The organism is Sporobacter termitidis DSM 10068 (assembly GCF_900130065.1).
Lineage (GTDB): Bacteria > Bacillota > Clostridia > Oscillospirales > Oscillospiraceae > Sporobacter > Sporobacter termitidis.
Map to the genome: position 1 here is coordinate 229,130 of NZ_FQXV01000003.1, position 109,257 is coordinate 338,386.

General features: G+C 55.0%; 91 protein-coding genes, 1 tRNA gene and 5 riboswitches (1 of these 97 running past the window's edge). Of the genes, 62 read left to right on the forward strand and 30 right to left on the reverse strand.

Annotated features, from left to right (window positions below; genetic code table 11):
- The 3 genes in view from BUB60_RS06360 to BUB60_RS06370 are tightly spaced (at most 13 nt apart) and all read left to right on the forward strand, a layout consistent with a single transcriptional unit that may run on beyond the window.
- Positions 1-85 carry the 3' end of an Lrp/AsnC family transcriptional regulator gene (locus tag BUB60_RS06360; RefSeq protein WP_073076822.1) on the forward strand. 386 nt of this gene lie to the left of the window's left edge, so the window shows 85 of its 471 coding nt (coding positions 387-471); its start codon lies beyond the left edge, outside the window; its stop codon occupies positions 83-85.
- 13 nt (positions 86-98) lie between these two features.
- A complete protein-coding gene (locus BUB60_RS06365; RefSeq protein WP_073076823.1) occupies positions 99-803 on the forward strand; it encodes an AzlC family ABC transporter permease in 705 nt (234 codons plus the stop codon).
- The gene (locus BUB60_RS06370; RefSeq protein WP_073076824.1) at positions 794-1,129 is read left to right on the forward strand and encodes a branched-chain amino acid transporter permease; all 336 of its coding nucleotides are present in this window, start codon (positions 794-796) and stop codon (positions 1,127-1,129) included. Before BUB60_RS06365 ends, BUB60_RS06370 begins: the two co-directional genes overlap by 10 nt.
- A 39-nt stretch (positions 1,130-1,168) precedes the next feature.
- On the opposite strand, the gene BUB60_RS06375 is transcribed toward BUB60_RS06370, so the two are convergent.
- The 3 genes from BUB60_RS06375 to BUB60_RS06385 form a co-directional block, all read right to left on the reverse strand.
- Positions 1,169-2,602 (reverse strand): nicotinate phosphoribosyltransferase, encoded by a 1,434-nt coding sequence (locus BUB60_RS06375; protein ID WP_073076825.1) that lies wholly within the window; start codon positions 2,600-2,602, stop codon positions 1,169-1,171.
- A gap of 71 nt (positions 2,603-2,673) precedes the next feature.
- Positions 2,674-3,276: an FMN-dependent NADH-azoreductase gene (locus BUB60_RS06380; protein ID WP_073076827.1), complete on the reverse strand. Its 603-nt coding sequence runs from the start codon at positions 3,274-3,276 to the stop codon at positions 2,674-2,676.
- Between the two features lie 173 nt (positions 3,277-3,449).
- Complete coding sequence (locus tag BUB60_RS06385; RefSeq protein WP_073076829.1) at positions 3,450-4,679, reverse strand: class I SAM-dependent rRNA methyltransferase; 1,230 nt, start codon at positions 4,677-4,679, stop codon at positions 3,450-3,452.
- A 157-nt stretch (positions 4,680-4,836) separates the two neighbouring features.
- Between BUB60_RS06385 and BUB60_RS06390 the strand changes: the two genes are divergently transcribed.
- From BUB60_RS06390 to BUB60_RS06410, 5 genes are all read left to right on the forward strand, one after another.
- Entirely contained in the window at positions 4,837-5,418 is a 582-nt protein-coding gene (locus tag BUB60_RS06390) for a C40 family peptidase (protein ID WP_073076833.1), read from the forward strand.
- A gap of 84 nt (positions 5,419-5,502) precedes the next feature.
- Positions 5,503-6,558 (forward strand): zinc-dependent alcohol dehydrogenase, encoded by a 1,056-nt coding sequence (locus tag BUB60_RS06395; protein WP_073076835.1) that lies wholly within the window; start codon positions 5,503-5,505, stop codon positions 6,556-6,558.
- Positions 6,559-6,737: 179 nt separating this feature from the next.
- On the forward strand, positions 6,738-7,298 hold the full coding sequence (locus BUB60_RS06400) for a helix-turn-helix domain-containing protein (protein WP_073076838.1): 561 nt from the start codon (positions 6,738-6,740) through the stop codon (positions 7,296-7,298).
- Positions 7,268-7,927 (forward strand): CDP-alcohol phosphatidyltransferase family protein, encoded by a 660-nt coding sequence (locus BUB60_RS06405; protein WP_159435358.1) that lies wholly within the window; start codon positions 7,268-7,270, stop codon positions 7,925-7,927. Before BUB60_RS06400 ends, BUB60_RS06405 begins: the two co-directional genes overlap by 31 nt.
- A gap of 218 nt (positions 7,928-8,145) precedes the next feature.
- Positions 8,146-8,700, forward strand: coding sequence for a rubrerythrin family protein (locus BUB60_RS06410; protein ID WP_073076842.1), 555 nt, complete (start codon positions 8,146-8,148; stop codon positions 8,698-8,700).
- A 54-nt stretch (positions 8,701-8,754) separates the two neighbouring features.
- Here the strand turns inward: BUB60_RS06410 and BUB60_RS06415 are convergent, their stop codons facing one another.
- The 6 genes from BUB60_RS06415 to BUB60_RS19725 form a co-directional block, all read right to left on the reverse strand.
- Positions 8,755-10,347 (reverse strand): acyl CoA:acetate/3-ketoacid CoA transferase, encoded by a 1,593-nt coding sequence (locus tag BUB60_RS06415; protein ID WP_073076844.1) that lies wholly within the window; start codon positions 10,345-10,347, stop codon positions 8,755-8,757.
- Between the two features lie 226 nt (positions 10,348-10,573).
- Positions 10,574-12,166 carry an FAD-dependent oxidoreductase gene (locus BUB60_RS06420; protein ID WP_073076846.1) on the reverse strand — a complete coding sequence of 531 codons (1,593 nt, stop codon included), beginning with the start codon at positions 12,164-12,166 and terminating at the stop codon, positions 10,574-10,576.
- A gap of 66 nt (positions 12,167-12,232) precedes the next feature.
- Entirely contained in the window at positions 12,233-14,227 is a 1,995-nt protein-coding gene (locus BUB60_RS06425; protein ID WP_073076849.1) for an oxidoreductase, read from the reverse strand.
- Positions 14,228-14,359: 132 nt separating this feature from the next.
- A complete protein-coding gene (locus tag BUB60_RS06430) occupies positions 14,360-15,361 on the reverse strand; it encodes a radical SAM protein (protein WP_073076854.1) in 1,002 nt (333 codons plus the stop codon).
- Positions 15,362-15,561: 200 nt separating this feature from the next.
- A riboswitch (molybdenum cofactor riboswitch) is annotated at positions 15,562-15,709 on the reverse strand.
- 48 nt (positions 15,710-15,757) lie between these two features.
- The gene (locus BUB60_RS06435) at positions 15,758-16,591 is read right to left on the reverse strand and encodes a nitroreductase family protein (RefSeq protein ID WP_073076855.1); all 834 of its coding nucleotides are present in this window, start codon (positions 16,589-16,591) and stop codon (positions 15,758-15,760) included.
- 3 nt (positions 16,592-16,594) lie between these two features.
- A complete protein-coding gene (locus BUB60_RS19725) occupies positions 16,595-17,290 on the reverse strand; it encodes a nuclear transport factor 2 family protein (protein ID WP_159435359.1) in 696 nt (231 codons plus the stop codon).
- A 262-nt stretch (positions 17,291-17,552) separates the two neighbouring features.
- Here BUB60_RS19725 and BUB60_RS06450 point away from each other — a divergent pair, with 262 nt between their 5' ends.
- Positions 17,553-19,574, forward strand: a complete 2,022-nt coding sequence (locus tag BUB60_RS06450) for a hydantoinase/oxoprolinase family protein (RefSeq protein WP_073076857.1) — start codon at positions 17,553-17,555, stop codon at positions 19,572-19,574.
- A 142-nt stretch (positions 19,575-19,716) separates the two neighbouring features.
- Here BUB60_RS06450 and BUB60_RS06455 read toward each other — a convergent pair whose 3' ends face one another.
- Positions 19,717-20,481, reverse strand: a complete 765-nt coding sequence (locus tag BUB60_RS06455; RefSeq protein ID WP_073076860.1) for a glucose 1-dehydrogenase — start codon at positions 20,479-20,481, stop codon at positions 19,717-19,719.
- A gap of 228 nt (positions 20,482-20,709) precedes the next feature.
- Here BUB60_RS06455 and BUB60_RS06460 point away from each other — a divergent pair, with 228 nt between their 5' ends.
- From BUB60_RS06460 to BUB60_RS06470, 3 genes are all read left to right on the forward strand, one after another.
- Positions 20,710-21,300: a TetR/AcrR family transcriptional regulator gene (locus tag BUB60_RS06460; protein ID WP_073076862.1), complete on the forward strand. Its 591-nt coding sequence runs from the start codon at positions 20,710-20,712 to the stop codon at positions 21,298-21,300.
- A gap of 75 nt (positions 21,301-21,375) precedes the next feature.
- The gene (locus tag BUB60_RS06465; protein WP_073076865.1) at positions 21,376-23,187 is read left to right on the forward strand and encodes an ABC transporter ATP-binding protein; all 1,812 of its coding nucleotides are present in this window, start codon (positions 21,376-21,378) and stop codon (positions 23,185-23,187) included.
- Complete coding sequence (locus BUB60_RS06470; protein ID WP_200796606.1) at positions 23,184-24,935, forward strand: ABC transporter ATP-binding protein; 1,752 nt, start codon at positions 23,184-23,186, stop codon at positions 24,933-24,935. Before BUB60_RS06465 ends, BUB60_RS06470 begins: the two co-directional genes overlap by 4 nt.
- Positions 24,936-25,107: 172 nt before the next feature.
- Here BUB60_RS06470 and BUB60_RS06475 read toward each other — a convergent pair whose 3' ends face one another.
- Positions 25,108-26,022 (reverse strand): alpha/beta hydrolase, encoded by a 915-nt coding sequence (locus tag BUB60_RS06475; RefSeq protein WP_073076866.1) that lies wholly within the window; start codon positions 26,020-26,022, stop codon positions 25,108-25,110.
- 193 nt (positions 26,023-26,215) lie between these two features.
- Between BUB60_RS06475 and BUB60_RS06480 the strand changes: the two genes are divergently transcribed.
- The 12 genes from BUB60_RS06480 (at position 26,216) to BUB60_RS06540 (ending at position 38,130) form a co-directional block, all read left to right on the forward strand.
- Complete coding sequence (locus BUB60_RS06480) at positions 26,216-26,749, forward strand: MarR family winged helix-turn-helix transcriptional regulator (RefSeq protein WP_073076868.1); 534 nt, start codon at positions 26,216-26,218, stop codon at positions 26,747-26,749.
- The gene (gene sufC / locus BUB60_RS06485; protein ID WP_073076871.1) at positions 26,731-27,471 is read left to right on the forward strand and encodes a Fe-S cluster assembly ATPase SufC; all 741 of its coding nucleotides are present in this window, start codon (positions 26,731-26,733) and stop codon (positions 27,469-27,471) included. The genes BUB60_RS06480 and sufC overlap by 19 nt, the downstream gene beginning before the upstream one ends.
- Before the next feature lie 18 nt (positions 27,472-27,489).
- Positions 27,490-28,896: a Fe-S cluster assembly protein SufB gene (sufB, locus tag BUB60_RS06490; protein ID WP_073076874.1), complete on the forward strand. Its 1,407-nt coding sequence runs from the start codon at positions 27,490-27,492 to the stop codon at positions 28,894-28,896.
- A 10-nt stretch (positions 28,897-28,906) separates the two neighbouring features.
- Entirely contained in the window at positions 28,907-30,010 is a 1,104-nt protein-coding gene (locus BUB60_RS06495; RefSeq protein WP_073076876.1) for a SufD family Fe-S cluster assembly protein, read from the forward strand.
- Positions 30,007-31,236: a cysteine desulfurase gene (locus BUB60_RS06500; protein WP_073076879.1), complete on the forward strand. Its 1,230-nt coding sequence runs from the start codon at positions 30,007-30,009 to the stop codon at positions 31,234-31,236. The genes BUB60_RS06495 and BUB60_RS06500 overlap by 4 nt, the downstream gene beginning before the upstream one ends.
- Positions 31,223-31,651 (forward strand): Fe-S cluster assembly sulfur transfer protein SufU, encoded by a 429-nt coding sequence (gene sufU / locus BUB60_RS06505; protein ID WP_073077054.1) that lies wholly within the window; start codon positions 31,223-31,225, stop codon positions 31,649-31,651. Before BUB60_RS06500 ends, sufU begins: the two co-directional genes overlap by 14 nt.
- A 526-nt stretch (positions 31,652-32,177) precedes the next feature.
- The gene (nikB, locus tag BUB60_RS06515) at positions 32,178-33,113 is read left to right on the forward strand and encodes a nickel ABC transporter permease (protein ID WP_073076885.1); all 936 of its coding nucleotides are present in this window, start codon (positions 32,178-32,180) and stop codon (positions 33,111-33,113) included.
- Between the two features lie 17 nt (positions 33,114-33,130).
- Positions 33,131-34,000, forward strand: a complete 870-nt coding sequence (locus BUB60_RS06520) for an ABC transporter permease (protein WP_073076888.1) — start codon at positions 33,131-33,133, stop codon at positions 33,998-34,000.
- Positions 33,993-34,787, forward strand: a complete 795-nt coding sequence (locus BUB60_RS06525; RefSeq protein ID WP_073076890.1) for an ABC transporter ATP-binding protein — start codon at positions 33,993-33,995, stop codon at positions 34,785-34,787. The genes BUB60_RS06520 and BUB60_RS06525 overlap by 8 nt, the downstream gene beginning before the upstream one ends.
- Positions 34,788-34,800: 13 nt before the next feature.
- Entirely contained in the window at positions 34,801-35,745 is a 945-nt protein-coding gene (locus tag BUB60_RS06530; protein ID WP_084726311.1) for an oligopeptide/dipeptide ABC transporter ATP-binding protein, read from the forward strand.
- 21 nt (positions 35,746-35,766) lie between these two features.
- Complete coding sequence (locus BUB60_RS06535) at positions 35,767-37,365, forward strand: ABC transporter substrate-binding protein (protein ID WP_073076895.1); 1,599 nt, start codon at positions 35,767-35,769, stop codon at positions 37,363-37,365.
- An 18-nt stretch (positions 37,366-37,383) separates the two neighbouring features.
- On the forward strand, positions 37,384-38,130 hold the full coding sequence (locus tag BUB60_RS06540) for a class I SAM-dependent methyltransferase (RefSeq protein WP_073076898.1): 747 nt from the start codon (positions 37,384-37,386) through the stop codon (positions 38,128-38,130).
- Positions 38,131-38,279: 149 nt separating this feature from the next.
- Here BUB60_RS06540 and BUB60_RS06545 read toward each other — a convergent pair whose 3' ends face one another.
- The 4 genes from BUB60_RS06545 to BUB60_RS06560 form a co-directional block, all read right to left on the reverse strand.
- Entirely contained in the window at positions 38,280-39,623 is a 1,344-nt protein-coding gene (locus tag BUB60_RS06545) for an acetyl-CoA carboxylase biotin carboxylase subunit (RefSeq protein ID WP_073076901.1), read from the reverse strand.
- 27 nt (positions 39,624-39,650) lie between these two features.
- Positions 39,651-40,235, reverse strand: coding sequence for an acetyl-CoA carboxylase biotin carboxyl carrier protein (locus BUB60_RS06550; protein WP_073076905.1), 585 nt, complete (start codon positions 40,233-40,235; stop codon positions 39,651-39,653).
- A 19-nt stretch (positions 40,236-40,254) separates the two neighbouring features.
- The gene (locus BUB60_RS06555) at positions 40,255-41,760 is read right to left on the reverse strand and encodes a hypothetical protein (RefSeq protein WP_073076907.1); all 1,506 of its coding nucleotides are present in this window, start codon (positions 41,758-41,760) and stop codon (positions 40,255-40,257) included.
- A 72-nt stretch (positions 41,761-41,832) separates the two neighbouring features.
- On the reverse strand, positions 41,833-42,492 hold the full coding sequence (locus BUB60_RS06560; protein ID WP_073076910.1) for an isochorismatase family protein: 660 nt from the start codon (positions 42,490-42,492) through the stop codon (positions 41,833-41,835).
- Between the two features lie 247 nt (positions 42,493-42,739).
- On the opposite strand from BUB60_RS06560, the gene BUB60_RS06565 reads away from it, so the two are divergent.
- From BUB60_RS06565 to BUB60_RS06575, 3 genes are all read left to right on the forward strand, one after another.
- Positions 42,740-43,408 (forward strand): GntR family transcriptional regulator, encoded by a 669-nt coding sequence (locus BUB60_RS06565; protein ID WP_073076913.1) that lies wholly within the window; start codon positions 42,740-42,742, stop codon positions 43,406-43,408.
- 264 nt (positions 43,409-43,672) lie between these two features.
- Positions 43,673-44,353, forward strand: coding sequence for a phosphatase PAP2 family protein (locus tag BUB60_RS06570; protein WP_073076915.1), 681 nt, complete (start codon positions 43,673-43,675; stop codon positions 44,351-44,353).
- 6 nt (positions 44,354-44,359) lie between these two features.
- Positions 44,360-46,063 carry a glycosyl-4,4'-diaponeurosporenoate acyltransferase CrtO family protein gene (locus BUB60_RS06575; protein ID WP_073076918.1) on the forward strand — a complete coding sequence of 568 codons (1,704 nt, stop codon included), beginning with the start codon at positions 44,360-44,362 and terminating at the stop codon, positions 46,061-46,063.
- 71 nt (positions 46,064-46,134) lie between these two features.
- Here BUB60_RS06575 and dhaS read toward each other — a convergent pair whose 3' ends face one another.
- Complete coding sequence (gene dhaS, locus BUB60_RS06580) at positions 46,135-46,713, reverse strand: dihydroxyacetone kinase transcriptional activator DhaS (RefSeq protein WP_073076920.1); 579 nt, start codon at positions 46,711-46,713, stop codon at positions 46,135-46,137.
- A gap of 412 nt (positions 46,714-47,125) precedes the next feature.
- Between dhaS and dctP the strand changes: the two genes are divergently transcribed.
- The gene (gene dctP / locus BUB60_RS06585; protein ID WP_084726303.1) at positions 47,126-48,289 is read left to right on the forward strand and encodes a TRAP transporter substrate-binding protein DctP; all 1,164 of its coding nucleotides are present in this window, start codon (positions 47,126-47,128) and stop codon (positions 48,287-48,289) included.
- Positions 48,290-48,419: 130 nt separating this feature from the next.
- Here the strand turns inward: dctP and BUB60_RS06590 are convergent, their stop codons facing one another.
- Positions 48,420-49,079: a response regulator gene (locus BUB60_RS06590; RefSeq protein ID WP_242941163.1), complete on the reverse strand. Its 660-nt coding sequence runs from the start codon at positions 49,077-49,079 to the stop codon at positions 48,420-48,422.
- 1 nt (position 49,080) lies between these two features.
- Positions 49,081-50,343 carry a sensor histidine kinase gene (locus BUB60_RS06595; RefSeq protein WP_073076924.1) on the reverse strand — a complete coding sequence of 421 codons (1,263 nt, stop codon included), beginning with the start codon at positions 50,341-50,343 and terminating at the stop codon, positions 49,081-49,083.
- Between the two features lie 1,043 nt (positions 50,344-51,386).
- On the opposite strand from BUB60_RS06595, the gene BUB60_RS06605 reads away from it, so the two are divergent.
- The 4 genes from BUB60_RS06605 (at position 51,387) to BUB60_RS06620 (ending at position 56,158) form a co-directional block, all read left to right on the forward strand.
- Positions 51,387-52,526, forward strand: coding sequence for a sugar ABC transporter substrate-binding protein (locus BUB60_RS06605; RefSeq protein ID WP_278277481.1), 1,140 nt, complete (start codon positions 51,387-51,389; stop codon positions 52,524-52,526).
- Between the two features lie 148 nt (positions 52,527-52,674).
- Entirely contained in the window at positions 52,675-53,670 is a 996-nt protein-coding gene (locus BUB60_RS06610; protein ID WP_073076930.1) for an ABC transporter permease, read from the forward strand.
- A complete protein-coding gene (locus BUB60_RS06615; RefSeq protein WP_073076932.1) occupies positions 53,667-55,169 on the forward strand; it encodes a sugar ABC transporter ATP-binding protein in 1,503 nt (500 codons plus the stop codon). Before BUB60_RS06610 ends, BUB60_RS06615 begins: the two co-directional genes overlap by 4 nt.
- Complete coding sequence (locus BUB60_RS06620) at positions 55,166-56,158, forward strand: ABC transporter permease (protein WP_073076934.1); 993 nt, start codon at positions 55,166-55,168, stop codon at positions 56,156-56,158. The genes BUB60_RS06615 and BUB60_RS06620 overlap by 4 nt, the downstream gene beginning before the upstream one ends.
- Positions 56,159-56,339: 181 nt before the next feature.
- On the opposite strand, the gene BUB60_RS06625 is transcribed toward BUB60_RS06620, so the two are convergent.
- Complete coding sequence (locus BUB60_RS06625) at positions 56,340-57,428, reverse strand: GTP-binding protein (RefSeq protein WP_073076936.1); 1,089 nt, start codon at positions 57,426-57,428, stop codon at positions 56,340-56,342.
- Between the two features lie 379 nt (positions 57,429-57,807).
- Between BUB60_RS06625 and BUB60_RS06630 the strand changes: the two genes are divergently transcribed.
- From BUB60_RS06630 to BUB60_RS06655, 6 genes are all read left to right on the forward strand, one after another.
- Positions 57,808-58,422: a TetR/AcrR family transcriptional regulator gene (locus tag BUB60_RS06630; RefSeq protein ID WP_084726304.1), complete on the forward strand. Its 615-nt coding sequence runs from the start codon at positions 57,808-57,810 to the stop codon at positions 58,420-58,422.
- Between the two features lie 90 nt (positions 58,423-58,512).
- Positions 58,513-59,115: an MptD family putative ECF transporter S component gene (locus BUB60_RS06635; RefSeq protein WP_073076941.1), complete on the forward strand. Its 603-nt coding sequence runs from the start codon at positions 58,513-58,515 to the stop codon at positions 59,113-59,115.
- Positions 59,115-59,852, forward strand: coding sequence for an energy-coupling factor transporter transmembrane component T (locus BUB60_RS06640; protein WP_073076944.1), 738 nt, complete (start codon positions 59,115-59,117; stop codon positions 59,850-59,852). Before BUB60_RS06635 ends, BUB60_RS06640 begins: the two co-directional genes overlap by 1 nt.
- A gap of 10 nt (positions 59,853-59,862) precedes the next feature.
- The gene (locus BUB60_RS06645) at positions 59,863-61,335 is read left to right on the forward strand and encodes an ABC transporter ATP-binding protein (protein ID WP_073076946.1); all 1,473 of its coding nucleotides are present in this window, start codon (positions 59,863-59,865) and stop codon (positions 61,333-61,335) included.
- Positions 61,336-63,093, forward strand: a complete 1,758-nt coding sequence (locus tag BUB60_RS06650) for an ABC transporter ATP-binding protein (protein WP_073076948.1) — start codon at positions 61,336-61,338, stop codon at positions 63,091-63,093.
- Positions 63,090-64,838, forward strand: a complete 1,749-nt coding sequence (locus BUB60_RS06655; protein WP_341444155.1) for an ABC transporter ATP-binding protein — start codon at positions 63,090-63,092, stop codon at positions 64,836-64,838. Before BUB60_RS06650 ends, BUB60_RS06655 begins: the two co-directional genes overlap by 4 nt.
- Positions 64,839-64,955: 117 nt before the next feature.
- Here the strand turns inward: BUB60_RS06655 and BUB60_RS06660 are convergent, their stop codons facing one another.
- A complete protein-coding gene (locus BUB60_RS06660; RefSeq protein WP_073076953.1) occupies positions 64,956-66,374 on the reverse strand; it encodes an MDR family MFS transporter in 1,419 nt (472 codons plus the stop codon).
- 46 nt (positions 66,375-66,420) lie between these two features.
- The gene (locus BUB60_RS06665; protein WP_073076956.1) at positions 66,421-66,999 is read right to left on the reverse strand and encodes a TetR/AcrR family transcriptional regulator; all 579 of its coding nucleotides are present in this window, start codon (positions 66,997-66,999) and stop codon (positions 66,421-66,423) included.
- A 372-nt stretch (positions 67,000-67,371) separates the two neighbouring features.
- On the opposite strand from BUB60_RS06665, the gene BUB60_RS19730 reads away from it, so the two are divergent.
- Genes BUB60_RS19730 through BUB60_RS06675 form a run of 3 tightly spaced genes read left to right on the forward strand, consistent with a single transcriptional unit; the run spans position 67,372 to position 68,979 of the window.
- Positions 67,372-67,695, forward strand: coding sequence for a hypothetical protein (locus tag BUB60_RS19730; RefSeq protein WP_143162286.1), 324 nt, complete (start codon positions 67,372-67,374; stop codon positions 67,693-67,695).
- Positions 67,696-67,748: 53 nt separating this feature from the next.
- A complete protein-coding gene (locus tag BUB60_RS06670; protein WP_073076958.1) occupies positions 67,749-68,294 on the forward strand; it encodes a BglII/BstYI family type II restriction endonuclease in 546 nt (181 codons plus the stop codon).
- 46 nt (positions 68,295-68,340) lie between these two features.
- Positions 68,341-68,979 (forward strand): adenylate kinase, encoded by a 639-nt coding sequence (locus tag BUB60_RS06675; protein ID WP_073076961.1) that lies wholly within the window; start codon positions 68,341-68,343, stop codon positions 68,977-68,979.
- Between the two features lie 122 nt (positions 68,980-69,101).
- Here BUB60_RS06675 and BUB60_RS06680 read toward each other — a convergent pair.
- The 3 genes from BUB60_RS06680 to BUB60_RS06690 all read right to left on the reverse strand — a co-directional run bounded on the left by BUB60_RS06680 (position 69,102) and on the right by BUB60_RS06690 (position 71,587).
- Positions 69,102-69,174, reverse strand: a tRNA-Val gene (locus tag BUB60_RS06680).
- 100 nt (positions 69,175-69,274) lie between these two features.
- Positions 69,275-70,879, reverse strand: a complete 1,605-nt coding sequence (locus tag BUB60_RS06685; protein WP_073076963.1) for an ABC-F family ATP-binding cassette domain-containing protein — start codon at positions 70,877-70,879, stop codon at positions 69,275-69,277.
- Positions 70,880-70,939: 60 nt separating this feature from the next.
- Complete coding sequence (locus tag BUB60_RS06690) at positions 70,940-71,587, reverse strand: flavodoxin family protein (protein WP_073076966.1); 648 nt, start codon at positions 71,585-71,587, stop codon at positions 70,940-70,942.
- Positions 71,588-71,736: 149 nt separating this feature from the next.
- Between BUB60_RS06690 and BUB60_RS06695 the strand changes: the two genes are divergently transcribed.
- Entirely contained in the window at positions 71,737-73,005 is a 1,269-nt protein-coding gene (locus tag BUB60_RS06695; RefSeq protein WP_073076968.1) for a M15 family metallopeptidase, read from the forward strand.
- A gap of 122 nt (positions 73,006-73,127) precedes the next feature.
- Here BUB60_RS06695 and BUB60_RS06700 read toward each other — a convergent pair whose 3' ends face one another.
- Positions 73,128-73,517 carry a hypothetical protein gene (locus BUB60_RS06700; protein WP_073076971.1) on the reverse strand — a complete coding sequence of 130 codons (390 nt, stop codon included), beginning with the start codon at positions 73,515-73,517 and terminating at the stop codon, positions 73,128-73,130.
- Between the two features lie 101 nt (positions 73,518-73,618).
- Positions 73,619-74,461, reverse strand: coding sequence for a 4Fe-4S binding protein (locus BUB60_RS06705; RefSeq protein ID WP_073076973.1), 843 nt, complete (start codon positions 74,459-74,461; stop codon positions 73,619-73,621).
- Between the two features lie 319 nt (positions 74,462-74,780).
- Here BUB60_RS06705 and BUB60_RS06710 point away from each other — a divergent pair, with 319 nt between their 5' ends.
- The 10 genes from BUB60_RS06710 to BUB60_RS06755 all read left to right on the forward strand — a co-directional run bounded on the left by BUB60_RS06710 (position 74,781) and on the right by BUB60_RS06755 (position 91,489).
- Positions 74,781-75,590: a MarR family transcriptional regulator gene (locus BUB60_RS06710; RefSeq protein WP_073076975.1), complete on the forward strand. Its 810-nt coding sequence runs from the start codon at positions 74,781-74,783 to the stop codon at positions 75,588-75,590.
- A gap of 304 nt (positions 75,591-75,894) precedes the next feature.
- Entirely contained in the window at positions 75,895-78,012 is a 2,118-nt protein-coding gene (locus BUB60_RS06715; protein ID WP_073076977.1) for a DUF454 family protein, read from the forward strand.
- Positions 78,006-79,661, forward strand: a complete 1,656-nt coding sequence (locus tag BUB60_RS06720; RefSeq protein WP_073076979.1) for an amino acid ABC transporter ATP-binding/permease protein — start codon at positions 78,006-78,008, stop codon at positions 79,659-79,661. Before BUB60_RS06715 ends, BUB60_RS06720 begins: the two co-directional genes overlap by 7 nt.
- 37 nt (positions 79,662-79,698) lie before the next feature.
- Positions 79,699-80,514, forward strand: coding sequence for a MarR family transcriptional regulator (locus tag BUB60_RS06725; RefSeq protein ID WP_073076982.1), 816 nt, complete (start codon positions 79,699-79,701; stop codon positions 80,512-80,514).
- Between the two features lie 443 nt (positions 80,515-80,957).
- Complete coding sequence (locus tag BUB60_RS06730; protein ID WP_073076985.1) at positions 80,958-81,380, forward strand: hypothetical protein; 423 nt, start codon at positions 80,958-80,960, stop codon at positions 81,378-81,380.
- A gap of 111 nt (positions 81,381-81,491) precedes the next feature.
- Positions 81,492-87,707, forward strand: coding sequence for an S-layer homology domain-containing protein (locus BUB60_RS06735; protein WP_073076987.1), 6,216 nt, complete (start codon positions 81,492-81,494; stop codon positions 87,705-87,707).
- Positions 87,708-87,835: 128 nt separating this feature from the next.
- Complete coding sequence (locus BUB60_RS06740; protein WP_073076989.1) at positions 87,836-88,816, forward strand: heme-binding Shp domain-containing protein; 981 nt, start codon at positions 87,836-87,838, stop codon at positions 88,814-88,816.
- Between the two features lie 18 nt (positions 88,817-88,834).
- On the forward strand, positions 88,835-89,743 hold the full coding sequence (isdE, locus tag BUB60_RS06745; protein WP_084726306.1) for a heme ABC transporter substrate-binding protein IsdE: 909 nt from the start codon (positions 88,835-88,837) through the stop codon (positions 89,741-89,743).
- Positions 89,740-90,741, forward strand: a complete 1,002-nt coding sequence (locus tag BUB60_RS06750) for a FecCD family ABC transporter permease (protein ID WP_073076993.1) — start codon at positions 89,740-89,742, stop codon at positions 90,739-90,741. Before isdE ends, BUB60_RS06750 begins: the two co-directional genes overlap by 4 nt.
- Positions 90,728-91,489 carry an ABC transporter ATP-binding protein gene (locus BUB60_RS06755; protein WP_242941164.1) on the forward strand — a complete coding sequence of 254 codons (762 nt, stop codon included), beginning with the start codon at positions 90,728-90,730 and terminating at the stop codon, positions 91,487-91,489. Before BUB60_RS06750 ends, BUB60_RS06755 begins: the two co-directional genes overlap by 14 nt.
- Before the next feature lie 132 nt (positions 91,490-91,621).
- On the opposite strand, the gene BUB60_RS06760 is transcribed toward BUB60_RS06755, so the two are convergent.
- Together BUB60_RS06760 and BUB60_RS06765 are read right to left on the reverse strand one after the other, a co-directional pair.
- Positions 91,622-92,416, reverse strand: coding sequence for a class I SAM-dependent methyltransferase (locus BUB60_RS06760; RefSeq protein WP_073076997.1), 795 nt, complete (start codon positions 92,414-92,416; stop codon positions 91,622-91,624).
- Positions 92,417-92,456: 40 nt separating this feature from the next.
- On the reverse strand, positions 92,457-94,328 hold the full coding sequence (locus BUB60_RS06765) for a heavy metal translocating P-type ATPase (protein ID WP_143162287.1): 1,872 nt from the start codon (positions 94,326-94,328) through the stop codon (positions 92,457-92,459).
- Positions 94,329-94,707: 379 nt separating this feature from the next.
- Between BUB60_RS06765 and BUB60_RS06770 the strand changes: the two genes are divergently transcribed.
- The 8 genes from BUB60_RS06770 to BUB60_RS06805 all read left to right on the forward strand — a co-directional run bounded on the left by BUB60_RS06770 (position 94,708) and on the right by BUB60_RS06805 (position 102,687).
- The gene (locus BUB60_RS06770) at positions 94,708-95,601 is read left to right on the forward strand and encodes a dimethylarginine dimethylaminohydrolase family protein (RefSeq protein WP_073077000.1); all 894 of its coding nucleotides are present in this window, start codon (positions 94,708-94,710) and stop codon (positions 95,599-95,601) included.
- Positions 95,602-95,767: 166 nt separating this feature from the next.
- Positions 95,768-96,259: a hypothetical protein gene (locus tag BUB60_RS06775; RefSeq protein WP_073077003.1), complete on the forward strand. Its 492-nt coding sequence runs from the start codon at positions 95,768-95,770 to the stop codon at positions 96,257-96,259.
- 34 nt (positions 96,260-96,293) lie between these two features.
- A complete protein-coding gene (locus BUB60_RS06780; protein WP_073077005.1) occupies positions 96,294-96,788 on the forward strand; it encodes a GerW family sporulation protein in 495 nt (164 codons plus the stop codon).
- A gap of 243 nt (positions 96,789-97,031) precedes the next feature.
- Positions 97,032-97,220, forward strand: a riboswitch (cobalamin riboswitch).
- 229 nt (positions 97,221-97,449) lie between these two features.
- A complete protein-coding gene (locus tag BUB60_RS06785) occupies positions 97,450-99,153 on the forward strand; it encodes an ABC transporter substrate-binding protein (RefSeq protein WP_159435362.1) in 1,704 nt (567 codons plus the stop codon).
- A gap of 105 nt (positions 99,154-99,258) precedes the next feature.
- Complete coding sequence (locus BUB60_RS06790; protein ID WP_073077007.1) at positions 99,259-100,248, forward strand: ABC transporter permease; 990 nt, start codon at positions 99,259-99,261, stop codon at positions 100,246-100,248.
- On the forward strand, positions 100,202-101,089 hold the full coding sequence (locus BUB60_RS06795; RefSeq protein WP_242941165.1) for an ABC transporter permease: 888 nt from the start codon (positions 100,202-100,204) through the stop codon (positions 101,087-101,089). Before BUB60_RS06790 ends, BUB60_RS06795 begins: the two co-directional genes overlap by 47 nt.
- Positions 101,082-102,020: an ABC transporter ATP-binding protein gene (locus BUB60_RS06800; protein WP_073077010.1), complete on the forward strand. Its 939-nt coding sequence runs from the start codon at positions 101,082-101,084 to the stop codon at positions 102,018-102,020. Before BUB60_RS06795 ends, BUB60_RS06800 begins: the two co-directional genes overlap by 8 nt.
- The gene (locus BUB60_RS06805) at positions 102,004-102,687 is read left to right on the forward strand and encodes an ABC transporter ATP-binding protein (RefSeq protein WP_073077013.1); all 684 of its coding nucleotides are present in this window, start codon (positions 102,004-102,006) and stop codon (positions 102,685-102,687) included. The genes BUB60_RS06800 and BUB60_RS06805 overlap by 17 nt, the downstream gene beginning before the upstream one ends.
- A gap of 279 nt (positions 102,688-102,966) precedes the next feature.
- Here the strand turns inward: BUB60_RS06805 and BUB60_RS06810 are convergent, their stop codons facing one another.
- Positions 102,967-103,689 carry an enhanced serine sensitivity protein SseB C-terminal domain-containing protein gene (locus tag BUB60_RS06810; RefSeq protein ID WP_084726308.1) on the reverse strand — a complete coding sequence of 241 codons (723 nt, stop codon included), beginning with the start codon at positions 103,687-103,689 and terminating at the stop codon, positions 102,967-102,969.
- Between the two features lie 254 nt (positions 103,690-103,943).
- A riboswitch (cobalamin riboswitch) is annotated at positions 103,944-104,160 on the reverse strand.
- 268 nt (positions 104,161-104,428) lie between these two features.
- Positions 104,429-105,148: an enhanced serine sensitivity protein SseB C-terminal domain-containing protein gene (locus BUB60_RS06815; RefSeq protein ID WP_073077018.1), complete on the reverse strand. Its 720-nt coding sequence runs from the start codon at positions 105,146-105,148 to the stop codon at positions 104,429-104,431.
- 181 nt (positions 105,149-105,329) lie between these two features.
- Positions 105,330-105,545, reverse strand: a riboswitch (cobalamin riboswitch).
- A gap of 99 nt (positions 105,546-105,644) precedes the next feature.
- Between BUB60_RS06815 and BUB60_RS06820 the strand changes: the two genes are divergently transcribed.
- Together BUB60_RS06820 and acsV are read left to right on the forward strand one after the other, a co-directional pair.
- Positions 105,645-107,009, forward strand: coding sequence for a polysaccharide biosynthesis protein (locus BUB60_RS06820; RefSeq protein WP_073077020.1), 1,365 nt, complete (start codon positions 105,645-105,647; stop codon positions 107,007-107,009).
- Positions 107,010-107,036: 27 nt separating this feature from the next.
- Positions 107,037-107,221, forward strand: a riboswitch (cobalamin riboswitch).
- A 129-nt stretch (positions 107,222-107,350) separates the two neighbouring features.
- Positions 107,351-109,257: corrinoid activation/regeneration protein AcsV (gene acsV, locus BUB60_RS06825; RefSeq protein ID WP_084726313.1), on the forward strand; the 1,907-nt coding region annotated here is incomplete at its 3' end.

A 109,257-nucleotide genomic window follows, 5' to 3' on the forward strand; every position in this document is an offset into this window, starting at 1 on the left:
GCAAAATACGACGATCAGCAGCGTCGAGACCAGCATGGTCATGGGCATTGAAAAAAGAACCGTCAACGTACCGATTGACGCATAGCGAGGCAGAACATTTGAAAGAGAAAAAATCAGCGCTCCAGGCGGCCTTTCCGACAACGATACCCGTGCTCACCGGGTTTACTTTTCTGGGCATCGCCTACGGCATTTTAATGAGCAGCAAGGGGTATGGCGTGGGCTGGACGTTTTTAATGAGCCTCGTGGTTTTTGCCGGCTCGGCGCAGTACGCAGCGGTGACGGCGCTCACCTCCGTCTTCAACCCCTTAAGCGCCCTGCTGCTGACGCTCGTCGTCAACGCCCGCCATCTGTTTTACGGCGTCTCGATGCTGGATACATACAAAAACGCCGGCAAATACAAGCTCTACCTGATCTTCGGCCTTTGTGACGAGACCTTTTCCATCGTCTGCTCGGCCGAACCGCCAGAGGGCGTAAACAGGCACCTGTTCATGTTTTTCGTCACGCTGCTGGATCATTTTTACTGGGTCCTGGGGTCCGTACTCGGCGGCGTGCTGGGCGCCTTTATCTCCTTTAATATCAAAGGGCTGGACTTTGTGCTGACGGCGCTTTTCGTCGTCATCTTCCTGGGCCAGTGGCAGACGCAGAAAAATCACGCGCCCGCCGTTCTCGGCGTTGTCTGCGCCGCCGCCTGTCTTTTGCTCTTCGGCCCGGAGCGCTTTATCATCCCGGCGATGCTGGCGATCGTCGCGGTGCTCAGCGCGCTGCGGAAAAAGCTGACCCCGGAGGTGCCCCAATGCCGCTGACGCCCGTACAAACGCTGCTCACCATCGGCGCCGTCGTGCTCGGCACCGTGATCACGCGGTTTCTGCCCTTTATCCTGTTCTCCGGCGGCCGGCGCAAAAGCGCCTACGTAGATTATCTGGGCAAAGTGCTGCCCTACGCCGCCATGGGGCTCCTTGTGGTCTACTGCCTGAAGGGCGTCCGCTTTACCGCCTACCCCTACGGCATTCCGGAGGCTGCCGCCATTGCCGGCATCGCGCTTTTGCATCTCTGGAAAAAGAACGTCCTCCTCAGCATCGGCGGCGGGACGATGATCTACATGGTTCTTGTGCAAACGGTATTCAAATGAACACCGGGCGATCTGCAGATCGCCCGGTGGCCGAGATATTCACTTATGGGCTTCCAGCAGCTGCTGCTTGACGGTCCAGAGCTTTGTTGACAGGTCGACATAATAGGTATGGGGATTGTCAAAGCGCTTGACCTCGTCCCACAAAAGGCCCGTCTGCCGCGCGCAGTAATCCCTGATATCGCCGATGGCCGGACTTTCATAGACCTTTACCCCGCCCTTGAAAACCGGCACGAGCAGCTCCCGGGCCGTAAAATCGGTGATCACCTTCTTCTTCCAGGGCGCGTCCGGGTCAAACAGCGTGATGGGGCCGGTGCCGTCGATCACCTCGTCGTAAACGCAGAGCTGGTCGGCAAAGGCCTTGCCGCTTTTGTCAAACAGCCGGTAGACCTTTTTAAAGTGCGGATTGGTGATCTTGGCCGTATTGTCGCTGATCTTGATTTTCGGCACGACGGCGCCCCGCTCCTCGACGGCGGCCAGCTTATACACCCCGTCGAACACGGGGTCGCTTTTCGACGTGATGAGCCGCTCGCCGACGCCGAAAATATCCACGGCGGCGCCCTGCAGCAAAAGGTCCCGGATAAGATATTCGTCCAGTGACCCGGTGGCCACGATTTTACAGTCCTTGAACCCGGCCTCGTCCAGCATGGCCCGCGCCTTTTTGGACAGATAGGCGATATCGCCGGAATCGATGCGGATATTGAACCCGGTGACCCCCCGGGGGACAAGCACCTCCCGAAACGCCCGGATGGCATTGGGGACGCCGCTTTTCAGCGTGTTGTAGGTGTCGACCAGCAGCGTGGCGTTGCCGGGGTAAAGCGCGCAGTAGGTTTTAAAGGCGTCGTATTCGCTGTCAAACATCTGCACCCAGGAGTGCGCCATGGTGCCGGAGGCCGGCACGCCGTAATTTTGGTCCGCTATGGTGCAGGCCGTGCCGCTGCAGCCGCCGATGTAGGCCGCCCGGGCGCCCAGAATGGCCGCGTCGGCGCCGTGGGCCCGGCGGGAGCCGAATTCCAGGATCGGCCGCCCCATGGCGGCGCGGACCATCCTGCTGGCCTTTGTGGCGATCAGAGACTGATGGTTCAGCTCCAAAAGGACGTAGGTTTCGATGAGCTGCGCTTCGATGGCCGGGGCCCGGACGGTCACCAGCGGCTCATTCGGGAAAACGGGCGTCCCCTCCGGGATGGCGTAAATGTCGCCGGTAAAGCGAAAGGATTTCAGATACGCCAGAAATTCCTCGCTGAACAGCTTTTTAGAGCGCAGGAACGCGATGTTCTCCTCCGTAAAATGTAGGTCCTCGATATACTCGGCCAGCTGCTCCAGCCCCGCCGCCACGGCAAACCCGCCGCCGTCAGGAATGCTCCGGAAGAACATATCGAAATATGTCGTCTTATCGCCGTACCCGCTCAAAAAATAGCCGTTGGACATGGTCAGCTCGTAATAATCGCACAGCAGGGCGAGGTTTTTGTCTTTCATAAGTATCTGTCCTTTAATCATATTGACATATTGAAACGATAGGGGTTACGATGCGTAACCCCTATTATCGTCTAAAAATCTTTCGCCTTCTGCTGGGCGTCGGCTATGGCGCTTTGGACGGCGGCCTCCACGTCCGTCGAGGAGCGGTCCATGTTTTCCGCGGCGATGGTCGTAAACTCCTGGAAGCCCAAAAACTGAAAGAGTGTTTTCAGATACCGGTCGCCCAGCTCGAGAGACTTAAGCGGCTCCTGCCCGTACGCGCCGCCCCGGGTGACGATGTGCACGGCCTTTTTGCCCTGGCACTGCCCCACCGGGCCCTGGGACGTGTACTTGAACGTGATGCCGCTGACCGTCACGTAATCGAGATACGCCTTGAGGATCGCCGGAAAGCTCAGGTTCCAGAACGGGGCGGCGATCACGATTTTATCGGATTCCAAAAACTGATACGCGTACTTCAGCTGCGGGTGGTCCCGCCCCGTGCCCGGCTCCACGTTGTGCATGAGGAGCGATTCCTGGGTGAGAAAACCGATGTTCTCTTTATAGAGGTCCAGCTCGATCACGGTATCCTGGGGATGGCTGTCCCGGTACGCCCCCACAAAGCCGTCCGATATCCTGAGCGTCCTGGACTCTCCCCGGGGCTTGGGATTGGCAAAGATATAAAGCAACTGACTCAAATTGTACCTCCTGAATTTTATTTTTCAACTCTATTCTTTGCATCTCCGCCAAAAAAACACTCAAAGGCGACTTTACGGCTGTATGTTGGGTCGATTATTAATCGCCCACCCGCTTGTGTGCGGCGGTGCGGGCTTGGTGTACAAATTTACTGCGCTCCCCCCTTGCCGCAGCTTCATACCACCTGAAAAATATAGAACTTCAGATAATCCGTTTCCGGGACGTTCCATAAAATGGGGTGGTCGGGGGACTGCTGGCGGGCCTCGATCTGCCGGAGCTCGACGGCGGCGTCGGCGGCGGCAGAGCGGAGCATCCGCCGGAAGAGCTCATCGCCGACGAAATGCGAGCAGGAGCAGGTGGCAAGATAGCCGCCTCTGGGGAGGAGCTTCATGGCTTTATAATTGATCTCCTTGTATCCCCGCAGCGCGCTGTCGATCGTTTTGCGCGATTTCGTAAAAGCCGGCGGGTCGAGGATGATGAAATCGTAGGGCTTCTCCCCTGTTTGCTCAAGGGCGGTCAAAAGGTCGAACACGTCGGCCGCCGTGCATTCCATAACGCCGTCCAATCCGTTCCGCGCGGCGTTTCTCCGGGCCATCTCGACGGCGCTCTCCGAGACATCCACGGCGCGGACGGACGCGGCGCCGCCCCGGGCGGCGTTCAGCGCAAACGAGCCCGTATGCGTAAAGCAGTCGAGGACATGCTTGCCCCCGGCCAGCCGGGCCACCGCCCGGCGGTTATACTTCTGGTCCAGGAAAAAGCCCGTTTTCTGCCCGTTTTCCACGTCCACCTCGTAGTCGACGCCGTTTTCGCGGATGACGGTCAGGGGCGAAGCCGGCGTGGGGACGCTGTCCAGCTCAAACCAGCCCTTATTCTGCGCAAGGCCCTCCAGCTCGCGGATGGCCGCGTCGTTCCGCTCAAAAATGCCGCGGACGTTCTGCCCGTCCCCGGTCAGGATTTTATAGATGAGCGGAAACAGCAGGGGCTTGAGCCGCTCGATCCCCACGGAGAGCGTCTGCGTCACCAAAAGGTCGCCGTAACGGTCCACGGTCAGCCCCGGAAATTGGTCGGCCTCCCCGAAAATCACGCGGCAGGCCTCGAGGTCCGGTCCCATGACGGTTTTGCGGTAGTCCCAGGCGTAGCGGAGCCGGCGCTCGAAAAACGCGGCGTCAAATTTGTCGTTGGCGTTCCGGGAGATGAGCCGGACCCGGATTTTTGATTTCTCGCTGTAAAGACCCGTCCCCAAAAATCTGTTTTTGTCGCTGAGCACGTCCACCAGTCCGCCGTTGCCGATATCCCCCTCGGTATTCCGCACCTCCGCGCCGTAGACCCAGGGGTGTCCGCCCTCCAGCGCCGCCTGCGCTTTTCGTGAAATGGTGATTTTGGGATATTCCCGCTGCTGTTTCATAAGCCGTTAATTCCTTATCCGTTCATTCTTGTACCGGCATCATACACCGTTCGGCGCAAAAAATAAACAGCCGCGGTTCTCCCGCCTGAAGCCGGGCAGACATATTTGGCCGCGCTCTCAATATTATTGTACAAATATCAATTTCGGGGACTGGTTTATGTACGATACTGTTTATCCATCCGTACGGAGAAGACGGCGCCGGAGAAGGCGCGCCGGCCGCAAAAAGGACGCGCTGCTGTTTTTCCTGGCTTTACTGGCGCTGATACTGGTCGTCAGCAGCACCTACAAAAAGACCGAAAAGATCATGAGCGAGTCCCAGATCATTGCCGCCGAATGCAAAAAGGCGGTGGCAAAGGGCGCCGACGAAGAGACGCTGGAGTCCCTGGCGGATATCATGACCCGGCAACTGGGCAAGCCATATGTGTACGGCGCGGCGGGGCCGGACGCCTTCGACTGCTCGGGGCTTGTGCAGTATGTCTACGGCGCGGCGGGGATCAAGCTCCCGCGCGTTGTGTCGCAGCAATCCAGGGTCGGGTCCGCGGTGCAAAAGGAGGATCTGAAATTCGGGGATATCATTTTCTTTTCCGACGGCGGCGAGACCCTGACGCATACGGGGCTCTATATCGGGAGCGGTTATTTTATGCACTCGCCCGCCACCGGCGAGGTGGTGACGCTGAGCAATTTAAGCGAGGAATATTACGTAGAGATGTACAGAGCGGCCGTCCGGGTATTAAAATAGCTTTTTTCGCCGCGCCGTTGCCGCCCGAAAAAAAGCGTGCTATCATGAATACCAAACAACAAATGACAGCGGGAGGACACGCAGATGAAGGTTACAAAAGCGCTTATTACAGGAAAACGCCGGATCGAGTTTATTGAGGAGGAGCTCCCCGCGCTGGGCGCCCGCGACGTCCTGCTCAAGGTGCTGTCCGTCGGCATTTGCCATACGGACCTGCCCGCGTACCTGGGCGCCGTGGGCAGCGCGATGACGAAATACGGCTACATGCGTTGGGGCGGCGAACCCCAGTATCCGGCGGCGGCCGGCCACGAGCCCGTCTGCGTCGTCGCCGACGTCGGAAGGGACGTGACGGAGTACAAGGTCGGCGACTTTATCGCCGGCATGGGCTTTGGCGCTTACGCCACTTATATGATCATCCCTGAGGACGACCCGAAGTTTGTCAAAATTCCTGAAACGGACAAGGAGAAAAAATACTGCCTGGCGGAGCCTCTGGGGTGCATCGTCAATATCGTCCGGGAGGCCTCCTGCAAGTACGGCCAGAACGTGGCCGTCATCGGCTGCGGCTTTATGGGCCTGATGGCCATTGCCGGGCTGCGCAAAAGCGGCGCCAAGCACCTGGTGGCCATCGACCTGCTGGACAACAAGCTGGAAATGGCCAGGAAGCTGGGCGCCACCGACACCATCAACCCGAAAAACGTCCAGGTGGACGACAGGGCCTTTGAGCTGACGGATGGGCGCTTCTTCGACGTGGTCGTGGAAATCTCCGGCAGCCTCAGGGGGCTCGACACCGCCGGCGCCATCATCAAGGAGCCCCATGTCCACGGCCTGCCGGCCTTTGAGGGCAGCTACCAGGGTGCCGGAAAAATCCTGATCCCTTCCGTATACGGCGGGCAGGAGACCTTTCCCGTGAGCCTGGCCTTCAACCTCATGAGCCGGACGCCTGTTCTGGTGGCTACCCACCCCACCTTTGCCGAGCGCCCCCGCGACAACATGCGGGAGGGCGTCGCCTCCTATGTGGACGGCAGGCTGCCGCTGGACCGGCTCATCACCCACGAGGTCCGGTTCGAGGATACCCCAAGGGCCTTTGAGATGCTCGAGCACGCGCCCGCCGATTACATCAAGGGCGTCGTCCTCTTCGACTGATCGGCCCGGCAAGCAAATAAACGATAAAGTACCGGCATCCCCCGTTGATGCCGGTACTTTTATCCGTTTTTCGGGCCCGCAACAGACGGTTGCGCCGGAGCATCCGCGTTTTTCTTTACAACACCGCAGGCGCCGTATTAAAATCACGGCAGATCACACATCGGAAAGGAAGCGCCGCCATGGAATTAGGGGCCAGGATCAAGCAGGAGCGCGAGAAGCTGAGCATGTCGCAGGAGGAGCTGTCCCAGCGCATGAACATCTCCCGGCAGGCCGTATCCAAATGGGAGACCGGGAAAAGCTATCCCGACATCGAAACAATCATCAAGCTGTCCGAGCTTTTCCATTTAACGCTGGATGAGCTCGTAAAAGGCGACAAAACATTTCAGGAAAAATTAATAAAGGAGGGCAAAAGCAAAATGACGGGATTATCCATATTGGGTTTTATACTGGCGGCGCTGGGCGTCATCGTCGTCATCTGGGGCGGGGCGCAGTACCCGGTCGATCTGATGAGCAGCAACTTTATGTCGTTTCTGGTGGGCGGACTTTTTCTGCTGGCCATCGGCCTGGTCCTGATCCGCTGGATGCCGCACTGGGCACAGCTCAGCGCGCTCTATCTGACGGGCGCTGCAATTATCGTTTACCTGATCGGCTTTAAAATGCCGACGTATGTGCTGCTGTCGGGCATCGTCGTCACCCTGGGCGCCGCCTGGTGGCTGACGACGCTGATCCTGAAACGATAGGCGTGGGGCGGCGGGCCGCGAAAAAGGGCGGCGGGCTGACGTATCTGCCGAACGCGATCACCGTGCTGCGGGTTTTGCTGACCGCCGCGCTCCTGTTCCCGCTCACCGGCCTTTTGGCCGGGGACCGCGCGGAAATGCCGCCGGGCCTGTATCTCCTGTTCGGCCTGATTTACCTCTCCGACGTGCTGGACGGCGCCGCTGCCCGCGGGCTCAAGGCCCAGTCCGCCGCCGGCGCCGTGCTGGACATTTCCGCCGACGGCCTGTTCATCTTCTCAACACTGAGCGTCCTCATTGTCTTTCGGGTGCTGCCGGTATGGTACGGCGTTTTTGTCCTGGCCGATTTCCTTTTCTTTCTCTTGACCTCAGGGTATATAAAGCGGGCGACACCCGCGGCGGTCTTTGTCTTTGACCTGCCGGGGAAAATCGCGGCCGTTGTATTTTACCTCATCCCGGCTCTGGCCTTTTTCGCGTACAGCCACGCGCCATATCTCCCCTTCCTCCGCCTCCTGCCGTACATATCGGTCGTGCCGGCCGCCGTGTCGGCAGTGCGACGCGCCGGCTTATGCCGCGCCGCCAAAAGGTCAAAACGCCCGGCAAAAAGCTATAACCCGGAATCATTCCAGTCATGATTCCGGGTTTTTTCCGCAATATCGCGCATTGCCGGTGTGTTCTTCCAAAATATGCTGTATAATAACTGTTGACAGGCGGCACGATCACGAAGGAGACCTGGCTTCAGATCAGGGAGCGAATTTAGGCAAAATGACACTTATCATCCCAACGCGGCGATGATATAATTGTGGTAATTTCAAACAATATATACTTTAAGATTGCGAAAGGAGTTTTTCATATGGCTGTCAATAACGCGATGACCGCCGACTTTCTCCGCTCGGCCTACGGCGGAGAGAGCATGGCGCACATGAGGTATCTGTTCTGGGCGGACCTTGCCCGCAAGGAGGGCTTTCCGAATATCGCCAAATTGTTCGAGGCGATATCCCACGCGGAGCGCGTCCACGCGTCGAATCATTTCCGCGAGCTCGGCGGCCCTACCGGGGACGCGACCGTCGCCGCCGGCGGCGTTTTCGGCGTGGGCAAAACCGTTGACAACCTGCAGGGCGCCATCGACGGGGAGCTGCACGAGGTAAAGCAGATGTACCCCGTGTACCTGAACGCGGCCAAATATCAGAGCGAGCCCGGCGCGGAAAGGTCGTTCCACTTTGCCCTGGAGGCCGAGAAAATCCACGCGGTCCTGTTCCAGCAGGCGCAGGACGCCGCAAGGAGCGGCAAGGATCTGGCACTGGCCGGCGTCTATATCTGCCCCGTATGCGGCCACACCATCCTCGACGCAGCCCCGGACAAATGCCCCGTCTGCGGCGCCGCCAAGGCCGCCTATTTAAAATTCTAATCATCCTGCAGCAAAAAGCGTGCCGCGAATTGACGCGGCACGCTTTCTTTATTTCTATTCGGCACCCTGGTTCAGGCCCATTTTTTCGGCGCGGAACAGGCGGGGGTCCATCAGCTTCAGGCCGGGGCTCACGATGGGCGCAAACTCCATTTTGCCGATAATGTCCTTTTGAAGGTCCACGCCCGGCGCGATCTCTGTTAAAACGAGCCCGTCCTTTGTCAGCAGAAACACCGCGCGCTCGGTGATGTACATGATCTCCTGCCCGTCCTTGACGGCGTATTCGCCGGAAAAGGTGATCTGCTGGACCTGCCTGACGAACTTGACGCCGCTGTCCTTATGGATCTTAAGGCCGCCGTCCGCCAGCGCGATATCGCACTCGCCGGCAGTAAAATTCCCCATGAAGATGACCTTTTTCGTGTTCTGGGAGATATCGATGAATCCACCGGGGCCGTTGGAGCGGCCGGCGAACTTTGAGGTATTGACGTTGCCCTTTTCATCGATTTCGGCAAGGCCCAGAAACGTCATATCCAGCATGCCGCCGTTGATCATATCGATCATGTCCGTCTGGGTGAAAATCGCCTCGGGGTTTGCCGTCCCGGGGAAGGACTGCCCCTCCTGGACGACGCCGCCCATGGCGCCGGCCTCGACGGACATCGTCATGCCCCTGCCCAGCCCTTCCTCGGCGGCCACGCTGCCGATGCCGGCGGGCATCCCGACGCCGAGATTGATAATGATCCCCGGCTTCAGCTCCATGGCGGCGCGGCGGGTGATGACCTTGCGCACGCTCATCGCCAGCGGCTCCACGGCCGCATCCAGCGTCCTGATATTGCCCGTCAGCTCGGGGCGGTATTTGGGCGTAAATATATTCTGCCGCTGATTGCCCGGGTTTTGCGCCTTGACCACAAAATCGACGAGCTTGCCGTGAATCCGCACGCTTTTGGGATGAAGGGTCCCCCGCCGGACGATCTCTCCTACCTGGGCGATCACGACGCCGCCGTTGTTGTGGGTGGCGACGGCGGCCTCCAGCTCGGGGCCGAGCACCGCCTCGTGCTCCATGGAGAGATTGCCGTCCTCGTCGGCATAGGTGGCGCGGATAAAGCAGGCGTTTGGCTTGAAGGCCTTATAAAACAGATATTCCTCTCCGTCGATCCTGAGGAGCTCGACGGGCGCCGCCATCTGCCTGGCTTTCTCGTTGACGGCGCAGCCCTCGTGCCTCGGGTCGCAGTACGTCCCCAAGCCGACCTTTGTAATGAGGCCCGGCCGGCCGCCGGCCGCCGTACGGAAAAGATTCATCACCACGCCCATCGGATAGATGATGCCGGCAATTTTGTTGCCGCCCACCGCCTTGGAGATCGCCCGGGCGTCATTGAGGAGGCCCGCCTTGACCGCGCCGATCAGCCCTTCCGCCCGGAGCCTGTTCAGGCCGATGTTCAGCCCCTTCAGCGGCTCTGCCTTTTCCGTCTTGTCTCCGGGAGTGATGCCGCAGATCGTGGTGAGGTTTTTGGGATGTCCGGTGGCTTCATATCGCGCGGCCAGGCCCTCCAGGAGCTCCTCGGGGCTGGAATATGTGCTGAAACCTCCTACAATCAGCTCCATGTTGTCCTGAACATGGCTGACGGCTTCTTCAAGCGTGACGAATTTGGGCATATGCTGTCTCCTCTGTATGAATTAAGTGCCTTCAGAAATTCAAGGTGCATATCACCGGTAATACGGTTTAGTCCGGAATCGGACAATTGTATTATAAGTTATAAAAATGCTTTTTCCCACAATGTATTCCCTATCACGTTATAAAGTTTTCGTATACAATGACAAAAAAATGCAAAAATGGGCTGCCCACAGGAGCAGCCCGGGAGAAACGCAGAAAGGATTGGCTTTATTTTGCCGGCAGCCCGGCGCTGTCGGCTTCGATGCCTTCCGTGACGGCCAGGCCCCAGGTCAGGGCCCGGCCAAAGCTGTTGCCGTTTAAGAGCAGCGGATAATCCACCCCGTAGAAGCCGCCCGCCGCGTTGCCGACGGCGTACAGGCCGGGGATGGGCTCGTGGTCCGGGTCCAAAACGCGCATACTCGTATCGGTCAGCGCGCCGCCGAAGACGTCCAAAAGCGCCGGGCCCCACTTGAGCGCGTAAAACGGCGGCTTCACAATGCTGGTTAAAAGCTCGCTCCGCTTGCCGAAATCCACGTCGTCGCCCATTTCATAAAGCGCGTTATACCGTGCCACCGCGGCCTTCAGATTTTCGGCGGGGACGCCCATCTTTTCCGCCAGCTCCTCCAGCGTGTCTGCCTTCCACGCGCACTTCCCCTTCCGCACCATCTGCTCGATGGTCTCGCCAAGGCCGCAGTCCGGCGACCATTTATCGCCCCAGTTGGCGATATTCAGAGGCGTGACGGCCTGGCCTCCGGTGATCTCAAACCGCGCGCCGAAGTCCTCCAGCCACTTGGCGTCCATCACGGTAAAGGCATAGTCGCCGCCGGGCTGGCTGAGCACGCGGATGGATTTGGCCTGTGTCCAGGTGTCCTCGTTCATAAAGCGCCGACCTCTGGCGTTGACAAACAGGAAGTAAAAAGAGAAATACGAAGCGTCGTCGTCCTTCCGGCCGTGCAGGGACAGCGCCCAGCCAGGATCGTCGAAAGCCGCGCCGGCCCAATACGCCATTTTGTGCCCGTCGCCGGTGTTGTTGCCCTTCGGCCAATACCTGGCGATGGTCGGCTTTAGGGCCAGGGGGCAGAACGCCGCCAGCATTTCGGGGTCCCCCTCGATATCGCCCGTGGCGATGATGACGCCCTTTTTGCCCGCGTACCGCCGGTATTTGCCGTCCGCCTCGCTTTTGGCAATGAAGGAGACGACACGGCCGTTTTCATCCTTCTCCAGCTGCTCGGCGCGGACGGGGCGGACGATTTTTCCCCCACCCTCCAAAATCGTACGCTCCAGGATCTCGACGACCAGCATGCCGCCCATCTTATTCTTATATTTGTCATATCCCGGCTTTTGGAACACGATATGGGTGCCGGGGTACTCGTTGAAGACCGGGCCCTTGTAATAACCGGTGTAGAGCGTGGCGTCCACCGCCTCGCCGCCCTGCGCCATGAGCCAGTCGAAGGCCTCGCCGCTGCGGTTTAAGTACAGCCATAAAAGCTCTTCGCTGGCGCGGCTGCCGGAAATCATCATCCAGTCACGGGCGAAACGCTTTTTGTCGATGGTGACGCCCAACCGGCGCATCACGGCGGAATCCAGAACGCCGACGTGGCCGGCGCGGCCCAAAAGCGCCCGGAATCTGTCCACGATAACGACACTCAGGCCCCGCTGCACACAGCGGGCGCCGGCGGCAAGGCCGCTGATACCGCCGCCCATAATGACGACGTCGGCTTCCACCGTTTCCGCGATCTGCCCCTCGGGGACCGGCGCGGGCGGCGTCTCCCAGGACCAGCCCCGCTTTGGAGAAAGGTTACAGTACGATCTCGGTTCCATATGTATACACTCCTCTGCATAATTTCAGCTTACCGCAATGAGATGTCAAGCCGCGTCCTCTTGTTTTCAGATATATCTCGCGGCTTCAAAGGCGGACCAGACCGCGTCCCGGATATCGCCGGACTCGGCGCAGTCGCCGATGATGATAAAGCTGGTCTCGGGGCAGCAGTGGCAGAATTCCAGGGCCTCCGTCCGGCGGGGCTTCAGTCCCACGGCCATCAGCACCGTATCGGCCTTGAATTCCTTTTTCTCGCCGGTGTCCACATTCTCAGCCACGACGCTCTTGTCCAGAATCTCCAGGAGCCTCCAGCCGAGGCGGCGGTCAACGCCGTTATCCTCGGACAGCTGCAGCAGGTCGGCCCCCGCACCGGTCCGCATCAGGTCGACCTCCTTTGCCATTTCGAGAACGGTCACCTGATGACCTTTCATGCCAAGATTGATGGCGGCCTCGGTGCCCACGGAGGAGCCGCCGATGACGGCCACGTGCTCTCCGCACTCAACAGTCCCGTTTTCCGCGTCGGGCGCCCAGTGGACATGGGGCTTGTCGGCGCCGGGGAGCTTTGGCAGGATGGGGTCGGCGCCCAGGGCGGCGATAACGGCGTCGTAATTCTCAGCGCTCAGCTTTTCGGGCGTCGCCGCGGTGTTCAGGAGCACGCGGGCGCCGCAGTTTGCGGCAAACGCCTCCATGTAGTCCAGATAGTCCCGCAGGTCCTGCTTGAAGGGGGCGGCGACGGCGTCCCGCACGTGGCCGCCGATCCGGCCGCTTTTTTCATAGAGCGTCACGTCGTGGCCGCGCTGCAAAAGCCACTTTACAGCCTCGACGCCGGCGGGGCCGCCGCCGATGACGGCGACCTTCTTTTTGACGGCGGCCTGCGGCAGCCTGCCCTCCGGGTACTCCTTGAACCGGCCCCAGATGGCGTTGACGGAGCAGAGCTTGCTGGTATGGGGGCTGGCCATGCGAAAGCAGCGGCAGCGCAGGCAGGGCATATGCTCCCACTCGCGCCCCTCGGCGTATTTCCGGGGCATATCATAGTCGGCGTGGAGCGCGCGGTTCATGGCCACGATATCCGCCTTGCCGGAGGCGATGATCTCCTCCGCCATGGCCACATCCTTGATGGAGCCCACGGTGGCCACGATCAGATCGGGGTACGCCTTTTTCACCTCGGCGGCGAAGTGGACGTTGTACATCCGGTCCATGGTGTAGTTCTGGAGCATGAAGCGCATCCAGTAAACTTCGCCCCAGACGTCGTGGATGCCGGCGGACACGTGGAGGATATCCACCTTGTCCCTGATGTATTTGATAAACTCCAGCGTCTCGGCAAAGTGCATCTGGTCCGGGTGGAACTCCTCGGCGGAAATGCGGTATTCGATGACGAAGTTCTCGCCCACCGCGGCGCGGACGGCATCCAGCACCTCGCAGGCAAAGTGGGCACGGTTCTCCAGGGAGCCGCCGTACTCGTCGGTGCGCTTGTTGAAGTAAGCGCTGGCAAACTGGGCGATCAGGTTGCCGTGGGCACCGTGGACCATGCACATTTTCATGCCGGCCTGCTTGCAGTGCAGGGCGGCCCTGGCGTACTTCTCCACGGTGGCGCGGATATGTTCTTTTGACATTTCGATCGTCGGGACGGGATCACGGCCTATGCGCTCCGCCCGCATCCGCTCGGCGGGGGTGACAAAGGAGGAGGCGCTATAGGCCGGATGCTTGATCGCATCAAAGGCCGTGTCCTTGCCGTTGTGGGTGAGCTCCAGGGAGCCGTGGGCGCCGTAGCTCTCGCACATCTCGGCGAAATATTTCAGCGGCTGGACGCAGGCCGGGTCCTGCAGCTGCAGTTGGCGCGGCTCGTCGCAGCTCTCGGCGATATCAATGGTGCAGTTGCCCACATTGCAGATAGCGACACCGCCGCGGGCGTACTGGCGGAAGTAGCTGACAAAATCGTCCGTAACGAAGCCGTTGTCGTCCGCGGAAAAGAAGCATCCCGGCGGGGCCTGCTCAAGGCGGTTTTTAAACAGGACGCCGCGGACGGTAAACGGGCTGAAGACGTGCGGATACTTGGAAGACATTTGATACATCCTTTCCACTTTTTCTGATGATACCAGCATAGCGGATACCGGTATCAATTTTGGTTTAACCGGGGGCTTAAAAGCAAAAAAAACCGGAAACCACTTTCACGGTCTCCGGCCGCCCCGCGGCTGTCACGCCCGAAGCTGCGCGGGTATTTCATTTGTGGCCTCCAGCCCCATGCCCTCCAAAAGCTTTTCTATCCCCTGGCGCTTGTCGACGACATAGGCGTCCCCGCCGATATGGTAGACGTCCGTGCCGGGAGCCGGCTGCGGGGTCTTTCTCGTGATGGATACGCCGAGCAGCTGATTCCCCCCGCCTGCCAGATACCACAGCGGGATGTCGTCCGTGCCGTTGCCGGCGGCCGGGCAAATCTCGCACTCCTGCAGAACGAGCCGTGCCACCGCCGTCGTCAGCGCCAGCTCCCAGGGCGAACAGCGGTATTTATCCATATAAGCCGTGCCGGGGAAGGGCATAAACCGGGATATGCGCAGCTGATAAAGCTTTTTGAACTGCTTGAGAAAAAATAGATGGTCAATTCTTTCCTTATCGGTCTCCCCCAGCCCGATCAGCATCATCGACCGGCTGGGGACGTCGGCTTCCTCGCAAAATCGGAGAAGCTGGCGGCGCCGTTCCAGATTGTCTCCCGGCTTGGCGGCCGCGAAAACCCTGGGCGCGTTGCATTCCAGCGAGCTTGTGATGCTGTCGATGCCCAGGTTTTTCAGCTCCAGCACCGTCTCTCTGCGGAAGGAGGGGCCCAGATTGATTTCCAGCTTCAGCCCCGACCGCGCCTTTATCGTCCGGACGAGCTCCAAAAGAGGCTCGTCGTAGCCCCTGTCCAGATCGGTCCCGCCGCTGATGTGAAACTGCCGAACACCCAAGCTCTCTATGAGCTCGAGACCATTGAGCAAAACGTCCGTCGGGAACATCCTCTCCGTGTGGAAAGAACAGTAGGCGCACCGCGGCTTCACGCTGCAGGGAAATAGCCCGCCCGAGCCGGACGACCACCACAAGCGCTTTCCCAGCTTTCTGTCCCTGAGCTCCGACGCCTGCGCAAAGAGCTCATACGCGCTGCGCGGATTCCGGGCGTTTTGAAGCACTTCAAGCGCCTGCGTCTTTGTCAAATCCCAATCCATTTAATTTACCTCTTCCGTTTTTAGATAACAAGTGTGCGCAGCTGTAAATCCCGGCCGCCCGTACGGCGGACGGGGACGATATAAAAGGGGTATTTGACGCACAGTCAAATACCCCAAAATCCCTCAAGCACCGCGGTAATCGCACATGCTTGGAGCGGCAAAAAACAGGCACTGGGATAACCCAAGTGCCTGAAATTGATGCAGCGAATTTGCAGGCCTCTTTCCTGGCAGGATACTATCCTGCGTCATGGGAGGCAACGGCGTTTCCATCGTTACCCTGTGAGTCAAAACTCAGGATCAACCGGCATAGTTTCCCTTAGCCGGAGAATCTCGAAGCATTTATTAAATTTACTTTTAGTTTAACAAATATTTTTTATCAATGTCAAGACTTAAATTCTATGACAGCCAGGAAAGCTGTAAGGGCTCCCTGTCGACAAGTCTCCTGAATGAATAAACGGGATATCCTACGAGCATCGCCCCGGTGACCGTTTTGCTTTCGGGAAGCTTTATCAGCTCAAGGAGCGGCGGGTATCCCGCGGCGGTGCAATATTCAAGCAAGCCGGACCAGCAGGTCCCCAACCCGAGCGACGGCGCCAGGAGCTGCGCGTATGTGAGCGCGAAATGCGTATTGTCCCGGCCAAGGGCCGCCATGCTTTTTTCCGCCAGGGCAACGACAAGGCACGGCGCGCCGCGCAGGATCGTGTCCTTTCCGCTTTCCCTGTACGTCTGAATGGTTTTGGCCGTATTGCGCGACCAGGGGGATCTGCCCAGCGCGCCGTGCTCCAGGTCCGCCTCCGCCCAATCGGCGATGACGGCCGAGACGTCCTTCAGAACACCCGGCGCGTCCACGGCAAGATAGGCCACGCCCTGGGAATTGCAGGCCGTGGGCGCAAATCGCGCCACGTCCAGAAGCCGGCGGATGCTCTCACGCGGGACGCGCTCATCCCGGAAGGTGCGGACGGAACGCCGCGACCGGAGAAAGCGCGCCGCCATTCCGGCGTCCGGCGCCGGCGATTCTTCCAGCGGTATCTGCTTTTCAAGTGGGGCTCTCCCGTGGTCCAGCGCGCCATTGGGGCAAACGGCAACGCAATGCCCGCAGGCGATGCAATAATCGCCGATAACCTCCGGGCCGCACGCGCCCATCGCGAGGCTGCTCCGGCAGACATTGACGCAAAGTCCGCACCGCGTGCATTTTTCCTGATCGACCCGTATCAGGCCGCTTTCAGCCATGGCTCATTCCTCCGACGGCGTGATATCCAGCGCCTTGATCCTGCCGCCGTCCAGCGCAAAATGAAAGTCAAGCGGAAGCGGGCTCCCCTCAAAAATCCCCGTCAGCATGGCGGTGACGACGGTTTCGCCGTTTCTGTCCCGCACGCCTTGGATATCCATGTGTACCTTTGCTTCCCTGTTCGCTTTCAAAATATGCCCGCTGACCGCCTCGGGCCCGCGATATTCCTCGCCCTCGTCCCGCAGCGCGGAATCCGGCGCAAAGCAGGCGGCAAGCAACCGGCCGTCGTCCACGTCACAGGCGTGGTAAAAGGCGGCGACAGGCCCTGGCAGCGGCACGGCCCTGCTGTTGGATGAAAGCACGATACGCAAAAGGCGCACCCTGTCCTCCCTGACGATAAAGTGAAAGTCGAGGTACAGCGGGTCCGGCAGGCCGGTTTTATCGTAGTCTCCGTCCGCAACCGCCGTAACGACGGTCTCCTCTTCGTCCTGCACGGCGTTTGTTATCTCGAGGCGCAGTTGGTCTCCAAAATAGGTTTTATCGCTCCACGCCTTTATTTCAGCCTTTCCGCGATATTCCCGGCCCGCGTCAATAACGGCGGCGTCATTGTGAAAAGCCGACAGAAACGCAGCGCGGTCCTCCGTATTCGTTGCGGCAAAATGCGCCTCAACGGCTTTCGGCAGCCGATAGTTCTTGTTCATTACAGTCCTCCCGTGATATTGAAGTATGACAGCTATCATATTCCGATTGTACGGGATATAACCTGACAACGCCGGGTCAGGTTATGCTTATTACAATAGAAATATGTAAAATCACATGACAGAGAGGAAAGAATATATGAAAGACATGCGCTTTAAGGCTGGCCTCGTTCAAGCGCGCTCCCCGCCGCATGTAAAAGTTGTTGATTATGATGCTGAGATAAAATAAAATAGCTTTGTTAAGAAAAGGCAAGGAGAAGCGCAAATGAAGATTGGTATAGGAATTGACACCGGCGGCACTTGTACGGACGCCGTCGCATACGATTTTGATTCGGAGCGTGTCCTGGCGAAGGGAAAGGCACTGACGACGCGGGAGAACCTTTCCATCGGAATCGGCCAGGCGCTTGATATGCTTCCGCCGGAGCTTATCCGGGAGGCGTCGCTCGTCTCGCTTTCCACGACGCTGGCGACGAACGCGTGCGTTGAAAACAAAGGCTGCAGAGCAAAGCTGCTGATCTTTGGCCTCACGGATGAAAATATCAGGCGATTCAACGCCGAGGCCATCTACGGGCTTAAAAGCGACAACGTCCGGGGCGTCGACACACACGGGAGCGCCGACGGGCTGATCATAGATGAGCCGGACTGGGACATCCTCTTCTCGGAGCTTGGGGATTGGCTGGCGGACGCCGACGCCCTCGCCGCGGCGGAGCTCTACTCCATGAACAACGGCGCCCCCTGTGAAAAGCACGCAAAGCTTCTGCTGGAGGAGCGCTACGGGCTACCCTTTGTGAGCGCCAGTGATCTGACGAGCGAAATCAACGTCCTCACCCGCGGCGCGACCGCGCTCCTTAACGCGCGGCTGCTCCCGATCGTGCGCGAGTTTATAGAAGCGGCGCTTTCGGATTTTTCGGCCCGGCAATGCAGGGCGCCCGTTATGGTCGTGCGGAGCGACGGCAGCCTGATGTCCGCAAAGCTCTCGCTTTCCCGGCCCGTGGAGACAATTTTGTCCGGTCCCGCGGCAAGCGTCCTGGCCGGACGCAGCTTCGCCGGTGAGAAGGATTATCTGATTATTGATATGGGCGGTACAACGACGGATGTTTCGGTCGTCCGCGGCCAGCGGCCCGTCATGGCGGACAGCGGAATACAAATCGGCGGCTGGCGGACGCACGTGAAGGGCGTCTTTGTCGACACCTTCGCCCTCGGCGGCGACAGCGCGGTGCGTATGAAAAACGACATACCGCAGCTCTTCCCCCGCCGGGTCATGCCGATTTGCTCGGCGGCACGGCGCTGGCCGGAAATCAAGGCGATGCTTCTGGCGCTTTTGGACAAAAACCCCCCGTCACAGTTTCCGATTCATGAATTCTTTTATCTTGTCCGGGAGCCTGCCGAGCCAGGGCGCTACGACAAGGATGAACGCGCGCTCATAGAGGCCCTCCGAAAAGGCCCCCGCATCCTGAGCGACCTCAAGGCGGCAGGAGTCGTCGATCTCTACCACCTCAACAGCGAAAGGCTTGAAGCGGAAGGCATCGTCATGCGCTGCGGTCTCACACCCACGGACTTCATGCATATCAAGGGGGACTACACCGAATACGACGGGGAGGCGTCGGCGCTGGCCGCGCGGTTCCTGCTGCGCAGGCTTGGGCGGGAGGATTCCCCGGAGGACCTCCGCGCCCTCGCGGAAGAGGTCTACGGCCTGGTGGGGGAGCATTTGTATGTCAATCTTCTTCGCATCCTCATCGCGCAGCAGCACCCGGCGCAGTTTGCGCAGGGCCTTGATCTGCAAACAGAATTCCTTATCAGGCAAGGCTGGGCAAAACGCGATACGGAAGCGGGCGGGCTCTTCCGTTACGACCTTGGGACGAAGGCGGCGCTCGTTGGAATCGGGGCGCCGACACATGTCTTTCTGCCGGCCGTGGCAAAGGCTTTGGGGACAGAATATATCCTTCCGGAAAACGCGGAGGTTGCCAATGCGCTCGGCGCTTTGAAGGCGGATATTAACGCCGTCACAAAAGTGGAGATTTCCAAGGCCCTGTCGTCGCAGGGCGAAACATATTACGTCGTACACGCGCCGTCGGGGAGCAGTCGGTTTGACAGTCTCGACGAGGCGCTTGACGCGGCAAAGGCCGCGTCCGAGGAGGCTGCCTTGAAGGAGGCCCGGGCGCGGGGCGCTCTGGGGGAGCTCGCCGTGACCACGTCTGTCGAAAGGCACTCCACCCTGAGCAAGTGGGGTACCAGGGTCGACCTGGGCTGTGCGGCCCTATCCGAGGTAACGGTACGCCTCGGATAAGCGCCGGAGCAGCAAGGTGCGGCAGACACTAAAGCGGGCATCGCCGGAACCGGCGGGCGTTCGCTCAATTGAAAACGGCTGCGGCAACTTGAAGTTGCCGCAGCCGTTTTTTCTGGAGGAGGTAGCCGTCAGGCGGGTTTCATCAGTAAGCTGTCCAGCCGCCGTCAACGGCGATTGCCTGCCCGTTGATATAGGACGAATCGTCCGAAGCAAGAAAGAGCGCGGCCTGCGCAATTTCGTCCGGTTCTCCGGGGCGATTGATAAGGCCCGTCCCTTTCATCATCCTGTTCATCGCATCCATGTTGATTTTCTGCATGAATTCACCGCTGCCGACCTCGGTTGTGATGGACCCGGGGCATATGGCGTTGCACCTGATATTTTTACCGCCATAGTGGAACGCCGTGTTTTTTGTCAGGCCCACCAGGCCGTGCTTTGAAGCGGTATAGACAGCACCCGCCCGGCCTCCGAAAAGGCCGCCGACCGAAGCGATGTTGACGATAACGCCGCTTCCCTGCTTCTCAAATTCTTTGATCGCCGCTCTCATGGAATAAAAAGGCGCTTCAAGGTTTAATTTCATGACCTTTTCGTAAATATCATCGCTGAATTCTCCAACAGGGCTGAAATCGTCCATGATCCCGGCATTATTGACCAGGATATCGAGCCTGCCAAACTGTTTGACAGCTTCCGCTATGATTCCCTCCGCTTGTTCTTTGACCAGCATGTCCCCGGCAAACGGGGAAATCCGGCCGGGATAGCCCTCGGCTTCTTTCGCCAGCGCCTCCAAACGGTCGGTCCGCCGGGCCACTGCCAGGACCTTGGCCCCCTGCGCCGCGTACAGCGCCGCGATGGCGCGCCCCATGCCCGAGCTTGCGCCTGTCACAACAGCCGCTTTGTTTTCCAGTCTCATAATATCACTCCTTCGTTTAAGTATGGCATCAATCCGATACTTAAATTCTAATTTGAAATACCGCTTTAATCAATACTCACTAATAGTAATTTAAGGTTCTGTAAACGGGCCGCAAAATCCGGAATATTTCGGATTGACAACGGCTGGCCGCTATGTTAAGATTTACGCGACCATTATCATATAACAGTCGCTTAAATTTTATCAAATGGTCGCTGCGAGGTGGTATCCATGTCTCCTAAAATCTTTGACTTGGAAGAAAGGGAGAATACAAAAATCCGGATGCTGGAAGAAGGCTTTTCGCTGATCAAGCGGCACGGAATGACGCACGCCTCCGTTGAAAAGATCACAAAAGCCGTGGGACTTGGAAAAAGTACCTTTTATAACTTCTTCCCGTCCAAGGAAGCGTTTGTATATGAAATCATCCGGTATCAGCGGGACAGGGCCAAACAGCTCTTTATCGATATTCTGGACGGCCGCGAGAAAATGTCCGTTAACGAAGCCAAGGGTTTTTTGAAAAATATTATTTTCAGCCGGGACAGCATTTACCGCTATCTCACCACTGAGGACGAGAACAAGCTCAAAGCCGCGCTGCCGTCATGCGGGGTCAATGCGGAGGTTGAGACAGGGGTTATGGATACCCTGTTTACCCATATGGACGGCGTACGGGCCGATATCGACTACCGGGTGGTCGCCAACCTGATCAAAATCATGGCGCTTGCGATGATGGGGAAGGATGAACTCCATCAGGACGCCCTGGAAAAGACGCTCGAAAAAATCTACGAGCTGGTATTTTCCTGTATTTTTGAAAAGAGCGGATAAAGGGCGTTTTTTATTGCGCAATAGTTAGGCTATTCTAACAAATGGAAGCAAACCGATTTCAGGAAAGGAGCAATCATGAAGCAAAGAACCAAATCTGCAAAAGCAAAAACCGGCGTGGCGCGTCTGCTGGAGCTCGCCGGGACGAAAAAGAAAAAGCTGATCGCCGCGTGTGTGCTTTCGGTGCTGTCGTCCGCGGCAAGGATGGCGATGTTTTTCACTATTTACGGTGTGGTGCAGGAACTGCTTGTACACTATGTGACGCCCTTGGAGATTGACGCCGGGCGGGTCTATACGCTTGTGGCGGTCACCTTCGGCGCGGCGCTCGTCTACGGTGTGTGCGCGTTCATATCCTCTGCTCTGGCCCACGGCGCGGCCTATGACGTCATCTATGCGCTGCGGATACATATCATGAACAAGCTCGGGCGCATCCCGTCGGGCTTTTTCACCGGCACCACTCAGGGCGCGGTCAAAAAGGTGATTTCGGACGACGTGGAGCAGATCGAGGTGTTCGTGGCCCATCATATCGCGGACATCGCCGCCGCGATCGCCACCCCGCTGTTCACGCTGCTTTACCTGTTCATCATGGACTGGCGTCTGGCGCTCGTGACGCTGATCCCCATCTTTATCTCCCTGTTTATTCTGGGCAGCGGCCTGAAAAATCCGAAGGGCGCACAGACGCAGATCGATATGCATGACACGAAAGAGCGGATGGAGGGCACCATTGTGGAATATATCCATGGGATGCCCGTGGTCAAGATATTCAACCGCACTCTCAGCGCCTTTCGGCGTTTTGAGGACAGCATATCGGATTACGTGAAGAGCGTTGAGCGTACGGCCTATCATTTTGAGGCCAAAATGGGCGCGTACTATGCCTTTTTCGGCGCGCAGCTGCTGTTCCTCATTCCGGCGGGCCTGCTGATTGCCCCGAGGGCCGCCTCCTATGCGGACTTTCTGCCCGTTCTGCTGCTGTTCTTCCTTGTGGGCGGCGGCCTCAAGGAGCCTATGGAAAATATGATGAGCATGGTGCTGCACAGCAAACGGATTTCCGAGGGCGTGGCGCGCATCGACCGGATACTGCGCCAGCCGGAGTTGGAAACGACGGGCGACGCCGCCCCCTCGGCCTATGACGTCGTCTTTGAAAACGTCTCCTTTTCCTACGGCGCGGACGATACGCAGGCGGTAAAGAACCTGAGCCTGAAGCTCGACCAGGGCAGCATCAACGGACTGGTGGGACCCTCTGGCGGGGGCAAATCCACTGTGGCGCAGCTTTTGCTGCGGTTCTATGAGCCGCAGGAGGGCCGCATCAAAATCGGCGGGGTGGATATCCGCGATATCCCGCCCGAAAAGCTGACCACCCTCGTATCGTACGTCTTCCAGGATTCCTTTCTGTTCCATGACACGGTGGAAAATAATATCCGCATGGGCAATAAAGAGGCTCCCCGTGAGGCGGTGGTGCAGGCGGCCATGGGGGCCAACATCCATGACGTGATCGTGGCGCTCCCAAAGGGCTATGACACAGTGATCGGCGAGGCAGACGCCTATCTTTCCGGGGGCGAGAGGCAGCGCATTGCCATTGCGCGCATTTTCCTGAAGAACACCCCCATTGTAATTCTGGACGAAGCGACCGCATACGCCGACGCGGAAAATGAGAGCAAAATACAGCAGGCCTTCGCCCGGCTTGCCGCAAATAAAACCGTGCTTGTGATCGCCCACCGCATCCGCTCCATCCAAAATGCCAATCAGATACTCGTGCTGAAGCAGGGCCAGTTGCTTGGCGCCGGCACCCATGAGACGCTGCTGGCCGGATTCGGTCTGTACAGCGACATGGTGGACGCCAACGAACGGCGTGACCGCTGGACGATCCGGAAAGGCGCGGTAACGGTATGAGGAAATTCAAAAAATGGTTCCGGCTCGTCACGTTCGGAGAGACGAAAAAATACGTGCGTCTTTTTCTTTGGAACTTTTTAGACAGCTTCGTGATGGCCCTGCCGTACGGGGTCATGCTCGCGGCTATTTATCTGCTCCTGATTCCCCTTGCGGCGCCCGCCGCCCCGCTTCCGCTCAGCCGCCTCTGGATTCTGTGCGGCGTGCTTCTGGGGCAGACCGTCGTGTATTTCTTTATTCGCAGGCGCACCTATATCAACATTTGCGTGGGGTTTGCCCAGACAAGCAAAAACGCCCGCATTTCCATGGGCGAGCATTTGCGAAAACTGTCCATGGGCTTTTACAGCCGGCGGGACGCCGGCGACCTCTCCACGGTCCTGCTGCGGGACTATACCGAGGTGGAAAATCTGGCGTCCAGCCTGATCCCGCAGATTTCCGTTATTCTGGTGCGGCTCGCACTCTCCTTTATTGTGCTCTCCGCCTTCGATTGGCGCATGATGCTGGCGGTCATTTCAGTAATTCCGCTGTCGCTGCCCTTTGCCTTCGTCAGCTACCGGCGCATGGGCAAGGTCAGCGGCGCGCTTCTTGCGGCCCAGCAGCAGGCCGCGTCCGGTATTCTGGAATATGTGGGGGGTATTCAGACGCTCAGGGCCTTTAACCAGTCGGGAGAGCATTTTGAAACGCTGAGACGCTCCTTCGACGATCAGCGCAAGCACTCGGTGGGTATGGAGCTGGCGGCGGCCCCTATCGGCATGCTCGGGCGCTTTGTCCTGAGCTGCGGCATCGGCGTGGTGATGCTGTGCGGCGCGCTGCTGCTGACGCGAGGGGCACTGCCGCCCTTCTACTACCTTGCTTTTCTGCTACTTTCCCTCAACATCTACGAGCCGGTGATGACGGTGTTTGCCTTTATCGCGGATTATGCCCGCACCAACCGCTCCGCCCAGCGGATTGACGAGCTGAACCGCGAGCAGCCGCTCCGGGAGCCTGAAGCCGGCGAACAGCCCGACGGGACGGAGATCGCGTTTAAAAACGTTTCCTTCAGCTACGGCGACAAGGAGGTCCTGAGCAATATTTCGCTGCGTATCCCCGCCAAAAGCCTCACGGCGCTGGTCGGCCCCTCCGGCTCAGGCAAATCGACCATCACCCGGCTGGTCGCGCGGTTCTGGGACGCCACTCAGGGAGAGATCACTCTGGGCGGCGTGCCGCTGAAGGAGATGAAAACCGACGAGCTGCTGTCCAGGATCAGCATGGTATTTCAGGATGTGTACCTGTTCCATGATACCATCGAAGCGAATATCCGCATGGGGAAGCCGGACGCCACGACGGAGGAGATCGTCGCGGCCGCAAGGACGGCGGCATGCCACGACTTCATCTCGGCCCTGCCCGACGGCTATGCTACCATCGTCGGCGAGGGCGGTTCCACCCTTTCCGGCGGCGAAAAGCAGCGGATTTCCATTGCAAGGGCGCTGCTGAAAAACGCGCCCATTGTATTGCTCGATGAGGCGACGGCCTCCCTCGACCCGGAAAACGAGGTGCTCATCCAGCAGGCCATCAGCGCGCTGGCGGAGGACAAAACGGTCATCGTGATCGCGCACCGGCTGCAGTCCGTCAGCAACGCCGACCAGATCATCGTGCTGGACAGCGGCCGCATCGCGCAAGCCGGTCGGCATGAAGAGCTGATAGAACAGGAAGGCATCTACCAAAAGCTGTGGCTGGAGCAGCAAAGGGCCGGGAACTGGCGCATGGTATAAGCGGATAAGAAAATGAGGGCGCCCACGGCACGCTTCGCCGGCATAAAGCGCACTATGGACGCCTTTTTTCTCAGGTATGTTTAATAATATAACGCAACCTCCCGCCGCTTCTTTTCAAGAGGACGGGAGGTCGCTTCCATATATCCATTATCTCTATATTGAAATTCGCAAATCAGACGGAGCGGATTATTTCATAGATATCTTGTCGCGTTTGCTTACCCTCTCTGGTAAAGCCCAGCATCGGCCAGCAGTGCATCATATTTTCTCCGATATGAATATGTACTCTGGCCCTCCCTTCCCCTGCCGCTTGTTCCACATCCGGGATATAGGCATAAAACAGCTCGCAGCCGCCAAAATATACATCCATTTCAGGCAACCCGTTCCAAGAGGCGTCAAATGCACGCAGCAGATAAGCGCTGTCCTCATCCACGAGAACCCGATGGATGTTTTTGCAGAACATTACCGGGATCATCGTGTCCTTTTTCCCCTGCCGTCTCATTCTCTCGGTTTGGGCCTCATTTGGAGGCATCTGTAATCCCGGGGACAGCATAATCAATCTAGCCGGGAACGGTACGGATAACTTCTCATGGCGAATATACAAACACAACGTCAAACAAAAAGCGGCCCCCGAAGAATTCCCCATAAACACGATCTTATGAGGCTCGTAATGCAGCAATATTTCCTGATAGACATCGGTCACGCTTTTTACAGTGTCTTTTAGCTTATATTTAGGCGCTAAAGGATATATCGGTAAATAAACCTCCGCCCCTGTACGTTCCGCAATTTCCCCCGCCAACGAAAAATCCCCTTGGTCGGGCGGCATGAAGTAACCGCCACCGAAAAACAATAATACTGCTTTTCCCGCCATATTATTTTTAGCCCTGACAATATAGCATGGCTGCCCTCCGAGTATTTTCTCTTGATATTCATATTTTTTTCTCAGCTTCCGAGCGGGACTTTTGACATTTTGACGCTTTCCGAAGTTTCTGACCATCTTGTCAAAAGCTGTGCCCTCTTTTCCCAAAAGCCACTTCATCTGGAATACATGCAATCCCGCATTGCAAGCGGCATATAAAAAGCTTGCCATGTAACGAGGCCCCCTTTCCTGTTGAGCAAAACAACTCTATCAAAATATTGTCTGCGACGGCGTTTATATTTTCCAGCGCCTGCGGAATATTCTATGCCGTGCCGGGATTATTGTAAAGTCAATATTTTTTAGTAGCTAAATAATATTGACTTTTTTGTTTAGCTGCTATAAAATATTCCTGGGTGAGGCATGAATGACTAAAAAAGAGAGCTTGGTAAAAAAGCTGTATCAGGCCCTGAACATCATGATCTGCGATTCGAAAATTGCCAGAAGCTACGGGACGGAACACAAGCTGACCTATTCGGACATCAACCTGCTAAGGTGCGTGCAGCACAACGAGAACGCCAAGGCCAGCGAGGTGTCGCAATACCTGGGCATCACAAACGGCGCGGTGGCACAGCTTGCCAAAAAGCTCGAGGACAAGGGGTATCTGGAACCATATCGGATCACAGGGAACAAAAAGGAAGTGTATTACAGGCTGACGGCCGGCGGCGAAACGGCCTGCCGGGGCTATGACGAGCATTACGGGAAAATAAAATCCGCCATCGAGGGCTATATTGACACATTAGACGACGACAATGTCGAAAAAATTATCGGACTGTTTGACGCAATGGCCAGCTGCGCCGCCGTTCACGAGCATTGCTCGATCAAGCATGCCGCGGGCAAGGCCGGATATTCTCAACAGTCAGCAATAAAGAGGTGCGAAAAATGCCAAAGAATCTACTGAGTGTAAGGAACCTGTGCGCGTCCGTCGACGGGCGGCGCATATTGAACGGGGCCGAGCTTGAAATAAACGCGGGAGAGGTCCACGTGCTCATGGGCCCCAACGGCGCGGGAAAATCCACGCTGGCAAACGTCGTGATGGGCGACCCGCGCTACAGCGTGGACGAAGGGCGCGTCTTTTTTGAGGGCGCGGACATCACGGAAGAAAAACCGGACGCCCGCGCGAGGCGGGGCATGTTCCTTTCCTTTCAGGCCCCGGAGGAGATTCCCGGGATCACAGTGGAGAACTTCCTGCGCGCGGCGAAGTCGGCGTACACCGGAGAAGACGTGAAGCTCCTCCCCTTCCGAAAGGAACTCCGGGCCAGGATGGAGGAGCTGGGGATGGATGCCTCCTATGCGTCCAGATACCTGAACGTGGGGTTCTCGGGCGGAGAGAAAAAGAAGAACGAAATCCTGCAGATGGCGGTGCTGAACCCGAAGCTGGCGATCCTGGACGAAACGGATTCGGGGCTCGATATCGACGCGGTCAAGACGATCTCCGAGAGTATACACCGCCACAAAAACGAGGAAAACGCGATTGTCATCATCACACATATCACGAGGATTCTGCAAAAGCTCCCCGTGGATTATGTCCATATCATGGCGGACGGGCGCATCGTCAAAACCTCCGACGCGTCCGTGATCGAAAAAATCAACCGGGACGGCTTCGCTTCGGTCCTTGGGTAATACGGGGTGAAAACGATAATGAAAAATCAAAAAACGAGAGTCGCCGATATCGACAGGGCGCGCTTCGACTTCCGGGATTCGGACAAAAGCGGCTATAAAACGGGCAAGGGCCTCACCGCCGATATCGTCGCGGAAATATCCGCAATGAAAAACGAGCCGGCCTGGATGCTGGAGCGCCGGCTCAGGTCGCTGGAGGTCTACAACAGGACGCCGATGCCCGCCTGGGGGCCGCCGCTCGGCGAGCTCGACATGGATGAGATCGTTACCTATGTGCGGCCCAACACGGAGATGAAGAGCGATTGGAACGACGTGCCCGGATATATCAAGAACACGTTTGAGCGGCTGGGTATCCCCCAGGCAGAGCGGGAGTCTCTGGCGGGCGTGGGCGCGCAGTACGACTCAGAGGTGGTCTATCACAATATCCGGCGGGAGCTTTCAAGCCAGGGCGTGGTCTACACCGACATGGAGACGGCCGTGCGGGAGCACGAGGACACGGTAAAGGAGCTCTTCATGAAGCTCGTGCCGCCGGAGGACCACAAGTTTGTGGCGCTGCATGGTGCCGTATGGTCGGGCGGCTCCTTTGTCTACGTCCCGGAGGGTGTGCGCCTTGACATCCCGCTGCAATCCTATTTCCGGCTCAACGCGCCCGGGGCCGGGCAGTTCGAGCATACGCTGATCGTCGTTGAAAAGGGCGCTAACGTCCACTTCATCGAGGGCTGCTCCGCGCCGAAATATAATGTTTTGAACCTGCACGCCGGCTGTGTGGAGCTGTATGTCCGGGAAGGCGCCACGCTGCGGTATTCGACCATCGAAAACTGGTCGAAAAACATGATGAACCTGAACACCAAGCGCGCGCTTGTGGAGAAGAACGGCACCATCGAGTGGATTTCCGGGACCTTCGGCTCTCACACGACCATGCTTTATCCCTCCAGCATTTTAAAGGGCGAGGGCGCCCGGTCCACATTCACGGGCATCACCTTTGCCGGGGCCGGGCAGAATCTGGACACGGGCGCCAAGGTGGTGCACCTGGCGCCAAACACCTCCTCCACCATCAGCTCGCGCTCTATCTCCAAGGATGGCGGAATCGCCGTCTACCGCAGCGCCGTCAGCATCCTGCCGGAGGCCACGGGGGCAAAGTCCTCCGCGGTGTGCGAGTCCCTGATGATGGACAGCAAGTCCCGCTCGGACACGATACCGGTCATGGATATTCGCAGCGACGAGGCGGATATCGGGCACGAGGCCAGAATCGGGCGCATCAGCGACGCGGCCGTTTTCTACCTCATGACCAGGGGGCTTTCGGAGGAGGAGGCCAAGGCGATGATCGTCCGCGGGTTCGTGGAGCCCATCGCCAAGGAGCTCCCGCTGGAATACGCGGTCGAGATGAACAGGCTCATCAGTCTGGAGCTGGAAGGCACGATCGGTTAGGAGGCACGATATGAGTCAATTTGAAACAATGCTGGGCAGAATGCCCGTGCGCACCTGGAGCCGGCCCCGCGTGAACGACGCCGGGCTTGTCCTGCGCGAGCCGGACGACGTCTCCCTCGCGGGCGGCGCGGATATCCGCGCGTCCGGGCAGATTATCATAAAACAAAGCTATGACAGGACGGCATTCGGCGAGGACCTGACGGGGCCCTTCGTCCCCGAGGGGCTGCGGGTGTTTATAGAAGAGAACACGAACCGGCGGCATCTTATCCGGATTCCCAAGGGCTACGCGGAGCGGGAGCCGATCGTCCTCACACTGCATTTGGGCATGGAGAGCCCGGTTCTCGTGGACGACGTCGTCATAGAAGCGGAGGAGGACGCCAGCGCCGTCGTTATCCTGAAATACACCTCCGACGACGGCACGCGGGTCCAGCACTTTGGCAGGACGCGCGTCATTGTCCGCCGGAACGCCAGGGTGCAGCTGGTGAAGCTGCAAATGCTCCCCAATGATGCCGCCCATACGGACGCCGTCGGCGGCGTGGCGCAGGCCGGCGCGCGGCTGGACGTGATCCTCGCGGAGCTGGGCGCGGCCCGGCCGCTCTCAAGCTGCAATCTCATCCTCGAAGGAGACGGCGCCAACGCTGAATTGGACGTGGTCTATCTGGGCGATGGCGAGCGGTCCCTTGATATGAGCTATCGCGCGGAGCACCGGGGCCGGAAGACGGTCTCCGGTATCTATGCCAAGGGCATCCTGATGGATCGGAGCAAAAAGATATTCCGCGACACGCTGGATTTTAAAAGCGGCGCGTCCGGCTCCAAGGGGCGCGAGGAGGAGAACGTTCTGATGCTCGGGCGCGATGTGCGCAACATTTCGGTCCCGCTGCTGCTGTGCGGAGAAGACAATGTTGAAGGCGAGCACGCGGCGTCCTCGGGGCGGCCGGACGAAAAGGTCCTGTTCTATCTGATGAGCCGCGGATTAGGCGAGTTGGAGGCAAAAAAGCTGCTGGCGCAGGCCGCCGTTTCCTCCATCGTCGAAAAGATACCCGAAGCATCCGTCCGGAACGAAATACTCGGCGCGGTGCGCCGGTCCATCGGGAAGGGAGGCGCGAAGGCTTGAACAAGTATCTGCATGATTTTCCGTTATTGCTCCAGCCGGACGAAAAGGGCCGGCGCATTGCCTATCTCGACAACGCCGCCACGACGCAGAAGCCGCAGGCCGTGCTGGACGCGGTAACGGCATACTACCAAACCTCCAATGCCAATCCTCACCGGGGGGCCTATGACCTGAGCGAGGCGGCGACGAAGGCGCTGGAGTCCGCCCGGGAAAAGGTGCGCGCCTTTCTCGGCGCCCCAAAAGCGGCAGAGATCGTCTTTACCAAAAGCGCCACCGAGTCGCTCAACCTGGTCGCCCAGAGCTACGGGATGTCCTTCCTGAACCCCGGCGATGAGATCGTGCTGGCCATCTCCGAGCACCACAGCAATCTGGTGCCCTGGCAGATCGTGGCGCGGGCCAGAGGGGCCTTTCTCACCTATTTGTATACGGACGAATCCGGCCGCATCCTCCCCGGGGAAATCGAAAAAAAGATCACCGGCAAAACGAAGCTCGTTGCCGCGGCGCACGCCTCCAATGTGACCGGCGTTGTCAATCCGATCGAGGCCATCATCGATCGGGCGCATCAGGTCGGCGCGGTGGCCGTTGTGGACGGCACGCAGAGCGCCCCCCACATGGCGGTGGACGTGGCCGCTTTGGGCGCGGATTTCTATGCGCTTTCAGCCCACAAGATGCTGGGGCCGATGGGCGTGGGCGTCCTTTACGGGAAAGAGAAGCTGCTTGAGGCAATGCCCCCGTTTTTATACGGCGGCGATATGATTGAATACGTCGAGGAGCAGACGTCCACCTTCGCCCCCGTTCCGCAGAAATTCGAAGGCGGCACGCAGAACGTGGGCGGCGCCGTGGGGCTTTCCGCCGCCATCGATTATCTGAACAGCGTGGGTATGGAGAGCATCCGGGAGCACGAGCGGGCGCTCACGGCCTATATGCTCGACAGGCTGCGCGGCGTGCCGCAGCTGAAAATCGTGGGGCCCGATGAGCTTCAGGACCGGATCGGCGTGGTCTCGTTCACCCTGGAGGGCGCGCATCCTCACGACGTGGCCACGATACTCAACGCCGACAGGATCGCCGTCCGCTCAGGCCACCACTGCGCCCATCCTTTTATGTGCCACCTGGGCGTGCAGGCCACCTGCCGCGCAAGCGTCTATCTGTACAATTCAAACGAGGATATCGACCGGCTGGCCGAGAGCCTCAAAGGCGTCAGGAGGTGGCTGGGCTATGGACTTGAGTGATTTGTATACCGAGGTGATCACCGAATATGGCCGGTCGCAGAAGCACCGGCATCCGCTGGAGCATCCGGACGTCACGGAGCGGGGCGTCAACCCCAGCTGCGGGGACGACATCAGCCTGGAACTCGAGGTAAACGGCGGGGTCATCGAAAAGGCCGCGATTTTGGGGAGCGGCTGCGCCATATCGCAGGCCTCCGCCGCCATCATGGCGGGCCTCATCGAGGGCAAGCCCACCGGGGAGGCCAACCGGCTGGCGGCACTGTTCCTCGGGATGATCCGCAAGGACGTGACCGATGAAAATGAACTGGAGGAGCTCCAGGACGGGGTGGCGCTTCAAAACATCTCAAACATGCCCGCGCGGGTCAAATGCGCGACGCTCCCCTGGCACACGCTGGAAGAGGCGCTGAAAAAGCTGTAAGGCTCCGGCGCAGAAAAAATACCTCCATATACACCAAAAGTACCGATCTGTCACAACTCAGGTCGGTACTTTTGATATTTTCTTTATTGGAGATAAGCGATTGGATGAACATTGGATAAACGTTTAACAGATCATTTACACTTTAGCTGGAAGTATCCGTCGGCGCAAGCTCCCTGGGGGGATACTTCCCTGCCGTATATGTATCCCCCCAGCATATCAATTTCAACAATACATGCGATATCTTTATATTTTTTGTATTTTTCCCTGATATTGCAACCCCCCGCAGGGGTTGCGTGTTTGTTTCAGACGTCAAAAAAATCTGCTGGAGCAAGATAAAGATCATTGACATTGACAATTGCGCCCCGCAAATCCTCCGGGGAGGCTTGTACGGAATATCCAAACATGATACCGTCTACCTGCGCAGTTTTTTGGGGAAATGCCTGAAAGCTCCGGCCCAGGCGCGTCGAGCCCTTGAGCTCGTTATAAAGAGCGGCAAAAATCGTAAAATCTTATAACGAGGTAACACATGAAACGTTTTAAACTCATTGTCAAAAGAGTTGTGCAAATCGTTCCCATTTTGCTTATTGTTACCCTGCTCGCCTTCTTTCTGAGCAACGTTTCGTCGGGTGATGTGGCCACGGTCACGCTCCAAAGCAGGGGCGTTCAGCCCACAGAGCAAAACCTCGCGGCAGTCCGCGAGGAGCTTGGGTTAAACGCTCCGTTACCCGTGCAATACATAAATTGGCTTAAAAAAGCCGTGCAGTTCGATTTCGGAATTTCATTTCAAACCCACAAGCCCGTCTCGGAAGAAATATTCGCCAGATTCCCCGCGACACTCAAGCTTGCGCTGGCAGCGACACTCATGTCGTTGGTTTTTTCCATACCTCTTGCCTTATTATCGGCCAGATATAAGGATTCCACGGCCGACCACACGATCCGGATACTGTCAAGTGTCGGCGCCACCATACCGGACTTCTGGCTGGGGTTAATGCTGCTTTACTTATTCGGCGTCGTCCTGAAGATCGTCCCGGTGATTTCCGGCAGCAAGCTCAGCAACATCTTTCTTCCGGCGTTTACACTCAGCGTCGCTTATGGCGCAACCTATGTCCGTGTTCTCCGAAGCAATCTCATTGAGGTAAGGCGATTTGATTACATGAAGGCGGCAAGAGCCCGCGGCCTGGGCGAAGGAAAGGCTCTTGCCAAGCACGGGCTTAAGAACGCGCTGCTTCCGATGGTCACGCTGATAGGAATTAACTTTGGCAAGCTGCTCAGCGGACAGATCGCCACTGAGACGATTTTTTCCTGGAACGGCATCGGGAAATTCGCCGTTGACAGCATGAAGGTCAAGGACCTGCCGGTCATTCAGGGCTATATCATGATCGTTTCCATCACCTATATCGCAATAAATCTTATTTTAGATATTTTGTATATGTATATAGACCCGAGAATTCAATCAGATTGACAAGGAGAAATATTAAAATGGTAAGAAACATTTTAAGAAAGCTCCTCCATAATAAAGCCGCAATGTCAGGGCTCGCAGTCATCCTTCTGTTAGTTTTTGCGGGCATTTTCGCAGAAAGGATATCTCCGCACGACCCCTATAAGGTAGATCTGGCCGTGAAGCTTCTGGGCCCTTCCGCCCGGTATCCTCTGGGGACGGATCAGCTTGGCCGCTGCATACTGTCAAGATTGATATACGGGACGAGAACCAGCCTGTATACCGCCATGACAGTCACCCTGGTGATATTGGCAATCGGCGTTCCTCTCGGCATCATCGCCGGTTACATCGGCGGCGCGGTCGACAATATGATCATGCGTCTTGCGGATATTGCCTCAACCTTTCCCTCGTCTCTGCTGGCGCTTGCAATAGTCGGCATCTTCGGGCCGAGTCTCTATAATCTGATGCTTGTGTTTATCTTTCTGTGGTGGGCGCCGTTTGCCCGGATGGTAAGAAGCTCGGTCATTAAACTCAAGGAAACAGAGTTTGTCATGGCGGCGGAGGCCGCCGGCAGCCGGCGCATTTCAATCATATTAAAGCATATATTCCCCAATACGCTGTCCCCTATTATTGCCTATGCCACGTTAAGAATAGCCGCTGTTATCGTGCATATCGCGGGCTTTTCCTTTATCGGCCTCGGCTCACAGCCGCCGACGGCGGATTGGGGCGTCATGCTTAACGACGGCAGGCAGTATATCAGCTCGTATCCTATGCTGCTCATCTGGCCCGGCCTGATGATTGTTGTCGTCGTGCTGGCTTTTAATTTGTTCGGAGAAGGCTTGAATGACGCGCTCATACCCAGTTCGGAGGAACGGGCGATCGTAAAAGAAACAGGTGGCGCAAATGTCTGAGACGCCGGTTTTACAGATACGAAGCTTAAAGACGTATTTTTATACGAAAAACGGCGTGGTCAAAGCTGTGGACGGCGTTGATCTGGACGTCGGCAAAGGGCGGATAACCGCCCTTGTGGGCGGGTCCGGCAGCGGGAAATCCATGCTGTCGATGTCTGTCATGAACCTGGTTGAAAAGCCCGGCAGAATTATCGACGGGCAGGTATGGCTAAACGGAAGAGACCTCAGAACCTTGAGCGAGAAAGAGCTGAAGGACGTCAGGGGCAAAGAAATTGCCATGATATTTCAGGAACCGACCAGCGCGATGAATCCCGTGCTCAAGGTCAAGAACCATTTGTTTGAAGCTGTACATACGCATGACAAAAAGCTCAGGATGCGGGACAAGCTGGATGAATTTCGCGATGTGCTGCTGCGGGTGGGACTGGGCAACCCCGACAAAATTCTCGAAAGCTATCCGTTCGAGCTCAGCGGCGGAATGTGCCAGCGGGTTATGGTGGCGATGGGAATCGTGACCAATGCCAGCGTGTTGATTGCGGATGAGCCGACTTCTTCCCTTGACCTGACGACACAGGCCGCTATCCTGGAAGAGCTGCTGCGCCTGAAGGACGCGGGGATGGCAATCGTTTTGATTACGCACGACCTGGGTGTTGTGGCTCAGACCGCGGACGATATGTACGTCATCAAAGACGGAAAGGTTATTGAAAGCGGTCCCGTCTGCGATGTGTTTGCTTCTCCGCAGCAGGCGTATACAAAGTTCCTGATGGAACCGATAGCGCTGCTGCGCTGAAATGGATAAGGCCATGAATATTATTGAAGTAAACGGGCTTTGCAAGGCGTACGGCAATGCCAGGCCGAGAAATTATGCGGTATTTGATGTCAGTCTCGGGATCAGAAAAGGTGAAATCCTCGGGCTTGTCGGAGAATCCGGGTGCGGCAAGAGCACGCTTGGAAAGCTCCTTCTCAAGCTGGAAAAGCCAACAAAAGGCAGAATTACATTTGAAGGCACGGATATCACGGACTATTCCTTTAATGAAATGCGGAAGATCAGGAACAACATGCAGATCATTTTTCAAGGCAGTTCCAACGCATTTAACCCATTTTATACGGTCAGGCAGATCATCGGCGAGCCGCTGAACAACTATTGCCGGATAACAAACGACGACATGGACACTAAAATCACCGCCATGCTGGAGAAAGTGGGACTGGGCGGCGAATACCTAGGCAGATATAGCAGCGAGCTCTCCGGAGGCCAGCGGCAGCGCGTCGGGATCGCGCGCGCGCTCGTTTTGAATCCCAAATTCGTTGTTTGCGACGAGGCGATCTCCAGCGTTGATTACGCTTTGAAAAAACAGATTCTGCAAATTCTTTATGACTTGAAAAAGCAAAACAGCTTTACTTATCTGTTCATATCTCACGACATAGAGGCGGTCAAGGCCGTTTGCGACAGGGTCGTCGTGATGTATCTCGGAAATATTATGGAAATACTTCCGCATGCGGACAGCAAAGCGCTTCATCCCTATACAAAAGCGCTGCTTGCCGCAGCGCTGACAGCGGACCCTGCCGTAAAAAGCAAGAAAAAGATTTTATTTAAGGAGGAAGGAAATCTTGAAATTCCGGGAAAGGGATGCGTATTCCAGTCCAGATGCCTGTATGCGCAGAAGCAATGCATGTCCGAGAGCCCCGGGCTGGCGGAAATACAGGACGGCCACTATGCGGCCTGCCATCTTCTGCAGCCCGAACTATAGATAAGGAGAGAACGACGGATAATGAGCAAAAAAACACATGCGGTGATTGCCATGGCCCTCAGCGCCGTGATGCTGCTGAGCGCCTGCGGAAGCCCATCCTCAGCAGGCGGGGCTGGCAGCGGCAAAGAAAAAGAAATCAATGTGGCAATATATAAAGACGGCGGCTTTGACGCGCTTGACGCGGCATCCTATAACGGCCCGCATTTCTTGTATAAAATGATTTACGAGGGCTTTACCGAGGATGGCGGCGGCGGCAGCATCCTCCCGTCTCTCGCCACCAACTGGGATATATCGGAGGACGGGAAAACATATATCTTTCATCTCCGGGAAGGAGTCAAATTCTCAGACGGAACGGATTTCAACGCCGACGCCACCCTCTTCAATCTGAAACGGTGGGTAAACGACGATCGTCACGCAGCGCTTTCCTCAACCTATGTTGACAGCATGGAAGCAACCGACGCGCATACCGTCAAAATCGTTTATAAAGACGCTTCCTATCCCATTCTGCTGGAGCTTTCCTATCCTCGTCCCGTCCGTTTTCTCAGCCCCGCCTCAATAAAAGATGAGAAATTTACCCAGCCTGTCGGCACGGGCCCCTGGATGCTCGAATCCTATAAAAAGGACTCTGAGTTTACGCTCGTCCCCAATCCCTATTACTGGGGCGAAAAGCCCAAAATCGACAGAATCCGCTTTAAGGTGATCACGGACGCCCAGGCCAGAGTCATGGCACTGCAAAGCGGCGAAGTGGATATCATCGGCGGTGATCTGGTTGGAAAAATCCCCATGGAAAGCTTAAACGAGCTAAAAAGCAACAGCGACTTTCAGGTCTTCACCAAAGGCACCCTGTGTTCCCACTTCATCGCATTTAATGAGAAAACAGCCGCATTCCAGGATAAAAACGTCCGCCTGGCGATGAACTATGCCGTTGATAAACGCGGTATAGCGGCCGACCTTTTCGATAATAACGGTCTTGAGGCCGGCGGGATGTATCAAAAGGGCGTCCCTTACACGACAGAAAAGAATAATTACGGCTATCCCTACGACGTTGACAGGGCAAAGCAGCTGCTGGAGGAATCGGGCTATATTGATTCCGACGGCGATGGCATACGGGAGAAGGGCGGGCAAAAGCTCGAATTCAAGCTGCTGCTGTCGACCGATGAATTCCCCGAGTGGAAGCCTCTGTCGGAATTCCTGCAGTCGGAATTTACCGCGGTGGGAATTAAAATCAATCTGAGCACGCTGGATAAAAACGGATACGACGAGGCCGCCACAGACGGCCGCGGCTATGACATAGCCTTGATGAGAACAGCCTCCGATTCATGGGTGCCCCACAGCTCCCTTCGCGAGTTGTTCTTTGATCTGGCGGGGCACGATTATGCCAAGGTATGGACGGACGATAACTTGAAATCCATGATCACCAAGGCTCTGCTCACTATGGATGAAAATGCGCGCCAGGCGCAGTATGACAAAGTGTTCTCCTACATAAGCGAGGAAGCCTTGACGATCCCCGTGTACTATCCGATCAGCTCCTTTGCCGTTAACACAAAGAAAGTCGCGAATTTTGAAATTGGCGTCAACAACTACGCTCCTGTCGAATGGAGCAAACTTGATATCAAATAGAAAGTTGGAAAATGCTATATGTCTCGAAAAGAAAAACTGTTAAAAAATTGGACCGAAAGCTCCGCGAATTACAGCAGCAGCATTATAAATGAACTCAACTGCTTCAAGCGCCAGGCTTGGCTTGATTTGATCCTGACCAACGCAGGGTCCGATAAGCGGATGAAGGTTCTCGATGTGGGGACGGGCCCGGGCTTCTTTGCCATCCTGATGTCGCTGGCCGGGCACGACGTCACGGCTATCGACTGCACCCAGGCGATGATAAATGAGGCACGGTCAAACGCCGAAAAGTTCGGAGCCGCGGTGGACTTTCGCGTCTCCGATACACAGGAGCTCGACTTTCCGGACGAGTCCTTTGATTTAATAATAAACCGCAATGTCGTATGGACCATTATTGATGCCGAGAAAGCTTACCGCGAATGGCGGCGCGTTCTCAGGACCGGCGGGAAGCTGCTTGTTTTTGACGCGAACTGGAATATCCGCCTCTTCAGCGAAGAAAAGCTGCGCGAATACAACAGGGACAGGGAAGAATTTCAGCGGCTGTATCCCGATACCCCCCTGCCGTATTATTCCGACGAAATGGAAGATTTCAGAAAAAGCATGCCGATGTGCGCGCGTATACGCCCGCAATGGGATTTTGACGCTCTGATCAGAGTCGGTTTCAAACGTATCGGCTGCAATACGGATATCAGAGAATTAATATATGATGAGAAAGAACAGCTTTTAAACAGGTCGACCCCCATGTTTCTTTTAGCGGCGGAAAAGTGATTATGCAAAAATTATAATTCTGAAACCCCAGCCCAGGCTTTTTCATAACAGCAGGGCGGACCGTCGGTCCGCCCTGCTGTTATGCTTTATGAGGCGCGCTGCTGTTCGAGTGCGCATGCCTTGGGGAAAGGCGCGTAATTTGCTGTGGATCACAAAACCTTCTCCAGCAGCCGCGTATTGACCCTTCCTTCGGCAAAGTCCGGGGTTTTCAGGACCTTTTGCAAAAACGGAATCGTCGTGCTGATGCCCTCCACGCTGAATTCATCCAGCGCCGCCAGCATTCTTCTTCTGGCGTGCTCGCGGTCCGTCCCGTGGACGATCAGCTTGGCGATGAGCGAGTCATAGAAAAACGGGACTTTGTATCCATGGTGGCAGTGGGTATCCACACGCACCCCCGGCCCCTGCGGCAGCTCCCACCTCGTAATGACGCCGGGGGTGGGCCGGAAGTTCTCCTCCGGCTTTTCCGCGTTAATCCGGCACTCAATGGCATGGCCGTTAAAGTGAATGTCCTCCTGGGTAAAAGGGAGCGCCCCGCTGTCGGCGACATTGAGCTGCTCCTGCACAAGGTCCACACCGGTAATCATCTCCGTGACCGGGTGCTCCACCTGGATCCTGGTATTCATCTCCAGAAAATAGAATTTGCCCGTGTCCTGGTCGAGAATGAATTCCACCGTACCGGCGCTCTCATAGGAGATGTTCTTTGCCAGCTTTACCGCCGCGGCGCGGATTTCGCTCCGCTGCGCGTCGGAGATGTTGGGCGCGCCCGCCTCCTCGATCAGCTTTTGATGCCGGCGCTGGGTTGAACAGTCGCGTTCCCCCAAATGCACCACATTGCCGTACTTGTCCCCGAGGACCTGAACCTCCACGTGGCGGGCATTGGGGATATACTTTTCCACATACATCGAGCCGTCGCCGAAGGCCGCCAGGGCCTCCGCTGCGGCTTCCTCAAATATCGGCCTGACCCGGTCCCTTTCGTTCTCCGTGATGATCTTCATGCCCCTGCCGCCGCCGCCCGCGGCCGCTTTGAGCATGATCGGGAAACCGATCTGCTCCACGACCTTCAGGACATCCTCAAAGGCGTTCACCCTTTCCGAGCCCGACAGGATCGGCACGCCACATTCCCTGGCCAGCGTGCGCGCGACAAGCTTATTGCCCATCTTATGGATATGGTCCGCCTTGGGCCCGATGAAGATCAAGCCGTTATCCGCACAGGCCCGGGCCAGCTCCGGTTTTTCAGATAAAAAGCCATAACCGGGATGGACCGCCTGTGCGCCGGCCTCCAGGGCCGTCTTCATGAGAACGGGAATATTCAGATATGTAGAGACGGGCGGCGGGCCGACGACGACGGTTTTGTCGGCAAGCCTCGCGCCTGTGGCGTCCTTGTCCGCTTCGGAGGCGGCCAGAACGGTTTCGATCCCTAAAACGCGGCACGTCCGGATGATCCGAACGGCGATCTCGCCTCTGTTGATGACTAAAATCCGGGATATTTTCATTTCTTTCTCCTTAAGCCGTCGGGCCTCCTACTTTATTTTGATGGAGAAGAGCGGCTGATCCGGCTCAAGCACCTCCTGGTTTTGCACGTGAATCCGGGCAACCTCTCCATGCGCCTCGGACGTGATCGCGTTAAACGTTTTCATGATTTCCAGAAGCCCCAGGGTATCGCCTTTCTGCACGGTGTCGCCAAGCTTCACATACGCGGGTGCGCCCGGCTCGGATTGGGCATAAAAGATACCGTAGCTGGGAGATTTGACGATAAATATCCCGGCCTGCTCCGATACTGCACCCGAGGGCGCGGCCTCAGTCCCGGTCTGTTCTGTGGGCGCCGGCACCGGCGCTGCCGTACCGAGAGCCGGACTGTTAATTTCGGCGGCGGGGGCGTCGTTCGCGGGAGCCCAGGTCTGGGCGGCCGGTATTGCCGCCTGGGGCAGCGTCTTAGCCGCGCTTGCTTCCGTGCTTTCACAGACGCCGTTTTTGCCGATGGCAATCTTCACCCCGTCGCCCTCCAGCCGGAGATAATCAAACGAGGACTTTTCCAGTTTATCGATCAACGCGGTGATGCCGTCGATATCGCTGCCGTCAAAGATGCCCAGAATATTATTGCTCATTTCATTAAACCTCCGTTTGTTAATTGCTCTGTCTTTTCAGAACAAGCGCTTTGCTGCCGTATTGAACCTGGACCTGCGTGACGTGCTCCTGTTTGCCCAGATTATTGATAAGGTCGAGGATCGGAGAATCGACGCAGGAGAAGGTCCTCCACGGGCGCTCCCTTGTCGCCTCGCGCATGACGTCGATCTCCTTTGTTCCGTTCATGATATAGCGGAGAAGGAATTCTTCGTCAGACAGGTTTTCGCCGAACTGTTTCCGGAATTCGCTGAGGGGCTTGTTCTGCTCCTCTTCCTGCGCTTTCGTCTTGGCCGCCAGCTCCTTGGCGCGAGGCAGGCTCAGGAAATAATCCTTCAGATTCTGATCCATCTCCAGATAGCCCGAATCCTCACTGTAATTGCCCATCGCAAACTGTATAAATTCGTCGATGACGATCTTATAGCGCTCGCCCAGAGCCACGTTGATCGCGGCCTGCGTGACGACGAACTGGGAATAGGGCGTGATCATGTGCGGTTCGCCGGTTTCGGCACAGACCCTGACGACCTCCTCAATGACTTCGTCCACTCTGTTTTCAAGATGCAGCTCTTTCAGCTGGTGTGTAAAATTGGAGATGACGCCGCCCGGAATCCTGTGCTTGTACTGCGCGACCTTGTAGCGCGTCGGCCCGAAGGTGGGGAGCCCCGCTTCCCGGGCCATGCAGTAAAGCTTATCGGAGACATGCTGCAGCCGTTCCAGATCGAGATTGACCTCATACCCTAACGCCCTGGCATTCTCGGCCACATTGAATACGGACGGCTGGGCCGCGCCCTCCGCCAGCGGCGGCAGCGCCACGTGGAATCCGTCGCAGCCGAGCTTCATGGCCTCGACGTACACCGGGTCGGCGAGCCCCGTTGTGCAGTGGCTGTGGATCTCCGTGAGAAGATTGCCCGAATTCGCCTTCATGATGTTGTATACGCGCCGGACGTTGTCAATGTCTAAAAGGCCGCCGGCATCCTTCAGATACATCACGTCCGCCCCGTAGTCCACCATCATCCTCGTTTTTTCCGCGTAGTAATCGTCGGTATGCCTGGGCGATATGTAGTAGCACAGGGCGAAAGCGACCTCCAGGCCCAGCTTCTTCAGGAAGGGCACGAACCAGTGGTAATGCTTATGGCCCATGACGTTGCCCGTAATCTGGACCCGCTGCAGCGCTCCCATTTCCGCAAGCTTTCGTGTAAACAGCTCTACGGCTTCCCTGTTGAAGTTGACAATATCAAAAGGCCAGAGGGAGGGCTGCAATATGCAGCCCTTTTTCGTCCGGGGCGCCTTCTCGGCAAACATCCGGGCCATCGCCCAGGGGTCTTCCTTCAAGTCGCGGACGACTTTTTTAAATTGCAGCTGCATCAGCGGACAGCACAGCGAACGAAAGCCGGCCTTGTCGATATCCTCCAGCACGGCTTCCATCATGCCGACAGGCATGCCGGCGGCCCAGTTGCTCTGCGAGCCGTCGCGGGTGGTGGTGTCAATAAAATTGAGCACTTTCGCCATAATTTGCACCTCTTTATGTTAATTTGGTTAATCCCAGCGGGCGGAACGGTCCTTGCTGTCAATTTTCCCTGTTTAGTCCATGTATGAGGATAAATCATTCTCTCCTTCTGCAAGCGCCGCTTGCAGGGTCTCCGTATCCATAACGCGGCCGAAAAAACGGCTGATGTTACGGAGGGTCGCTCTGTGCGCCTCTTCATCAAACGCGCCGTTGGCGTCGCTCACAAAAACGACCTTATAGTCTCTCATAAACGCGCCCCGGGCCGTACTTTCGCAGCAGACATTCGTCACGGTTCCGGTGATGATGACTGTGTCGACCCCGCTCAGGCCGCGGACGTTTTTCAAGATAAGCTCCAGATTTGTATTGTAAAACGCATCGTAGCGGTGCTTGAAAACGACCTGTTCATCCATCAGCGGTAAAAGCTCGCCGATGATTTCAGCTCCCCACGTCCCCTCACGCATTCCCTTTTGCATAAGGACGGGCTGATAGCAGACCTCCAGCGGTGAAATATTGAAGCCATCCTTCAACAGGGTCTTCGTGTAAATGACCGGAATACCCAGCCTGCGGCAAAAGTCAATGAGCCGTTTTATATTTGGCACAGCTTTCAAGGGTGTGTCGTTATAGTAGAGGACCCCGCCCGGCTTCAGAAAATCATTCTGCATATCGATGACAATCAGGGCGCACTTTTCTCGTCTGATCCGCCAGGGGATGCATTTTTCACCGTTATCCGGCATACTGTATTACCCCCATGTTTAGATATGAATACAAGTGGTATACCACTTGTATGGCACAATCATCCTATCTTGTTTAGCTCATTGTGTCAATTATCTTTTATTCTACCATTTATTTTGGTAGGAAATGATAATGCCCGGGTTATTCAATTACGATGCCGCTTTTCGCTATAGTAAAAATTATGAATTCGTGGTATATTGATTTATCAGTTCGACGATTTCATTCGTTTTTTGAATTGGGGTAACGGGTTTGGAAAACAGAACAATTTCAAAACAGCAGCTTGCCTACGACAAAATAAAAGAGGCAATTATCACCGAAAAATATAAAGCCGATCAGCTCCTTTCAACCCGGGAGCTGAGCACGGAGCTGAATATCAGCCGGACGCCTGTGGCGGCGGCATTACGGCGTCTTGCCTACGAAGGCTTTGTGGACGAGATTCAGGATAAGGGCATGTTTGTATCGCGGGTCCAAATTGAGGATTTTATAGAATTATATGAAATCAAAATGGGCATGGAGGGCGTCGCGGCAAGGCTTTGCGCCGTCAGAAAGACGGACGGGCTGATCAGGCAGCTTGAAGACGCCCTGCTTCAGTATGAAACGGAAGTCAAAAAAGGGAATTATTTAAAAGCGGTGCAAAAGGACAATGAATTCCATGTCTCGTTTATCGCGGGCGCGAAGAATACAAGGCTCGAAAACTACCTGCGTATTGTTTTGGAACAATGCAGCCTCGCCGTTACCCTCTCCGCTTCGGATCCGATTCGAATGGAGACGGTGATACTGCCCGCCCACAGAAAGATCTTTGACGCCATTGTCGCCGGAGAGCCCGACCTTGCGGAAAACGCCGCCAGGGAGCATGTGGTGGATGTACAGGATTTCTTCACTCAATATCAGATCAAGCACCATTACGTCCTCAAATAAAATACGTGAAAAAACAGGAAGAACAGTATGGTATCTATAAAAACCAAGCTGTTCTTTTTTAATTCGCAATTTTCTCAGAGCATTAACACACTTTTAATTCCCACCGCCTGCATAGCTCAAAAACGGCGATGTTGTCAAAGGAGCCTGACACATCGCCGTTTTTGTCAATAGAAGGGCTTCCCGTTTCAAGTTAAAATATAAATTACAGTGTTATAAAACCACGCCAAGAGCATCCTGTTTTTATCGTTAACGGAGGATAATTTCGTGAAGAACCTGCGGAGGTTTTTATCAGAGCATAAGCACTTTTATCTGCTGATACTGCTGCTCCCCGTCTTAATTTGGTTTAAATATCTGGAGATGACGCTCATTCCTAAATATATCATACATACGACGCTCGATGATCACATTCCGTTTGTCAAAGAATTTGTTGTTCCATACTTGCTCTGGTTCCCCTATATTGCCTACGGGGTCCTATACACGGGAGTGCATTCCCGAGAGGATTTTTGCAAGCTCATTATATTCCTTGGAGGCGGGATGTCGGTCGCCTACCTCGTCTGTATGATTTTCCCGAATGCGCAGGATTTACGGCCGAGCATTACGCAAAACGATCCCTTCTCCGTACTGGTGAAGCTGATATATGCAACGGATACGCCAACCAACGTGTGTCCAAGCGTCCATGTCATCAACGCCATCGCCGTAAACGCCGCTCTGCAGCATTCCGGAGCGTTTGCCGTAAAGAAGTACAGAAAACCCTGCTCCCACACCCTAACAATACTGATATGTCTTTCAACAGTATTTATCAAACAGCACTCGATCGTGGATGTCGGGTGGGGAATATTCGCAGCAGCACTGTTCTATCTGTGGTTATATGTATTTCCAAACAGGAAAAACAAAAACGGTCCTCTACATAACCGCAAACCTCATAGCGTTCAGATCAAGGAGTGATACGACATGGAAGCCACGTTTCCAAATAATGTTCTTGTGTTTATTCTGTTCTCGATTGTGAATACGATTCTGTCTCTCAAGGTCCCCCCAAAGCTTCTGGATTACAGAAGGTGGCTTTACAAAGCGAAGAAGTGGGAGGCTAACGGAACCGTCTACCAGCGTATCTTTAAGGTGAAGCGCTGGAAAGACGCATTACCTGAATTGAGTGATTTTATTAAAACCATCTTTCCCAGAAAGCGCATTGCAGCATTTGATAAAAATCATATGCAAAAATACCTTCTCGAATCCTGTCGTGCGGAGCTGACCCATTGGGGTATTATTCTCTCATCATTCCTGTTTGGAATTTGGAATGATTTTATCAAAACAGCCTTGATGGTCCTGCTCGCCATTGGTTTAAATCTGCCGTATGTCATCATACAGCGTTATAACCGGCCAAGGCTTATCAAGTTTATTGCATATAGCGACGAAAAAAAGGCTAACGAAAATAAAATCGGTGGTATGTCCACAAAAGATGGTAATATGAGCAGCATTTTGTTTATTTCAGCAGATGATACCGGTCATGGTCATAAGAGCATAACACAGGCCCTGCGGCAACAAATAGTCAAACTGAATCCAAACATACAGGTTTCCATTGTAGACGGGTTCTCCCTGGGCAAAAAGATAATGCGTGTAATAAGTAAACTCTATAATCCGCTCATCGTCAGCGTCCCTGCATTGTGGGGCCTGATTTATCGGGCAGGAAATCATTCCGTGAGGCTGATCAACGCTTTTGTATCAAAGAATATAAAGAGCAATCTGATTCGGTGTCTTGAAGAAATCCGTCCGGATGTCATCATTCCTGTTCATGGCGTTTATGTGGGCTCTATCCTGAATATTTTGGAAAAAGAAAAAATAAATATACCCGTTATTCCCTTCATCGCGGACTTTGATAATGTCTCCAGCCTTTGGGCGGACAAACGGGCTGAATATACTCTATGCCCCAGCGCGGAATCTAAGAAGACGATGCTTTCATTGGGGATTCCGGAAGATAAATTACAGCTTGTAGATTTTCCAGTCAGAGAAGCTTTCTGTGATCCGTCTCCTGCCGCTCCAAGAGAAGGGCGCATTTTGGCTGAAAACGGGGCGGCCATTCTTTTGATCAGCGGAAGTCAGGGGTCCTGGCGCACATTCAAAATGGCCAAGGCCCTTTTAAAAGGCAGTAACTGCCATATATCAGTCATAGCGGGAAACAATGTATCCCTGAAAAAATATTTGGAAAAGAAATTATCGCTTTATATTGGCAGCCGCATCCAGGTTTACGGTTTTACAAAAGATATTAAGAAGCGCATGCTTGAAGCGGATATTCTGATTGTCAGGGCCAGCCCCAATGTGGTAATGGAGGCCGTCACTTTGTGCAAGCCGATCATTGTCGTTGGTGCATTAAAGGGCCAGGAAGAAAAAAATCCGGAATATATTGTGAAATACAATTTAGGGACTATCTGCGAGAACATTAAGGAACTTCCCATGGTGGTGTCTGAGCTGCTTTCACAAAATGGAAAAAAGCTCAAAGACATCTATGATAGCCAAATCAGATTTAGAAACCTCCATGCGGCGCAGGATATCGTTGAGTTTGTTACCCGCAATGGCCGTAAAACCGCAGGGGGACGTGCTCGGCGTTCTGAATCCGGCGAAGATACGTTCTGTGTTATGGAAAAAAGTAATGCCAATTAGGCGCCTGACGATATTGAAACAGGCCATGCGAAAGGACTGCCCATCAGGCACATACGCATCGCCAGCCTAATTTATGATGTATAGCTTTTCTCCTTTTGTCTCCGATTTTCCAACTCGTTTTGTATACTGCCGTCAAATACATTGCGCATTTTCTCCAAAAATTCCGAAGGGTCTTCCTTCATGTCGCTGTTTGCCCAACGAACTATAAAGGCAACGAAAGCCGTAGCAAAAAACGAGGTGATAAACTCCCATTTATCATATTCCGCTTCTATATCGACTGCACCCTCAATTGCAGAGATAGAAATGCTCCTTATATATCCATGCAAATATTCCGGAAAAGAATTTTGTCCGCTGGTGTTGAGCGCATTTCTGTAGAAGGTTTTGTTTTGCTGCATATAACAGCATAGATCCCTTAGTCCGTCCGTCCAAGACGCAAATACATCATCGGTCGTGATGATGCGGGCTGTTTCGGTATAGTAAATCCAATTCATAAGATCATATTTGTCCTTGAAATGGTAATAGAAGGACTGCCTTGCCAAACCGCAGCCCCGAACGATGTCGGCCACATTGATTTTACTGAAATCTTTTTCTGCCATCAGCTTTTTCAAAGAATTTGCAAGCGTCATTTTAGTTACATTCGCATCAGGCATTACAGGCCTCCTTTGGCTTAATTCCGCTGACTAACCCATTTCCAATTAAACAGACATGCTCGCGGTTAATATAACATTAGCCGCGAGCATATTATACCATATTCTTAGCCGGCTTTATGAGTAATAATACTCAATCGGTTTTGGCACACTGGCACATATATTGTAAAGGTATTGGAATTGCAGTCCGTAAACGGTTAAATGTCAGATTGGTGTCTTAGCGGTTTGCCGATACTTTTTGCAACTTACGACAATCTAATATTTTACTTCTTGGGGCAGTATTACTGTTTATAGCACGGGTTTACTAAGGGCTTTCTTTCTTCTTGATTCCTGTTATACTTAAGTAGACGTGTAAAGGCCCATTGACTTGCCCCCGATATTGCTAATATCGTTACAATATTCATGGGTGATATGTATGCAAACAACCAGAGTTCTTCTACTTTTACTTGCTATGACGCTTGGTCTTTTGACCTTATCGGGCTGCAACTCCATCAGTCCCGGACCGTCTGGCGGCTCAGCCTCCGACGCAGGCGACGTTAAATCAACCGGCACGCAGCCTTCCTCAGACGGCAGGGTTTACACACTGACCGTCCAGAATCATGATCCTGCCACCAGCATCTGCGGACAGTATGTCGAAGCGTGGGGAAAGGTGGTCGAGGATGCTTCCGGCGGACGCATCAAGTTCCTCTACTTCCACGGCGGTTCCCTCGTCAACGCGGATGGCGCCGTTAACGCCGTTTTAAGCGACACGGCTGATATCTGCTGGAGCGCCGCGTCTATATATTCCGGCCAATTCCCGATCTCCGAGTTCATTCAGCTTCCGCTGTCCGGCATCACCTGCGCACGTATGGGCTGCGATGTGATGCAGGATATGTTCAGGGAAATTCCGGCCTTCCAGGCTGAATACAGCAGCTTTAAGATCATCATGCTCGGGAGCTGTACATACGCCCCTATCAGTACAACCGATAAGAAGCTGGAAACCGTCGGCGATATCCAAGGTCTGCGCATCCGCGCCCCCGGTTCAACCTGTGCCCTGTGGTGCAGCTCCGTCGGGATGAGCCCTTTGACGGTTGCCACTCCCGACACGAATGATATGCTGGAAAAAGGCGTCATTGAAGGCTGCCTGAACGACTGGCATAATATATCGGCCGGCAAGCTTTACAAAAATTTTAATTATATCATGGATTTTCCAACGCCCGGCTCTCCGATCTTCATGCTGATGAACAAGAAAAAGTACGCGTCCCTGCCGGCCGATCTGCAAGCCGTCATCGACCGGTATTCGGGCGGATACGCCTCGACGATGGCCGGTATCTATTGGGATTCAACCCGCGCGTGGATCTATGATCACGCCAAAGAGTACGGTATTGAAATTTACCAGCCGTCCAATGCGCTGTACACATATTTCACCAGCAGCGCAGTCCGGGAGAAGGTTCATACGCAGTATGTCGAATACCTGAACGGCTTCGGTCTTGACGGGAAAGCTATTTACGACAAATGCATGGAAATCGTTTCCCGGTATTCCTCCAAGTATGCTGATCCCTGGGACAAGAGCGTCAGCATTGACGATTTCAAGGGCTGAGATAATCAAGTCCGCCTGACTTGACCTTCGGACCTGATGCAACGCCCGGTAAATCGCGCGTATAAAATCGCAGGCTGCGCCAAAATCGCGCAGCCTGCTCTTATTTTGAACTTCGAAATGCAATGAAGCCTTATTTCAGAATTTTTGATAAATAGACGGCGAGCGTTGCCCGGTCACGGACGTCAGTTTTATCATAGATCTTTGATACATAGTTTTTGACTGTACCTTTCGTAAGAAATAGCCGCTCGGCTATTTCACAATTTGTAGCGCCTGCTGCCAGCAGACGGCATATATCAAGTTCACGTCCTGTCATTTCCTGGAGAAAAATTCTGCTGGCTTCGGAGCGCGCCTCAGGCGGCTGAACCTTCCCCATATAGGCCGCCAATGCGGACATCACCTTGTTATCCAGCGTACTCTGCCCTTCCAGCACGCTCCGCACGGCGTTTACCAGAGCCTCACGGCCGGCGTCCTTCAGGATATACCCGTCTGCGCCGTTTTGAATCGCGGAGATGATATTTTTCTCATCATAGAAGGTTGTCAGCACTAAAACCTTAATATGACTGTACCGCGCCCGCAGTTCCCGAATGAGCTCAAGCCCGTCCATGCCGACCATTCTGAGATCAACCAATGCAATATCGGCATTGCGGTTTTCAAGAATCGTCAGCGCTGCGGCGCCATTCGTCGCCGTTCCCACGACTTGAAAGTCATCTTCCATAAAAAAGATGAGCTCGAGACTCTCCAGCAGAAGCGGCTCGTCGTCTACCAGAATAAGCTTCGCAGTCTCTTTCACGTTAATAAGCCTCCTCAATCGGAAGCCAGATTGTCACGGTAACCCCCGGCCCGCTTTTAAAAGTCATATGGCCGCCGTTGGCTTTCAGGTACGCGTCGATTTTCTTTAGCCCGAAGCCCTTGTTTTCTCCCGACTCGGGCGGCGGCTTTCCGTTGCCGTTATCGGCTGTCACCATTTCAATATAATCGCTGACGATACTGATGTTCAAAGTCACATCGCCCGCTTTCCCATGCTTGACGCTGTTTGTCAGGCACTCCTGCGCGGCACCATACAGGAAACGAGCCTGTTCCGCGTTGATGCTCATGCCAAGGATATCTCTGGGCATATCGCCAAAATTATTGTGAATACGCACATTGGCGTCCATTTCGAATTGCCGGAGACAAATGGTCAGCGTTTTCACAAGATCCCCCAGAGATACCGAGGTGTCCCGGCTATCCACAAGCCGGACGCTGTCCCTGATCACCTGGAGGCTCTCCCGCATACGCTCCCCGGCTACCGCCACCTTGGCGTCAGCCATTTCTGTGCTGACGCTACGGATGGCCTCCGCCGCCTCAATGGCCATGATCGCCGCGGTGATCGTGTGCCCGACACTGTTATGTATATCGCGGCTTATTTTCTCCCGCTCTTCATAACGGGTGACCTTTTCGGTCATGGAATTTCGCAGCTCCAACAGCTCCTTTTCCTGAGTCACGCGGTGGATATTGAGCATGAGGTCGGATGTTCTGGTGCTGAGTATCCAAAATACGACCGCAAAACACAGGTAAATAAAGATTCTGGGCAGCGCGGCAAACTGAATAATATTTCTGATTCCTTTGAACGGTTCAAGGATCTGCGCAAACATAATGAAATTGCTGAGGATATGAGAAAAAAAGATATTGACTACCGATTCCGCGCAAACCACGGTCATAAGGCGCTTGTTATAATACAGTGCCGCCACCACCGTCGGGAAAATCAGGATCAGCATCAATTGAAAAGTAAAAGCCGCATAACACAGTCCCGAAGCAATGACCGAGCAGGTCAGCACGGCGTATTTGACCCACGGCTCCTTTATGCCAAGCACATCAACAATTAGCGTCGGCAGAAGAAGCGGGGCAAGAATCAGAGCCAGCATCCGTCCGAGTGTAAAGCCCGGCACGTACATCACATAGTATTTGCACAAAATACCGATCAGTATCATGATATAAAGCTCAATGCGAGATACTCTGGACGCAAGGAGATTGACCGCCGCTTCGTTTTTTTTCAGCAGCTCTCTGTAAGCTTCCAAAATATAACACCACACAGTCTCAAATATAATATTGAGTCAAGGCTTCCCGCTGAAGACTTAGTCTGGGTGTCAACGCTGATTGATGATTATTATTGTATCTTCCTTGTCTCCCATGTTCAAGTGATTTCAGTCACAAAAATGTTTGCCGGTGCGTTCGGTGCTGCGCACGTTTTTTTCTGTTTTTTGCCGCTCCGAGACACTTATTCCAAATCATTCAGCACTTGACGCTATGATAATATTATGTTATCATGCAATAAGTATCATTAATCATTTTATCAAATATGACGGCAATCCTTACAGGTACAAAACCGTCTATAACACTGCAGCATCATAGATTTGGGATGACGAAAAGGATGCGATTTTTATGTGTCAAGCTGACCCCGGGCTTCGGGATAACCCGAATCTTCAAACATTCAATATTATGTGTTTATGTAAGAAGGCTGATCCTTTTCATTACGATAAAAGCGCAGATCGGACCGCGTTGCACAATTGGTTTACCCGAAATCTATTAACAGTGGAGAAGTACGAGAAAAAGGCAAAAACAGACGATCTGATTTTTTATTCTCTGATAATCACGGCACATTTTGAACCAAGTATACCATATATTAAAAAGGGTCTTATTTCATTGTTCGACTGCCTGGGCTACAATAAAGAAGTCATAACTTTTAATAAAGAAGATATACTTTAAAAACCGGCAGGTGCATAAACCGTTTCGGAGGATTAAAAATACCGCGGATTACCCTTTCAGGGCGATTCGCGGTATTTTTAATGTTATGGGAAGGCTTTGGAGTTCTGTTTGCCCTTCTTTACATGTCCCCAGATTGATTATCGACGCTTCATCGTCAGGCGCACATGAAATGATCATATTCCACAAAAACGCCGACAAAAGATTGTAACCGCAGTCCTGTTAAGTTGTGACTACGGTCACTTCCCATTGCTGTGGAACCCCCGTTATAATTCTTCTCGGTATAATTAATATACCGGAATCTATCTAAGGGGGATAATTTGTGAAAAAGGTATATTCAATCATCGCATTGGTACTCGTGCTCGCATGTATCACCTCTCTTGCCGCTTGCGGAGGGACTTCCGGACCGGCAGCATTGACGAGTGGCGGGGCTTCCGCATCAGCATCATCGGACGGAGGGGCTTCCGCAGGGACGAAAGCATATCACATTGGTGTAAACGTCTGGGGCACCGCGCCGGTTCTTGCAGCTTATGGGGATGAGGAGGAATACGCCATCAAGGCAATCGGCATGACGGATGACCGCGCGAGCGACGACAACAATGCCGATAAAGAGCTGCAGAATATTCAAAACTTCATCTCGGCCGGCGTGGACGGTCTGTGCATCCAGGGTGCGGGAGCGACGACGGTTCCGCAGATGGGTACTGAAGCCAAAAACGCGAAGGTTCCCTTTGTGCTGAGTATCTTCACGGGTACGGAGGATGTCCGCGCAGAGCTCGTCAAATCGAACGAGTATTACATGGGTGCCGTCGCATCCGACCTTCAGGCGGACGGACGCATTCTCGCCGAAAAAGCGCTTGCCGACGGCTGCAAGACTGCGTGCATCATCGGCGGCAACATCGGCGACCTCAATATGGACAACCGCTCAAAGGGCTTTACAGATGGATTTAAGGCAGGCGGCGGCACAATCCTCGCGGAGGAGCGCTGCACCGACAATAGCGGGGCGTTGGCGAAGGCTTCGAGTATGCTCTCCGCAAACAAGGAGGTCAATTGCATCTATATTATGGTCGGCGACTATGTCGAGGGTACCTTAACCGCGCTTGACACGCTCGGCATCGAGGGCGTAAAGTGCTACCTCTCCGCCGTAAACGGGGGGAGCGCGAAGTATATCGCGGACGGACAGATCGTTGCGGGAAGCGGCGGCACCACGCTCAGCTGCACCGTTGCTCCGACGCTTCTGATGAATGCGCTTGACGGCCACCCCATCAAAGACACAAACGGCCAGGCGCCTTTCTTCCAGATACCCACATCGCTCGTCACAAAGGACAATGTGGACGCGTATGTCAAGGTATTCTGCGCAGAGGGGGCCCATCCCGTGTCGGCTGACGTACTGAAATCTCTTTGCTACCGTTATAACCCGCAAGTAACATATCAGACGTACGTCGATACGATCAAGAACGATCTTACCGTCGACGCCATCATCAAAGCGAGCGGGAAATAAGAACTGCTTGTGCCGGGCAAGGCCTGCTTGCAGCAAGCTTTGCCCGGCCCTCTTAGGATGCTATATTAAGCAGTCTCCAGCGACTCTGCCGCCGCTACCATCGGTCCGGGGTTATCGGAGGCTGTCAGAAAACTGATGAGGTGACCTTATGCAGCAAAACAGCTTAACCGCTAAGGATACGCGGGGCAGCATGACCGGTACGAAGGCGCAGCTTGTCTTCGCGGGGATAGTCATCGTCGCGGTGGTGGTGCTCCTCCTCGTGTTCAACCTGCTTGCACACGGCAAATTCCTGGAATGGATGAATATAAAAATCGTACTCGCGAATATGGTCTACCCGACGTTTATGGCGTGGGGAATGTGCTTCATTTTTGCCTGCGGCTATACCGATATGTCGTGGGGCGCCGTGGTCGTCCTCGCGTCGTTTGGGGTGGGCGTTTTCGGCAATATGTACGGCCTTGCCGGCGCTCTGATTGCAGGGATCGTCATCGGGACAAGCCTTGTATTCATAAACTTCTGCGTTTTCGCGTTTACGAAAATACCGTCGTGGATCGCCAGCCTCAGCCTTGCGATGATTTACGAAGCCGCCGCCGTGGCTCTCTATGTCGGCAGATCGACGGGGTCGCTTGTGGAGGCTCCGCTGGACAAGAATTTGCGCATACTCGGGCAGCTGCCCTGGAGTATGCTCGTGCTCGCAGCGGGGTTCATTATCATTTACTTTGTATACAACCGCACAATCATCGGCTTCAATATCCGCGCTATCGGCGGAAACACTGCTGTCTCGCGTTCCCTCGGCGTGAACGTGAATAAGACGCTTTTGTGGGTCGGGCTTATCTGCGGCCTGCTCATAGGCGTCACATCGTTCCTGCAGGAGAGTTATTCGGGTATCACGACAGTCAAGACGGGACTGTCAAGCATATTCCTCATTTTCCAGCCGCTTGCTATCGCGTTGCTCGCGGATATCATGCAAAAAAAGGTCAATATCGTCATCGCGGTGCCGCTCTGCGCATTTTTGCTGTACTCCTTGTTCAATCTCCTGACGCTGATGCATGTTCCCTCCGGGACGCTGCAGGAAGCGCTGCTTTGCGCGTTCCTCATTGTGTTCGCCGTTATCGGACAGCGCGGGATTAAGGGGGTCGTAAAATGAGTGCGGAGACAATTCTTGAGATCAAAGGCCTCCATAAATATTTTGGTCCGACCCATGCCAATAAAAACGTCAATCTGACCCTTAGGAAGGGTGAAATCAAAGGATTGATCGGCGAGAACGGCTCCGGCAAGTCAACATTGCTGTCGCAAATTGCCGGCATTTATAAATACGACGCCGGTGAAATGATACTGAACGGCAAGGCCTACGCGCCCGCGAGCCCTCTTGAAGCGAACAACGGCAAAATTGCAATGGTTACGCAGGAGCTCGGCGTCGTGGATAAGCTTCCTGTCGGGATAAACATCTTTCTCGGCCGGCTTAACAGATTTTCCAGCAGGGGCGCCGTCAATGTCAAGAAGCTGACTAAGACGGCCGCCCGGGTGTTCGAGGAATGGAACCTGCCGCCCGTGCCGCTCGGGGCGATGATGACAGGCATGATGATTGAGCAGCGCAAAATTGTCGAACTCGCGCGGGCGCTGTCAATCGAGCCGGACATTCTGCTGCTGGACGAAATCACGCAGTCCCTGTCGCTCAACAATAGAAACAATCTGTACGGGCTGATGAGCAAGCTCAAGCAGATGGGCAAATCCGTCATCGTGATCACGCATGATATTGAGGAAATGCTCGCCATCTCCGACTCGATTACCGTTCTGCGCGACGGGGCGGTTGTCGGAGACGTCAAAACGAGTGAAACGACGGCAGATAAAATCAGATATATGATGGTCGGACGCGACATCAGCGGGGACTATTACCGCGCCGATCACAAACCGGATTACTCTGACGAGGTCGTCCTCAGAGCCGACAACATCACGGTCAGCGGAGAACTTGAGGACATTTCCTTCGACGTACATAAGGGTGAGATACTCGGTTTTTGCGGGTTGAGTGACTCGGGCATTCACTCGATCGGAAAAACCGTGTATGGATTATCAAAGCTAAAGAGCGGCAGCGTGCGTCTCGGTGGCGGCGAGGAAATAAAAAATGCTCCGGACGCTTTGCGCTGCAATATGGCATACGTGCCGAAAGACAGGGACAATGAGGCGCTGATGATTCACGCCAGCATACAAGAAAACTGTACGCTGCCTTCCCTGGACAAATTGAAGGGGACGTCCGGCCTCATTTCCCCCGCGAACCTGAAAAGGCTGTCGGCCGAAACAGTAGATAAGCTGTCCATAAAATGCACCGGTATAAACCAGAGCATGGATGCGCTATCCGGCGGAAACAAACAGAAGGTCAATCTCGGGCGCTGGCTCGCGAAAGACCTGAAGGTGCTTGTCCTCGACTGTCCAACGCGCGGTGTCGACGTCGGCGTCAAGAGGTATATTTATTCGCTGATGAAACAGGCGAAGGCAGACGGTATAGCGACTATCCTGATTTCTGACGAGCTGACGGAAGTTCTTGGTATGGCCGACAGGCTGATCGTCATGAAGGACGGCCGCATGTCTAAAACAATACGACGCGACGAAGAGTTTACAGAGCATTCCGTCATAGAGGTGATGATATGATGAAGAAAATCAAATTACAAACCATTGTGCCGTTTATCGCTTTCGCCGTTATATTCCTGTTTTTCACAATCGCGAGTAAAGGTAAAATGGTGTCGGCATATAATCTGGGGATGCTTATCGACCAGTCGATGGTTATAATTATCATCGGCAGCGGCATGCTTTTTGTCGTTGCGCAGGGGAGCATCGATCTGTCAGTAGGCGTAAACCTCGCGCTGTCCGGCGTCATCGGTATGTGGGCAGCCACGGCCACAGGCATCCCGTTGCTGCTTATTCCCGTCTCACTCGCCGTCGGCGCGATCATCGGGTTGTTCAACGGCGCGATTGTCAGTATGCTGAAGGTCCCATCGTTTATACTGACGATCGCCCTGCTCATCGGTGTGCCCGGTATTGTTCATCTGATACAAACACAAATCGGCGCGCAATATCTATCGTCTTCTTTGCGCTTTCTCAACATGCCGGCCGTCAAAATACCACTGTTTATCGTCATCGTCGCTCTTATGGCTGTCGTCTTTGAATTCAAGAAATCAGGGCGCTACTGTCGGGCAATCGGCGAGAATGAGACAGTCCCCAAATTCGTCGGCGTCCCCATAACGAAGGTCAAGATATTGGCTTTTATGCTGTCAGGCCTGATGGCCGGAGTTGGGTCGATATTCTCCATCCTCACGGTCGGCGGAACGAGCCAGACGATGGGTTCGTTCATGGAGATGAAGGTCGCAATGGCCATGTTCCTCGGCGGGGTACTTGTCACCGGCGGCACATCGGCGAAGATTTACAAAATGCTGCTGGGCTCATTTTCAATCACAATCATCGTGAACGGCCTGGCGATCATCGGTTATCCTGAAAGTCAGACATCGGAGTCTGTCGAAGGCATTTTGCTGCTGCTGATACTGATTGTCACGATCATTGCAACGGGGCGCGACAAGAAGAGAGGAAGTCCGCCAGATAATGAAGTGTTGTTGGATAACCAACATGTCGAGCTGACCCGGTAAATCGACCCGAGAGAAAAAAGCCTGTTTCCGCAGGCTTTTTCTTTTGGCCAATACAGTCAAAGACCACCCCCGAAAAATGCACTTCATCAATTCAGGGAAGTGCTATCTTCTGTTAACTACCACATCCTCCGATAACCGGAGACCAGGTGCTCGGAGGCCTCCGGCATGACATTTACAATCCCTAAATACGCCCTTCGTCCATCATGCCGAAACATTCGGTAAAGAACACAACTGCGTCAAGATTATATTTCTTTGCCGTCTCGTCCAGCGCTTCGTCCATGATTTCGGCGAGAAGCTGAGACTCGCAGGCGGCTCTGGCATTAATGATAACAGGCAAGTCGGCGCAGGGCTGTCCAAGCCGGCTGTCGAACTGCATATCATAGTCGACGCCTAAAAGTGAGATCTTGCAGGCTGTGCCGTCTGTGCCGTCGGCGTAAACCTTCAGGTGCGGGATGTTTCGATGCTTGTCCTTCAGCTTTGTACGGATCGCCTCGACCAGATCCCCAAGGAAAGCGTTGCCGTCAAAAGTGCCGCAGCAGATTTTTACGTAAAGCTGGCAATTGTACCAGCTCAGCTTTTGTTCCGCGGCTATGAAACTAGGCCCTCCGTATCCGATATCGATTGTTTTGAGCTGCGCGTCATGCGTCATGATATAGTCCGCAACCTTATCGATATTTGTCTTGTTTTTAGCGGAAACGGCAAAGACTTCCGCCCCGGGGCAAAAATCTCTCAAAAATTTAAGGTACGTCTCGGCGTCGGCATCGCTCAAGAGATCTATTTTGTTCAGCACTACGACATCCGCCTCCTGAAGCTGCGCTCTGAACAGATAGTTCATTTCCTCCGGAAGGTTAATGTCAGCCCGTTCCGGCATGATGGTGCGCAGCCGTTCCGGGTCGGCGATTACTGTAAACGGCGCGAGCTCAAACTCGCCGTGATATTCCCTGTCAAGCTTATGATAAACATGGTCGAGAGCGCCGACGCCACAGCCAGGAATATCGGACATAACAAGATCATTATGCTCATAGTCCATAAGGCGTCTCAGCCTGTCAACCAGATTCTCCGTTTGATAGCAGATGCACTCGCCGGTAAGCTCCGTAATATTGCAGCCACAAGCTTCGGAAAACTTGGCATCGACAAGGTTTTTAGCGCCAAGGTCGTTTGCAATAACACTCGCTTTTCCGGTATTCGCATTGATATAGTCCGCCAATGCAACCATACTGGTTGTTTTGCCCGCGCCTAAAAATCCGCTGACAACCATAAATCTTTTCATTTCAATATACTCCTTAATTATTTTGTACGTGGCAAGGCACAAATGCCAGTCTTTCCGGCCGCCATAGTTGTTCTGTCAGCATTTTGGCACGGCGCAGGAAGGGATACACATGTAAAGGTACGGAATACGCGGATGTATTCGCTTTTCATAGTGTCTCCTTTCACGACTTTAGGATGAGGAAAGATAAGGAAAATATATCATACATATTGAAAAATTTCAATTTATAAGTTGAAGGTATCTCAGATTACGTTCACTGGTTATCAAAAACTTCAATCCAATAAGCGCGCCTGCCTGCCCTTTCCAAATTATTCTTGACTCCGCTCACCAAAAATGATAACATTGTTATTAAAGATAACAGTCGAGGCTTTTCGGTGAAAGTATGAGTTACAGTTCGCGTCTGACCCGTAAGCGCATTTTAGAATGCGCCCTGCAGGAATTTATGGAGTGCGGCTATCAAAACGCCAATATGCGGAACATTGCCCGGTCGGCAAATGCCACGACCGGCGCGCTGTACAACCACTTTGCCAACAAGGCGGTGCTGTTTGACGCCTTGGTACAGGCACCGGCGGAAGAGATGCTGACCAAATTCCAGGAAATACACCGTCAGGCAATGGCAGACCTTTCCGCCCTGTCAAGCGGAGACTTGGAGAAGAAGGCCAGCTCCGGCACGGATTGGATGCTGGAGTATATCTACCGGTACCTGGATGCGTTCCGATTAATCTTTTGCCACTCGGAGGGAACGCGCTGGTCGGCCTATCTGGAGCAGCTGATTGAGATTGAAGAACGGGCTTACCGGGTCTATTGCGACACGCTGGGTAAGAACGGCAGGAGGGTGGACGATTTCTTCCTGCATGTTACCGCCGCCACCGGATTTCAATATTTGGTGGAGATCGTTTCGCACAATTTGCCCTATGAACAAGCGGTCGCCGTCATGGACAGCGTGAAACGGTACGGTATGGCCGGCTGGAGTGAAATATTGGGGCTTCGGCCCTGATTTTTTCGGGCGCAAGTTAGAATGGTCTAACTTAATTATAGCAACCGGGGCGGTTCCTCGGCATATTCAAAACAAACGGAGGCTGTCATCATGTCCACAAATACCATCCAGAAAAAAACAAACCGTTTGACCGGGAAGGATCTCATCAATGTGGGAATCTACTCGGCCATCTATTTTGTCATCATTATGGCCATTGCCATGCTGGGCTACATACCAATCATGATGCCCATGCTGTGCGTTGTCGGCCCCATCATCGGCGGTATCCCTTTTATGTTGTTTTTAACGAAGGTAAAAAAGTTTGGCATGATTCTTATTATGAGCGTCATCATGGGTATTCTGATGGCCCTTACCGGCATGGGTCTGTACGCCCTTCCTGTTGCGGTGGTTTCCGCCCTTATCGCAGAGCTGGTCTGGAAACGGGCAAATTACAGCAGGGCAGGCAGCTCGATTTTGACCTGCGGCTTCTTCAACATCTGGATGTGGGGCAACTTTATTCCCCTCTTCACCAACCCTGAGAGCTATTTTTCTACCCGGACGGAGTTCGGCGCGGATTACGAGGCGGCGCTGACTGCCTTGCTGCCCGGCTGGATGTCCCCCGTTCTGCTGATCTGTTGCTTTGTCTGCGGCATGCTTGGCGGCCTTCTGGGCCGGTCCCTGCTGAAAAAACACTTTTCCAAGGCGGGGATCGCCTGATGGCTTCCAGCATCCTGCAAACCACCGGACAGAAAAGGGGGATGATTCTGGACCCCCGAACCAAGCTGCTGCTGCTGGTCACTGTATCCATCTTTGTGCTGGGGGGACTGGACGGCGGCAAGCTGCCCTTCATGACACCCACCCTGTGCGTGCTGCCGCTGGTTTTGTTCCTGACGGCGGGAAAGATCAAATCAGCGCTCATCTGTCTGGTTGTCTTTATGGGAGCCTACCTGGCGGGAGGACTGCTGGTGCCACAGCTGTCGGGTATTCCTCAATTTTTGCTGCTGGGCTGCGCCGGTATTTTCAGCCGGGTCATGCCCGGTGTGGTAATGGGAATCTACGTCGTCTCTACCACGACCGTCAGCGAGTTCACGGCCGCCATGCAGAAGCTGCATGTCAGTGAAAAAATCATCATTCCCCTGTCTGTCATGTTCCGCTTTTTCCCCACAGTGGGTGAGGAATTCGGCGCCATTAACGCCGCCATGCGGATGCGGGGAATCAGCCTGGGCGGCGGAAGGGCCGGGAGAATGCTGGAGTACCGGCTGGTACCCCTGCTGACTTGTTCGGTGAAGATCGGCGAGGAGCTGTCCGCGGCGGCCCTGACCCGCGGTCTTGGGGGCGAGGTCAAACGCACCAATGTCTGCCGTATCGGCTTTCGGATTCAGGACATGATACTGATTGCCCTGTGTGCCGCCGCCTTTGCCGCCACCGCCCTGGCGTATCTGGGTGTGCTGTGAGGAAGAGCCCATGATACATATAGACCACGTCAGCTTTCAATATGCCAACGCCGATTCCGGCTCCCTGCGGGACATCTCCCTGCGGGTGGAGAGGGGGACGTGCGTGCTGCTGTGCGGCCAGTCCGGCTGCGGCAAAACCACCCTGACCCGGCTCGTCAACGGTCTCATCCCCCACTACTACGAAGGGCAGTTGACCGGGGAGGTGTCTGTGGGCGGACTGGACGTGAAGAACGCGGAGCTGTATGAGACTGCCCATTTGGTGGGCAGTGTGTTCCAAAATCCCCGCAGTCAGTTCTTTTGCGTGGACACCACGGGGGAAATCGCCTTTGGATGCGAAAATCTGGGGCTGCCACTGGCGGAAATCGACCGGCGGGTGGACCGTGCCGCCCATGAGATGCGCGCCACAGATTTGTTGGGACGCAGTATCTTTAACCTGTCCGGCGGCGAAAAGCAGAAAATTGCATGCGCGTCGGTGTCCGCCATGACACCGGAGGTGTTCGTTCTGGACGAGCCGACCTCCAATCTGGACATAGAAGCCATTGAGAATTTGAAGGACACCCTGCGGTTGTGGAAGGCCCAGGGAAAAACCATCCTCATTGCGGAGCATCGGCTGTATTGGCTGAGGGAGCTGTGCGACCGGGTCATTTATCTTCAGGATGGAGCGATTGAGCGGGATATCCCCATGGCGGAACTCTGTGGCTATACCGCTGAGACGCTGGCGGAGCTGGGACTGCGCACCCTGTCTCTGGATGACCTGCCCCACCGGGAAGCGCCGCCATCGCCCGGAGAGCTTCTGACCCTGCGAGGCTACCGGTACTCCTACCGCAACAGCCCCGCCCACGCTCTGGACATCCCGGAGACCATACTGCCAAAGGGCGGGGCCATCGCCGTCATCGGCCACAACGGGGCGGGTAAATCCACCCTTTCCAAATGCCTGTGCGGATTGATAAAGCACTGCAAGGGTGTCTGCAGCTGCGGAGGGGCGGCCTATTCCCGCCGTCAGATGCTGAGAAAGAGTTATATGGTCATGCAGGACGTGAACCACCAGCTCTTTTGCGAAAGCGTGGAGGATGAGCTGCGTCTGGGAATGGATGAGGCGGACGAGGCGGAGCTTCAGCGCGTCATGGACGCTCTGGAGCTGACCCCTTTCCGGGCAAGGCACCCCTTGTCCCTGTCCGGCGGCCAGAAGCAGCGGGTAGCCATCGCCTCCGCCCTGCTTGCAGGGAAGGAGCTGTTGGTGTTCGACGAACCGACCAGCGGGCTGGATTTCCATCATATGGAGCAGACCGCCCGTCTGTTGGAATCCCTGGACGGGAGGCAGACCATATTCATCATTACCCACGACCCGGAACTCGTCGTCCGTTGCTGCAATTTCGTGCTGCATCTGGAAAACGGGCGTGTCAAGGAGCAATACGCCCTTGATTGTGAGGGCGAAACGCGGCTGCGTCATTTTTTTGAACGCAAGGAAAGGAAGCGTGTTTAGATGGATCATACGGAAAAACATAAGAGAGGAGCATTTTCCTATCTCTTCGAGTGGGCGGCGCCCTATCGGGGGAAATGCGCGCTGTCCGTTGTGACGGCGACTTTGGGGGTACTGTGCGCTGTCGTCCCCTACTTTTGCGTCAGCAAAATCGTGACTCTGCTGATCGCCGGGGAGCGGTCACTCTCCCCATACCTGTTCTGGGTGGTGGCAGCCGCGCTGTTCTGGGCGGGAAATTATCTGTTCCACTCCATCTCCACCACAATCTCCCACGGCGCTGCCTTTGCCGTCATCGCGGATACCCGGCGGCGAATGTGCGAAAAGCTGGCCCGGCTGTCCATGGGGAAGGTCCTTGCCCGCCCCAGCGGTGTGACCAAGAACATCATTGTGGAGCGCTTGGACGGCATTGAGCCCACCCTGGCGCATGTGGTACCGGAAATGACAAGCAAGCTGCTGGCTCCGGTGGCCATTCTCATCTACGTGTTTATTTTGGACTGGCGTGTGGCTTTGTGGTCGCTGCTCACGTTTCCGATCGGAATGCTGGCCATGATGGGAATGCGCGTCGGCTACGAAGAGAAATACAGCCGATACGTGAAATCCGGCAAGAATCTCAACGCGGTCGCTGTGGAGTATATTAACGGCATCGAGGTTATCAAGACCTTCAGCCAAACGGCCAAGACCTACAAAAAATTTACCGACGCGGCACATGAGTCCGCTCATTCCGCCATCGACTGGATGAAGGACACCCAGATTTTCTTCTCTCTGGGTATGGTGGTCATTCCCTCAGTGCTGGTAAGCGTTCTACCCGCCTGCGTGCTGTTTTATTTGCAGGGAACGTTGCCGGTGAACGAAATTGTTGTGATCGTGGTGCTGTGTCTGGGCATGATGCCGCCCCTCATCGGCGCGATGAGCTACAGCGACGATCTGGCAAAAATCGGGACCATCGTGGGGGAGATCAACTCCATTCTTGAGGACGAGGAGCTCCGGCGTCCCGAAACAAACGTGCAGCTGGACCGCTTTGACATTGAGGGTAAGGCCGTGCGCTTCAGCTATAAGGACACCGAGGTGCTCCACAGCGTGGATTTCTTCTTCCGGGAAGGCACCGTCAATGCCCTGGTAGGCCCCTCCGGCAGCGGGAAGTCCACCCTCGCCCGGCTCATTGCCTCCATGTGGGATGTTACCGGCGGCAGTATCACCATCGGCGGGGTGGATGTCAGGGACATTCCTCTCCGCCAGCTCAATGAGATGATCGCCTATGTCTCCCAGGACAATTTCCTGTTCAACGAAACGGTGCGGGAGAACCTGCGCAAAGGCCGTCCCGGAGCCACTGACGCAGAGGTGGAGGCCAGCGCCAGGGCCTCCGGCTGTCACGAGTTCATTATGCAGCTGGAAAAGGGGTATGACACAATGGTGGGCAGCGCCGGAGGACATCTCTCCGGCGGCGAGCGCCAGCGGCTATCCATCGCCCGGGCCATGCTGAAGGACGCGCCCATCGTTATTCTGGACGAAGCCACCGCCTACACCGACCCGGAGAATGAGGCCGTTATCCAAAATGCGGTGGCCCGGCTGGTCAGGGGCAAGACCCTGATTGTGGTAGCTCACCGGCTGTCCACCATCACCGACTCCGACCAGATCGTGATGGTTCGCGACGGCCATATTGAGGCGGCAGGCACTCATGAAACGCTGCTGGAGGACTGCACGCTGTACCGTCACCTGTGGGAAACCCATATCGGCTCGAAAGACGCAGTGGAGGTGAAATGATGTTTGGTTATATCAAGAAATTCCTCGATTTTGCCCAGGAACAGCGGAAAAACATGGCGGGCGCGTTGGTTTTAGGCTTTTTCCAGAGTATCTTCAACGCCTTTAGCCTGCTGGCGGCAGCCTATGTGCTGGGCGCCATTCTGGACGGCTCCGTTCGGACCGGCACCGCATGGATTGCCATGGGCATTGTGCTGGCGGGTATGGTGGGCGCCTATCTGTGCAATTACTTTTCCACCCAGCTCCAGACCACGGCGGGATATACCACCGGCGCCCGGGCCCGCATCCGCATTGCGGAAAAGCTGCGCTACGCGCCCATGGGCTACTTTAACCAGCGCAATCTGGGGCAGATTGCCAATATCGCCACCAATACCGCCGAAAGCCTTCAGGAAACCCTGACCCGGTGCATGCTTTTGTCGGTGCAGGGTGTGCTGACCACGGCTGCCATCAATATTATGATGTTTATCTTCGACTGGCGCATCGGCCTTGTCACTCTGGCGGGCTTCGTTCTGTTCCTGCTGGTCAACGCCCGCCTTCACAGGGCGGGGGAAAAGCTGTCCGAGCGTAAGATCAAGTCGGTAGAAAACGCCGTGGAGGCTATTTTGGAGTATGTTCAGGGTATCGCCGTCATCAAGTCGTACAACCTGACGGGCAGTGCGAACAAAAAGGTCTCCGACGCCATTACGGAGGAAAAGGTGGTGGCCTATGGGCTGGAACGGGCCTTTGTCCCCCTCATGTCTCTTCAGGGACTGGTGACTAAGCTGGCCGGCCTTGCCATTGTCATTTGCGCGGTGCTGTTTTGCATCGACGGCTCTATGCAGCTGAGCAGCGGCCTTGTTGTTTGCATCGCCGCCTTTATGGTCTACAATGAGCTGGCCTCCGGCGGCAATATGTCCGCCCTGCTGCGCATTGCCGCTTTGTCCATCGACAACATTAACGCGACGCTGAATATGCCCGTTATGGACGAAAAAGGCACGGATATCCAGCCGGACAGCAAGGCCATTGCCGTTGAGAACGTCAGCTTCTCCTACGACAAGCGAAAAATCATCGACGGAGTGAGTGTGGATATCCCCGCAGGCTCCACTCTGGCTATCGTAGGCGGCTCAGGCAGCGGCAAGACGACTCTGTGCAACCTTATCATCCGCTTCTGGGACGTAGACGAGGGCCGTATCAAGCTGGGAAATCACGACGTACGGGAGTACACCCTGGACAGCCTGCTGAAAAATTACAGCATGGTATTCCAAAATGTCTATCTCTTCAATGACACCATTGCGGGCAACATCCGCTTCGGCCGGCCTGACGCCACCCTGGAAGAGGTGCGGGACGCCGCCCGGCGGGCCTGCTGCGACGACTTCATCATGGCCCTGCCCGACGGCTACGATACGGTGATCGGAGAAGGCGGCGCCAGCATCTCCGGTGGGGAAAAGCAGCGCATCTCCATCGCCCGGGCCATCATCAAGGACAGCCCCATCATCATTCTGGATGAAGCCACCGCCAATGTGGACCCAGAAAACGAGTGGATGCTCCAGCAGGCTATCCGGGAGCTGACCAAGTCCAAAACGGTCATCATGATCGCCCATCGGCTGAAAACCGTCCGCAACGCGGACAGGATCATCGTCATCGAAAATGGGCGCATCGTCCAAGAGGGCACCCACGCGGCGTTGATGGCGCAGGGCGGACGGTACGCCGACTTTATCGGCATGCGGGAGCAGTCCATCGGCTGGAAGCTGGGGCGGCAGGCGACTTAATAAAATGAAGGCGTCCAAAATGCCGGGCAAATAAGGGAGCAGGAGAAAACTCCTGCTCCCTTTGGTAACGGCTGTATTTAATTCTTTTGAATTATACGTAGTCGCTAAGCAAAGAAATTATTGTTCACCCTTTTTTACATCTTTGATTTTAAAGGAAAGAATGAAACCGATGACGGATAGTATCAAAGCAAAATAAAAACCGTAATGGGAGCCGTTCGTAAAGGCATCCGCTTCGTTTGTACCGCCGCGAGAGAAATATGCAGTTTGTCCAATGCCAAGCAGACATGTGGCAATGGCAGTACTGATAGCGCCGATGATCTGCTGCATTGTACTGATTATTGTGCTTCCATCCCGTGAGAGATTTGGCGGGAGTGCATTCATTCCGCTGGTCTGTGCCGGGGACATAACCAATGGAATACCAATCATGATAATGATATGGCAGAAAATTATGTAGCCAAGAGAGCTGTGTGACGACGTTAAAATAAAAAGAATTGTACCTGCAATTACGGCAATAAATCCAATTTTAACCAGGTACTTTGCTCCGAACTTGTCGTAAAGCCGCCCGGAAAGGAAAGAAAACAAAGCATTGGTTAACCCACCGGGGAGCAAAATAATTCCTGTCATAGCCACCGGAATTGAAAGTCCGTTTTGAATATATTGGGGCAGCAGGAACATAGATGACAATATAATACTAAAGTTTATCATCACGACGATTGCGCCCGTCCGGAATCTTGGAACCTTCAGTGCTTTCAAATCAAGGACCGGAGTCTCCATTTTGAACTGCCTTCTCGCATAAAAAATAATGGCAGTGATACCGATTAACAATGTCAAAATAACAGGAAGAGAAAATCCGAATTCACTGGCCAGACTCACGCTGAATACCAAGCCCCCAAAACCAATAACAGAAGTTAGGCATGATATTCCGTCAATTTTCGGTTTTGTTATCTTATAAGGATTCACCATAAAGAGCACTACAGCAATTAAGGCCACAGCTGCTATGATAACAAAGATAAAGAATATCCAGCGCCAGGAAAGCATTCCTAAGATAATACCTGAAAGAGTTGGGCCAACAACTGGCGCAAACATTATAACCAGAGAGGCTATGCCGATAGCAGACCCAATTTTATTGATAGGAAAAAGCTCTAAAACAATTGAAAACATCATCGGAATAAGAAGTCCGGTACCAATTCCCTGGATCATGCGTCCAACAAGAAGAATTCTGAAATCAGGCGCAAAACCGCTGATAAGAGAACCAAATATAAATGCGCCCAAAGCAAAAACAATCAGTTTTCTTACAGAAAAACACCGCATCAGTAAACTGGTGAAGGGAAGAACGATCCCAATGACAAGCATGTAACCAACCACCAGCCACTGTACGATGCCCGCACTAATATGAAAAGTATCCATGAGTTTCGGGAGCGCAATATTTAAAGATGTCTCACTAAACAAACCACAAAATGCACCTATATATAATCCTAACATAGCCAGATACGGATGCTTTACATCCATTCTGGCTTTTGACGGTTGTTGCTCCATAAATAAATTACCTCATCAATCTGTCTTTCTATCTTTGTAACATGCTTTAAAGAGAATCTTGACTTAACAAAACATTTAGAATATTACTAATTGCAGAGAGTGGTACCGTATCTTTTCTCGTAACACAAATAGTAATAGCTCCCTCAATCATTATTTCAATGGCCATACCCAATTCTTCAGCCTTTTGTGGAGCAAACCCGCTCTGGATCAATTTATGGGCGTATACATTACTTAATTCAGTAAATACCTGTTCACAAGCCAATCTTAATTTCTCATTTGAAGAATAGGTCTCTAAAGCCATTAAACTTATTGAGATATCTTGAAGCTTATTTTCATCATTCAGGTCATCTGTGATATTACTTATTAAGTATTTAAGAGCTTCCACCGGGTCCGAATATTTATCCATGGTACCACGTAATCTTTCTACTATGGACTTACATGCCAATTGAATTGCTTCCAGGGCTAACTGTTCTTTACCTTCGGGGAAATAATAATAAAGCGAGCCTTTAGGCGATTTGCTTTCTTCTAAGATCTCATTTAATCCGGTAGCATTAAAGCCGTTGATTTGAAAAAGTTTTGTGGCAGTATTCAGTATTTTTTCCCTTGAGGTATTTTGAGTGTTCATAAAATATATCCTTTCGTAAATTATAGAGACTGGTCTACATAATGGTAGCCGAATCAAAGGCCAATGTCAATAATCACTTTAGTTTCGCGCCGTTTTTCAATTGGACGACGTGCTAATCAATTTTTGCTACAAATGATTAATAATTTCCTTTGCAGGCATTATTGTAATTTACTGACTTTTGGTATTATTAACTGTTTGTTAATGGATTGCGTTGACACTATTAACTTAATTGCGTATTATTTGATGTAATTTAATACAATTTAATATTAATATAATCGGTAGATATAGTATTAAATTGATAATTATGTGTAGTGGATGAATTTGCCTGACGCCTGCGGGAGAAAATCCTGGACCTATAAGGAGCGCCAAACTATGCCTAAGTATATATGTCAATCGTGCGGGTATCAATATACTGCAAAAGCATCAGCACAATGCTCCCTATGTGGAAAAGGCGCAATATTGGAAGTATCCGAAAGAACAGAAAGAATCGATTTTGATTATAATGACGAGCTAAAAACTGCTGAGGACAATGCTTGGTATGCCCTTTCTCACAATAACTTTCAGCAATTTGGCTATTGGGCGGAAATTTGGATGCAAATCAATCGTATATCAAAAAAGAAAAAAGCAAATCCATTTTATGAAATTTTGGCAGTTGCTTCATATAAAACAAGATATAGAAATTATCCCAATAAGTAATGGGACCATTGACCAGATAAAAGGAAGCTTATTAAATTTTATTGGAGCATTAAATGATGGAATATGTTACATATTCTCACTGGTATTCCGAAGAAATGCTGCCTCCCGACAATAAAATCAGATGTGAAATCCAGGATATAATAAGCAGCTTAACTTATGAAAAACTCGTGCAGAGGCATCGGCATGATAATGAAATGCTGCTGAGCGAGGGAAAAAAGACAAAGGTTGGGCTCCAGTTCTCCCTCAAGAACATCCTCCGGGAAGCCTTCAGCGTCAGGGATTGGATTCCGAATCCCATGACATCAGAGGACTGCAAGAATCCGCTCCTGATTGATTATTACAAGAACAAAGTCGGCGCGACTATAACATTCAATAACCGTGTGTCTGTTGGGAGCGACTTGCTATGCTTTCAATTGGCCGGCGATATAAAGGATATTATTGATCTCGGAATATATATCTGCTGTACGAAGGCGTTTTCAAAAAAAATCTCAATAACGGAATCAACAGCGATGATCAGCTTTGAAAAGGTCACATTGGATTTGGAGACATTTAAGCCGATCGTTACCGTGCCGGTTTGGGTCATTGGATTAGTGGGATAGTAATGACTCGCAGCAAATTACGCAAAAAAGGGATGGGCATAAAATAATGAAACTGATCCTCTTGGGCGCTCCTGGCGCCGGTAAAGGTACACAAGCCAATATCTTAAGTCAAAAGCTCGGCATTCCGACGATCTCAACGGGAAATATTTTGAGAACAGCCGTTAAAAACGAGACGCCGACCGGGCTTATCGCAAAGTCTTATATGGAATCGGGCGGTCTGGTCCCGGACAATGTGATTATGGGGGTCGTCAATGAGCGGCTCTCCGAGCCGGACTGTCTGAACGGCTACATACTTGACGGCATACCGCGAACCATCGACCAGGCGAAGGCGCTGGAGGACGACGGGGTGGACATCGATACCGCTCTGCTCATCGAGATATCCGACGCAGAGATCGAAGCGCGCATGACGGGCCGGCGTACATGCCCTGTCTGCAGTACAACCTACCATATCAGGAGCAATCCACCTAAAGATTCCAATATCTGCGATATATGCGGCAGCGAGCTTACTATTCGAAAAGACGACGAGCCCGAAACGGTAAAAAATCGTCTGAGGGTTTATCATCAGCAAACTGAGCCGCTAATTGAATTCTATAAATCAAGAAGCAAGCTCAAAACAGTCGATAATCAACCGACCATTGAGGCGACGACTGAGGCTATTAATAAAATCATAAGTATCCCTGATTAGACTCCCACGAGGCGGAGCGTTCCGCCTGACGAGTAAAGATTATGTCTTAGTTCTAAAACCTTTCAGATAATAAGGAAGCACCCGATTTTGCCTGCAAATGAGCAAAATCGGGTGCTTCATAATGGACGATACAGGACTCGAACCTGTGACCCTTCGCACGTCAAGCGAATGCTCTACCAGCTGAGCTAATCGTCCGGGTCAGCGAACGTTATTGTACAATAGCGGGGACAAATTGTCAACCCTAAATTTTTCACCTGGGGGCGCTGCGGCCCCCAGGCGAAAACGCCGTATATTTTTATTCCGCGGCCTGGGTGCGCTTCAATTCGATGTACTCGTCGTACGTCATCGTCCTGTCGACGATCTTGCCGCCGTCGGTGAATTCAACGATGCGGTTGGCCACGGTCTGGATGAGCTGATGGTCGTGGGTGGTGAAGATGATATTGCCCTTGAAGTCGTCCATGCCGTTGTTGAGCGCCGCGATGCTCTCCAGATCGAGATGGTTCGTGGGCTGATCGAACATCAGGACATTCGCCCCCGAGAGCATCATCTTCGACAGCATGCACCGGACCTTTTCGCCGCCCGACAAGACCTTGACCTGCTTGTAAACGTCGTCGCCGGAAAAGAGCATGCGTCCCAAAAACGTGCGGAGATAGCTCTCGCGCTTGTCCTCGGAAAACTGGCGCATCCAGTCCATCAGGTCCAGGTCGCACTCATTGAAATAGGCGGAGTTGTCCTTGGGGAAATAGGCCTGCGTGGTGGAAACGCCCCATTTGACGCTCCCCTCGTCCGGCTCCAGCTCGCCGGCCAGAATTTTGAACATGGTGGTGATGGCGATCTCATTGGCGCCGATGAAGGCGATCTTGTCGTCGCGCCCCATGATGAAGCTGACGTTGTCCAGGATCTTGGCGCCGTCGATCGTCTTGGAAACCTCGGTGACAAAGAGCCTGTCCTTGCCCGGCTCCCGCGCCATGGTAAAACCGACCCACGGGTACCGGCGGGAAGACGCCGGTATCTCCTCCAGCGTGAGCTTATCGAGGAGCTTGCGGCGGGAGGTCGCCTGGCGGGACTTTGATTTATTGGCCGAGAAGCGCCGGATGAACTCTTCCAGATCGCGGATTTTATCCTCGCTTTTTTTGTTCTGTTCCTTTGCAAGGCGCTGCATCATCTGGCTGGCGTCGTACCAGAAGTCGTAGTTGCCCACGTACATCCTGATCTTGTTGTAGTCAATATCGACGATGTGAGTGCAGACCGTATTGAGGAAATACCGGTCATGGGAGACGACGATGACGGTCCCCTCGTAATCCAGCAGGAAATCCTCCAGCCAGACCACGGAGTTCACGTCCAGGTTGTTCGTCGGCTCGTCCAGCAGGATGATGTCCGGCGTGCCGAACAGCGCCTGGGCCAGCAGCACCTTGACCTTCTGCCGAGGGTCCATGTCGCTCATCTTGTATTCGTGGTACGATGTGGCGATGCCGAGCCCCTGGAGGAGCTGGGAGGCGTTCGATTCGGCCTCCCAGCCGCCCAGCTCGGCAAACTCCTCCTCCAGCTCGGCGGCGCGGATGCCGTCGGCATCGGAGAAATCCTCTTTGTTATAGATGGCGTCCTTCTCGCGGCCGCACTCGTACAGGCGCATATTGCCCATGATCACCGTCTCGATGACCTTGTAGTCGTCGTACATGTTCTGGTCCTGCTTGAGGACCGACATGCGGACCTTCTGCTTGATCTCGACATTTCCCGTCGACGGTTCCAGCTCGCCGGCCAGAATTTTGAGGAATGTGGACTTGCCGGACCCGTTGGCGCCGATGACGCCATAGCAGTTTCCGGCTGTGAACCGAAGGTCGACGCGGGAGAACAGCGGCGTCCCACCGTATTGTAAGCTCAGGTTGTTGACAGTAATCATGAATAATATCCTTTTGTAATTAATAATATGATTGCAGCGCGTTGCCGTGTCGGATGAATCTCACTTGAGTTCCTTCGCCTCGGCAACGGCGCGTTTGCCCATTTCATATGCCCGCCGGCAGTCCTGGGGGAACACCTCGTTGTGGCGCTTTATTCTGTCGTCGACGTCGAACATGCCGGCGTCGTACTTGCCGTAATCGTCGAACTGGAGCGTGGCGTTGGCCTCGATGAGCTCCGCCGGCCCGATAAAGCGGCTCATGGTCCCGATAAGCCCCTCGTTGAGCGACTTGTGAAAGCCGAATTCCGGCGCGTTAGTCGTCAAGATAATTTTTACAGGCATACTTTTGGGGGCTCTGACCGTATGCTCTTTATTGTACATGAGGATCGAGAACCACAGCCGCTCCAGAAATGCCCGGACGTCGGCCGTCACGTCGCCGAAATAGACCGGCGAGCCGACAATCAGCACGTCGGCGTCCCAGACGTCATCGAGAACCCGGGTCAGATCGTCGCGCATGGCGCATTTGGCATAGCTCGGCCCTCCGAGCCTCTTGCAGCCGAAGCAGCTGGTACAGCCCTTGAATTTCAGGTCGATCAGATGTACCAATTCCGTTTCCGCGCCGGCGTCCCTGCAGCCGCTGAGCGCGCTTTCGAGCATTTGGGCCGTGTTCCATTTCCTTCTAGGGCTCCCGTTGACGGCAATAGCTTTCATAACAGCCTCCTTCGTGCCGATGGCACAAACAATGTTTTTTATTACCGCAATTATACCAAATCCTATGTATAAAAGAAAAGTCCATTTTCGCATTGCGCATTGAATAAATTAAAGCAATCGCCATGAACTGAGGACCGGTGAGCATCGATATGAAATTATTCAGAAGCGCCGCGCTTTTTCTCTGCATCACCCTGAGCGCCGCCTTTGCCCCCGCAGCGGCGGCCGGCAGCCAGCCGAGCCAGCCGGTAACGCAATACGCGGCGGAGCTGTCGCAGCGCACGGGCTTAAAATATTTTAAAAGCGAGAACACCCAGCGGTATATCGACTATAAGACGATCCATCCCGATTATTCGTGGGAAACCGTCCTCACCTACGTCAATATCGGCCTGGACACGTATTTCTATACAAATCCCGTCGTCCCGGCCGACCCCGGCGCCGTCGACGTGCTCGTCAATAAGTATCATCCGCTGCCGCCGGACTTTATACCGGCGCACCTTGAAACCATCAGCGCCCACTACAGCTCCGGCACGCGCCAGCTCACCCACGCGGCCCGCGTCGCTTTTGAAAAAATGTGCGCCGACGCCAAAAAGCTGGGCTACAGCATCTACGCCACCTCCGCGTACAGGAGCTATAGCAGGCAGCAGTCGGTTTACAGCAGCTTTCTTGACCCGGGTGACCCCAGCTCCGCCGCAGCGCAGGAGCTGTTGGCGGCGCGGCCCGGCTACAGCGAGCATCAAACGGGGCTGGCCGTGGACGTCATCCGGGCCAACGCCGCGCTGATGAATACCGCCGTATATAAATGGTACGCAAAAAACGCCCATAAATACGGGTTCATCATCCGGTACCCCTACGCGAAGGAACCGATCCTCGGATATACGAACGAGCCGTGGCACCTGCGTTATCTCGGCGTCCGGCTGGCCACCGCCGTCTACAACAGCGGCCTGACGTACGACGAATATTACGCGCGGGAGATCGACGTCCCCGCAAAGGGCGCCGACGCGCTGGCTGTGGGCGTAACCTCCAGCTCCGCCGTCACCGCCGGCGGCAGGACGGCGCAGCTGGCCACATACGATGTCCTGGGCGCGACGTATTACAAGCTGCGCGATTTCGCGGCCGTGCTGAACGGCACCGAGATGCAGTTCGATATTGTCTGGGACGACGCGGCGCGCAGGATCGTCCTCCTTTATGGCGAGGCCTATTCCGGCCAGGCGCCGCCCGCCGCCTTTGAACCCGGCCGCGCCGCGCCCCTCACGGCGGTCAGCGCGGGATTTTACACCGCCGGCGCCTCGTTTGACATGGCGTCATATGCCTCAGGCGGGTCGACCTATTACACGCTGGGCGACATTCTGCAGATGCTCGGCCTTACCGCCACGGACGACGGTCACGGCGGCCTCATCCTCTCCCCGGCCGCCGCTTAGTACCCGCATACAAAAAACCTTGCCTCCGGCAAGGTTTTTTATTTATATGCCCGTAGGGGCGATCTGTATCGCCCTGATCGCCCGTTGGTCCGCTGGCAAAGCCAAAAGGGTCTTTTCGCCGGTTACCTCAAATCCAAATAGAAATAGAGACAGCCGACGAGAGTGAGCACGACCGATATCCCGATGATGAGCTTTGATCTGCCTTTCCCGACATATCCCGGCTCCTTCTCGCGTGCCGCCTCGGAAAGTCCCTGCAACAAAAAGCCGACACCGAACAGCACCCCGCCGACGTAGGTTTTGCCGACGTTTCCAAATTCCAGCAGCAACAGCAAGCAGCTGACCGCCAGAAACACATTGCTGAGCAGATGTAGCTTTTTGAATTTCGGGGCGTTTTTATCGAAGATACTGCCGCCCCCTCCCGTTCCGACGCCCAGAGGGCCGCCGCAGTTGGGGCACTTCTTTGACGTGTCGTTGACAATTCTTTTGCATTTTGGGCAGGTGACCATCGCCATACCTGATTCTCCTCAGTAAAAGTAATACCAGCATTATATCATCAAGACGGCGTATTGACAATTCAAATCGTGCCCGGGCCGCAAAGGCCGCCGGAGCCTTGTCAGGACGCGGTGCCCTTTTCCGCGCGCACGCAGGGATTGGTGTTTTCACAGGGAACGCCCACCTGGCATTTGCCGCAGCCGTACCGGGGTTTAAAAAACAGGCTGGTGCCTCTCATAAACACCGAGCAGTCCCGATTCGATTTGCCGTCTTTCGAAAACGCGCCGGCCGGACATTTTTTCAGGCAGACGCCGCACCTGATGCAGTAATCGTAAAGGCCCGTGTAATTCCTGGCGGTAGGCTCCAGGTCCATGTCGGTCACAACGCTGAAAAACCGCCCTGCCGTACCGAGCTCCGTGATGATGCACGTATTGAGGCCAAAGGTCCCAAGACCGCAAACATACGCCACATGCCGTTCCGACCAGTTACTGGTATAGGCCGGGAGCGCCTTGCCCGGGATGTTCACATTAAAATCAAAGCGCTCGTCAATGGACGGCGAAACCGCGTGATGACCGGCTTTTATAATTTCATCGCGAATGGCGGCGCTCACCTCATTGATGAACATCTGGCCCTCGATCCTGCCATAGAGCCATTCCAGGGCAGGGATGTCCTTATCGCGCTTATTCGCGTCCTTCACACGGTCCGAAAGCGGCAAAAAGAAGCTGATGACGCTCCTGGCGCCCGGCAGCCACTGCTCCGGCCGCATAAAATGAGGGCCGATCGCGGCTGGGGCCAAAAGGGCCTCAAACGCCTCGTCATCCGCCGCCGCGACGCCCGTGACGGGCCTTTCAAAAAGCCGCATTCCAAGATATGCGGCATCGGAGTTCGTTTCGGCCTGTATGTAATTTTTCGGCGACTGATCCGTAATGTCTCCGGCCAGCTTCAGCAAATGCTCTTTATCCATAACGCAATTCCTCCTCAGATACGAACGCGGCGGCGCCGCTTTACTTATTAGATTATATAATAGGCATGTCTAAAAAATCTAATAATTAATCCGCATCAGAACGCGCGCATTTATTAATAATCCTGATAAGTCCCGCGATGAGCATCTTTTCAGCAAGTACTCATGCCATAAATTATCATTGTGTCCCCGCCGTCTCTACTAAAAACCATAAGGTCCTTTTCTATGATCTGCTTGCATTTCTCGTCAAAAAATGGTAAGATCAGATAGTTAGAACACTCTAACTTCGACGTTGATCCTTGGTAAAGGAGCTGATAAACCTATGCTTACCCCACGGCAGGCGCGGTACCTGCTTGCCATCCATGAGATGCGCGGCAGGGAGCGCAGCATGAGCAGGCTGGCCGAGACGCTGGGCGTCAGCAAGCCCAGTGTAACGAATATGATCAATGCCTTTAAACAAAAGGGCCTTGTGGACAAGGGGGGCAGTCTTGTCCTTACGGCGCAGGGGAAGGCTTTGGCCAACGAAATTTTAAGCCGGCAAGCTCTTTTAAGCGCGTATTTCTCCAGGGAGTTGGGACTTGCCGCTGAAGACATCCGAAACGACGTGCTGGCGCTGATGTTTGAAATGTCGTCGAAGTTTACGGAGAGCCTGATACGAAAAATCGAAACGGACGCGGCAAAGGCTGAGCTCCGAAGGTTTTCCGGCAGCGTCTACCTGACAAATTTTGAGGGAATCCTGCCTGATGGAATATACGAGCTTCCATTCAGGCTGCTGAAGGAAAATAACGGACAGCTTTCCATGGGCGACAAGGGTTTTATCCATCCGGCGAGACTGGTAGTGACGGGCGGCTTCGGTGTTATTAGCCTTCGGGCGGTACCGGTCACCCACAAGGCGCTGCGGGGCGATCTTTTGAAAGGCAGGCTCGCCCGGCTGTTTTACTGGAACGGCGCGGACTTTGCCGAAGCAGCGGAGCAGGACGGCGTTTATTCCCTGCCGGTCATGGGGATGCACTGGCGCCACGATGCGGAAAAGAATGTGGACTTTGGGGTGGTGCGGATCAAGGTCCATGCCAGCGTCGGCATTTTTAACATGCCCGACAGCGTCGCCGACCTGGCGATTTATCTTGAATAAAAAAATTTTTTGCAGCGATGTTAGATTATTCTAACATCGCTCTTTTTCCGACTCCCCTATTTACTAAATGGAATCGCCCGCAAAATTAGCTCTGATTAACGAAAAACGGGCAAAACAGGGATATTGGGACTTGTTGACAACGAAAAGCCGGTGTGTTATGGTTCGGGCAGTGAAGGTAAAATTCACTGCCACACTCGGCAAAAGCTTAAACGCCGCGCCGGGCGGCTTTGCAAAGACGCCGATGGCGTTCATTTTTCGCTCGGATGTTAGTCTCATCTAACAGCAAATCTTTTTGGAGGTCCCCATGGCGAAGGCTATATACATCACACTGGGTTTCTTATTCCTGTTTCTGGGAGCCATCGGCGTTGTGCTGCCGTTTTTACCCACCACCCCGTTCCTGCTCGCGGCCGCGTTTTGTTTTGCCCGCGGCTCCGCGCGCTTTCACCGCTGGTTTACGGAGACAAAGCTATACCGGAAGTACCTGGGCGACTATGTAAAGAAACGCGCCATGACGACCGCGGCAAAGCTGAAGGTCCTCGCAAGCGTGACGGCATTGCTGGCGCTCGGGGGCTTCCTCACGCACAGCCTGCATGCGCGAATCGCCATGGGTGTGGTTCTGCTTGGACACTATTATTATTTTCTGTTCAGGATGAAGACCATACAGCCGGAAAAGCCCGCTTCCGCCCGAAAAAGACTTTGGGATTTGATCGGCGGCGCGCGAAAGGACGTGGCGCTGACCGTATTGTTCCGATGGCTTGCGCTTTTGGGCAGTATTGCGGCCACGGCCTCTTTTGCGTATCTGCTGCAAAAAGGCTTCGCGCAGGTGTTTTCTCCGGCGGTGCTCCTTATACCGGCGCTGGTTTTTGCCGCGGCCATTGCTTTTCGTTTTTTCTGCATTCGGCTCGGGACGGAATTTTCACGCCGCACCTCGGCGAAGGTCAAAAAGACGCTGCGCGCGCAAATTTATGACAAGCTTTTAAGCCTTGGCCTGTCTTACAGGGAAAAGACCTCGACGGCCGCCGTCGCGCAGATGTCGGTAGAGGGTGTGGAGCAGCTCCAGGTCTATTTGAGCGGCTTTCTGCCCCAGCTTTTTTACAGTGTGCTGGCCCCGGTCACGCTGTTTTGCCTCTTTGCTCTTTTCAACCTGCGGGTGGCGGCGATCCTGCTGGCCCTTGTCCCTCTTATCCCCCTGTGCATGCTGCTGATCGGGAAAATTGCCGGAAAGCTGATGAAAAAGCACTGGGGCCAGTATACCGACCTCGGCCGCGGTTTTCTGGAAAGCCTCCAGGGGCTGACCACTTTAAAAATTTATAACGCCGATGAAAAAAGGCACGAGGCGATGAATGCGTCCGCCGAGGGGTTCCGGAAAATAACGATGAAGGTGCTGCGTATGCAGTTGGGCTCCGTCACGGTGATGGACCTGATCGCCTACGGCGGGACGGCGCTGGGCGTCTGGGCAGCCCTGTCGGAGGTCTCCGCGGGAAATATGCAGCTGTGGGGCGGCGTTCTGGTCATTCTGCTTTCTTCGGAGTTTTTTCTCCCGTTGCGCCTGCTGGGCTCCTTCTTCCACTCCTCTATGAACGGCCTCGCGGCGGCTGAGGACATCTTCAGTCTTCTGGACAGCCCCGAGCCGGAGCAAAAAACCGACGCCGCTGAAGCCTTCGACATCCGGCTTACCGCTTGCGGCTTTGCGTATGAACCGGGCCGGTCGGCGTTGCAGGAGCTGTCCTTGACGTTGCCGGCGGGCAGCTTTGTTTCCGTTATCGGGGAATCGGGCTGCGGCAAGAGTACCCTGGCGAATATCCTCTCGGGAACCTTGCAGAGCTATACAGGTTCCGTACTCCTCGGCGGGGCGGAGCTGTCCGGGATGAGCGGCGAGAGCATCAGGCGACGTATTGCCCTGGTAGAGCACAATTCGTATATCTTTAAAGGTACAGTGGCCGACAACCTGTCCATGGGCTGCCCCGGGGCATCCGACAAGGCTATGTGGGATGCGCTCCATAAAGCGGGCCTTGACGAATTTGTCATAGCCGAGGGCGGGCTCGGCATGCCGCTTCGGGAGGGCGGTTCAAATCTTTCCGGCGGTCAGCGCCAGCGCCTCGCTATGGCGCGGGTTCTGCTATACGATGCCGACGTCTACATCTTCGACGAGGCCACCTCCAACATGGACGCGGAAAGCGAGGCCTGGATTATGGAAACACTGTACGCACTTTCCGAAAGCGGGAAAACGGTGATTTTAATTACCCACCGCATGGCGCTGGCGCGCCGGAGCCCGAGGATTCTCGTCATGAGGGACGGCGCGGTGGCGGGCATCGGGACGCATGACGCGCTGTACCGTGAAAACCCCTATTACGCCGGGCTGTTTGACGTCCAGCACAGCCTGGAGCATTTTGAGGAAACAACGGAGGGCGTTTTATGCTGAAAAATCGGATATCTGTTATAACGCGGCTGACCGCGCTGATCGGACGGCTGCTGCCGGCACTCCTGCTCAACGTGGGGCTGGGGGTTCTCGGTTATTTGAGCGCTTCCTTCCTGCTCATCCTGGCCGCGCGCGCCCTGCTTGGGGTTATCGGCGCCGGGCTTCAGGCATCCGCTCCCCTGTTGCTTGCGGCCATATTTCTTTGCGCGCTTTTGCGGGGTGTATTGCGATATTTTGAGCAGCTTGCCGGCCACTATATGGCCTTTAAGCTGCTGGCCGTATTGCGCGACAGGGTATTTTCCGCGCTCAGGCGGCTGGCGCCCGCAAAGCTTGAGCAGAAGGACCGGGGCGAGATGATTTCCGTCATCACGAGCGATATCGAGCTTTTGGAGGTTTTTTACGCGCACACCGTGGGCCCCGTGGCCATCGCGCTGCTGGCGTCCGTCCTCATGGCGGTTTTTATCGGCGCGCAGCATATCGTTCTGGGTTGCGTCGCGGTGTTGGCTTACCTGTCCGTGGGGGTCCTGATCCCCGTGCTCAATTCCCGCGCGGGAAAAGCGCAGGCTGCGGCGTATCGGGAAAGCTTTGGCGCGGCGAACAGTTTCTTAATCGAAAGCTTGTACGGCCTGTCGGAAACGCTGCGCTTCGGCCGCGGCGAGGACCGGGAACGGGGCATGGAACGCATCACCAACGAAATGGACGACAGCCAGGCGCGCCTCAAGCGCCTCGAAGGGCTGACCTCGGCCGCCGCCGACGCGCTGGTACTGTTCTTCTCAGGGGCGGTCCTCTGCGCCGGGCTATGGCTGATGCGGGATGGCCGGATGGATTTCGCGCAGGTGCTGACGGCAACCGTGGCAATGACGAGCTCCTTCGGTCCCGTCGCCGCGCTTTCCAGCCTGTCGAACAATCTGCCCAACACCATGGCCGCCGGAGAGCGGGTCCTCGACCTGCTTTCTGAAGAACCGGAAACGCCGGAGGTCACGGTGGGCGCTGCGGTACGATTTTCCGGGGCCGCTTGCAGGAATGTCGGGTTTGCCTATGATAAAGAGGACATCCTCCGGAACATCAGCCTGGTGGTCCCGGAACATGGGATCACCGGAATCTGCGGCAAAAGCGGCTCCGGAAAATCCACGCTCTTGAAGCTCCTGATGCGCTTTTGGGACGCGGACTCCGGACAGGTCCGCATATCCGGCGAAGACATCCGGGGGATCAATACCGAGTGCCTTCGCCGGATAGAGAGCTATGTCACGCAGGAGACCTTTTTGTTCGAGGGGACGCTTCTGGACAATATCCGCCTGGCCAAACCGGAAGCCACCCTGGCGGAGGTGGAGCAGGCGGCGCAGGATGCCGGAATCCATGCGTTTATTCTGTCCCTGCCAAGAGGCTACGAGACGCGGCTGCATGAGCTGGGAGACGGCATTTCCGCGGGAGAAAAACAGCGCATCGGGCTTGCCCGCGCGCTGCTGCACGGGTCGCCCTTTTTGCTCCTTGACGAGCCCACCAGCAATTTAGACGGTCTGAACGAGGCTATTATCATAAAATCTCTCAGAACGGCCGCCCGGACGAAAAGCATTATTCTGGTATCGCATCGGACATCCACGATGCGTGCCGCCGATTCGGTTTATTACATGGACGCGGGACGAATGAGCTGAGCGGTACGCGGCATGAACACTCAAGGGTGAGGTGAAAATGAATCTTACGCCGAAACAGCTGCAATATCTCTTTTACATCGATCACTTTAAAAACAGCGGCAGGCTCATATCCGACCTGGCCGAACAGCTTGGCGTGACCAAGGGCGCGGTATCCCAGGTGCTTGATATTCATGAAAAGCACGGTCTGATCCGCCGCCGTGCGGACGGCCGCGTTGTTCTTACTGCCGAGGCGGAGCAGGCCATCGCGGAGCTGAAGGAGAAACACCGGTTTATTTGCCCCTTTTTCCGCACAATGCCGAATCTGGACGACGCGCTGGCTGTCAAATGCGCGCTGCAATATGTATGCTGGATGCCGCGGGAGAGCGTGGACGGCCTCGTGCAAAACCTTGCCGAGCGGGAACGGTTCAATTGTCTGCGCTGGGATATGGAGGAGAAAGCTCCGGATATGGACTTCCCATTTCCCGACGGAAGCTATCAGGTTCCATTCGACGTGTACAGGGCGGACAGCAATGTCCTCTCCATGGGTGACAAGGGCTTCGTCAAGCCGGCCAGAATGGACGTGATGGACGGCAGGGGCACGATCACGCTCAAATCCAAGGAGATTCGCTACAGGAGCGGGCCGGAAAAATACTTCCGCGGGAAATTGACCCGGCTCAGCTGCCTGTGCGGCAGCGATTTTGTCCAGATCAGGTCAAAAAACAGCGAATATACCATACCACTTCACTACATCCGGAAGCTGAGCCTGACGCCGGGCGGCACACTCTGCGCCACGCTCCGGATCAAGGCTGAGGCCAGCAGATGTGTCTCCAACATGCCCATAAGCGAAGCGGACATCATGTTCAGGTTTGTGTAATCCGCCGATTTTTATTTTTCCTTTCAGCGGCATGTTTAGTTACCTAAACCTTGGGTTTGAACAAGCCTGTCCCGGAACCCAGGAAAATACAGGAAAAACGAAGCGATTGATATCCACGGCTGTGGAAATGTGCCGATTTGCCATAAAAATGCCGTGATTTTAGCCTTGTTGACAACAAAAAACACCTCTGCTATATTGGAGTCATGGTCCAGGCATCAGAGGCGGAGATTGATGCGGCGGCTGATTTTTTAGCCTCCATTGTTAGAGTGTTCTAACTTTCTGAAAACAGTCCTCACCTCAGGACCTGACTGCTCCGGAGCGGAAGATGCGCCGTACATATCAACCATCAGCTCTGCATGCCATCATGACGCGGCGAAACACCGTTTTCGCCTACACGCAGGGCTGGCTCCCGCCGGCCCGACTTTAGAAAAGGAGTATCTCAAATGATAAGAACAAAAACAAGATCCATCAGCAAAGTGGCCGCGATTTTTATGTGTGTCGCCATGTTGTTCTCCGTTATGGCGATCTCCGCCAGCGCGCTGGACGCGGGAACGACGTATACCCCGGTCTTAACGACCGGCGCGCCCCACCCGATCGATATTTTTGCCGGTGACGCCGTTGTGGATCCGGACGACGTGGTCACGATCGAGCTGCAGCCCATGTCCGTCGGCACTGTGACCGGCGAGGTGGTCGGCGCCGTCAGCAACACTTCGGGCTATACCGCGGTGGTCAGCGGCGGTTATCTGATTGTCACCAGCCCTGCGGGCATCGCGGCGGAGGCTTTCTCGGCCAGCATCACCTTCACGATCGCGCTCAGCAGCGGCGCCCATATGCCCGCCACAGGCGTGCTGACCCTTGCGTCGTAAGAATCACGGTAAATAACCTCGTCAAACAGCGAGGGGGGCGGCAAAATATATTGCCGCCCCCCGCCTCTTGCAGGGTTGATTATCTATAGTCAAGTATTAAGGAGAAAAATTATGCACATAAAACGGTTTATTTCATGGACGCTCGTCCTTGTGCTGCTACTGGGCGCGGTTCCGGCCTACGCGGCGGAGGGCGGGATAAGCCCGCTGTCCCTGTCGGTGTCCGATCCCGCAGGCGGCGGACCGTACACCGTGGGCCGGGAGGTCACGGTGAGCGTCAGCGCGCCGGAGGGCGCCGAGCTCTATTACACCACGGACGGCGCCGCCCCGACCGAAGAGTCTCCGGCCGTATCGGGCTGTGCCATCAACGTCTCCGCCGGGGAGCCGGGGACCGTCACCGTTAAGGTACTGGCGGCAGTCCCGTCGGTTGACGATGGGCAGGCCGAGGCGCGGGCCTACATCGCGTCCATAGACCTGCCGTTCGAGGCGCCCGCCCCGGAGGACGACGCCGGGCAGCCGGGGGAAGAAGCCCCGCCCGCCGAGCCGCAGGCCCAGCTGCTCCAGCCGCTGGGCCCGGAAACCGCGCCGGCTCTTTCGCTGGACGCGGTGCAAAGCGTCTGCGGGCTGGGTGACACGGCCAGCGTAACGGTCACCGCCACCGAAGGCGCGGCGGTGTATTACACCGTTGACGGAAGCGACCCGACGAAAGACAGCACGAAGTGCGAAAGCGGCGCCATCCCCGTCACGGCGCCCGATGCGGCGGACGGCGGCGCGGTGACGGTTAAGGCCGTCGCGATTTCGGGCGAGGGCGACGCCGTGTCGGCCATCGCGTCCAAAACCGTTTCCTTTTACCGCACGGCGGAGGTGCCGGATACATCTGCCTTCTCTCTGGCTGTGGGCGTAAATACATATTATTTTGAGAATCCCCAAGCGGCCTTTAACGCGGTGAGTGACACGAACCTTTCCGGCGACATGACGCTGAAGGTTTTAAAAGATACCGAGTATACCTATGAGGTAAATTCAGGCAGCAGCGCACATCTCTTTTTCAGTGGGACCGGCGGCGCCGTGACGCTTGATTTAAACAAGCGAACACTGACGATGATTGGAAACCGCACAGGGGGTGCCGTCTCCGTCAGATTTGCGGCACCATCCGTCAACATTATAGACAGCCAGGCCACCGGAAGCGCAACGGCGGGCACGCTGGATGCCGGCTTGCTGGATGTACGGAACGGAATACTCTCCGCCACTGCAACCGATGGCATTCAACAGTTCACTATTCAAGATGTCAATTTGAAGCTCTCGGGAGAAAAGGTAACCAACGCTGTCTCCTCAAATATAGAAACCGAGATTGACAACGCGGTGATTGAGCGAGACAACGCGGGAACAAGTACGAGCAATACCGCTGTGGTCTCCCTCACCTCAAGCAGTAATATTTATTCGATTTCTGACAGCGTGCTCCAAAACAACGGCGGAATGGGCGTCTCCATGTCCGGTGGGGTAACGTTTACCCGAAGCATCATAACAGCTGCGACGACCGCGCTGTCTGTAACCGCCAGCAACAACCCCGTAACCGTAAACGGCGGCCGGTATGAGGCCGGGACATACGCGGTTCAGTTTGGAACCAACGCAACAAACAGCGTCGTTTTGGAGGATGGCGTATTTATCGGCGCGCTGACTGTTGTCAAGGCAGCCTCGCAGCTCGAAATACGCAACGGTTATTACCAGGGCGCCTGGACCGGCAACGTCACGGCGCCGCACAGCGTTGCGCAAGCGGTGACCGAAGGAGAATACGCGGGCTTTACCAGGTATACCATGCGCCCCGACCACACGGCCACGGTTTCCCTGGACGCTGCCGCAGGCGCCGCCACCGTAGCCCAAGGTACAGGTGCACAGACGGTATACGAGGGCGAGGAGATCACCTACACCGTGGCTTGTCTGGATGATTACGAGGTAACCAAAATCACCTATACCCCCGCGGGAGGCGGCGCGCAGGACATCCCCCTCACGGAAAATCCAAATTACACGGTCAGCGGGACGACCGCCTCCTACACCATGACCGTTCCGGACAAGGACTATGCGCTGAGCTTCAAGGTGGAAGAACGTGCGGCGGGGTCCGACGTGGCCTCCGTCGGCGGCACGAAGTACAATTCGCTGTCCACGGCCATGCTGGCACTGCATGACGGCGGAACGCTGACCCTCCTGAAGGATGCTGCCTACGGGAGCGTGCTGACCTTTGCCCTGAATAATGTGACGCTGGACCTCAACGGCCACGCGCTGACGATAAACGAGGGAGCCGACGTTTACGGCATCAATGTAAGCGCCGGTAAGCTGACCGTGGCGGACGGCGTTGGGGGCGGCCGGATCTCCTTCGGCGGCGGTTACGGCGTGGATGTGAGCGGTACCGGCACGCAATTCGAGCTTTCCGGCGGCACGCTGAAGGACATTTCCGCCGCGATAAACGCCAGGGTGATACGGGGCGGTGCCACAAACGGCGGTAAAATCACCATATCCGGCGGCCGCGCGGAGGGCTTAACGGAATTAGTCTCCTATACGCAGTGCGGCCTTGATATGACCGGCGGCGCACTGGCGGCGGCAAATATCGGATCGGTCATCGCGCACTACAGCAACGGTCTGGTCAATATCACGGGCGGCACGATTTCCTCGGGAGCGGGGCTGATCACCGAAAGCTCCACGGATGTGATCTGCGCGAGAGGCAGTCTCGGCGCGGGCGAAATCCTGCGGATCATGGGAGGCACCATCACCAGCGACAACATTCTGAGCCCGGTCGCTGTTCCTTCCGACAGTGCCACCGGCACCATCAACATCGGCGGCAGCGCAAAGCTGATCGCCAATCAGGGCGCCGCGCTGAAGGTGAGCGGCAGAGGCAGCGGCTTTTCAACCTCCGTTATCGTCAATATCGACGGCAGCGCGATGCTGAGGGGCACGGCCGGCGCGGTCCAGATCGCGGAAAACGTCAATATGCCGGCCATCCATGTAAACGGCGGCTATTTCGCTGGCGGCAATGGGAGCATCCCGATTTCCGATACCTATTGGGTCACTTTCCCGACAGGCTTCGTGCTGAACACGGCTTCCGCGCCGGAGGGAACTTACGCGGGCTATTACACTCTGGCCACGAAGGAATCCCTCTCGGGCGTGAACCCGAATACCAACGAGCCGTATACCTACCAGAACTATACCGGCAACGGCATCGACGGCGGCGGTTTAAATCAAATTCTTGAGGAGGCGCTGCCGATTTTCGATGCCGGCGCCGGTACATATCCCGCTGAAACATGGTCGGCGTTCACGGCCGCATACAACGCGGCACTGCGGGTCAGGGATTTGAACCGCAACGCCAACCAGACGGAAATCGACTACCGCGCCGCCGGGCTTGTCCTTGCCATGCAGGCTCTGGAGAGCTCGGCTGCCATCGACCTGTCCAAGCTGGCCGACGGCGAATATCAGATTGACATTCAAATGTACAAATATGACCGCAGCGGCCCGTCCATGGCCGCCGGCAGCGTCAATGGTCCGGCAACCTTGATTATTCAGGATGGGAAGGCCACGCTGAGTGCGCACTTCAAGCCCACATATCAACTGGGCCTGTGGGGTCATCTGCTGCAGTTCTGGGTGTTCAAGGGCAGCACGCCCGCCCAGGCCCAGGGAAACTGGGTAGACCCTGAAAACAACGAAAAACGCGTGGAGGCCACGCTCAGCCATTTCTATAAGGCGGACGGCTACAACATGACCTACCGCGAGGACGCAGAAGGTGTGGACGGCTATTCAGCGGCATACCCCTTCCCGGGCACGGCGACATTCCCGATCCCCTACCTGGGCACGGATACCGACTACAGCACGCTGTATTGCCGTGTCGGCGTGGACGCCATGAGATCGATCGCGGCGGAGGGCAGCACCGGCGACGCCAACGTGCTGATGATCCTCAAATACAGCACGCTGACGCCGGTCAGCGTCAGGCCCACGCTCTCCCTCGATACCGCGTCTGTTTCGCTGATCGCGGGAAAAAGCGCTCCCCAGACCGTCACCGGGGCGCTCAAGAACGCGGACGGATACGCCCTCAGCTGGGAAAGCAGCAACAACAGCGTGGCGACCGTGACGCCGGGCAGCGGCAGCACCGCCGTCATCACCGCCGCGGGCGCGGGGACCGCCACCATTACCGCCAGGGCGGTCAAGAGCGGCGCGGACCCCCTGACCAGGACCGTCACCGTCACCGTGGCGGCTTCCGACAAGGCACCCGTTAAGGTAGATACTGTGACGACACAAGGCTCCACCGCCACCGCCGTCCTCACCGGCGACACCCTGGTAACCTCCGGGCAGGATGAGAACAGAGTGGACGTGGACGGCGCGGCAATCGTCATAAGCGCCAAGGTCCAGACGGGCGGGGAAAACGTCGCCGTCTCCAAGGTCTTGCTGCCCGCCGCGGCGGTCCGGGCACTCGCCGCCGCCGGCAGGCCGGTCACATTCCAGGCCGACGTGGGCGCCGTGACCTTCACCGGCAGCGCCGTGGCTCAAATCGCGGCCGCGGCGGGTTCCGGGAGCATCACGCTCACCGTGGCCAAGGCCGCCGCGCCCGGCAGCAGCCTGGGCACCTTCACGGCCGCCTATGAACTCCAGCTGAACACCGCCGGCGGGACGGCCGTCCTCTTCGCCAACGGCCAGGCCACGGTGTCGGTGCCAAACAGCGACAGCGGCGTCAAATACGCCTATTGCATCCGGGATGGAAAACGCGTCGAGCGTCAGGCGGTTACCCTGGAGAGCGGGTGCGCCAGCTGGACCACCAACCACTTTTCCAGCTGGGCCCTGAGCGCCAATGAATACAGTGTGGATACCGGCACCGGCGGCGGAGGCGGCGCTGGCGACTACTTCCTGCTCGACGGCAACTATTATGTGAGCATCAACCTGTGGAAGGCGGGCGGCGTTGACGAAGTGTCCATGGGCGACGTGGCCTTCAGGAACAACAGCCGGGCCCTGGTCACCGTGAGCAGCGGGAAGATCACCGCCGTTCAGATCGCCACCAACCCTGTGGACGTGGATCAATATCACAGCGCCATCATCCAGTTCGCGGTGACCGGCGCCGGCGTGAACATTCTGGAAACCGGTTCCCTGACCACACAGCCGGCGAACAAAAACTACAGCTATATCAAGCGCATCAGCTTCACCATGCCCGGCGCGGGCCAGCCCGACATCGCGGACGCCATTACTTACGTTGATGTGCGGTTCAAGGTGCCGGACACCCCCATGGACGCGGCGGTGGGCGACACTCTGGACGCGCGCCTGAGATTTCTCTGGAGCTCCGCCACGCCCACGAGCGACACCGTCCTGACGGCGAACGACAGCACCGCCAAGGGCACATCCTCGCTTACCGGCGATGAAATCAAGGATGTGGAGCGGACTGACCCTGCCACCGGCATCAAGCTCAGCACCGACACCAACCGCGTCAGTGACACAGCTCAATTCTCCGTGACCAAGCTCGCCTCCGGCAGTGACTTTGAGACCGCGACAACCGCCATGAACGGCATTGCGGACGCCTGGGAGCTTTATAAAATCGTGGTCACGGTGGACGGCAAGGAAACCGCCCCGGAGGGCGCTGTGACCCTGTACTTCCCTTGCGGCAAGGAGGGGCTCACCATCTACCGTATCAATGCCGACGGCACCAGGACCGCCCTGAAGGGCACGGTGCAAGACGGTTATTATGTCCTGAGCACCAGCTCTCTGGGCCTGTTCTCCATTATCGGCAAGGTCACAAAGACCGGCCTGCTGGACAAATTCACCGATCTGAGCGACCACTGGGCCAGGGATTACATCGCCGTGGCGGTGGAGAGAGGCCTGTTCGACGGCACCTCTGAGACGACCTTCGGCCCGGATGCGTCTATGACCCGAGGCATGTTCGTTACGGTTTTGGGCCGTCTGGCCCAAGTGGACGTCGACGCGGCAGAGTATCAGGACAGCCGTTTTGCCGATGTGGAGCCCGGCGCCTGGTACGCCCCCTATGTGGCCTGGGCTGAAAAGAACGGCATTGCATCCGGGACCGGCGAGGACGCCTTCAGCCCGGAGCGCGCCATAACCCGGCAGGAAATGGCGGTCATGCTCGAAAGCTATGTGAAGATTGCGGGCATGACCCTGAAGAGCAGCCAGGCCGAGAGCTTTGACGATCAGGCTGACATCGCGCCCTGGGCGAGGGATGCCGTGGAGGCTTTGGTTAAGGCCGGTCTTCTGAACGGCGTGGGCGACGGGACCTTCGCGCCGGCGAAAACCGCCAGCCGGGCCGAGGTCGCCGCGCTGCTGGCCCGCTTTATTCAGGATTACGGGCTTTAAGAATGACAGTTCGGCGGAAACAGGAGCTGGGAGGGGCAACTCGCCTCCCGGCTCCTCCTGCTGAACGGAATGTCCGTATCAAGGCGAGGCAAGCCTCGGCATATACGCCGATTTTTGAGGAGGTTCATATGAAGCTGAAACAATTGGGCGCTTTTGCCCTGTGTCTGTTCGCCGCGGCGGTCCTGTTTGCCCTGCCGGCATCCGCGCTGGACGCCGGCGCCTACACCGCGCCCTGCGGTACCTACTATCTCAATCCGGACACCGGCGTCACCGACGACGGCGGCACCAAGAACGCCGCCATCGGCGAAGGGATGTGCCGTTCCGCCGTCTATAAAGACGCCCTCATCGAGGTGGAGAACGGCAGCACTTATCTCACCATTCGGATGCAGCTGATGAGCAACATCAAAGACATCAAGTTTTCCGTCCAGAAAACCGCGGGAGACCCGGGCAGCTATCAGGCCGTAAGCTACAGCACGATGCAGGAGGATTCCTCTTCCGACACGGCGGATATGCGCTTCAAGGTCCCCAAGGCGACCGCCTACATCCGCTGCGATATGTATGTTATTCCCATGGGGCGGGCCGTGGTCTTCTATATGCAGGTGAACAGCGGCTCCGCCAGCAAGGGCGGCGGAGATTTTGTGGTGTCGGTGGACACTCCCGCTCCGGCGAGCACGCCCCCGGCCGCCGGAAGTCCTGCGGCAGGCCCTCAGGAGCCGTCGCCTCCCGCCCACGCCGAGACGCCGGCCGCCGCGCTGGCCCCGACACCGTCCGTCAGCCCGGACAAGGCCGCAGCGTCAACGCCGCCGGGCAGCAGCCCCGCCGCCGCGGCAAATGCTTCCGACGCCACCGCCTCCCCTGCGCCGGCCGAAAGCGCATCGTCCGCGCCGTCGCAGGTCACGCCGGAGGAACCGGAGAATTCCGTCCCGGCTGAAGGACCCGAGGCTTCCAATGGGAACGCATCCCCCGCCCCTGTATCAAGTGCCGATCCGGGCGCGGAAACCGACAGCACCGCGGAACGCGGCGGCTTCCCTACCGGGGCCGCCGCGGCGGTGGCTGTCGTGGTGGTCGTTGTGGTGCTGACCATTGTCGTCAGGAAGAAAGGCAGGTAAACCGTGCGGAGAAAAAATTTGCGCTTTGCGTCGGGTCTGCTGTCCGCCTTTTTGGTGACGGCTCTGACGGGCTGCGTGGATCAGCATCCCACGCAGACTCCCCCGCCCGCTCAAACCGTCGCAGCGGGCGAAAGCACCCCGCCGGAGGAGCCCCGGCTCGTGGCGACAAGCCGGGCGACGGTGGCCATCTGCGACAAGCTGGATTTGGATTTGGTGGGCAGGCCGTCTCTGGAGGGCCTGCCGGAGCGGTATGACGACGTGGCCCAGGTGGGCAGCGCCATGGGCCCCGATATGGAGATCATCGCCTCTCTGAACCCCACCGAGGTCCTCGGCCCGGATACCCTGGGCCCCAATCTGACAGCGGGCTACAAGGCCGCCGGCATCCCCAACACGTTTTTGAATCTGCGCAGCGTCCAGGGCCTTTATGAGGCCGTGGACTACCTTGGGACCAAGTATGACCGCAAGGCGCAGGCCGGCGACCTGCTCGCGGAGTACCACGAAAAGCTGGACGCCTTTCAAAAGGCGAAGGGCGACAAGGAGGGCCCCAGGGTGCTGCTCCTCATGGGGCTGCCCGGAGCCTACATCGAGTGCACCGCCAGCTCCTATGTGGGAAACCTGGTGGAGCTGGCCGGAGGCGTCAATGTGGTCACCGACCCGGAAAACGACTTCGTGAGCTGGAATACCGAGGAGTTGCTGGCCCTGGACCCGGACATCATCCTGCGTACCGCGCACGCCCTGCCCGAGCAGGTCCAGAAGATGTTTGAGGAGGAATTCCGCACCAACGACATCTGGAGCCATTTCCGCGCCGTACAGGAAAACAAGGTCTATGATCTGGATTACAGCATCTTCGGCATGAGCGCCACCTTCAACTGGGCCGAGGGCCTGGACGACCTGCTGCCCCTGTTCTACGGGGAGGGGAACCAATGAGGGACAATGCGAAAAGGCGCCTCTCAACCGGGCTCCTGGCCTGCTTGATACTCGCCGTGCTCACCGGGGCGCTGACCTTGTGGGCCATGAAAGCAGGAAGCTTGAACGTCACCTGGAGGCAGCTTATTTCCGGCCTTTTTGTTTCCTACGACGAGACGGTCAGAATCATTTATGATCTGCGATTCCCGCGTATTCTCATTGCGTTGCTGGCCGGCGCCGCCCTGTCCGCCTCCGGCCTTATTCTCCAAGCCGTGCTGAAAAACCCGCTGGCGGACCCGGGAATCATCGGCATCTCCGGCGGCGCCGGCTTTGCTGCCGCCCTGGTGACCTCTTTTTTTCCCATGCTCTATTTTTTCAGGCCCATCTTTGCCTGTGTCGGCGGACTTGGAGCCTTCCTCCTGATCTACACGTTGGCCTGGAAGGGCAGCCTGAACCCGGTCCGCATCCTCCTCGTCGGCGTGGCGATAGCGGCGGTGTTTTCCGGGCTGACCTCCATTCTTGGCGGGATGAACAGCTCCTCGGGCATATCCCTGGAGGTCTCCGGCCTGTCCATGCGGACCTGGAGCGACGTCAGGCTGCTGGCGGTCTATTCGGCCGTCGGGTTGATTCCGGCGCTTGTCAGCGCCCCGGCCTGCAATCTGATGGCATTGGATGACCGAACCATACGGAGCCTGGGCACCAACGCCGACCGTCTGCGGGCGCTTTTGTCCCTTATGGCGGTATGGCTGGTATCCTCCGCCACGGCGGTCATTGGCGTGGTCGGCTTTCTTGCGCTGCTCGCCCCCCACATGGGCCGGAAGCTGGTGGGCGGCAACCACTGGGTTTTGACCCCCTTCTGTATCCTGCTGGGCGCCTTTATCCTGTTGCTGGCCGACACCCTGGGGCGCCTTATCGCCGCGCCTTATGAGGTCCCGGCCTCGGTGATCATGAGCGTCGTGGGCGGCCCCTGCTTCGTCGTTTTGCTGAGAAAGGGGGACAAGCATCTTGGTCTGCGTTGAAAATATCCGCTTTTCCTACGGGGACACTCCGGTACTTCAAGGCGTATCCCTGACTGTCAAGGCCGGGGTGGTAACGACCCTCATGGGGGCCAATGGCTGTGGGAAGACCACCCTGCTCAACCTGATGACCAAAAACCTCCGGCCCGACGCCGGGCATGTCACTTTAGACGGGACCGACATTCAGTCCATGCGCCTGAAGGAGTTTGCCCGCTGTGCCGCCATCGTGCATCAAAAAAACTCGGCGCCGGACGATTTGTCGGTGCGCAAGCTGGTTTCCTACGGCCGCCTGCCCTATTGCTCCATGCTCCGGTCACAGCGCGGCGAGGACCTGGAAAAGGTGGAATGGGCCCTGAGCGCCACCGACATGACGGCGCTGGCGGACCGGCCCATGGGCGCTCTTTCCGGCGGTGAGCGGCAGCGCGCCTTTCTCTCCATGGCTCTGGCCCAGGGCACCAGGCTGCTGTACCTGGACGAGCCCACCACGTTTCTGGACGTGCGCTACCAGGTCGAGCTTCTGCGGCTTATCCGGCGGCTCAACCGGGAGCTTGGCATTACCATCGTTATGGTACTGCACGACATCAACCAGGCTCTCTGCTACAGCGACGAGGTGGTAGGCCTGAAGGACGGCGCCGTATTCTGCCAGGGGCCGCCCAACCAGGTGATCAGCCAGGAAACCATACACGCCCTCTACGGCATCCGGCTCGAAGTCTGCCGCCAGAATAAAACGCTCTGGGTCATGACCGTCTGATCGGGCTATGCTTAAATTCAAAGCAAAACCTCGCAGCTATAGCAGCTGCGAGGTTTTTTAGTGACACGCCGGAGATTCGAACTGCGGCCCCCCTGCTTACAGGTCTCAGTACCGCATATAAAAGCACGCTTTTTATTTTAATCCGTAGATCAGGCCCATTTGCCCGGCCACCAGGGGCGTTTTTAAAAAGCCGGGTACGAAGTCATTTTGCCGTGTGTCCACAAAATGGAGCTCCGCCACATCCCCGGACAATTCCCTGATGAGCGCTTCCAAATCGGGATAGTGCGTTCGTGAGAAAAACACATCCCCAAACGAGAACGCGCCGCCGGGTTTTACGACCCGCAGCGCCTCGCGAATCAGCGCCAGCTTATCCGGCTGGCTCCTTACCTCATGGAATACGAAATTGCTGACGGCCGCATCAAAATAGGCATCTGGGAATTCCAGCTTCGACGCGTCCCCTTTTTGAAAGGCCGTCCTGTCGCTGACGCCCTCAAGCCGCGCGTTTGCTTCGCATTGGCTCCGGGCATAATCCCAGGCTGCGCCCCAGTAATCCATGCCGGTCACGCGCGCATTTGGATATTTCTTTGCCGCTTTGACAGCCATCGCGCCGCTGCCGCAGCCAATATCCAGCAGAAGTCCTTCTCCGTTCCAATGGAGATAAGCAAGTACGTTATCCAGTATCCTGCCCTGCACGCCGCCGCCTTCATAGGACAGCAGCCTGCGGGCATGGGCCATATATCCGAAAAGGCCCAGGAATAAAACGGCTGCCGCTGCCAAAAGCACACGCAAAACGATCAGCACCGCGCCTCCGGCAATAAGAAAGCTCAGGCCAAACAGCACGGCCAGAATACCGCCGACGGTGCCCGAGACCATGAGCAGCTTGACTGGAATCCAGTTCGCGTAATCGAGCTTTTCCCGATCATTCATGATTTAATCCCCCAATCGTAAATGGCAGCGCGAAGGCTGGTCATTTGTATTTCCTGTCGTACAAAAGGGCGGCATTGAGCACGACCAGCACGGAACCTGCGTTGTGGACCAGGGCTCCGCTGACCGGATTGAGTATGCCGGCCACTGAAAGGGCAATCGCCGCAAAGTTGATCGCCATCGAGAGCATGATGTTGAATTTGATGGTCCGTACCGTGGCGTTGGACAGCTTCTTCAAATAAGGGATTTTGGCGATATCGTCGCCGATCAGGGCGATGTCCGCCGCTTCAACGGCGATATCGCTGCCCATGCCGCCCATCGCCACGCCGACATCGGCCGCCTTCAGTGCCGGCGCGTCGTTGACGCCGTCACCGATCATGCAGACCTTGTGTCCCTGTTTTTTCAGCTCCTCAATGCTGCGCACCTTATCGGCCGGGAGCAGCTCCGCCCTGACGGAAGAAATGCCGACTCTTTCGGCGAAATAGTCGGCGGTCTGCCGGTGGTCGCCCGTCAGCAGGACGACCTGAGTATCCATATCCCGCAGCTCCTGAACCATGCTTTTTGCGGTATCCCGAATCGTGTCGGAGAGCGCAATGGCCCCGACGAGCGCTTGCTCCAGGGCGACCAGGACGACAGCCTTCCCCTGTGCACGAAAGCGCTCCAGCTCTGTCCGGGCCCGGTCGTCGATATGTACCGCGTTCTCCCGCAGATACGCCGCGCTGCCGCACAGCAGCTCCCGTCCATCCACAATCGCCCGGATGCCTTTCCCCGGCAGCATCTGAAAATCGCTTGCCGCATCTGTTGCCACGTGATTTTCCTTGGCGTAGGCCACGATCGCCTTTGCCAGCGGATGCTCCGAATAGGCTTCGGCGGAAGCGGCCAAACGCAGCAGGGCGACTCCGTTCACCCCTTCCGCCAAGGGATAAATATCGCTGACGGTGAGCGCGCCGTGGGTCAGTGTGCCGGTTTTATCAAACGCGATACAGTCCGCTTTCCCCATGATTTCCAGCGCCTCGCCCGACTTGATCATCACGCCGTGCCGGGTCGCCTGCCCGATTGCCGCCATAATGGAGGTGGGGGTGGCCAACGCCAGCGCGCAGGGGCAGAATACAACCAGTATGGTCACAGCCCGGATGATTTCGCCTGTGACGAGAAAGGTTATCACCGCGATGGCCAGCGCGATGGGGACGAGCCAGGTCGCCCACTTGTCCGCGATGCGCTGCATAGGCGCTTTGCTGTTCTCCGCCTCCTGCACCAGGCGGATCAGCCGTTGAAGAGAGGAATCCGCTCCCGCCGTGGTGACGGTGATGTCAATGGCGCCGAAACAGTTGATGGTTCCGCAGAACACGTTGTCGCCGGGGGCTTTATCGACGGGCAGCGACTCTCCGGTCATGATCGCCTGGTCTATCGAGGTCGTCCCGCTGATGATCTCGCCGTCCGCCGGGATCGTCTCTCCCGGCAGAATACGCAGATGGTCCCCCGCCTTGATGTGCTCCGCCGGAATCATTTCCTCCCGGCTTCCCGCCGCGTCGGTGGTGAGCCCCCTGCCCTGCGCAGGCGTGAGGCTGATAAGCCGTTTCAACCCCTTTTTTGACCGTTCCACGGTCTTATCCTCCAGTATCGCCCCGATCGCCATGATAAAGGCCACTTCGCCGGCGGCAAAAAGCTCGCCGATGGCGATGGACGCGATCATGGCAATGGAAATCAGCAGCGCGGAGGAAACCCACCTTTGGAATATGAGCCGGGTCACGGCAAGGTACAGCAGGGGCAGCCCGCAGATGAGCACGGTGACCCAGGCGGGATCGACGGGAAGCGCCTTCCCCGCCAGCATTAAAATGAGGCTTGCCGCCAGAAAGACGGCGGCCGCAATGGTCATGGGAACGCCGCCCAATAGGTTGCTTATCCGTTTAATCATAACACACCACCTGGTCCCTTCAAATCCATAGGAAATACGCGGAAATAATATCCCCCCGGGGGGGATATTATGATCGTAGCAGAGATGATATATTTTGTCAATATCCGCTGAAGGGAACCGCTGTCAAAACCAGCCCCGGGACCGCCATATGAAGCGCATAAAAGGAGGGGAAACACCCGGAGTTTTCTGGCGACCCGCCGGGGCTTCGAACTTGGCGGGTATAGAGTTCTAAACACAGTTAATAATACGAAAAAGAGATGAAACACTGAAAAAGCTCTTATGTCTACTGTTGACTGCATTCATAGCCACAGCACCTATGGTAGCACGCCCTAAAACACGGCTTAACATATTATATTAGAAACACTTGCGGAGGCTTGACATGCAATCGAATATTACCTCACTAAAGATCTACGGATTAAGTGAATATGATGTTATAAAAGAGGTAATATTATGTTCTCCCGAATATATGAGGATCGATGAAATTATCAATCTTACCCAACGAAAATATGCTAAAGAAAACATTTGCTCAGAGCTTGCTGTTAAACAGCATTCGCATTTAATTCAAATATTGCAGGAGAACGATATTAAAGTTCATTTATTATCTTTACAGGAAGACCTCCCAGAACAGGTTTTTACTCGTGACATCGGGTTCGTTATCGGCAGACGATTTTTTGTTTCAAATTTGAAGGAGAGAATTCGATTAGGCGAAACAAAAATATTGAAGGAATGGCTGAATGATCGGCATTTTGATTTTGTTGAATTACAAGCAGGATGTATCGAAGGCGGAGATGTAATCGTCGATAAAGATTTGATTTGGTTAGGGCTTAGTGACAGAACATCAGAATCGGTCATTAACGAGCTCGCAGATCGGTGTCCCGGCTATACCATTCAGCCTGTTGCATTTGACCCTGATTTCCTGCACTTTGACTGCACATTTAATGTTATTTCAGAATTTGATGCTTTAATTTATCGAAATGCTTTTAAAAGAGAGGAGCTTTTAAGGCTTTCAAATTACTATAATTTAATTGAAATCAGCAAAGAAGAGCAATTTACACTCGGGACCAATGTCCTGTCCATCGGACAAGGGAAAATAATTAGCTCTCCTCAAAACAAGCAGATCAATAAGAAGCTGGCACAGCTTGGTTATCATGTAATTAATGTGGATATATCGGAAATACTCAAATCAGGCGGGGCGTTCAGATGTATTACCTTACCAATTGTTAAAGATTATTCAATTGTAAAAAGCAATAAACTGCTAAAATCCCCCGGTTAACAGGTCATCCTGTGCCGGGGAATTTTTATAATTAAATTAAATGGCATCCCCATCGTTTCAACGTATAGCGTCCGTTACATTAGAAATACTCTTGTCCTTAATATTACCAGCGGAAGAATTCATATAAGTATAAAAACAGGCAACTATATAATCGAGGATAACTTATATGACTGTAATTTTGCTGATTGCGTTGGCTATATTCCTGATCGCTCTCGCGATTTTTTTGATTCCCGTAAAGATTAGCTCTCATCTTGACGTAAGCATGGCAGATGTTTATACAAAAGCAACTTGGTCATTTATTAAAGCAGAATTAAAATTAATCGGTGACCAGGCATTTCTTCGCATTTTCCTTTTTAATATGAAAGTTTTCTCCCGGTTTATAAACCGTAAAAGAAAAAAGCACAGAAGATCGGCCGTTCAAATACTCAAAGCACTAAAGCTAAACCACACGGCTCTTGATATTAACTATGGTTTTAACGAACCTTATTTAACAGGAATTTTTTTCGTAATACTTAACTTTATAGCATCTATCTTTAACAAAGCTGAAGTTGGGTTATATCCGGAGTTTTTGCCGGATGCGGAATTTTTGAGAATAAAAGCAAAAACAAATCTTAATATCGGCAAAACTATAATAAATTTATCCAGGCAGAAAGTATAACTTAATCTAAAATTTAATCAGGAGGCCAGCTAACATGGATCAATTGAATTTAAATGAGAACGTGGATTCTCTGTTTCGGAGTCTTGAGAATTTTACGCAAAAAGAGGGTATTATCGGAAAACCCGTCACGCAGGGCGATAAGACGTTCCTGCCTGTAGTGTCGATTACACTGGGCTGCGGAGGCGGAAATGCGAACATGAAAGGACAAGGCGGCAGCTCAGGTTCCAGCACAGGCATGTCCTCAAACACCGGAACGGGGGCCATGGGGCTTGGTGCAAAGCTCTGTACGGACGCCGTCATTGTTATTGATGGACAAAATGTATCTGTTCTGCCGATGAACGCAGCCGGTGCTTCAACAAGCCTTGTGGATAAAATTCCTCAAATCATCTCCGGGATGAAGGGGCAGAGTCAGGGCCAAAATCAGAGTACTCAAGGCCAGGGTGTACAAACGCAAGGTCAGGGTTCTCAGCAAACGCAAGGTACCCAGAATCAAAGCACATCCAGCACACAGACTCCTCTATTCAAGTAAGGAACTAATATATGAATAAGACCGCTTCGTTTGGAGCGGTCTTATTGTTCCCAAACCCCTCGCAGCTGTTGCAGCTGCGAGGGTTGGACCCGTCGGAGATTCGAGCTCCGAACCCCCTGCCTAAACGGCCTGAATGAGCGCGCATTAAGCCGGCAAATAAAGTGCGCCATGGCAAATAATTCAGCCAAAGAAAGATTGTATTGACATTGATTGTTTATTTTCTTATAATTATTTATACAATTAAATATATATGCGCTTGTAAATCATGCGTGGCATCTGCCGCGCAGGAAGTTGGGTGAGAATCCCACACAGGAACGCTGCTGTATTAACGGAGCAGTCTTTTACGGGAAACCAGCCACTGGAAGCAATTCTGGGAAGGCAAAAGGCTGCGATGAGGTTTAAGTCAGAATACGTTTACGAGATGCTGTTGAAGATGCTCTTCGGTACTTAGGAGTAATTTAAGGTTTGTTGTCGTTCATTTTGAACCGGCGACTATTTGTTTTGTCATAAAACACTGTATCAGAGCATTTATGCTCGATACAGTGTCTTTTTATTGCCGAAATGTAGCGGCATTGGCGGTTTCTGCCGCATTCCGTTCATGCGTTGCGGTTTAGATATAATACAGTGCCCATCACGACATAAAAAGGAGAGAAAGAGAATAATGAAGAAACCAATCAAACAAACCCTGTGCATGCTGCTGGCTGTTTTCATGTGCCTGAGCATGGCGGCCTGCGCCGGCGGCACGAACAATGACGGTGCCGGGACAAGCGCGTCTCCCAGCGCCGGAGAGTCCAGTGCCGCGCCGGGAGAGGCCAAGCATGTTAAAAACCTTATTGTCGGAACGTCCGACCAGCCTGCAACGACCAGCATACTATCGCAGACGGGTTCCCTGGGCAAATTCAACTACAACAGCATTACCTACGCGAATCTGTTTTACCCGGATGAAAACAACGATATGCAGCCCTATTTTCTTAAGAGCTATTCAATCTCCCAAGACGGAAAAGAGCTGGAAATGACCTTCCCGACAACTGCGGTCTGGCATGACGGCGTACCCGTAACGGCGGACGACATGGTCTTTACCTTTCAATACATGCGCGACGTCATGAAGAGCAAAGCCCTGAGAAACCTGTCTGATATCAAGGTCAATGGGAAGGATTCGATCACCCTCGTTTTCAGTCAGCCCGACGCTTACTTTTTCGTTAAAAATGCCACGCTGACGGTATTCGTGCTTCCTAAGCACATTTGGGAAAACGTCACGGATTACGCGGCCTATACGGGTGAAGACGCGGCTATCGGCTGCGGGCCCTATAAGCTTGTTAAAGTCGACAAGGACGCGGGGACGATGTCTTTTGAGGCCGTGCCCGAAAACGCTTACCTCGGCGAACTGACGGTGGACTCCATTACCTTGAAATCTTATTCAAGTCAGGATTCGCTTCTTATGGCCCTGGCTAACGGCGAAATCGATGTCATTTACGACTATGCCGCCCCCATCAGCTACACGCTCCTGGACGTTATCGCGAATAACAAAAATATTGATTCGGGCGAAAGCGGCTATACCGGCTGTAACCAGGTCACCTTCGGTATGAGCAAGGGGCCCAATACCGATCACGCCTTCAGAGAAGCCGCCGTAAAAAGCCTTGACTGGAAGCTGCTCTCCCAGCTGAGTAACGGCAGCTATGGCGAAATCCCCGGAAGCGGCATCTTGCCTTCGGCGTGTCCCGGTTACGACGCATCCCTTTGGAAAATGTATCAGGATACCGATGAGGCCAATAAAATTCTGGACAACGCGGGGTACAAGGATACTGACGGCGACGGCTTCAGAGAGATGCCCGACGGGACAAAATTCACTTATAAAGTAGCGGCCCAGTATGCCCAGAAAAAGCAGGAGCTGCTTAACAGAATCGGCGAGGTCCTTGTCTCCGGCCTGAAAAACATCGGCATTAACGCGTATTTTGATCAGGCAGCCCTTTCGAGCGATGAAGCGAACAAGAGCATGGTGACCAATAACGACTACGACATGTTCATCGGTTACACAACCACCGGCGTTGCGACATACAGAACTGCTTTCTGGTATTTCCTGAACAGAGAGGTTGCAGGCAGCGGCGGGATGGATTGGGGGAATTCCTACAACAACGAGGAGCTGAACAAAGCGTATCAGTCCCTGATGGCGGCAGTCAACAACGACGGTTATCTCAAGGCGGTCGGAGACCTGCAGAAGCTTGCTTCCAAGGACCTCTTCGGCTTTGCAGTGAGCTGGGAGAAATGTTTCTTCCCATATAGGACGGACAAGTATCAGGGCTTTAAGAATTATCCGTCGATAGGCGTGGTTCACGCCGAGACCTTCTATACCATTACGGCGAAATAAGCCTTCCAATCGATGACTTGCTTTTGGCGGGGCGGCTAAAGGACGCCCAGCCAAAAGCAAGCCGCCTCCTGCAATCGGTGAACGCCAACACAAAGGGGCACTTCTATGCTAAAGCGCATAATAAAAAAATCCGTTATAGCGATTTTGACGATTTATGCCATCATCACAATCAGTTTTCTGATGGTAAGGTTTATGCCGGGCGATCCTCTCATGCACCTCGTCGGCCAGGACAGATACTACGAGCTCCTGCAGGATTCCCCCGCGGAACTCGAACGTATCGCGCAAAGGTATGGCTTGAACGATACGCTTTGGGATCAGTACATCCATTATATGCAAAGCACCGTGACGCTGGATTTCGGCATCGCATATTCCAACAATCAGCCCGTGCTCGACAATGTTCTGTACAGGGCAGGTTGGACATTGCTGCTCAGCGTGCCGACATTTATCATAGGCGGCCTGCTTGGCGCGGTGCTGGGGACCATTGCCGGCTGGAAGCTGGGAGGAACCTTCGATAAGGTGCTGACGCCCGTCCTGCTGTTCCTGAATACGGTTCCCGCCAACTGTATCGGCATTCTTTTTCTCGTCGTGTTTGCGTTTAAGCTTGGCTGGTTTCCCGTCAACGGCATGACCTCGGGCGGACTGAGCGGCCTATCGAAAACGGCCGATATTTTGTGGCACGGCGCGCTTCCCCTCACGCTGCTGATTTTATTCAGAACAGCGGGCAATTTCTTATTGATGAAAAGCAACGTTTCACAAATCCGGGATGAGGAATTTATAACGACCGCCTATTCCAAGGGGTTGTCGGACAACAAGGTGCTTTTCCGGCATGTGGTGAAAAACGCCACGCTGCCGTTTGTTACAAGCCTGTGCATGCAGCTTGGCGGGCTTCTCTCCGGCTCAATGCTGATCGAGGTCATCTTCGGCTGGAAAGGGATGGGCGAGCTGTTCTACTCGGCCGTCAATACGCGTGATTTTCCCACCGCCCAGCTATGCTTTATTATTTCGGCCGTATGCATCGTCGCAGGAAACCTGTTGAGCGACATATTGATTGCCGCAATTGATCCGCGGATCAAGGAGGGCAAATTTGAGTACTGAAAAAATGGCGAAGCGCGCCGGAACAAAAAAAACAAAAATGAACGCGGCTATGATATGGGGCGCGGCAATCGTGGGGGTTTTTGTTCTGGTTGCGGTTTTGGCGCCCGTTTTGGCGCCGTATGATCCGTATAAAATGGGGATTCCCTATATCAAGCCGTCTGCCGAACACCTTCTTGGGACGAACGACGTCGGTCAGGATTTGCTCAGCGAGCTGATTTACGGGACGCGCATTTCGCTTTTCATCGGCATATTCACCTCCATAATCGTCACGGTCGTTTCCCTGACGTTATCCTTACTTTCCGGCTATTACAAGGGCGCGATCGATAAAGCGGTGACCGCGATTACAAATATAACCATGGGGCTGCCGGATCTTGCTCTCACTATTCTACTAATCGCTTATTTGAATCCGGGTAAATTGAGCGTTATCATTTCAATCAGCTTAACGGCCTGGACGGGTACGGCTCGGATTTTACGAAGCCGGGTTCTGCAGCTGTGCGAAATGCCCTTTATCAAAATCGAGCAAGCAATCGGGATGAATGATTTTATCATTATGATAAAGCACATTGTACCAAATCTTAAGGACATTATCCTTTCAAGGGCCGCACTGTCCGTTTCAGCCGCCATGATGACCGAGGCGGGGCTGAGCTTTTTGGGGCTCGGTGATTTCGGCGCAAAGAGCTGGGGCACCATCCTGCATTATGCGTTCTATCAAAACGGCGTGATCAGAAATTACTACTGGTGGTATTTACCGCCTATTCTCTGCACGTCCCTGGCGGTACTCGGATTTATGCTGCTCGGCTATTACGGGGCGCAGAAAGCGAAGCTGGTGAAAAATGCTTGAAATAAACCACGTATCGGTCGAATTCGCATCCGAAAACCGTGTTCTGGCCGTAGATGATATTTCCATCCGCCTTCCAGACGGAAGCCGGACGGCAATCGTCGGGGAAACAGGCAGCGGCAAGAGCGTTTTATTGCTTTCCATTGTTCGGCTCCTCCCGCGGAACGCAATTGTGCGGGGAAAAATCGAGCTTGACGGCGAAAACCTGCTGTCCGCCGATAAGAAACGGCTGCAGCAGGTGCGGGGAGGCGTTGTCTCTTACGTTCCCCAGGGGGGCGGCGCAAGCATGAACCCGCTGCTCAAGGTCGGCTATCAGGTTGGCGAGCCGCTGATCGAGCACAAGAATTACAGCAGGAGCCAAGCTGTCGAAGCGAGTATTTCCTTGATGAAACGGTTTAATTTATTAAATGAGGAAAAGCTTGCCCGTTCCTATCCGCATACCTTTAGCGGCGGCATGCGGCAGCGCGCCATGGTGGCGATGGGCATAGCCGCAGGTCCCAGAATCATTTTAGCGGATGAACCGACAAAAGGGCTTGATGACAAAAGGGTGCGGCTGGTTGCGGATTCCATAAATATGCTAAAAGAAGAAACTCTCCTTTGTGTAACGCATGACATGAGCTTTGCGCAGGCTGTAAGCCGGGATATCTGCGTGATGTATGCCGCGCAGCAGGTTGAATTCGGCAAATCCGAAGAAATTTTAAACGACGCGCTCCACCCGTATACCAGGGACATTATCAATGCCATGCCGGAAAACGGCATGCGATACGATGACGTTGGGTTCGCTCCGGCGCACGGCAGCTATTTGAACCACTCCGACGGCTGCCGTTACAGAGACAGGTGCCGCGAGCGCAGCGAGAAATGCGTCATAATGCCCCCTGTATTCGATGTCAACGGACGCAAGGTGAGGTGTTGGAAATATGATTCTGCAAACTGAAAAGCTAACCTATAAGTACCCGAATTCACACGGGCATACCGCTGTGGACCAGGCGGACATTTCCCTCCACAAAGGTGAAACGGTCGGTCTGTTTGGAGAAAGCGGCAGCGGGAAATCAACGCTTGGGCTTATCCTCGCAGGGCTTATAAAGCCGACCTCGGGGATGCTCCGGCATAACGGAGAAAAAATCAGCGCACCGTATAAGGGCGCGCACCGCAGAGGTATCCAAATATTGTTCCAGCACCCCGAAATATCGTTTAATCCCGCGCTGATCCTGTTAAAAAGCATGACGGAGCCGTATAATATCTACGCACTGCCGTACTCCTACAGCAGTTTACTTGAGTATCTCAAGCATTACGGCCTATATGAAGAGCATCTTTACCGAACGCCAGCCCAGCTCAGCGGCGGAGAGCTGCAAAGGGCGGCGCTTGCGAGAATACTCGCGATTCAGCCCGAGGTGATCGTTCTTGACGAACCCACGAGCATGCTCGATGTTATTACGCAAGTCCAGATCATGAATATATTAAAGGATTATCAGAGCAAAAACAACGTTTCTTATATCCTGATTTCGCATAACCGTATCCTTTGCGAAAAGATGTGCGGCAGAATATACAAGGTTGAAAACGGCGTCTTTACGGAGGAATACGGCAGGCCCACAGACAAATAAAATAAAATGGCTGTGACAATTCAAATGAACTGTCACAGCCATTTTTTTGCAAAACATCAGTATCATCAGCGCGCCTTCCCGATTTCCGGGTGACTGGCTTAATTATCTTAATTATAAAGTGTGTTTATCTCAATGCTGACCCGGAACTGTTGCGGGCTTCGGTGTGACTGGCCGGGCAGCAGTCGCAATACTGCCCGGCGAGCACCCGAAACAAAAGGAAAATGTCAAAGCCGGGACAGCATACCGGCAGCTGGTTAACTGGTTGAGTTGTAATTCGGCTTATGGTTTTTTGTAGACCGGCGCGGATTTTAAAGCGGCGGCTTCGAGCAGCTCATATGTGGCTTTCATCATTTCAAAGGTCTCGTCCTGATTTATGTAAGGACATATGAGCTTTGTCAGATCGGGGAAAAGTTCGCTTTTTTCTCCGTCAAAATCGATGATAAACAGCAGCCGCGGTTGCGGGTCGTCAGGCTCCCGCGCCATAAGCATATAGGCGCTGTATACATTTTCCTTGCCGCTGAGAAAAACGCTCAATTCTTCAATAAGCGCCGGCATTACTTTTGCCGGCCTGGTCAGCTGGAGGTCCCTGCTGTGCTCCACGCGTCGTATCCCAAAACCTTCCGTTAACATGTCGATTTGTTCAATCAGCTCCTGATCGAGCAGGAGCATTTTACTGAAAGGATCTATCACGATGCCGGCCAGCTTCTTTGGATTATTCAAAACCTCAAGCTTCAATTCATCGAACGACAGTAAAACTGTCTTATTGTTGTCAAACGGCCATTGCGCTAATTCGCCAGGGTGGGTGAATGCCGACAGGTATCTGTCTCCGGCCGGTGAAATCATAGCGGCCAGCATTCCTCCGCCTCCCGACTCCTCCCGCTTATATGGCACCATAAACTTAATATGTTTTATCCAGAACAAGGAATTGATTTGCTTCTGATGCAGCTCAATAAGTTTCTTAGGATCAACAGCGTTGCCGTGCATTGAATTATTTTCATTCATCGGTCAAATCACCTGATCTTTTGGGGGTTACCGAGTGCACAGCCGGGCAGCAGTCGCATTACTGCCCGGAAGTCACCCGGCACAGGAGGTCATGTCAAAACCCAAGGAATATATGGACACACATAAAATGTGTTATCCGACTGGAGCTTTTAGTTGAGCAGCTTAAAATCAAAAGAAAAAACGACTGCATCAATCTGACGATTGATGCAGCCGTTTTTCTGCATACAAATAAACCCTGGTTCCCACCGATCGGCGGGCAGAGCAATTTCAAAGCAGGTCTTCTGACTTACGCTTACGGAGATAGACTCCTGCGGTGCGCGCTCTGCCTTCCCAGTTTCCCAGTGACCGACTTTCGTCGGCGAGCGCGCCCTCGGCGCTTACAGCGGCGGTTCCGTCCGGGACTTTCACCCGATTCCCTATTCTCCCCCAAGAGCCGAACGCCAGAGGGGGCACTCGAAATAACATTTTATTCAATTAAATGTCATGATACAACCAATGAACCAAGATGTCAACCAATACCAGTTGATTTATATTCGTCACCTTCATTAAATATGATATCGGGCCGCGAATATCTCACAAATATTCTATTTACGAAGACTTAAACTTTTGGTCTGTATTATAATCGCTTCTTTGTTTGGCCATTTCTAAAGTTGAGTGTTAAGCCGGGCGGATGTCGCAAGTCTGCCCGGCTCACTCGGAACAGGAGGGGAATGTCAACCCAAAGAAACAAGAGGTGCGCTTACTTTCGATAAATCGGCTCGCCAAGCTCTGCAGCCAGCTGCAGCAGTGTATAGGTGGCCTTCAATATCTCAAACGATTCGCCGTCATGCATAAATGCATGTATAACATTGATCAGCTCCGGGAAAAGCGAGAGCTTCTCTCCATCGAAGTCTATAAGAAAAAGCCAGTGCGGGCTTGTTTTCCCCAACTCTGTCGCCATCATCAGATAAACGCTGTATACTTCCTCGTACCGCTTAAAATAAGCTTTCAGCAGAACTCCCAATTCCGGGAACTTCCGGCGCGGACGAAGGAAACGCATATCGGGGCCGGACCTGGCGTTTTGGGGAGATACGCTTTCCACGTTAACATCGATTTGCCTGATCTGCGCTGATTTAAGTACTATGCGATCTCCGAAAGGATTGATGATCATGCCGGACAGGGAATACGGGTCGTTCAAAACTACATATTTGAGATTATCAAAGAACCTCAATACAATTTGATGCTTCTCAAACGGCCATTTCTCAAGCTCCTGTAAATCTGTAAAGGCAGGCAAAAACTTTTCTCCGCTCGGAGATATCAGCACGGCCATTTCTAATTCATCGCCGGCTTTTGCACTGATCGTTTTGCATGGTACGAGATATTTTGCTGATCTTAATTTAGAAATCCACTCATATCCATACCGGCACTGGCTTGACTCTAAATTAAAATTGTCATTTGACATAGATGAATTATCATGCATGCCTCATAATCTCCCACCATGCTATTCAAACGTGCCGGAGCTCCTCGGCGGATACTAAGGACGAGCGCGGGAAACCGTTGTTCAAAGCTTTCGTTTCAGGAATAAAAAAACCGGCTGCACCAATCACATGATTGATGCAGCCGTATTCCTACACACAAATAGAGCCCTGCTTCCCGCCAAGCGGCCAGAGCAATTCCAAGCAGGTCTTCTGGCTTACGCTTACGGAGGTTTCTCCTGCGGCTGCGTTCTGCCTTCCCAGTTTCCCAGTGACCGACTTTCGTCGACGAACGCGGCCTCGGCGCTTACAGCGGCGGTACCGCCGGGATTTTCACCCGATTCCCTATCCTTCCCCAAAGGCTATTGCGCCAAGGGGGACACTCAAAATGAATTATTCAGTTTCTGAATGCAGGGTAGCATAAAAGCCAGCGCTTGTCAATAGCATTTAGAGTATGTCAGCCGCTATACGAAATTTATCGTAAAGCAAACGGAGAAGATAATGAGAAAACTCAATTTTTTACATGGCTCATTCGTCGTCGCGTTTATCAATATACTTATCGGGCTTATCGGTTTTTTCTATAATGTCATACTCTCGAAGCTGATCGGCGCCGAAGGCATCGGGCTGTTCCAGATGACCTCGAGCGTCCTGATGCCCTTCCTGATTATTACGACGGGCGGAATCCCAACAGCCGTTTCAAGGCTCGTGGCTGAACAACGCTCCGGCAACAGCACATACACCGGGCGGCGGATCTTCGAATCCGCCGTCGTTTTCACCCTGGCCGTATCGCTCTGTCTCAGCCTGATCCTGATAGCCTTGGCCGGGATAATTTCCTCAGGGCTTTTTGTCAACGAGGAACTGTTGCCCTGCCTCCTTCTGGCGGCCCCCGCCGTCGTTATCATTTCCATGACCGCCGTTTTCAGAGGATATCTCTATGGCATGCGCCTGATGACGGCGGCCGGCGCCTCGGAAATCATCGAGCATCTGACGCGGTTTTTGATCGTCATCGGCTTTCTGACGCTCCTTCAGCCGGTTTCACCGGCCTGGGGCGCCGCGATTGCCGTCTGCGGAATCAGCGTTGGAGAGCTTGCCGACTTGATCTGGCTGATATGGGTCGAGAAACGTGAGGCCGCGCGCCTTCCGCGCCCCAAGCTCTCCCCCGCCGGTCTGCCGGGAACCCTCACCGTACTTCTGGACATTGCCGGACCTTTGACGCTCACCGGCCTGTCCAGCACCATCATGCAGTCGGCAAACGCCGTCCTGATCCCTCTGCGGCTGATGGCTTCCGGCCTTTCAGGCACGGAAGCGGCGGCTGAATTCGGCCGTCTGACCGGAATGGTGTTCCCCCTCGTTTATCTGCCCTTTACGGTGACTTCGGCGCTTGTTGTCAATATTATCCCGAACCTGTCGGCACAATACAGCGCAAGAAACTCCAGGAAGGCCCTCAGAACCATCCGCCAGGCCGTCGGGCTCACGCTCGCAGCAGCTGTGCCGCTCGCTGTCCTATATGTGACTTTGTCGCAGCCGTTAGGCGCGGCCCTCTATCATGACGCCGGGGTCGGCGGTTTGATCCGGGCGATGGGCGGCGCAACGGTCTTTCTTGCCCTGCAGCACACCTTCTCCGGTATCCTGAACAGCATCGGCAAGCAGAATCAGGCGACATTTCACCGGCTGGCAGGCCTCTGTGTCCAGCTTGGCGTCGCTTATTGGCTCGTCGGCAATCCCGATTTGGGAGTGTCCGGCTATGTCGTCAGCTTTTATTTATACACGCTCATCGTCTGCGTCCTGGACGGTTTCGCTATTCGGCGGGGCTTCGGACCGCCTGCAGCACGGCAAGACCGGCGCGCGCTTCGCTATTCCTCTTGACAGATTTCCATTATCGGGCAATAATGAAGAAAAATACGTTCGCAGCGAAAAGCCACGAAACGTGGCCGAGGGAAGCCGGGTGCAAATCCCGCGTGGAGCCGCCGCTGTAAGAGCATGAGCAGTGCTCCGATATGCCACTGTGATTTATCATGGGAAGGCGGAGCCTGCGACGACGCTCAAGCCAGAAGACCTGCGCTGCGAACTGAAATCCACCCGCCGACGGACCTTTTGGCTTGTGTGACGCAAAAGCGGCGTATTTAACCGTTTTGTTTGTCATGCCCTTTCCGATGCCGGGGAGGGCGTTTTATTTTGGAATAGATTCGGAATAGAAAGGGATGGATATGAACAAAGTCGTATTTCAATTTGAGGACGGCGGGGACGTGACAATCTTCGCCGCTCCCGGCGAAAACCTGTTGGACCTGGCGCGCAAGGCCAACGTCGTCATCGACGCGCCCTGCTCCGGCAACGGCTCCTGCGGCAAGTGCCGGGTCCAGCTCATGTCGGGCGAGCTGAAGAGCAAAAAGACCCTGCACCTGGACGATAACGAGTTCAATGAGGGCTGGCGGCTGGCCTGCGGGTCCGCCGTCGTCTCCGACGTGAAGGTCCTGGTGCCCGACATCGCCTCGGCTTACAAAAGCCGCATGAAAACGGCCGACCTGTCCTCTCCCGCCGAGATCAAGATTTTCAACGAGCTGCAGGACAACCTGCACAGCGTCGGTATGCATGAGGGCGGCCAGCTCAAAGTCTTCGCCGTCAAAATGGACATGCCCACGCTGGAGGACACCATGCCGGACAACGAGCGCTTTTCCCGCGCCGTCTGCGAGGTCACGGGCGCCTCAAACGTCATCGTCCCCTTCTTCGTCCTTAAAAAGCTGCCGGACCTTTTACGCGACAACGACTTCGCGCTCCGGTGCGTGGGCGAGCTGTACGAGGGCACGATAGAGATTCTCGACCTGTCCAGCGACACCGGCACCGCGCCGGTGTGCGGCCTTGCCATCGACATCGGCACCACCACGGTCTCCGGCGTCCTTGTGGACCTCGCCACCGGCTCCATCCTGTCCAAGGCCAGCGCCGGCAACGGCCAGATCCGCTACGGGGCTGACGTTATCAACCGCATCGTCGAGCAGCAGAAGCAGGGCGGCGTCCAAAAGCTCCAGAAGGCCATCATCGACGAGACGCTCCTGCCGCTCATCGACGTTTTGTGCAAGGACGCCGGCGTCCCTAAAAAGCGCGTTTTCCACATGACGGTAGCGTCCAACACGACGATGAACCACCTGCTCCTGGGCGTCAACGCCGACTTTCTGCGCACGGAGCCGTATGTGCCCACGTTTTTCAGCATGCGCCCCGTTTTGACCCGCGCCCTCGGCATCGAGCTGGCCCCCGCCGCCAAGCTCAGCGTCGCGCCCAACATCGGCAGCTACGTGGGCGGCGACATCACGGCCGGCGCCCTGGCCTCCATGATCTGGAACGCGCAGGAGCTCTCCATGCTCATCGACCTGGGCACCAACGGCGAGATCGTCTTCGGCAACACCGAGTTTCTCATGTCCTGCGCCTGCTCGGCCGGCCCCGCCTTTGAGGGCGGCGATATCTCCTGCGGCATGCGCGCCACCACCGGCGCCATCGAGGCTGTCACCATCGACAAGGATACCATGGAACCGGCGATGTCCGTTATCGGCCACATCCGCCCCGTGGGCCTCTGCGGCTCCGGCATCATCGACATGATCGCCGAGCTCTTCCGCACCGGGATCATCAACGGCAAGGGCAAATTCGTCCGCGAGGGCAAGCGCGTCAAGCACGACGAGTTCGGCATCGGCAGCTATATTCTCGCCTTCCCCGAGGAGTCGGCCAGCGGCCGGCAGGTGGCCATCACCGAGGTGGACATCGACAACTTCATCCGGGCCAAGGGCGCCATCTTCTCCGCCATCATGACCCTCATCTCCTCCCTGGGCTTCACCCCCGACATGCTGGAGCACGTGGCCGTGGCCGGCGGCATCGGCAGCGGCATCAATATCAAAAACGCCATCCGCATCGGCATGTTCCCGGACCTCCCAGTTGAGAAATACTCCTACATCGGCAACTCCTCCCTGGCCGGCGCCTACGCCATGCTCACCTCCGAGGACGCCGCCACAAAGCTTAACGAGATCGCCAGGTGCATGACATATCTGGAGCTCTCCACCCAGCCCGGCTACATGGACGCCTTCGTCGCCGCCTGCTTCCTCCCTCATACCGACGCCGCCCTCTTCCCGTC

What these genes read in the sequence shown, in the direction of transcription:
- BUB60_RS06725 (WP_073076982.1), top strand. Translation starts at nt 79,699, where the DNA reads ATGAATCTTACGCCGAAACAGCTGCAATATCTCTTTTACATCGATCAC.
- BUB60_RS06805 (WP_073077013.1), top strand. Translation starts at nt 102,004, where the DNA reads ATGATTCTGCAAACTGAAAAGCTAACCTATAAGTACCCGAATTCACAC.
- BUB60_RS19725 (WP_159435359.1), bottom strand. Translation starts at nt 17,290, where the DNA reads ATGAACAAGAACTATCGGCTGCCGAAAGCCGTTGAGGCGCATTTTGCC.
- BUB60_RS06550 (WP_073076905.1), bottom strand. Translation starts at nt 40,235, where the DNA reads ATGAGCAATAATATTCTGGGCATCTTTGACGGCAGCGATATCGACGGC.
- BUB60_RS06630 (WP_084726304.1), top strand. Translation starts at nt 57,808, where the DNA reads ATGAGTTACAGTTCGCGTCTGACCCGTAAGCGCATTTTAGAATGCGCC.
- BUB60_RS06455 (WP_073076860.1), bottom strand. Translation starts at nt 20,481, where the DNA reads ATGAGACTGGAAAACAAAGCGGCTGTTGTGACAGGCGCAAGCTCGGGC.
- BUB60_RS06645 (WP_073076946.1), top strand. Translation starts at nt 59,863, where the DNA reads ATGATACATATAGACCACGTCAGCTTTCAATATGCCAACGCCGATTCC.
- BUB60_RS06785 (WP_159435362.1), top strand. Translation starts at nt 97,450, where the DNA reads ATGAAGAAACCAATCAAACAAACCCTGTGCATGCTGCTGGCTGTTTTC.
- BUB60_RS06480 (WP_073076868.1), top strand. Translation starts at nt 26,216, where the DNA reads ATGACTAAAAAAGAGAGCTTGGTAAAAAAGCTGTATCAGGCCCTGAAC.
- BUB60_RS06470 (WP_200796606.1), top strand. Translation starts at nt 23,184, where the DNA reads ATGAGGAAATTCAAAAAATGGTTCCGGCTCGTCACGTTCGGAGAGACG.
- BUB60_RS06705 (WP_073076973.1), bottom strand. Translation starts at nt 74,461, where the DNA reads ATGGATAAAGAGCATTTGCTGAAGCTGGCCGGAGACATTACGGATCAG.
- BUB60_RS06750 (WP_073076993.1), top strand. Translation starts at nt 89,740, where the DNA reads ATGAGGGACAATGCGAAAAGGCGCCTCTCAACCGGGCTCCTGGCCTGC.
- BUB60_RS06465 (WP_073076865.1), top strand. Translation starts at nt 21,376, where the DNA reads ATGAAGCAAAGAACCAAATCTGCAAAAGCAAAAACCGGCGTGGCGCGT.
- BUB60_RS06660 (WP_073076953.1), bottom strand. Translation starts at nt 66,374, where the DNA reads ATGGAGCAACAACCGTCAAAAGCCAGAATGGATGTAAAGCATCCGTAT.
- BUB60_RS06740 (WP_073076989.1), top strand. Translation starts at nt 87,836, where the DNA reads ATGAAGCTGAAACAATTGGGCGCTTTTGCCCTGTGTCTGTTCGCCGCG.
- BUB60_RS06370 (WP_073076824.1), top strand. Translation starts at nt 794, where the DNA reads ATGCCGCTGACGCCCGTACAAACGCTGCTCACCATCGGCGCCGTCGTG.
- BUB60_RS06555 (WP_073076907.1), bottom strand. Translation starts at nt 41,760, where the DNA reads ATGGCGAAAGTGCTCAATTTTATTGACACCACCACCCGCGACGGCTCG.
- BUB60_RS06620 (WP_073076934.1), top strand. Translation starts at nt 55,166, where the DNA reads ATGATGAAGAAAATCAAATTACAAACCATTGTGCCGTTTATCGCTTTC.
- BUB60_RS06430 (WP_073076854.1), bottom strand. Translation starts at nt 15,361, where the DNA reads ATGGATTGGGATTTGACAAAGACGCAGGCGCTTGAAGTGCTTCAAAAC.
- BUB60_RS06385 (WP_073076829.1), bottom strand. Translation starts at nt 4,679, where the DNA reads ATGAAACAGCAGCGGGAATATCCCAAAATCACCATTTCACGAAAAGCG.
- BUB60_RS06460 (WP_073076862.1), top strand. Translation starts at nt 20,710, where the DNA reads ATGTCTCCTAAAATCTTTGACTTGGAAGAAAGGGAGAATACAAAAATC.
- BUB60_RS06410 (WP_073076842.1), top strand. Translation starts at nt 8,146, where the DNA reads ATGGCTGTCAATAACGCGATGACCGCCGACTTTCTCCGCTCGGCCTAC.
- sufC (WP_073076871.1), top strand. Translation starts at nt 26,731, where the DNA reads ATGCCAAAGAATCTACTGAGTGTAAGGAACCTGTGCGCGTCCGTCGAC.
- BUB60_RS06625 (WP_073076936.1), bottom strand. Translation starts at nt 57,428, where the DNA reads ATGAAAAGATTTATGGTTGTCAGCGGATTTTTAGGCGCGGGCAAAACA.
- BUB60_RS06520 (WP_073076888.1), top strand. Translation starts at nt 33,131, where the DNA reads ATGGTAAGAAACATTTTAAGAAAGCTCCTCCATAATAAAGCCGCAATG.
- BUB60_RS06690 (WP_073076966.1), bottom strand. Translation starts at nt 71,587, where the DNA reads ATGAAAGCTATTGCCGTCAACGGGAGCCCTAGAAGGAAATGGAACACG.
- dctP (WP_084726303.1), top strand. Translation starts at nt 47,126, where the DNA reads ATGCAAACAACCAGAGTTCTTCTACTTTTACTTGCTATGACGCTTGGT.
- BUB60_RS06730 (WP_073076985.1), top strand. Translation starts at nt 80,958, where the DNA reads ATGATAAGAACAAAAACAAGATCCATCAGCAAAGTGGCCGCGATTTTT.
- BUB60_RS06420 (WP_073076846.1), bottom strand. Translation starts at nt 12,166, where the DNA reads ATGGAACCGAGATCGTACTGTAACCTTTCTCCAAAGCGGGGCTGGTCC.
- BUB60_RS06815 (WP_073077018.1), bottom strand. Translation starts at nt 105,148, where the DNA reads ATGCATGATAATTCATCTATGTCAAATGACAATTTTAATTTAGAGTCA.
- BUB60_RS06495 (WP_073076876.1), top strand. Translation starts at nt 28,907, where the DNA reads ATGAGTCAATTTGAAACAATGCTGGGCAGAATGCCCGTGCGCACCTGG.
- BUB60_RS06700 (WP_073076971.1), bottom strand. Translation starts at nt 73,517, where the DNA reads ATGGCGATGGTCACCTGCCCAAAATGCAAAAGAATTGTCAACGACACG.
- BUB60_RS06820 (WP_073077020.1), top strand. Translation starts at nt 105,645, where the DNA reads ATGAGAAAACTCAATTTTTTACATGGCTCATTCGTCGTCGCGTTTATC.
- nikB (WP_073076885.1), top strand. Translation starts at nt 32,178, where the DNA reads ATGAAACGTTTTAAACTCATTGTCAAAAGAGTTGTGCAAATCGTTCCC.
- BUB60_RS06695 (WP_073076968.1), top strand. Translation starts at nt 71,737, where the DNA reads ATGAAATTATTCAGAAGCGCCGCGCTTTTTCTCTGCATCACCCTGAGC.
- BUB60_RS06435 (WP_073076855.1), bottom strand. Translation starts at nt 16,591, where the DNA reads ATGGCTGAAAGCGGCCTGATACGGGTCGATCAGGAAAAATGCACGCGG.
- BUB60_RS06610 (WP_073076930.1), top strand. Translation starts at nt 52,675, where the DNA reads ATGCAGCAAAACAGCTTAACCGCTAAGGATACGCGGGGCAGCATGACC.
- BUB60_RS06395 (WP_073076835.1), top strand. Translation starts at nt 5,503, where the DNA reads ATGAAGGTTACAAAAGCGCTTATTACAGGAAAACGCCGGATCGAGTTT.
- BUB60_RS06525 (WP_073076890.1), top strand. Translation starts at nt 33,993, where the DNA reads ATGTCTGAGACGCCGGTTTTACAGATACGAAGCTTAAAGACGTATTTT.
- BUB60_RS06475 (WP_073076866.1), bottom strand. Translation starts at nt 26,022, where the DNA reads ATGGCAAGCTTTTTATATGCCGCTTGCAATGCGGGATTGCATGTATTC.
- sufU (WP_073077054.1), top strand. Translation starts at nt 31,223, where the DNA reads ATGGACTTGAGTGATTTGTATACCGAGGTGATCACCGAATATGGCCGG.
- sufB (WP_073076874.1), top strand. Translation starts at nt 27,490, where the DNA reads ATGAAAAATCAAAAAACGAGAGTCGCCGATATCGACAGGGCGCGCTTC.
- BUB60_RS06540 (WP_073076898.1), top strand. Translation starts at nt 37,384, where the DNA reads ATGTCTCGAAAAGAAAAACTGTTAAAAAATTGGACCGAAAGCTCCGCG.
- BUB60_RS06400 (WP_073076838.1), top strand. Translation starts at nt 6,738, where the DNA reads ATGGAATTAGGGGCCAGGATCAAGCAGGAGCGCGAGAAGCTGAGCATG.
- BUB60_RS06650 (WP_073076948.1), top strand. Translation starts at nt 61,336, where the DNA reads ATGGATCATACGGAAAAACATAAGAGAGGAGCATTTTCCTATCTCTTC.
- BUB60_RS06780 (WP_073077005.1), top strand. Translation starts at nt 96,294, where the DNA reads ATGGATCAATTGAATTTAAATGAGAACGTGGATTCTCTGTTTCGGAGT.
- BUB60_RS06655 (WP_341444155.1), top strand. Translation starts at nt 63,090, where the DNA reads ATGATGTTTGGTTATATCAAGAAATTCCTCGATTTTGCCCAGGAACAG.
- BUB60_RS06760 (WP_073076997.1), bottom strand. Translation starts at nt 92,416, where the DNA reads ATGAATGATCGGGAAAAGCTCGATTACGCGAACTGGATTCCAGTCAAG.
- BUB60_RS06790 (WP_073077007.1), top strand. Translation starts at nt 99,259, where the DNA reads ATGCTAAAGCGCATAATAAAAAAATCCGTTATAGCGATTTTGACGATT.
- BUB60_RS06575 (WP_073076918.1), top strand. Translation starts at nt 44,360, where the DNA reads ATGGAAGCCACGTTTCCAAATAATGTTCTTGTGTTTATTCTGTTCTCG.
- BUB60_RS06715 (WP_073076977.1), top strand. Translation starts at nt 75,895, where the DNA reads ATGGCGAAGGCTATATACATCACACTGGGTTTCTTATTCCTGTTTCTG.
- BUB60_RS06720 (WP_073076979.1), top strand. Translation starts at nt 78,006, where the DNA reads ATGCTGAAAAATCGGATATCTGTTATAACGCGGCTGACCGCGCTGATC.
- dhaS (WP_073076920.1), bottom strand. Translation starts at nt 46,713, where the DNA reads ATGCCTGATGCGAATGTAACTAAAATGACGCTTGCAAATTCTTTGAAA.
- BUB60_RS06450 (WP_073076857.1), top strand. Translation starts at nt 17,553, where the DNA reads ATGAAGATTGGTATAGGAATTGACACCGGCGGCACTTGTACGGACGCC.
- BUB60_RS06415 (WP_073076844.1), bottom strand. Translation starts at nt 10,347, where the DNA reads ATGCCCAAATTCGTCACGCTTGAAGAAGCCGTCAGCCATGTTCAGGAC.
- BUB60_RS06710 (WP_073076975.1), top strand. Translation starts at nt 74,781, where the DNA reads ATGCTTACCCCACGGCAGGCGCGGTACCTGCTTGCCATCCATGAGATG.
- BUB60_RS06615 (WP_073076932.1), top strand. Translation starts at nt 53,667, where the DNA reads ATGAGTGCGGAGACAATTCTTGAGATCAAAGGCCTCCATAAATATTTT.
- BUB60_RS06635 (WP_073076941.1), top strand. Translation starts at nt 58,513, where the DNA reads ATGTCCACAAATACCATCCAGAAAAAAACAAACCGTTTGACCGGGAAG.
- BUB60_RS06390 (WP_073076833.1), top strand. Translation starts at nt 4,837, where the DNA reads ATGTACGATACTGTTTATCCATCCGTACGGAGAAGACGGCGCCGGAGA.
- BUB60_RS06375 (WP_073076825.1), bottom strand. Translation starts at nt 2,602, where the DNA reads ATGAAAGACAAAAACCTCGCCCTGCTGTGCGATTATTACGAGCTGACC.
- BUB60_RS06535 (WP_073076895.1), top strand. Translation starts at nt 35,767, where the DNA reads ATGAGCAAAAAAACACATGCGGTGATTGCCATGGCCCTCAGCGCCGTG.
- BUB60_RS06800 (WP_073077010.1), top strand. Translation starts at nt 101,082, where the DNA reads ATGCTTGAAATAAACCACGTATCGGTCGAATTCGCATCCGAAAACCGT.
- BUB60_RS06775 (WP_073077003.1), top strand. Translation starts at nt 95,768, where the DNA reads ATGACTGTAATTTTGCTGATTGCGTTGGCTATATTCCTGATCGCTCTC.
- BUB60_RS06640 (WP_073076944.1), top strand. Translation starts at nt 59,115, where the DNA reads ATGGCTTCCAGCATCCTGCAAACCACCGGACAGAAAAGGGGGATGATT.
- BUB60_RS06560 (WP_073076910.1), bottom strand. Translation starts at nt 42,492, where the DNA reads ATGCCGGATAACGGTGAAAAATGCATCCCCTGGCGGATCAGACGAGAA.
- BUB60_RS06735 (WP_073076987.1), top strand. Translation starts at nt 81,492, where the DNA reads ATGCACATAAAACGGTTTATTTCATGGACGCTCGTCCTTGTGCTGCTA.
- BUB60_RS06670 (WP_073076958.1), top strand. Translation starts at nt 67,749, where the DNA reads ATGATGGAATATGTTACATATTCTCACTGGTATTCCGAAGAAATGCTG.
- BUB60_RS06425 (WP_073076849.1), bottom strand. Translation starts at nt 14,227, where the DNA reads ATGTCTTCCAAGTATCCGCACGTCTTCAGCCCGTTTACCGTCCGCGGC.
- BUB60_RS06545 (WP_073076901.1), bottom strand. Translation starts at nt 39,623, where the DNA reads ATGAAAATATCCCGGATTTTAGTCATCAACAGAGGCGAGATCGCCGTT.
- BUB60_RS06810 (WP_084726308.1), bottom strand. Translation starts at nt 103,689, where the DNA reads ATGAATGAAAATAATTCAATGCACGGCAACGCTGTTGATCCTAAGAAA.
- BUB60_RS06675 (WP_073076961.1), top strand. Translation starts at nt 68,341, where the DNA reads ATGAAACTGATCCTCTTGGGCGCTCCTGGCGCCGGTAAAGGTACACAA.
- BUB60_RS06765 (WP_143162287.1), bottom strand. Translation starts at nt 94,328, where the DNA reads ATGATTAAACGGATAAGCAACCTATTGGGCGGCGTTCCCATGACCATT.
- BUB60_RS06530 (WP_084726311.1), top strand. Translation starts at nt 34,801, where the DNA reads ATGAATATTATTGAAGTAAACGGGCTTTGCAAGGCGTACGGCAATGCC.
- BUB60_RS19730 (WP_143162286.1), top strand. Translation starts at nt 67,372, where the DNA reads ATGCCTAAGTATATATGTCAATCGTGCGGGTATCAATATACTGCAAAA.
- BUB60_RS06770 (WP_073077000.1), top strand. Translation starts at nt 94,708, where the DNA reads ATGCAATCGAATATTACCTCACTAAAGATCTACGGATTAAGTGAATAT.
- BUB60_RS06665 (WP_073076956.1), bottom strand. Translation starts at nt 66,999, where the DNA reads ATGAACACTCAAAATACCTCAAGGGAAAAAATACTGAATACTGCCACA.
- BUB60_RS06685 (WP_073076963.1), bottom strand. Translation starts at nt 70,879, where the DNA reads ATGATTACTGTCAACAACCTGAGCTTACAATACGGTGGGACGCCGCTG.